Source organism: Rhizobium sp. YTU87027 (assembly GCF_050644135.1).
Lineage (GTDB): Bacteria > Pseudomonadota > Alphaproteobacteria > Rhizobiales > Rhizobiaceae > Rhizobium.
The window spans coordinates 279,888-393,352 of the sequence record NZ_CP098440.1; the positions used below are offsets into that span (position 1 = coordinate 279,888).

109 protein-coding genes, 2 tRNA genes and 1 pseudogene (2 of these 112 cut by a window edge) are annotated in these 113,465 nt (G+C 59.4%); 84 read left to right on the forward strand and 28 right to left on the reverse strand.

Translation table 11 applies throughout. From position 1 onward, the window contains the following. The 6 genes from NBG89_RS01400 to motA form a co-directional block, all read right to left on the reverse strand. Positions 1–163: the start of a hypothetical protein gene (locus tag NBG89_RS01400; RefSeq protein ID WP_088691366.1), read on the reverse strand. Its footprint begins 278 nt before the window's first position; the window shows 163 of its 441 coding nt (coding positions 1–163); it begins with the start codon at positions 161–163; its stop codon lies beyond the left edge, outside the window. 4 nt (positions 164–167) lie between these two features. Continuing rightward, positions 168–1,247 (reverse strand): flagellar biosynthesis protein FlhB, encoded by a 1,080-nt coding sequence (flhB, locus tag NBG89_RS01405; protein WP_431321397.1) that lies wholly within the window; start codon positions 1,245–1,247, stop codon positions 168–170. Positions 1,248–1,375: 128 nt separating this feature from the next. Beyond that, on the reverse strand, positions 1,376–2,416 hold the full coding sequence (gene fliG / locus NBG89_RS01410) for a flagellar motor switch protein FliG (RefSeq protein WP_088691368.1): 1,041 nt from the start codon (positions 2,414–2,416) through the stop codon (positions 1,376–1,378). 29 nt (positions 2,417–2,445) lie between these two features. Continuing rightward, a complete protein-coding gene (gene fliN, locus NBG89_RS01415; protein WP_431321398.1) occupies positions 2,446–3,030 on the reverse strand; it encodes a flagellar motor switch protein FliN in 585 nt (194 codons plus the stop codon). A gap of 65 nt (positions 3,031–3,095) precedes the next feature. Further along, positions 3,096–4,034, reverse strand: coding sequence for a FliM/FliN family flagellar motor switch protein (locus NBG89_RS01420; protein WP_431321399.1), 939 nt, complete (start codon positions 4,032–4,034; stop codon positions 3,096–3,098). A gap of 6 nt (positions 4,035–4,040) precedes the next feature. Then, positions 4,041–4,913, reverse strand: a complete 873-nt coding sequence (motA, locus tag NBG89_RS01425) for a flagellar motor stator protein MotA (RefSeq protein WP_088691371.1) — start codon at positions 4,911–4,913, stop codon at positions 4,041–4,043. 250 nt (positions 4,914–5,163) lie between these two features. On the opposite strand from motA, the gene flgF reads away from it, so the two are divergent. The 13 genes from flgF (at position 5,164) to fliP (ending at position 14,114) form a co-directional block, all read left to right on the forward strand. Beyond that, entirely contained in the window at positions 5,164–5,898 is a 735-nt protein-coding gene (gene flgF / locus NBG89_RS01430; RefSeq protein ID WP_431321400.1) for a flagellar basal-body rod protein FlgF, read from the forward strand. Positions 5,899–5,912: 14 nt separating this feature from the next. Continuing rightward, positions 5,913–7,304 carry a flagellar protein export ATPase FliI gene (fliI, locus tag NBG89_RS01435; protein ID WP_431321401.1) on the forward strand — a complete coding sequence of 464 codons (1,392 nt, stop codon included), beginning with the start codon at positions 5,913–5,915 and terminating at the stop codon, positions 7,302–7,304. A gap of 11 nt (positions 7,305–7,315) precedes the next feature. After that, positions 7,316–7,867 (forward strand): flagellar protein, encoded by a 552-nt coding sequence (locus tag NBG89_RS01440; RefSeq protein ID WP_431321402.1) that lies wholly within the window; start codon positions 7,316–7,318, stop codon positions 7,865–7,867. Between the two features lie 171 nt (positions 7,868–8,038). After that, positions 8,039–8,431, forward strand: coding sequence for a flagellar basal body rod protein FlgB (flgB, locus tag NBG89_RS01445; protein WP_088691375.1), 393 nt, complete (start codon positions 8,039–8,041; stop codon positions 8,429–8,431). A gap of 4 nt (positions 8,432–8,435) precedes the next feature. Then, positions 8,436–8,852, forward strand: a complete 417-nt coding sequence (flgC, locus tag NBG89_RS01450) for a flagellar basal body rod protein FlgC (RefSeq protein WP_088691376.1) — start codon at positions 8,436–8,438, stop codon at positions 8,850–8,852. Continuing rightward, positions 8,852–9,178: a flagellar hook-basal body complex protein FliE gene (locus NBG89_RS01455; RefSeq protein ID WP_088691377.1), complete on the forward strand. Its 327-nt coding sequence runs from the start codon at positions 8,852–8,854 to the stop codon at positions 9,176–9,178. Before flgC ends, NBG89_RS01455 begins: the two co-directional genes overlap by 1 nt. A gap of 19 nt (positions 9,179–9,197) precedes the next feature. Further along, on the forward strand, positions 9,198–9,986 hold the full coding sequence (gene flgG / locus NBG89_RS01460; RefSeq protein ID WP_431321403.1) for a flagellar basal-body rod protein FlgG: 789 nt from the start codon (positions 9,198–9,200) through the stop codon (positions 9,984–9,986). A 17-nt stretch (positions 9,987–10,003) separates the two neighbouring features. After that, positions 10,004–10,489 (forward strand): flagellar basal body P-ring formation chaperone FlgA, encoded by a 486-nt coding sequence (gene flgA / locus NBG89_RS01465; RefSeq protein WP_431321404.1) that lies wholly within the window; start codon positions 10,004–10,006, stop codon positions 10,487–10,489. Then, on the forward strand, positions 10,486–11,607 hold the full coding sequence (locus tag NBG89_RS01470) for a flagellar basal body P-ring protein FlgI (RefSeq protein ID WP_088691380.1): 1,122 nt from the start codon (positions 10,486–10,488) through the stop codon (positions 11,605–11,607). Before flgA ends, NBG89_RS01470 begins: the two co-directional genes overlap by 4 nt. After that, entirely contained in the window at positions 11,604–12,137 is a 534-nt protein-coding gene (locus tag NBG89_RS01475) for a MotE family protein (protein WP_431321405.1), read from the forward strand. The genes NBG89_RS01470 and NBG89_RS01475 overlap by 4 nt, the downstream gene beginning before the upstream one ends. Beyond that, positions 12,134–12,850 carry a flagellar basal body L-ring protein FlgH gene (flgH, locus tag NBG89_RS01480; RefSeq protein ID WP_431321406.1) on the forward strand — a complete coding sequence of 239 codons (717 nt, stop codon included), beginning with the start codon at positions 12,134–12,136 and terminating at the stop codon, positions 12,848–12,850. Before NBG89_RS01475 ends, flgH begins: the two co-directional genes overlap by 4 nt. Positions 12,851–12,861: 11 nt before the next feature. After that, entirely contained in the window at positions 12,862–13,380 is a 519-nt protein-coding gene (locus NBG89_RS01485; protein WP_431321407.1) for a flagellar basal body-associated FliL family protein, read from the forward strand. Further along, a complete protein-coding gene (fliP, locus tag NBG89_RS01490) occupies positions 13,377–14,114 on the forward strand; it encodes a flagellar type III secretion system pore protein FliP (RefSeq protein ID WP_088691384.1) in 738 nt (245 codons plus the stop codon). Before NBG89_RS01485 ends, fliP begins: the two co-directional genes overlap by 4 nt. A gap of 113 nt (positions 14,115–14,227) precedes the next feature. Here the strand turns inward: fliP and NBG89_RS01495 are convergent, their stop codons facing one another. Then, positions 14,228–16,153, reverse strand: coding sequence for a glycosyl transferase (locus tag NBG89_RS01495; protein ID WP_431321408.1), 1,926 nt, complete (start codon positions 16,151–16,153; stop codon positions 14,228–14,230). Positions 16,154–16,501: 348 nt separating this feature from the next. Here NBG89_RS01495 and NBG89_RS01500 point away from each other — a divergent pair, with 348 nt between their 5' ends. The 26 genes from NBG89_RS01500 to folD all read left to right on the forward strand — a co-directional run bounded on the left by NBG89_RS01500 (position 16,502) and on the right by folD (position 41,613). Then, positions 16,502–17,392, forward strand: a complete 891-nt coding sequence (locus NBG89_RS01500; protein WP_431321409.1) for a flagellin — start codon at positions 16,502–16,504, stop codon at positions 17,390–17,392. Positions 17,393–17,669: 277 nt separating this feature from the next. Further along, positions 17,670–18,560: a flagellin gene (locus tag NBG89_RS01505; protein WP_431321410.1), complete on the forward strand. Its 891-nt coding sequence runs from the start codon at positions 17,670–17,672 to the stop codon at positions 18,558–18,560. A 257-nt stretch (positions 18,561–18,817) separates the two neighbouring features. Further along, the gene (locus tag NBG89_RS01510) at positions 18,818–19,726 is read left to right on the forward strand and encodes a flagellin (RefSeq protein WP_431321411.1); all 909 of its coding nucleotides are present in this window, start codon (positions 18,818–18,820) and stop codon (positions 19,724–19,726) included. A gap of 267 nt (positions 19,727–19,993) precedes the next feature. After that, entirely contained in the window at positions 19,994–20,959 is a 966-nt protein-coding gene (locus tag NBG89_RS01515) for a flagellin (RefSeq protein ID WP_431321412.1), read from the forward strand. Between the two features lie 166 nt (positions 20,960–21,125). After that, positions 21,126–21,761 carry a hypothetical protein gene (locus NBG89_RS01520; RefSeq protein WP_431321413.1) on the forward strand — a complete coding sequence of 212 codons (636 nt, stop codon included), beginning with the start codon at positions 21,126–21,128 and terminating at the stop codon, positions 21,759–21,761. Continuing rightward, a complete protein-coding gene (locus tag NBG89_RS01525) occupies positions 21,758–23,056 on the forward strand; it encodes a MotB family protein (RefSeq protein WP_431321414.1) in 1,299 nt (432 codons plus the stop codon). Before NBG89_RS01520 ends, NBG89_RS01525 begins: the two co-directional genes overlap by 4 nt. Positions 23,057–23,059: 3 nt before the next feature. After that, positions 23,060–24,367 (forward strand): chemotaxis protein MotC, encoded by a 1,308-nt coding sequence (gene motC, locus NBG89_RS01530; protein WP_431321415.1) that lies wholly within the window; start codon positions 23,060–23,062, stop codon positions 24,365–24,367. A gap of 1 nt (position 24,368) precedes the next feature. Continuing rightward, entirely contained in the window at positions 24,369–25,778 is a 1,410-nt protein-coding gene (locus NBG89_RS01535; protein ID WP_431321416.1) for a flagellar hook-length control protein FliK, read from the forward strand. Then, complete coding sequence (locus NBG89_RS01540) at positions 25,720–26,283, forward strand: lytic transglycosylase domain-containing protein (RefSeq protein WP_431322753.1); 564 nt, start codon at positions 25,720–25,722, stop codon at positions 26,281–26,283. Before NBG89_RS01535 ends, NBG89_RS01540 begins: the two co-directional genes overlap by 59 nt. Before the next feature lie 283 nt (positions 26,284–26,566). Next, positions 26,567–27,238: a transcriptional activator Rem gene (gene rem, locus NBG89_RS01545; protein ID WP_088691394.1), complete on the forward strand. Its 672-nt coding sequence runs from the start codon at positions 26,567–26,569 to the stop codon at positions 27,236–27,238. 128 nt (positions 27,239–27,366) lie between these two features. Continuing rightward, positions 27,367–28,650 carry a flagellar hook protein FlgE gene (locus tag NBG89_RS01550; protein WP_431321417.1) on the forward strand — a complete coding sequence of 428 codons (1,284 nt, stop codon included), beginning with the start codon at positions 27,367–27,369 and terminating at the stop codon, positions 28,648–28,650. 18 nt (positions 28,651–28,668) lie between these two features. Then, positions 28,669–30,138 carry a flagellar hook-associated protein FlgK gene (gene flgK, locus NBG89_RS01555; RefSeq protein WP_431321418.1) on the forward strand — a complete coding sequence of 490 codons (1,470 nt, stop codon included), beginning with the start codon at positions 28,669–28,671 and terminating at the stop codon, positions 30,136–30,138. Between the two features lie 3 nt (positions 30,139–30,141). Continuing rightward, on the forward strand, positions 30,142–31,263 hold the full coding sequence (locus NBG89_RS01560; protein WP_431321419.1) for a flagellar hook-associated family protein: 1,122 nt from the start codon (positions 30,142–30,144) through the stop codon (positions 31,261–31,263). Between the two features lie 36 nt (positions 31,264–31,299). Beyond that, positions 31,300–31,647 carry a flagellar biosynthesis regulator FlaF gene (flaF, locus tag NBG89_RS01565; RefSeq protein ID WP_431321420.1) on the forward strand — a complete coding sequence of 116 codons (348 nt, stop codon included), beginning with the start codon at positions 31,300–31,302 and terminating at the stop codon, positions 31,645–31,647. Further along, complete coding sequence (gene flbT, locus NBG89_RS01570) at positions 31,644–32,093, forward strand: flagellar biosynthesis repressor FlbT (RefSeq protein ID WP_007796651.1); 450 nt, start codon at positions 31,644–31,646, stop codon at positions 32,091–32,093. The genes flaF and flbT overlap by 4 nt, the downstream gene beginning before the upstream one ends. Further along, the gene (gene flgD, locus NBG89_RS01575; protein ID WP_431321421.1) at positions 32,084–32,518 is read left to right on the forward strand and encodes a flagellar hook assembly protein FlgD; all 435 of its coding nucleotides are present in this window, start codon (positions 32,084–32,086) and stop codon (positions 32,516–32,518) included. Before flbT ends, flgD begins: the two co-directional genes overlap by 10 nt. Before the next feature lie 63 nt (positions 32,519–32,581). Continuing rightward, positions 32,582–32,848 carry a flagellar biosynthesis protein FliQ gene (fliQ, locus tag NBG89_RS01580; protein WP_431321422.1) on the forward strand — a complete coding sequence of 89 codons (267 nt, stop codon included), beginning with the start codon at positions 32,582–32,584 and terminating at the stop codon, positions 32,846–32,848. An 88-nt stretch (positions 32,849–32,936) separates the two neighbouring features. Beyond that, a complete protein-coding gene (gene flhA, locus NBG89_RS01585; protein ID WP_431321423.1) occupies positions 32,937–35,024 on the forward strand; it encodes a flagellar biosynthesis protein FlhA in 2,088 nt (695 codons plus the stop codon). Beyond that, the gene (gene fliR / locus NBG89_RS01590; protein WP_431321424.1) at positions 35,021–35,773 is read left to right on the forward strand and encodes a flagellar biosynthetic protein FliR; all 753 of its coding nucleotides are present in this window, start codon (positions 35,021–35,023) and stop codon (positions 35,771–35,773) included. The genes flhA and fliR overlap by 4 nt, the downstream gene beginning before the upstream one ends. Before the next feature lie 4 nt (positions 35,774–35,777). Next, a complete protein-coding gene (locus NBG89_RS01595; protein ID WP_431321425.1) occupies positions 35,778–36,191 on the forward strand; it encodes a hypothetical protein in 414 nt (137 codons plus the stop codon). Between the two features lie 31 nt (positions 36,192–36,222). Continuing rightward, positions 36,223–36,789: a rod-binding protein gene (locus NBG89_RS01600; protein WP_431321426.1), complete on the forward strand. Its 567-nt coding sequence runs from the start codon at positions 36,223–36,225 to the stop codon at positions 36,787–36,789. A 17-nt stretch (positions 36,790–36,806) separates the two neighbouring features. Continuing rightward, on the forward strand, positions 36,807–37,172 hold the full coding sequence (locus tag NBG89_RS01605) for a hypothetical protein (RefSeq protein ID WP_088691405.1): 366 nt from the start codon (positions 36,807–36,809) through the stop codon (positions 37,170–37,172). After that, a complete protein-coding gene (locus tag NBG89_RS01610) occupies positions 37,172–37,705 on the forward strand; it encodes a hypothetical protein (RefSeq protein WP_088691406.1) in 534 nt (177 codons plus the stop codon). The genes NBG89_RS01605 and NBG89_RS01610 overlap by 1 nt, the downstream gene beginning before the upstream one ends. A 289-nt stretch (positions 37,706–37,994) precedes the next feature. Then, positions 37,995–38,765, forward strand: a complete 771-nt coding sequence (locus NBG89_RS01615) for a WecB/TagA/CpsF family glycosyltransferase (protein WP_431322754.1) — start codon at positions 37,995–37,997, stop codon at positions 38,763–38,765. A gap of 99 nt (positions 38,766–38,864) precedes the next feature. Beyond that, complete coding sequence (locus NBG89_RS01620; RefSeq protein ID WP_431321427.1) at positions 38,865–40,595, forward strand: succinoglycan biosynthesis protein; 1,731 nt, start codon at positions 38,865–38,867, stop codon at positions 40,593–40,595. Positions 40,596–40,713: 118 nt separating this feature from the next. Further along, the gene (gene folD / locus NBG89_RS01625) at positions 40,714–41,613 is read left to right on the forward strand and encodes a bifunctional methylenetetrahydrofolate dehydrogenase/methenyltetrahydrofolate cyclohydrolase FolD (RefSeq protein WP_431321428.1); all 900 of its coding nucleotides are present in this window, start codon (positions 40,714–40,716) and stop codon (positions 41,611–41,613) included. On the opposite strand, the gene NBG89_RS01630 is transcribed toward folD, so the two are convergent. Further along, the gene (locus NBG89_RS01630; protein ID WP_431321429.1) at positions 41,592–42,635 is read right to left on the reverse strand and encodes a LacI family DNA-binding transcriptional regulator; all 1,044 of its coding nucleotides are present in this window, start codon (positions 42,633–42,635) and stop codon (positions 41,592–41,594) included. The two genes, folD and NBG89_RS01630, sit on opposite strands and share 22 nt — an antisense overlap. Positions 42,636–42,920: 285 nt before the next feature. On the opposite strand from NBG89_RS01630, the gene NBG89_RS01635 reads away from it, so the two are divergent. The 6 genes from NBG89_RS01635 to NBG89_RS01660 all read left to right on the forward strand — a co-directional run bounded on the left by NBG89_RS01635 (position 42,921) and on the right by NBG89_RS01660 (position 50,048). After that, positions 42,921–44,285 carry an ABC transporter substrate-binding protein gene (locus NBG89_RS01635; RefSeq protein WP_431321430.1) on the forward strand — a complete coding sequence of 455 codons (1,365 nt, stop codon included), beginning with the start codon at positions 42,921–42,923 and terminating at the stop codon, positions 44,283–44,285. A gap of 172 nt (positions 44,286–44,457) precedes the next feature. Further along, on the forward strand, positions 44,458–45,471 hold the full coding sequence (locus NBG89_RS01640; RefSeq protein ID WP_431321431.1) for a carbohydrate ABC transporter permease: 1,014 nt from the start codon (positions 44,458–44,460) through the stop codon (positions 45,469–45,471). A 1-nt stretch (position 45,472) separates the two neighbouring features. Continuing rightward, entirely contained in the window at positions 45,473–46,636 is a 1,164-nt protein-coding gene (locus NBG89_RS01645) for a carbohydrate ABC transporter permease (RefSeq protein ID WP_431321432.1), read from the forward strand. Positions 46,637–46,669: 33 nt separating this feature from the next. Then, entirely contained in the window at positions 46,670–48,316 is a 1,647-nt protein-coding gene (locus NBG89_RS01650; RefSeq protein WP_431321433.1) for an alpha-glucosidase family protein, read from the forward strand. Positions 48,317–48,337: 21 nt separating this feature from the next. Continuing rightward, the gene (locus NBG89_RS01655) at positions 48,338–49,429 is read left to right on the forward strand and encodes an ABC transporter ATP-binding protein (protein WP_088705006.1); all 1,092 of its coding nucleotides are present in this window, start codon (positions 48,338–48,340) and stop codon (positions 49,427–49,429) included. A gap of 265 nt (positions 49,430–49,694) precedes the next feature. Continuing rightward, on the forward strand, positions 49,695–50,048 hold the full coding sequence (locus tag NBG89_RS01660; RefSeq protein ID WP_037077031.1) for a hypothetical protein: 354 nt from the start codon (positions 49,695–49,697) through the stop codon (positions 50,046–50,048). Positions 50,049–50,120: 72 nt separating this feature from the next. Here NBG89_RS01660 and edd read toward each other — a convergent pair whose 3' ends face one another. The 5 genes from edd to NBG89_RS01685 form a co-directional block, all read right to left on the reverse strand. Next, positions 50,121–51,941 carry a phosphogluconate dehydratase gene (gene edd, locus NBG89_RS01665; protein WP_431321434.1) on the reverse strand — a complete coding sequence of 607 codons (1,821 nt, stop codon included), beginning with the start codon at positions 51,939–51,941 and terminating at the stop codon, positions 50,121–50,123. 60 nt (positions 51,942–52,001) lie between these two features. Then, entirely contained in the window at positions 52,002–52,700 is a 699-nt protein-coding gene (gene pgl / locus NBG89_RS01670) for a 6-phosphogluconolactonase (RefSeq protein ID WP_431321435.1), read from the reverse strand. 10 nt (positions 52,701–52,710) lie between these two features. Beyond that, positions 52,711–54,186, reverse strand: a complete 1,476-nt coding sequence (gene zwf / locus NBG89_RS01675) for a glucose-6-phosphate dehydrogenase (RefSeq protein ID WP_431321436.1) — start codon at positions 54,184–54,186, stop codon at positions 52,711–52,713. 134 nt (positions 54,187–54,320) lie between these two features. Continuing rightward, complete coding sequence (locus NBG89_RS01680; RefSeq protein ID WP_431321437.1) at positions 54,321–55,619, reverse strand: NAD(P)/FAD-dependent oxidoreductase; 1,299 nt, start codon at positions 55,617–55,619, stop codon at positions 54,321–54,323. A 13-nt stretch (positions 55,620–55,632) separates the two neighbouring features. Then, positions 55,633–57,069 carry a glutamine synthetase family protein gene (locus NBG89_RS01685; protein WP_088691420.1) on the reverse strand — a complete coding sequence of 479 codons (1,437 nt, stop codon included), beginning with the start codon at positions 57,067–57,069 and terminating at the stop codon, positions 55,633–55,635. 126 nt (positions 57,070–57,195) lie between these two features. On the opposite strand from NBG89_RS01685, the gene NBG89_RS01690 reads away from it, so the two are divergent. The 4 genes from NBG89_RS01690 (at position 57,196) to NBG89_RS01705 (ending at position 63,536) form a co-directional block, all read left to right on the forward strand. Next, complete coding sequence (locus tag NBG89_RS01690; RefSeq protein WP_431321438.1) at positions 57,196–58,377, forward strand: NAD(P)/FAD-dependent oxidoreductase; 1,182 nt, start codon at positions 57,196–57,198, stop codon at positions 58,375–58,377. Between the two features lie 148 nt (positions 58,378–58,525). Then, entirely contained in the window at positions 58,526–58,669 is a 144-nt protein-coding gene (locus NBG89_RS01695) for a hypothetical protein (protein WP_431321439.1), read from the forward strand. A gap of 303 nt (positions 58,670–58,972) precedes the next feature. Then, on the forward strand, positions 58,973–61,501 hold the full coding sequence (locus NBG89_RS01700) for a methyl-accepting chemotaxis protein (protein ID WP_431321440.1): 2,529 nt from the start codon (positions 58,973–58,975) through the stop codon (positions 61,499–61,501). Positions 61,502–61,694: 193 nt separating this feature from the next. Continuing rightward, positions 61,695–63,536, forward strand: a complete 1,842-nt coding sequence (locus NBG89_RS01705) for a methyl-accepting chemotaxis protein (RefSeq protein WP_431321441.1) — start codon at positions 61,695–61,697, stop codon at positions 63,534–63,536. On the opposite strand, the gene NBG89_RS01710 is transcribed toward NBG89_RS01705, so the two are convergent. Beyond that, entirely contained in the window at positions 63,509–63,766 is a 258-nt protein-coding gene (locus tag NBG89_RS01710) for a hypothetical protein (protein WP_431321442.1), read from the reverse strand. The two genes, NBG89_RS01705 and NBG89_RS01710, sit on opposite strands and share 28 nt — an antisense overlap. A 63-nt stretch (positions 63,767–63,829) precedes the next feature. Between NBG89_RS01710 and NBG89_RS01715 the strand changes: the two genes are divergently transcribed. After that, positions 63,830–64,699 carry a LysR family transcriptional regulator gene (locus NBG89_RS01715; RefSeq protein WP_431321443.1) on the forward strand — a complete coding sequence of 290 codons (870 nt, stop codon included), beginning with the start codon at positions 63,830–63,832 and terminating at the stop codon, positions 64,697–64,699. Between the two features lie 13 nt (positions 64,700–64,712). Here the strand turns inward: NBG89_RS01715 and NBG89_RS01720 are convergent, their stop codons facing one another. Together NBG89_RS01720 and aceA are read right to left on the reverse strand one after the other, a co-directional pair. After that, positions 64,713–64,949, reverse strand: a complete 237-nt coding sequence (locus tag NBG89_RS01720; protein WP_088694697.1) for an SMc00767 family acetate metabolism repressor — start codon at positions 64,947–64,949, stop codon at positions 64,713–64,715. Between the two features lie 22 nt (positions 64,950–64,971). Continuing rightward, the gene (gene aceA / locus NBG89_RS01725; protein WP_431321444.1) at positions 64,972–66,261 is read right to left on the reverse strand and encodes an isocitrate lyase; all 1,290 of its coding nucleotides are present in this window, start codon (positions 66,259–66,261) and stop codon (positions 64,972–64,974) included. Between the two features lie 193 nt (positions 66,262–66,454). Between aceA and NBG89_RS01730 the strand changes: the two genes are divergently transcribed. The 5 genes from NBG89_RS01730 to NBG89_RS01750 all read left to right on the forward strand — a co-directional run bounded on the left by NBG89_RS01730 (position 66,455) and on the right by NBG89_RS01750 (position 72,070). Then, on the forward strand, positions 66,455–67,867 hold the full coding sequence (locus NBG89_RS01730; RefSeq protein ID WP_431321445.1) for a helix-turn-helix domain-containing protein: 1,413 nt from the start codon (positions 66,455–66,457) through the stop codon (positions 67,865–67,867). Positions 67,868–67,997: 130 nt separating this feature from the next. Next, complete coding sequence (locus tag NBG89_RS01735) at positions 67,998–69,098, forward strand: polyamine ABC transporter substrate-binding protein (RefSeq protein WP_431321446.1); 1,101 nt, start codon at positions 67,998–68,000, stop codon at positions 69,096–69,098. 93 nt (positions 69,099–69,191) lie between these two features. After that, entirely contained in the window at positions 69,192–70,334 is a 1,143-nt protein-coding gene (locus NBG89_RS01740; RefSeq protein ID WP_431321447.1) for an ABC transporter ATP-binding protein, read from the forward strand. A 3-nt stretch (positions 70,335–70,337) separates the two neighbouring features. Beyond that, positions 70,338–71,249, forward strand: coding sequence for an ABC transporter permease subunit (locus tag NBG89_RS01745; protein WP_088694693.1), 912 nt, complete (start codon positions 70,338–70,340; stop codon positions 71,247–71,249). Between the two features lie 2 nt (positions 71,250–71,251). Further along, the gene (locus tag NBG89_RS01750) at positions 71,252–72,070 is read left to right on the forward strand and encodes an ABC transporter permease (protein WP_007530203.1); all 819 of its coding nucleotides are present in this window, start codon (positions 71,252–71,254) and stop codon (positions 72,068–72,070) included. Here NBG89_RS01750 and NBG89_RS01755 read toward each other — a convergent pair whose 3' ends face one another. Further along, the gene (locus tag NBG89_RS01755; RefSeq protein ID WP_431321448.1) at positions 72,071–73,951 is read right to left on the reverse strand and encodes an AsmA family protein; all 1,881 of its coding nucleotides are present in this window, start codon (positions 73,949–73,951) and stop codon (positions 72,071–72,073) included. It lies immediately after the preceding gene. A gap of 163 nt (positions 73,952–74,114) precedes the next feature. Between NBG89_RS01755 and NBG89_RS01760 the strand changes: the two genes are divergently transcribed. Continuing rightward, positions 74,115–76,067 (forward strand): acetoacetate--CoA ligase, encoded by a 1,953-nt coding sequence (locus NBG89_RS01760; protein WP_431321449.1) that lies wholly within the window; start codon positions 74,115–74,117, stop codon positions 76,065–76,067. A gap of 221 nt (positions 76,068–76,288) precedes the next feature. Here NBG89_RS01760 and NBG89_RS01765 read toward each other — a convergent pair whose 3' ends face one another. Continuing rightward, the gene (locus NBG89_RS01765) at positions 76,289–80,017 is read right to left on the reverse strand and encodes an ATP-binding protein (RefSeq protein ID WP_431321450.1); all 3,729 of its coding nucleotides are present in this window, start codon (positions 80,015–80,017) and stop codon (positions 76,289–76,291) included. A gap of 215 nt (positions 80,018–80,232) precedes the next feature. On the opposite strand from NBG89_RS01765, the gene NBG89_RS01770 reads away from it, so the two are divergent. Further along, positions 80,233–80,682 carry a phasin gene (locus NBG89_RS01770; RefSeq protein WP_431321451.1) on the forward strand — a complete coding sequence of 150 codons (450 nt, stop codon included), beginning with the start codon at positions 80,233–80,235 and terminating at the stop codon, positions 80,680–80,682. A 126-nt stretch (positions 80,683–80,808) separates the two neighbouring features. Further along, positions 80,809–80,885 (forward strand) — tRNA-His (locus NBG89_RS01775). 152 nt (positions 80,886–81,037) lie between these two features. On the opposite strand, the gene ppk2 is transcribed toward NBG89_RS01775, so the two are convergent. Continuing rightward, positions 81,038–81,955, reverse strand: a complete 918-nt coding sequence (gene ppk2 / locus NBG89_RS01780) for a polyphosphate kinase 2 (protein WP_431321452.1) — start codon at positions 81,953–81,955, stop codon at positions 81,038–81,040. Positions 81,956–82,765: 810 nt separating this feature from the next. Between ppk2 and NBG89_RS01785 the strand changes: the two genes are divergently transcribed. The 4 genes from NBG89_RS01785 (at position 82,766) to NBG89_RS01800 (ending at position 85,235) form a co-directional block, all read left to right on the forward strand. Then, on the forward strand, positions 82,766–83,251 hold the full coding sequence (locus NBG89_RS01785; protein WP_431321453.1) for a hypothetical protein: 486 nt from the start codon (positions 82,766–82,768) through the stop codon (positions 83,249–83,251). Between the two features lie 498 nt (positions 83,252–83,749). Next, complete coding sequence (locus tag NBG89_RS01790) at positions 83,750–83,995, forward strand: helix-turn-helix domain-containing protein (RefSeq protein ID WP_431321454.1); 246 nt, start codon at positions 83,750–83,752, stop codon at positions 83,993–83,995. Between the two features lie 240 nt (positions 83,996–84,235). Next, positions 84,236–84,700: a hypothetical protein gene (locus NBG89_RS01795; protein WP_431321455.1), complete on the forward strand. Its 465-nt coding sequence runs from the start codon at positions 84,236–84,238 to the stop codon at positions 84,698–84,700. A 64-nt stretch (positions 84,701–84,764) separates the two neighbouring features. Further along, a complete protein-coding gene (locus NBG89_RS01800) occupies positions 84,765–85,235 on the forward strand; it encodes a DUF4174 domain-containing protein (RefSeq protein WP_431321456.1) in 471 nt (156 codons plus the stop codon). 18 nt (positions 85,236–85,253) lie between these two features. Here NBG89_RS01800 and NBG89_RS01805 read toward each other — a convergent pair whose 3' ends face one another. Next, positions 85,254–86,135 (reverse strand): LysR family transcriptional regulator, encoded by an 882-nt coding sequence (locus NBG89_RS01805; RefSeq protein WP_431321457.1) that lies wholly within the window; start codon positions 86,133–86,135, stop codon positions 85,254–85,256. Beyond that, on the reverse strand, positions 86,132–86,446 hold the full coding sequence (locus tag NBG89_RS01810; protein WP_431321458.1) for a putative quinol monooxygenase: 315 nt from the start codon (positions 86,444–86,446) through the stop codon (positions 86,132–86,134). Before NBG89_RS01810 ends, NBG89_RS01805 begins: the two co-directional genes overlap by 4 nt. Positions 86,447–86,634: 188 nt before the next feature. On the opposite strand from NBG89_RS01810, the gene NBG89_RS01815 reads away from it, so the two are divergent. The 8 genes from NBG89_RS01815 to NBG89_RS01850 all read left to right on the forward strand — a co-directional run bounded on the left by NBG89_RS01815 (position 86,635) and on the right by NBG89_RS01850 (position 95,042). After that, positions 86,635–88,131: a CoA-acylating methylmalonate-semialdehyde dehydrogenase gene (locus NBG89_RS01815; protein WP_431321459.1), complete on the forward strand. Its 1,497-nt coding sequence runs from the start codon at positions 86,635–86,637 to the stop codon at positions 88,129–88,131. Between the two features lie 242 nt (positions 88,132–88,373). After that, positions 88,374–88,856: an iron-responsive transcriptional regulator RirA gene (rirA, locus tag NBG89_RS01820; RefSeq protein ID WP_431321460.1), complete on the forward strand. Its 483-nt coding sequence runs from the start codon at positions 88,374–88,376 to the stop codon at positions 88,854–88,856. Positions 88,857–89,191: 335 nt separating this feature from the next. Next, positions 89,192–90,787 carry an ABC transporter substrate-binding protein gene (locus NBG89_RS01825; protein WP_431321461.1) on the forward strand — a complete coding sequence of 532 codons (1,596 nt, stop codon included), beginning with the start codon at positions 89,192–89,194 and terminating at the stop codon, positions 90,785–90,787. 90 nt (positions 90,788–90,877) lie between these two features. Next, the gene (locus tag NBG89_RS01830) at positions 90,878–91,882 is read left to right on the forward strand and encodes an ABC transporter permease subunit (RefSeq protein WP_088705024.1); all 1,005 of its coding nucleotides are present in this window, start codon (positions 90,878–90,880) and stop codon (positions 91,880–91,882) included. Between the two features lie 9 nt (positions 91,883–91,891). Next, positions 91,892–92,782: an ABC transporter permease subunit gene (locus tag NBG89_RS01835; RefSeq protein WP_431321462.1), complete on the forward strand. Its 891-nt coding sequence runs from the start codon at positions 91,892–91,894 to the stop codon at positions 92,780–92,782. Position 92,783: 1 nt separating this feature from the next. Further along, positions 92,784–93,620, forward strand: coding sequence for an ABC transporter ATP-binding protein (locus NBG89_RS01840; protein WP_431321463.1), 837 nt, complete (start codon positions 92,784–92,786; stop codon positions 93,618–93,620). After that, positions 93,617–94,456 carry a dipeptide ABC transporter ATP-binding protein gene (locus NBG89_RS01845; RefSeq protein ID WP_431321464.1) on the forward strand — a complete coding sequence of 280 codons (840 nt, stop codon included), beginning with the start codon at positions 93,617–93,619 and terminating at the stop codon, positions 94,454–94,456. The genes NBG89_RS01840 and NBG89_RS01845 overlap by 4 nt, the downstream gene beginning before the upstream one ends. A 52-nt stretch (positions 94,457–94,508) precedes the next feature. Further along, a complete protein-coding gene (locus NBG89_RS01850) occupies positions 94,509–95,042 on the forward strand; it encodes a gluconokinase (RefSeq protein ID WP_431321465.1) in 534 nt (177 codons plus the stop codon). 1 nt (position 95,043) lies between these two features. On the opposite strand, the gene NBG89_RS01855 is transcribed toward NBG89_RS01850, so the two are convergent. The 3 genes from NBG89_RS01855 to NBG89_RS01865 all read right to left on the reverse strand — a co-directional run bounded on the left by NBG89_RS01855 (position 95,044) and on the right by NBG89_RS01865 (position 97,915). Further along, complete coding sequence (locus tag NBG89_RS01855; RefSeq protein WP_431321466.1) at positions 95,044–96,288, reverse strand: NAD(P)/FAD-dependent oxidoreductase; 1,245 nt, start codon at positions 96,286–96,288, stop codon at positions 95,044–95,046. Between the two features lie 74 nt (positions 96,289–96,362). Continuing rightward, the gene (locus NBG89_RS01860; RefSeq protein WP_431321467.1) at positions 96,363–96,866 is read right to left on the reverse strand and encodes an isoprenylcysteine carboxyl methyltransferase family protein; all 504 of its coding nucleotides are present in this window, start codon (positions 96,864–96,866) and stop codon (positions 96,363–96,365) included. Continuing rightward, positions 96,863–97,915 (reverse strand): type III polyketide synthase, encoded by a 1,053-nt coding sequence (locus tag NBG89_RS01865; RefSeq protein WP_431321468.1) that lies wholly within the window; start codon positions 97,913–97,915, stop codon positions 96,863–96,865. The genes NBG89_RS01860 and NBG89_RS01865 overlap by 4 nt, the downstream gene beginning before the upstream one ends. A gap of 165 nt (positions 97,916–98,080) precedes the next feature. Between NBG89_RS01865 and NBG89_RS01870 the strand changes: the two genes are divergently transcribed. The 5 genes from NBG89_RS01870 to NBG89_RS01890 all read left to right on the forward strand — a co-directional run bounded on the left by NBG89_RS01870 (position 98,081) and on the right by NBG89_RS01890 (position 102,387). Beyond that, the gene (locus NBG89_RS01870) at positions 98,081–98,653 is read left to right on the forward strand and encodes a tetratricopeptide repeat protein (RefSeq protein ID WP_431321469.1); all 573 of its coding nucleotides are present in this window, start codon (positions 98,081–98,083) and stop codon (positions 98,651–98,653) included. Between the two features lie 59 nt (positions 98,654–98,712). After that, a complete protein-coding gene (locus NBG89_RS01875; RefSeq protein WP_431321470.1) occupies positions 98,713–99,318 on the forward strand; it encodes an RNA polymerase sigma factor in 606 nt (201 codons plus the stop codon). Further along, entirely contained in the window at positions 99,315–100,106 is a 792-nt protein-coding gene (locus NBG89_RS01880) for an anti-sigma factor family protein (protein WP_431321471.1), read from the forward strand. Before NBG89_RS01875 ends, NBG89_RS01880 begins: the two co-directional genes overlap by 4 nt. A gap of 226 nt (positions 100,107–100,332) precedes the next feature. Continuing rightward, positions 100,333–101,727, forward strand: coding sequence for a selenium-binding family protein (locus NBG89_RS01885; RefSeq protein WP_431321472.1), 1,395 nt, complete (start codon positions 100,333–100,335; stop codon positions 101,725–101,727). A gap of 27 nt (positions 101,728–101,754) precedes the next feature. Beyond that, positions 101,755–102,387, forward strand: coding sequence for a hypothetical protein (locus NBG89_RS01890; protein WP_431321473.1), 633 nt, complete (start codon positions 101,755–101,757; stop codon positions 102,385–102,387). Positions 102,388–102,471: 84 nt separating this feature from the next. Here the strand turns inward: NBG89_RS01890 and NBG89_RS01895 are convergent. Next, a tRNA-Gln gene (locus NBG89_RS01895) sits at positions 102,472–102,545 on the reverse strand. Positions 102,546–102,798: 253 nt separating this feature from the next. Between NBG89_RS01895 and NBG89_RS01900 the strand changes: the two genes are divergently transcribed. From NBG89_RS01900 to NBG89_RS01910, 3 genes are read left to right on the forward strand one after another with little or no spacing between them, the layout of a single operon-like run. Beyond that, positions 102,799–104,334 carry a Ppx/GppA phosphatase family protein gene (locus NBG89_RS01900; protein ID WP_431321474.1) on the forward strand — a complete coding sequence of 512 codons (1,536 nt, stop codon included), beginning with the start codon at positions 102,799–102,801 and terminating at the stop codon, positions 104,332–104,334. 9 nt (positions 104,335–104,343) lie between these two features. Further along, positions 104,344–105,063: an RlmE family RNA methyltransferase gene (locus NBG89_RS01905; protein ID WP_431321475.1), complete on the forward strand. Its 720-nt coding sequence runs from the start codon at positions 104,344–104,346 to the stop codon at positions 105,061–105,063. Positions 105,064–105,120: 57 nt separating this feature from the next. After that, a complete protein-coding gene (locus tag NBG89_RS01910) occupies positions 105,121–105,504 on the forward strand; it encodes a VOC family protein (RefSeq protein WP_431322755.1) in 384 nt (127 codons plus the stop codon). Between the two features lie 3 nt (positions 105,505–105,507). On the opposite strand, the gene NBG89_RS01915 is transcribed toward NBG89_RS01910, so the two are convergent. Further along, positions 105,508–106,932, reverse strand: a complete 1,425-nt coding sequence (locus NBG89_RS01915) for an MFS transporter (RefSeq protein ID WP_431321476.1) — start codon at positions 106,930–106,932, stop codon at positions 105,508–105,510. A 271-nt stretch (positions 106,933–107,203) separates the two neighbouring features. On the opposite strand from NBG89_RS01915, the pseudogene NBG89_RS01920 reads away from it, so the two are divergent. The 5 genes and pseudogenes from NBG89_RS01920 to NBG89_RS01940 all read left to right on the forward strand — a co-directional run. Continuing rightward, positions 107,204–107,398 (forward strand): annotated as a pseudogene (locus tag NBG89_RS01920) (MBL fold metallo-hydrolase); the annotation flags it as partial. Positions 107,399–107,576: 178 nt separating this feature from the next. Beyond that, positions 107,577–109,061 carry an IMP dehydrogenase gene (guaB, locus tag NBG89_RS01925; protein WP_431321477.1) on the forward strand — a complete coding sequence of 495 codons (1,485 nt, stop codon included), beginning with the start codon at positions 107,577–107,579 and terminating at the stop codon, positions 109,059–109,061. 2 nt (positions 109,062–109,063) lie between these two features. Further along, a complete protein-coding gene (locus NBG89_RS01930; RefSeq protein WP_431321478.1) occupies positions 109,064–109,624 on the forward strand; it encodes a hypothetical protein in 561 nt (186 codons plus the stop codon). A 139-nt stretch (positions 109,625–109,763) separates the two neighbouring features. After that, entirely contained in the window at positions 109,764–110,186 is a 423-nt protein-coding gene (locus NBG89_RS01935; RefSeq protein WP_431321479.1) for an MAPEG family protein, read from the forward strand. A 106-nt stretch (positions 110,187–110,292) separates the two neighbouring features. After that, the gene (locus NBG89_RS01940) at positions 110,293–111,168 is read left to right on the forward strand and encodes a dienelactone hydrolase family protein (protein WP_431321480.1); all 876 of its coding nucleotides are present in this window, start codon (positions 110,293–110,295) and stop codon (positions 111,166–111,168) included. On the opposite strand, the gene NBG89_RS01945 is transcribed toward NBG89_RS01940, so the two are convergent. Further along, a complete protein-coding gene (locus NBG89_RS01945) occupies positions 111,169–112,074 on the reverse strand; it encodes a LysR substrate-binding domain-containing protein (RefSeq protein ID WP_431321481.1) in 906 nt (301 codons plus the stop codon). Positions 112,075–112,477: 403 nt separating this feature from the next. Here NBG89_RS01945 and NBG89_RS01950 point away from each other — a divergent pair, with 403 nt between their 5' ends. Next, positions 112,478–113,110, forward strand: coding sequence for a TetR family transcriptional regulator (locus tag NBG89_RS01950; protein WP_088694660.1), 633 nt, complete (start codon positions 112,478–112,480; stop codon positions 113,108–113,110). 3 nt (positions 113,111–113,113) lie between these two features. Here the strand turns inward: NBG89_RS01950 and NBG89_RS01955 are convergent, their stop codons facing one another. Further along, positions 113,114–113,465, reverse strand: partial view of a LysR substrate-binding domain-containing protein gene (locus tag NBG89_RS01955; RefSeq protein ID WP_431321482.1) — the end only. It continues 605 nt past the right edge of the window; only the last 352 of its 957 coding nucleotides appear in the window; the start codon falls outside the window, past its right edge; the stop codon is at positions 113,114–113,116.

Consider the following 113,465-nt stretch of genomic DNA (forward strand, 5'->3'; position numbering starts at 1 on the left):
GCTCGGCGGCCGACGATACCAGATCGGAAAGATTGCCGTAGTACTCGAAGCGCAGAAGAGAGATGAGATCCGAAGCGTCCAGAAGCCGCAATTCCGTGGCAACGGGGCTGATTGCTTCAGCAAGGATTTTTTCACGCTGGGCAGAGTAGGGGCATTTTTTCATTCGGCTATCTTACCCGTTTGTTCTTGGCTTGCGTCGCGTAAACCCGATGAATGAGTTCCGCGACTGCCTTGTAGAATACAGACGGTATGACACTATCGACCGAGACTTGCGCAAACATGGAGCGCGCAAGAGGCGGGTCTTCGAAAACGGGTATTCCGTTCTTTTCCGCGATCTCTCTGATTTTCAACGCAATTAGGTCCTGGCCCTTGGCGACGACGACAGGCGCGTCATTTTCCTCGCGTACATAGCGCAGCGCTACCGCAAAGTGCGTCGGGTTGGCGATAACGAGCGTCGCGCGATCGACGCTGGCAATCATGCGGCGGCGAGCGCGGTCGCGCATCAGCGAGCGCTGGCGGTTTTTAACGAAAGGGTCGCCCTGCGACTGCTTGTTTTCTTCCTTGATCTCGTGCCGCGTCATCTTCAGCTCGGTGAACCAGTGATAGCGCGTCCAGAAGAAGTCGGCGATCGCCACGACGGCGGTAGCGATCAGAACGACGATGGTGATCTTCTGCATCGACGTCATCATGCGCGCGAAGATCGTCTGCGGATCGGAGAACATCGCGTCGATCGCGTTGAAGTATTCGCTTTTCAGCACAAAGAACATGACGACGCCAACGATCACGATCTTCGTCAGCGATTTGCCGAACTCGACGAGCCCGGGCAGGCTGAACAGCCGCGACCATCCCTTGGCGATCGAGATGCGCGAAAACTGCGGCCGTATGCGCTCGAGTACCGGCGTTGGCAGGTTCTGCGAGATGGAGGCGGCGACCCCAAACACCATGAACAGGATGAAGGCCGGCGCGAGCAATGCCGCCGAAACCCAGCCCAGGTGAACAAACAGGGAGAGAACGTCCGGCCCCGTCTCAATCTTCCATTGGTCGGGCTGCTCGAAAATATCCTTCAGCGCCCCGCCGACCTTGCTGAGCCCGCTCGGCAGGAAGAAGATGATGTAGACGAAAGTGGCAAGAACAGTCGCAAATAGGGGCACTTCGCGCGAAAACGGCACGTTGCCTTTCTCGGCAGCGTCGCTTTTCTTTTTCGCTGTCGGGTCTTCTGTTTTGCTGTCCTTGTCGTCGTCGGCCAAGGCCGAGGCCCTCCATCAAAAGAAACGGCCGCGCCAGGGCGCGACCTTTCCTGAAGGGTATCTCGCTTTTACCGCCGCGATCAACCGGGGCAGCGGGGAGGGGACGCTTCGTGCACAACAACAGCGGCTTAAGCCGCTGCAGAGCCTTCGCCCTCGGTCTCCTTGAGCTGGATTTGCCCGGAGTTTGCCAGGCGAATCGCTTCCTGGGCGATGGCGCGGCGTGCGATAGCGATCTCGCGCGGATTGATGCCGACGGTTCCGCTCTGCAGATCCGATTCGATCATGCGGCGCTGGCGCGGGCTGATTGATGCCAGGACTGCCTCGCGCATGTCGGCAGACGACCCGCGCAATGCCATGGTCAGGATGTCGGCCGAGATGTCGTTCAACAGCATCACGCGGCTGCGCTGCGGCATGAGCATGAGGTCGTCGAAGAGGAAGATCTTCGGGCGGACCTTGTTGACGGATTCGCGGCTGATCGATTCGAGCGAGGTGAGCAGGGTATCGACCTGCGGCTTGTCCATCTCGTTCATCAGCTCGGCAACCTTCGTCGAGCCGATCGAATTCTTCTCGGCTTCGATCTCCGCCAACAGGCTCATCACCTGCTTCTCGATGATCTGTGCGGCCTTGGGGCTGACGGACTTGAGGTTGACAGTACGGTTCATGATGTCCGCGCGGCGGCCGTCGGGGATCTGCATCAAGACCTTGGCGCCGAACGAAGAGGGCATCATGGAAAGAATATAGGCAACTGTCTGCGGATGCTCGCGCAGGAGGAACTTGCCGATGAAGGCCGGGTCGCCCTCGCCGAGACGGTCCCAGATCGACGTCTCGTACGCCTGAAAGGTGGTGCGACGGCCAAGAAGGCTGTCGACTTCGTCCGGCGTCAGGCCTTCTTCCAGGATGCTCTCGATCGCCCTGGCATTGTCCATAAGACCGGCGCCTTCGGTGAACAGATCCTCGAATTCAGCGACAAGCCCGAGCAGCTCATCCGGCGGGATGGCGCGCAGCGTTTGCGCCGAGCCGATGATTGTCTGCAGCTCGGCCTGCGTGAAATACTTCAGCAGCCGGCCGGCGACCCCTTTCCCCATAGCGAGGAGAACGGCCGCCGCCTTTTCAGCCTGGGTCAACGGTTTCTCGGCTAGAGCGCCGCCGAAATCGTCAAAGTCCATCATGGTCTAACCTCTCCGTCCCTGCACCGGGATCAGGCTTTTTTCGTACTCAAAACTTCTATCAGTTTGACGCCGAAACGCGTGTCGTCGTTTTCCAGAACAGTGATCTCGCCGCGAGCGATCTTGCGGCCATTCACCATGATTTCGACCGGTTCACCGATCTTCTTGTCGAGCGCGATCGTTGCGCCTTCGTTCAGGTTCATCAGCCCGGCGACCTGCATGCGGCTGCTGCCGAGCATGATCTGAAGGTCGATCGGGATGTCCATGATCAGGTCGAGGTTCGACTGCATGGCGCTGCCAAGCGGCGCCGGTTCGGAAGCGACCGCACCAAAGGAGCCGTCGCCGAAATCGGCGGAGCCGCCAAAGTCGGATGTTGCGCCGAAATCGCTGCCACCGAACGCGGAACCGCCAGCGGTATCCTCGAAATCGCCGCCAAAGGTGGACAGATCGGAGCTGCCGCTGAAGGCGTCGCTCTCTGCGGCGAAATCGGGCAGGCCGCCTTCCGCGTCGGTTTTCAGGACGCCGCGCAGGTCATCGATGGCCTGATCAAGCTCGGCCTCGTTGCCCGGGAGCTCCAGTGAAAGGTCGCTGTTCTTGGGTGTCTTCTTCGTCGCCATGAAATCACTATTCCAGTTGAAACTTGCCTCAAGCTGCCGTGCGGCCAGCCCGGTTGGAAAATGGGCTAATTCATCAAGTGGCGGATGAGTTCGTCATCCGAGTTAATCGTATCCTTCACCCGGACGGTATAATTCTCGCCCGAACGTCCAAACTCGCAGACGTACAATTCCTTGCTGTTGGCGCTGACTTCGACGCGGACATCGCCGTGATCGTAGAAGGGAATGACATCGCCAGCTGCAAGCTTCGAAATGGTCCTGAGCGTCAGGTCCTGCAGACGGATCTTGGCGTTGAGCGTTACCTGCGAGCGGCGCACCTGCTCGCTGAGCTGATCCGTCCATTCGGACGATTTGGCCGACTGCCCCTTGGCCTTCGGAGCTGCCACCGTCGTCTTCAGCAGGGCAACCTGTGGAACGATCAGCGAGAAGTCCGAGGTAATGCCGGAAAGCGTGATCGACATGTTGATTGCGGCCGCAAACTCGTCAGGCTTGTCTTCGGCGAGCTTGGCGCGCGTTTCGAACGCATAGGGAAACTCCACGGTCGGCTCGAAGCCGCCAGGCGCGTCCACTGCGGAGCGAAGGACGTTGGCGATCTTCTCGAAGACCATGACCGCAAGCTCGAGCTCGATCACGGAGAGCAGGCGGTCCGCCGGCTGCTCGACCGTGTCGGCGGCTGCGCCCAGCAAATGCTCCATCAGCGTGATGATGAAGCTATTGCCGCAGGCCAGCGTAATGTTCTGCGACCAATTGCGGAGCGTCGCGTCGACAAGTGTCGTGTTGCCACCGAGATCGGCAACAAGGTCGTTCTTGTGCCCGCTGTCGCAACCGAGGTAGGCCACCTCGACGTCGAGGTTTGTCTCGCTCTTGATGATGTCGGGCAGGAAGACCGTATAGACATCGCCGAATGCGCCGCAGATCTTCTCAACAGTTGCCTTGTCGCCGAGCCTTCCGGTCAGCTTGGCCAGAAGTGCTTCGTCCATGAGGGGTTTCTTGAGGGTAGCGTTCATGACCGTTTACGCCGCCTTGCTCTCGCCGCCGGGGTTCATCATTTCCTGCTCGACGGCGTCGATCGAAGGACGTTCGTAGGCCGAGATCGTCTTGCGGCCGTATTCAAGCGCGACTTGCGGCACGGAGCCGTTCATGTAGGCAAGCAGCGTCTGTTTGACGATGACATACAGGCGATGCTGCTTGTTGCGGACGATCTTGATCTGGGAAACGATTGGCTGGCACACGCAGTAAGACAGGAGAATGCCGAGGAAGGTGCCAACGAGCGCCGACCCGATCAAGTGACCGAGCACTTCGGGCGAATCATTGATGTGTGCCATGGCCTTGATGACACCGAGAACGGCGGCGACGATACCGATCGCCGGGAAGGCGTCGCCCATAATCTGAATGGCGTAGTATGGCTTCATCTTGTCGTGAAGGATCGTGTTGATCTCCTCATCCATCAGCGCTTCGATTTCATGCGAACGGGCATTACCGATGATGATCAGACGGACGTAGTCGCAGATGAATGCCGTCAGTTCCTTGTTCTTGAGGATCGTCGGAGCGGACTGGAAGATCGAGGACTCGGCCGGATTGTCGATATGGGCCTCGATCTCGTTGCGTGACTTCGTACGCAGGTCGCGCATCAGGGAATAGAGGACGCCGAGCGTATCGAGGTAATTCCGTTCCTTCGGGACCGTGTGCTTGAACGCTTCACCGAGCGCCTTGCCGGAATCCTTTACGACCTTCATCGGGTTGCCCATCACGAAGCTACCCAGGCCGGCGCCGCCGATGATGACGAGTTCGAAAGGTTGCCAGAGGGCGTCGATATGGCCGCCCATCGCCATGAAACTGCCGATGATGCAGCCGACCGTAATCACAAATCCGATAATGATATTCATCGTCAGTCCAAACCTGATCGTTATTTTCAACAGAAGGGATAGGGCTGCTGGCTTGCGTGAGGCTGATGATTGCCCCTGCAAATCAAGCTTTTCCATGCCAGCTTCGCGCAAGCATTTGCTGTCAGCTTGTTGGTGACGAATGGGCATCCGTGCCCGTTTCTGAGATGCCGCCTCAGCGAAATCCGTGGTCGAACCGACTCAAACACCCTGGATTTCGTACCGTTCATCGCCAATGCAGGAGCCTATCGGGATGCAATCCGGTCTTTATGTTTCGTTGTCGTCGCAGATCGCACTCGAACGTCGCCTCACCACCATCGCCGATAACATGGCGAACGTGAACACGACCGGCTTCCGCGGGACGGAGGTGAAGTTCGACGAGATGCTCGGTGAGACCGGCAACAAGATCAAGGCCAAGATTGCCTATGTGTCACAGGGCAACGACTATTTGTCCGGCGACAGCGGCGAGCTCGAGCATACCGGAAACATGCTCGACTTCGCGATCAAGGGCGATGCCTGGTTCTCTTTGGACACACCGGCCGGCAAGGTTCTCACCAAGGATGGTCGCTTTACGATGAAGGGGAACGGCGAGCTCGTCTCCGTCCGCGGCTATTCGGTTCTCGACGCCGGTGGCTCGCCGATCACGCTTAACACGGCCGCTGGCGAACCTAAGGTCGGCGCCGATGGATTGATCTACCAGGACGGCAAGCAGGTCGGTTCGCTGGGTCTCTTCGAGGCCGATATCAGCAAGGGTTACCTGCGCTATGAGAACAGCGGCATCATGACGACCGAGCAGCCGCGTGCCGTCACCGACCGCTTCAATGTCGGCGTCCAGCAGGGTTATCTGGAAAACTCCAATGTCAACGCCATGCGCGAAATCACGCAGCTGATCGAAGTCAATCGCGCCTTCGAGAGCATGACATCGCTTTCGAAGGACAGCGAGGCTTCATTCAGCGAGGCGATCAAGACGCTCGGCGGCAGCCGCTAGCCGAGGTCTGATGCATGAGCCACACGCCGCTCACCGAAGCCGATCTCTCGCCGAAGCTCGCGCATCTTGCCGGGCTCGTATCGCGCTATTCAAACCCCGAGTTCCTGGTCGCTCCCGGCGGCCACGTCCAGACAATTGCGGCCGGCCATTACACCGTGACCGGCCTGTCTCGCCACGTGCGGCTCGGCGAATTCGTGGCGCACAAGTCGTCCACCGGCATCCATCTCGGTGAGGTCGTCCGCGTCGAGCCCGAACTGACCTATGTCTGCCCGATCGAGCCCGGCGAGCCGATCGGTATCCATGATACGGTCATCCGCAAGGGTGCCTTTCGCATTTCGCCGTCCGACAGCTGGTGCGGGCGTACGATCAACTCGCTGTGCGAGCCGATCGACGGCCTGGGTCCGATTGTCGAAGGGCTCGGCCGCCGCTCCATTTCGAACACCGCTCCGCCGTCCATGACGCGAAAGCGTGTCGAGAAGGGTTTCAAGACAGGCGTTCGCGCCATCGACATCTTCTCGCCGCTCTGCCTTGGACAGCGCCTCGGCATCTTCGCCGGTTCGGGTGTCGGTAAATCGACGCTGCTGTCCATGCTGGCGCGCGCTGATGCCTTCGACAAAGTCGTGATTGCGCTCGTTGGTGAACGTGGTCGCGAAGTGCGCGAGTTCATCGAGGATACGCTTGGCGCCAACATGAGGAAGGCGATCGCTGTCGTCGCGACGAGCGACGAGAGCCCGATGCTGCGCAAGATGGCGCCGCTGACCGCAGTTACCATCGCCGAGCATTTCCGCGATCAGGGCGACAATGTGCTCCTGATCGTCGATAGCGTCACCCGATTTGCCCACGCCATTCGCGAGGTCGCAACCGCGTCCGGCGAACCGCCGATCGCGCGCGGCTACCCCGCTTCCGTTTTTACCGAACTGCCACGTCTGCTGGAGCGTGCGGGCCCCGGCCCGGAAGGTACGGGAACGATCACCGCGATCATTTCGATCCTGGTCGATGGCGACAACCACAACGACCCGATCGCCGATTCGACGCGCGGCATTCTCGACGGCCACATCGTCCTGCAGCGCAGTCTGGCGGAGGAGGGGCGCTACCCACCGATCGATCCGCTTGCCTCGATCTCGCGCCTAGCGCGCAAGGCATGGACTCCAGATCAGGAAAAGCTCGTGTCGCGCCTGAAGACACTGATTCACCGTTTCGAGGAGACACGCGACCTCCGCCTGATTGGCGGTTACCGCCAGGGCGCTGACCCTGATCTCGATATGGCGGTCAAGCAGGTACCGATTATTTACGATGTTTTGAAACAGTCGCCGGGCGATGTCGATTCGCAGGATGCCTTTGCCGATCTGGCCGGGGCGCTGAAGGCGGCGGCCGGCATCGGTGGCCAGCCGAATATCCGCAGGTAGAGGGGCGCGACGTGAACGATTTCGATGACGATGAGAAGATCGCCCCGCTGAAGCCTCTGCGGCGCAAAACAGTCTTTCTCGACCGTGCCCTAACAATTGCCGGCCTCGCCCTGGCGGGAGCGTCGGCATTCTTCCCGTGGTACGTCTTCTTCAATGAAGACAAGTTCGGCATCAACGTCGCGCAGGGCGAGCGCATGCGCGATCTCCCGAACTGGCCGGCGCGAAACGTCTTCAGCGTCTCGCCGCTAGCGATGGCCAACAAGAACCAATACGAAAAGAAGCCTGAAATTCCGGTCGATCCGCTGACGACCGCGACCGTCTCCAACATCGGCAAGGAAGACGACAAAGGTCCGCCGGCCGAAGAACAGCCGTTTCCTGGAAAATCTGGTTTTCGCCTTCTCCACGTCGCAAACGGCCGCGCTCTGATAGCAGACGCCTCCGGCATGTACGTCGTGCGTGTAGGGTCCATTCTACCGGACGAAAGCCGGCTGGCGACACTGGAGGAACGCGATGGCAAATGGGTCATCATCACCTCCAAGGGCGATGTCTACCAGCACAATTGAGTGCATAACCAAGCAGCGAATCAACAGAAGGCTCCGCCGGAAAACGGTAGGAGCCTTCTTCGCATTCTGGAGCCACCGGCCAACAAGGTCCGGATTTCCGGACCTCATTCTCCGTAAGTCTGACGCAAGATTACCGCCGTAGGTTCGCCTCAGTAAAAACGGAGAGTTCCCATGCAACCGATTCAACTTTTCGACTTGGCCTCGCGGCAGGCCGAATGGCTGACGATCCGTCAGGAGGTTGTTGCCGGCAACATCGCGAATGCGAACACGCCGAAATATCACGCCAAGGACATCACGCCCTTCCAGGCCGTTCTCGACAAGTCGGACATCACGATGGCGCGCACGAATGCGGCGCATCTGAGCGGCAACGATCTCGGCACGAAGAGCGACATCGACGTCAAGGATGCGAGCCTCGATCAGGAAATCGGTGTTCAGGAATCCGGCAACACAGTCGGTCTTGCCGAGGAACTTTCCAAGTCTGGTGAAATCAAGCGTCAATACGAGTTGAACACGTCGCTGGTGAGCTCGTTCAACCGGATGATGCTGATGACGGTGAAGAGCTAAGATCATGGATCCTTTGTCAGCAGCACTCAAAATCGCTGGATCCGGGCTAGAGGCGCAATCGACGCGCCTGCGCATCGTGTCCGAAAACATTGCCAACGCCCGTTCGACCGGCGATACGCCAGGTGCCGATCCCTATCGCCGCAAGACGATTACCTTCGGGGAAGCCGTGGACCGCGCAAACGGCGTCACCACGGTCAATGTCAAGAAGCTCGGCGAAGATGAATCGAAGTTCACCACCGAATACGACCCCAGCAATCCGGCTGCGGATGAGAAGGGCGTCGTCAAGCTTCCGAACGTCAACATGCTGGTCGAGATGGCCGACATGCGGGAAGCAAACCGCTCCTACGACGCCAACCTGCAGACCATCAAACAATCCCGCGACCTGATCTCGGCAACGATCGATCTACTGAAGAGCCAATAATGATCAACAACGTCAATAGTGTCAGCTCCCTGTCGATGACCCGCGGCCTTGCCGCCATCGACCAGGACAATTCCACGGCCTCCTCCGCTGCAGAAAGCGCCGCAAACGACGGCGGCTTCGGCGCGGTTCTCAGCAACGTTGCGACAGGAGCGGTCAACACCCTGAAGAATGCGGAAAGCATGTCTTTTGCAGGCATCAAGGGCACCGCCACGACGCGTGAGGTCGTCGATGCCGTCATGCAGGCACAGCAGACCCTTCAGACCGCAATCGCCATTCGCGACAAGGTGGTGACAGCGTTTCTCGACGTAACCCGGATGCAGATGTAATTGATTTAAGGACAAAGCCATGAGAGCGCTTGCCATTGCTGCAACGGGTATGGATGCCCAGCAGACCAATCTTGAAGTCATTGCCAACAACATCGCGAACATCAACACGACCGGCTTCAAGCGCGCTCGCGCTGAATTCACGGACTTGCTGTATCAGACAGAGCGGGCGAAGGGCGTTTCCAACCGCGCCAATCAAGCCACCGTTCCGGAAGGTGCAAACATCGGTCTCGGCGTTCAGACGTCTGCTGTCCGCAATCTGCATATCCAGGGCGAACTCGCACAGACTGGCAACGATCTCGATGTGGCCCTGGTCGGCCGCGGCTTCTTCCAGATCGAGGCACCGGACGGCACGACGCTCTATACGCGCGCCGGCGCATTCAACAAGAACGAGACTGGCCAGATCGTGACGGTCGACGGCTACACTGTCGCACCGAACATCACGATTCCGACTGGCTCGACCGAATTGACGATCAGCCGCTCCGGCCAGGTGACCGCGAAGCTCCCGGGCGCGACGACGGTCACGACGCTTGGTCAATTGCAGATCGCCGACTTCGTCAACGAAGCCGGTCTTCAGCCCCTCGGCGACAACCTCTTTGCGCAAACACCTGCTTCCGGTGATCCCGTTGTGGGCACGCCCGATGAAGAGGGCTTCGGCTACATGAAGCAGAGCTACCTGGAATCGTCGAACGTCGATCCGGTGAAGGAAATTACCGAGCTGATATCGGCGCAGCGTGCGTATGAAATGAACTCCAAGGTCATCACCACCGCCGACGAAATGGCCTCCATCGTCAGCAAGAACCTGAAGTAATCGGGAAGGGCCGAAACATGATGTTTTGCCGGGTCAAAGGTATTCTCGGATGGGCGGCAGCTGCCGCGATCGCGATCAGCGCACTTGCCGCGCCGCAAGCCGCCGCCGCTGCCGGCATGGGCTATGCGGTCGTTCCGACAACGACCATTTACCCCGGCGAAACGGTTTCTGGTGCCCAGCTTCAGGAAGTGGAAGTGACCAACCCGAACCTCACGGGAGACTACGCAAAGTCGATCCGCCAGGTGGAGGGGATGATCTCAAAGCGCACGCTCCTGCCGGGACGCACGATCTCCGTCTCGGCCCTGCGGGAGCCCTATACCGTGACCCGCGGCTCCTCAATCCGGCTGATCTTCACGCTCGGTGCGATGACGATCTCGGCAGCCGGGTCGCCGCTTGAAGACGGCATGACGGGTCAGCTCATCCGCGTTCGCAACATGGATTCCGGCGTGATTGTCAGCGGCACAGTGCTCGCCGACGGCACCATACACGTGGCCGCAAAATGAAGATGTTTTTCCGCCTTTTCGTAGCCCTCGCGTTTCTGTCTCCGAACGTCGCCGCCGTGACGCCGGCGGCTGCCATGACATCACGCATCAAGGACATCGCGTCCCTGCAGGCAGGACGCGACAACCAGCTGATCGGCTATGGCTTGATTGTGGGTCTCCAAGGCACCGGCGATGGCTTCCGTGCCTCGCCGTTCACGGAACAGTCGATGCGCGCGATGCTGCAGAATCTTGGCATTTCCACGCAGGGCAGTCAGTCCAATCCGAAGAATACGGCGGCGGTGATGGTTACGGCCAACCTGCCGCCCTTTGCCAGCCCGGGCAGCCGCATCGACGTGGACGTCAGTTCGCTGGGCGACGCCACCTCGTTGCGCGGCGGTACACTGATCATGACGTCGTTGTCGGGCGCTGACGGCCAGATCTACGCCGTCGCGCAAGGCTCAGTGGTCGTCTCGGGCTTTACCGCCCAAGGTCAAGCTTCGACTGTCACCGAGGGTGTGACGACCGCCGGACGGGTGCCGAACGGTGCGATCATCGAACGGGAACTGCCGTCGCGCTTCAAGGACTCGGTCAATCTCGTCCTGCAGCTACGAAACCCGGATTTCTCCACGGCCATCCGCATCGCCGATGTTGTCAACGGTTATGCTTCGGCTCGCTTCGGTGGCCCGGTCGCAGAAGCCAAGGATGCGCAGGAAGTCATCGTCCAGAAGCCGAGGACCGCGGATCTCACGCGCTTGATGGCTGATCTGGAAAATCTCGTCGTCGAGACGGACACCCCGGCGAAGGTTGTGGTGAACGAGCGCACCGGAACGATCGTCATTGGCGCCGACGTGCGCGTGTCGCCGGTCGCCGTCAGCTATGGTACTCTGACTGTCCAGGTGACCGAGACGCCGCAGATCATTCAGCCTGAGCCGTTCTCGCGTGGCGTAACGGCCGTACAGCCGCAGACGGACATCGCTGCCCAGAAGACAGGCGGCAAGGTGGCCCTGCTCGAGGGACCTGATCTCAAGACGCTCGTTTCGGGTCTCAACAATATCGGCGTGAAGCCGGACGGCATTATCGCCATCCTTCAGGGCATCAAGTCAGCCGGTGCGCTGCAAGCGGAGCTCGTCCTGCAATGATAGAGAAGTTGACTGTATCCGACCTGGTTCGACGGCTTGCTTTGCCGGCGATAGCCGTCGTTGCTCTGTCCATTCCCGGCGCCTTTGCACAGGAGCAGCCGACGCTAAAGGGTGAAATGACCTCGCAGGAGGAGATTAAGCAGTTCTGCACGAACATTGCCGATCCCGCTCGCGATCAGCGCTATCTGCTACAGAGGCAGGAGCTTGAGAAGCTTCGCGCCGACGTCGATTCCCGCATCGCCGAGATGAACAAGCGCAAAGAGGAATATCAGGACTGGCTGAAGCGCCGCGACGATTTTCTCAAGCAGGCCGAGGCGGGCCTGACCGATATCTATAAGAAAATGAAGCCGGACGCGGCTGCATCGCAACTGGAGCAAATGAGGATAGAAGTAGCGGCGGCCGTCATCATGCGGCTGAACCCCTCGCAGTCGAGCCTTATCCTCAACGAGATGGATCCGAAGAAGGCCGGCAACATTGCCAGCATCATCGCCAGCGCGTCCGATCCAAATACGTCAAAGGACCCCTCATGAACAAGCGTTTCCCCGCCGCGATCGTCGCCGTCGCCCTCCTTGCAGGCTGCGCATCGCCGCAGGCCGTCAACGAGATCGGCCGCGCCCCGGCCATGAGCCCGATCGGCAGCGGTCTCGCGTACGGCCAGACGCCGCAGATGGCGCTTTATCCGAAGCAGCCGCGCCAGGTTGCGCAGGGCTACTCCCTGTGGAGCGACTCGCAGGCCACCCTCTTCAAGGATGCCCGCGCTCTCAACGTCGGCGATATCCTGACTGTCAATATCCAGATCAACGATAAGGCCAAGTTCGAGAACGACACCAGCCGGAGCCGGACCAACTCGAGTGGCTTGAACTGGGATGTCAACGCCAACGTCATGGGCTGGAATCCCCAGTCGAAGACCGATGTGACCTACGGTTCCGACACCAGTACCGACGGCAAGGGCAAGATCGACCGGTCCGAAACGCTGAAGCTCATGGTCGCCGCAGTCGTCACGGGTATCCTCGAGAACGGCAACCTCGTGATCAGCGGCTCGCAGGAGGTCCGCGTCAATCAGGAGATCCGTATTCTCAACGTTGCCGGTATCGTCCGCCCGCAGGACGTCAACGCCGACAACCAGATTTCCTACGAGAAGATTGCTGAGGCGCGCATCTCCTACGGCGGTCGTGGCCGCCTGATGGAAGTGCAGCAGCCGCCGCGCGGTCAGCAAGCCGTCGATCTCTTCTCGCCGCTCTGAGGCTGAATACCATGGCAGAGACAGAAGACGCCGAAGGCCAGCCGAAGAGGAAATCGGCCGCTGTGATGACCATCGCCGGGCTCGCGATCCTGACGCTACTCGGCGCCGGCGGCGGCTGGGTGGTCGGCGGCATGGTTGCGCCGAACATCAAGGGCGCCGAACAGGCCGAGCAGGCCAAAGCGGCTAAGGACGAGGCCGCACAGAAGAAGGAAGGTGAGGCCGGCCTGCCTCACATTTCGACCGAAGCCAACAATGTCGTGCAGCTCGAGCCAATCACCTCAAACCTTGCCTATCCATCCGAAAATTGGGTTCGCCTAGAAGTGGCCCTGCTGTTCAATGGTCCGCCTGACGTAAAAATCGCGGAGGATATCCACCAGGATATTCTCTCCTATGTTCGCACCGTTTCTCTGCAGCAGATCGAGGGGCCACGCGGCTTCGAATATCTTAAGGATGACATCCAGGAGCGTGTTGACCTTCGCGCGCAAGGACGCGTATCGAAGGTCATGTTCAGGACCTTCGTCGTCGAATGATTCGATTCCTATTGCTGTTCGCTGCCATGATGGCGGCACCGGAGCTGGCGCATGCGCAGCAGCTCCCGACAAATTTGTTGAACTTGCCGGTCGACGGTTCGGTCGCGGCATGGATCATCAGAACCTTCGGCCTGTTGACCGTTCTTTCGGTCGCGCCTGGCATCCTGATCATGGTGACGAGCTTCCCGCGTTTCATCATCGCCTTCTCGATCCTTCGGTCGGGAATGGGCCTGTCGTCCACACCCTCGAATATGATCTTGTTGTCGCTCGCGCTGTTCATGACCTTCTACGTCATGCAGCCGACGTTCGATCAGGCATGGCAGACCGGTGTTCAGCCGCTTCTGTCAAATCAGATCGACGAACAGCAGGCGGTCACACGCATCGCCGAGCCCTTCCGGACGTTCATGGCGGCCAATACGCGTGACAAGGACCTGGCACTTTTCGTGGACTTGGCGCGGGAGCGCGGCCAGAGCGTCCAGACTGAAGAAAAGATCGATTACCGTGTCCTGATTCCCGCTTTCATGATCTCAGAGATCCGGCGCGGTTTCGAGATCGGGTTCCTGATCGTTCTCCCCTTCCTCGTTATCGATCTGATCGTTGCCACGATTACCATGGCGATGGGCATGATGATGCTGCCGCCGACATCGATTTCCTTGCCGTTCAAGATCCTCTTCTTCGTGCTGATCGACGGCTGGAACCTGTTGGTCGGAAGCCTCGTCCGCTCGTTCCACTGAGCCGTACCGCTGCTAAACGCAGCATGATATAAGAAACCCCCGAAGGTTTTTGTCCAACTTTCGGGGGGCAATTCACTTTCGGGGGTCAGTTCAGGGCCGGCGGGCCCCGCTCCCTAGCCAAAGCTGAAGAATGGTTCCGTACGGGGTGGCAGCGCCGGGACGTCGATATGGTCGGGTTCGTGCCCGAGTTTCGCGCGCTCTACCATCATTTCGTAAGCCCTTTCGAGATGCAGGGTGAAACGCTCAGCGTCGAACAATGGCATGATGACAGCATTGTCCCGGATGCGGCGCTTGTATTCAGCGATGCGGACGGGGGCGTTCGCAAGCTCGACGGCCATGTCTTCATAGGCCTTGATGTCGCTGGCTACCAGTTCCGGCAGACCTATCGCGTTGAGCAAGCTTTCACTGACGCGAGAGGCAAAATTTGTACCCTTGACAGTCAAAACCGGCAAGCCACCCCAGAGTTGCTCGGAGGTTGTCGTGTGGCCGTTGACCGGGAAGGTATCGACGCCAAGATCGGCCACTTGTTGGCGATCGATGTGCTCTTCGTAGGACACGCGCGGGCTGAAGATCACTCGATCTGATTCCAGCCCTTTTTTGTTCATGTAATTGAGCAGGTTCTTCTCGGTGCGTGGCGAGGAAAGCATCAGCCAAAGCACGCTGTTTGGCACGCGTTTCAGGATGTTGCACCAGACGTCGAGTATCGCCGTGTTGATCTTGCGGTTTGCGTTGAACGAGGCAAAGACAAATGCTCCCTCCGGCAACCCCACTTGGGCACGTGTCGTTGGCCTTGGCTTCGGACGATTGGCGGGGTCGTTGGGCTGATAGCAATCTGGCATGCGCACCAGCTTCTCGTAATAGTTCGCTTCGCTGCTCGCGGGCAGCACGAACCGGTCGCCGATGGAATAATCAAGGTCGACGTCGGTGACGCTGCCTGGGAAACCAAGCCATGTTGCCTGCAGCGGAGCACAACCATAGTTCAGGATTCTGGATCGGCCGCCAAATGTGTGTCCCTTGAGATCGACCAGAATGTCGATCTGCCGCTCCCGGATGGCCTTTGCGGCTTCCTCGTCTGTCATGTCACGCACGATGCACACATCACCCCAAAGTGAGCGATCGACAGTGCCGGCCTCATGTTCCAGGTATTTTTCTTCGGTATGGCAGAAGAGCGTTACTTCAAATTTGTCCCGGTCGTGCAGCTCCAGAACACGGCGCAGCAGCTTCATGGTTGCATGTCCGGCCCAGAAGTCGGACGAAAGATATCCGATACGGATCTTCTTGCTCCAGCTGTGGGGGACGGCTTTTCGTCGCGCTGCCGCTTCTTTCAACAGAAGAGATGGATTGTGAGAAGCAAGGGCATTGAGCGCTTCGTCACCGCACCAGTGGAGATTATAGAAGGGATTGTCGCGTTCCAGGACGCTGAGGTCGCCGTTATCAAGCATTTTCTGCACCGGCTGGAATTCCTTGGCGACGAGCTCGAAGTCGCACACCTCGCGAGCGAAGACGAGCTTGAGCAGCCGGAGCGGCATGATCTCGGGAAACTTCTTGAACAGATTATAGACGAGCGTCGCGTTCGTTGCGTCCAGAACGTCGTCGCTGAGGAGCCGCACTGCAAGGCGGGCGTGGTCGGGATTGCTGCTCTCGGAGATCACCTTGCGGTAGGGGCTGATGAGATCCTTTCGGCCTTGCTTGAGATGGATAGAGGCAAGAACGAAAGCTAACTCGGCGTCCGAGCGAGCAAGGGTCATGACGCGCAGTGCCTGCAGCAAGGCCTGCTGTTCGTCGCCGCAGGCAAAATACAGGAGGGCAGCTTCACGCGTGTAGGGCGACTCCTTGTCGCTGTCGAGTTCGCCGGCAAGCGCATAGGCGCTTGCCGCTTCCGATTTGAAGCCCAACTTGAGAAGGTTCTTGGCCAGGAGAACGTAGGTCTTGACGTCCTGCTGGGTGTTGATGAGCTTGTTTAGCACTTCCAAGGATTTCAGATATTGGCCCTTCTGGTAGTCCTTCGATGCTGCCGCAAACGATATATTCGTATTCAAGAACTCACTCCATCAGGAACGTCGTCAATGAGCGCAGCTGCCAGTCTCTCGGCCCGATGCGCACTCGGTTTAAAACACCTAGACACATTAAGCTTGCTTGAAGCAGGTGTCCGCTACCGAGCCGGGATTCGCTGAGCGTTCGCAGACTGTTAACCACCCGGCGGAGCCGACGCCGTTTCGTCAGCCGGTTTAATGAGTTGGCAATGAATGACTGCGAGATTGCCCCTCGACATGACGGGTTTGGTTGCTCAAACGAAACGGCACCGAGTGGCATGAAGCTGGTCCGTCATCGCCGGTATTGAAGTCCGGTATGTCCTCCTTTTGTATTTTGTTTTTGGGGACAGACTTATGACAAGCATTAACACCAACACTTCCGCAATGGCAGCTCTCCAGACGCTGCGTAACGTCAACAGCAATCTGTCGGACACGCAGAGCGCCGTTTCGTCTGGTCTGCGCGTCGGCAAGGCTTCCGACAACGCTGCCTACTGGTCGATCGCCACGACGATGAAGTCGGACAACAAGGCTCTCTCGGCTGTTTCCGACGCCCTCGGCATGGGTGCCGCCAAGCTCGACACCGCTTACACTGCCGTCGATAGCGCCATCGACGTCGTCGGCGAAATCAAGGCGAAGCTGGTTGCCGCCAGCGAAGCCGGCGTCGACAAGTCGAAGCTGCAGGACGAAATCACGCAGCTGCAGGCACAGCTCTACAGCGTTGCTCAGTCCGCGTCGTTCAACGGCGAAAACTGGGTCAACAACGCCGGCGGCACCGTCAGCGTCGTATCGTCCTTCGTTCGCGGCACCGGCGGCTCGGTCTCCATCAAGACCACCGATTATACGCTCGGCGCTACCAACACCCTGTTCGACGGCACGACGACGGGCGGTATCCTCGGCGCCACCGGTGCAAGCTCGGGTAGTTCGATCTACGGCTTCACGATCGGCTCCAGCACGACCCAGGGCGCCATTGATAACTTGCTGACGGACGTCGAATCCGCTCTGACGAGCATGACGACACTCGGCTCGCAGCTCGGCTCGATTCAAACCCGCGTCGATATGCAGACCGACTTCGTTTCCTCGCTCAGCGACTCGATCGACTCCGGTATTGGCCGCCTGGTTGACGCCGACATGGAAGAAGAGTCCTCCAAGCTCAGCGCCCTGCAGACCCAGCAGCAGCTGGCCATCCAGTCGCTGTCGATCGCGAACTCCTCTTCGCAGAACATCCTCTCGCTGTTCCGCGGCTGATAGCCGTCACCAGCCATCTGAGAAGCGATTTACGGCCGGGTTCTCCCGGCCGTAAATGTTTTAATCGTAAGTTAATAAGTCGAGCTAATATAAGGATATTTTTAACTATTTTTCTTTTTTGAGTTCAGGGTTTCTTAACCATGCTGCTGTCTTATGTGCCTATCGAAACGGCGAGTTGACTGAGCACAGTAAAGCGGTCAACAGGCATGACGCTGACCGCCGTTCCCGGTAGTCCGGAATGTCCCTTCTTACACATTCTGCCAAAGGGGCAATTAAAATGACCAGCATTCTGACCAACAACTCCGCAATGGCAGCTCTCCAGACGCTGCGTAACGTCAACAGCAATCTGTCGGACACGCAGAATGCCGTTTCGTCTGGTCTGCGCGTCGGCAAGGCTTCCGACAACGCTGCCTACTGGTCGATCGCCACGACGATGAAGTCGGACAACAAGGCTCTCTCGGCTGTTTCCGACGCCCTCGGCATGGGTGCCGCCAAGCTCGACACCGCTTACACGGCCGTCGATAGCGCCATCGACATCGTCGGCGAAATCAAGGCGAAGCTGGTTGCCGCCAGCGAAGCCGGCGTCGACAAGTCGAAGCTGCAGGACGAAATCACGCAGCTGCAGGCACAGCTCTACAGCGTTGCTCAGTCCGCGTCGTTCAACGGCGAAAACTGGGTCAACAACGCCGGCGGCACCGTCAGCGTCGTATCGTCCTTCGTTCGCGGCACCGGCGGCGCAGTCGCCATCAAGACCACCGATTATACGCTCGGCGCTACCAACACCCTGTTCGACGGCACGACGACGGGCGGCATCCTCGGCGCCACCGGTGCAAGCTCGGGTAGTTCGATCTACGGCTTCACGATCGGCTCCAGCACGACCCAGGGCGACGTCGACAACCTGCTGACGGACGTCGAATCCGCTCTGACGAGCATGACGACACTCGGCTCGCAGCTCGGCTCGCTTCAGCAGCGTGTCGATATCCAGACCGACTTCGTTTCCTCGCTCAGCGACTCGATCGACTCCGGTATTGGCCGCCTGGTTGACGCCGACATGGAAGAAGAGTCCTCCAAGCTCAGCGCCCTGCAGACCCAGCAGCAGCTGGCCATCCAGTCGCTGTCGATCGCGAACTCCTCTTCGCAGAACATCCTCTCGCTGTTCCGCAGCTAATATTAGGGCGCCTTCGGGCGCTTCAAAGAAGAGCCGCTGGTGCTTCCGGCGGATATCGTGGAAAGCCGCGCTCCCAGGGCGCGGCTTTTTTAATGCCTATTAACTAACCGTTAACCAAACTCGTGTTTTCTGCCATCAACAAAACGGTATGTTAACCAAGCTTAAGAAGCGGTTAGCTGGCATGACGCTGATTGCCGTTGCCGGTGGCGGACCGGAATGTCCCTTTTCAATATTTGCCAGCAAGGGGCGATAATTTCATGACCAGCATTTTGACCAACGTAGCGGCAATGTCCGCTCTCCAGACACTGCGGAGCATCAACGGCAACCTGGAGGACACGCAGAACCGTGTTTCGTCTGGTTACCGTGTCGCAGAAGCCAAGGACAACGCCGCCTACTGGTCAATTGCAACGACCATGCGTTCGGACAACAAGGCTCTCTCCGCTGTGTCCGATGCGCTCGGACTCGGCGCCGCGAAGGTCGACACCGCCTACTCGGCCATGGACAGCGCTATTGATATCGTAAGCGAGATCAAGGCCAAGATCGTCGCGGCGACGGAAAAGGGCGTCGACAAGACCAAGATCCAAGACGAGATCGGACAACTTCAGCAGCAATTGCTGAGTGTCGCGCAATCAGCCTCGTTTTCCGGTGAAAACTGGGTGGCCGGGAATACGACGAAGAGCGTCGTCTCCTCGTTCGTCCGCGATGCCAATGGTCAGGTTTCCGTGCAGACGACCCAATACGTTCTCGACGACACCTCCGCCGGCAACGTGCTTTTCGGCATGACGACGTCAGGATCGATCGACACGACGACTGGCATTATCGGTACGTCCTCAGGCAGCGTTGGCTCAATCTACGCGATGGATATCACGAGCTTTAGTTCTACCGATATCGATCTCGCCCTGACGACCGTAGAGTCCGGCCTCAGTGCGCTCACCAAGGCGGGGTCGCAGCTTGGCTCGATCTCCACGCGCATCGACCTGCAGGAAAGCTTCGTTTCCAATCTCAGTGACTCGATCGACTCGGGCGTCGGACGCCTTGTCGACGCCGATATGGAAGAGGAATCGAGTAAGCTGACCGCCCTGCAGACCCAGCAACAGTTGGCGATCCAGTCACTGTCGATCGCAAACTCCAGCGCGCAGAACGTTCTCACGCTGTTCAAGGGCTAAGAGTGCCGCAACTCATATGGACGAGATCGAAAGCCGCATCGTCGATGCGGCTTTCTCTTTGTTTTTGAAACGATAATCAAGATTGCGCGAGGCTTGCGGCGCCGATCTTGCTGCTCTTGCGCCAGCTCCGGGCCTTGGTTAACTTCGCTTAACAGTTGATTTGCTTTTTAGCGACAAGCCGGCCTGGGAGACCAGCCGGGGGCATGACGCCAGGTCAGTCGCTGCCGGTCGCCGGCCTGTCCCGTTTCCCTACTCAGAGCAGAAAAAATGACCTACAAAATTACCAGCTCGGCCCAGGTAAACGCCCTCGCGGCGCTGCGCATCATCAACAAGGACGTCGCGACGGTTCAGCAGCAGGTTTCGTCAGGCTACCGCGTCGAAACAGCGGCGGATGACGCGACTTATTGGTCGTTTGCGAGCGTCATGCGCTCGGACAGCAGCTCTCTGCAGAACGTTCACGACGCGCTCGGCGTCAGTGCATCGAAGGTAGACACCGCCTACACCTCGATGGAAAGCCTGATTGACCAGCTGGGCGAGATCCGCAAAACCCTGGTGACGGCTCAAGAGGCGGGTGTCGACAAGACGAAGCTCAATACAACCCTGACAGAACTGAAGGGTCAATTGCAGACGACGGTCCAGACGACGAGCTTTGCAGGTGAGAACTGGCTCCTCAATCGCGATACCGCGCTTCCGACGTCGCGTTCGGTGATCGGCGGTTTCGTGCGCGGCACGAACGGCGAGTACCAGGCGCAAACGATCAGTTACCCGGCCGACCAGACAGTCATGATTGACACGACGGATGCCAACCGCGGCCTTCTCACGAAGACCATTGACGCAAATACGCTCAATTCCGACGGCACCTCGACGGCGCGAAACTACTATCTGCTGGACGCCGGTTCGACGAGTCCTGCAAGCGGAACGGAGATAGCACTTGACGAGAATACCACCAGCGAGCAGGTGACGGACATGCTGGACGTGGTCGACTCTATCCTGTCACAGTTGACCACGACGGCTGCCGGTCTTGGCACTATGAGCGCACGCATCAGCGACCGCATTTCCTACACCGCGGATATGTCCGATGTCATCGACAAGGGTGTCGGTGCGCTCGTTGACACCGACATGGACGAAGCATCGACCCGCCAGACGGCGTTGTTGACGCAACAGAAGATGGGCGTTCAGGCGATTTCTATCCTGAACACCGCCGCCAGCAAAGTGCTGATCCTGCTGCAATAGTGGCCGGGGCGCCGTCGGGCCCGCTTGGCTTCGCCCTTCATCCTCGCGCAAGTTTGACACCCTAGTTTCGGTACAAAGGCGCAGTGCGGAAACCGTGCCTGATCAGTTGTCAGTTCATGATGGGGCGCGGCATGTCGCAGTCTTTAGCAGCCAGAGGGTGGTTTCGGTGAGTGCGCTGCTTTCTCGGTACCTCAAGGATTTTGGTGAGCCCGTCGTCATCGCTCCCGTCGCGGAAGCCGACGATCTCGCGAACGATTTCGGCGGCTTTGCAGAGATCGCAACCGAGCCGGTCGTGGATGTCGAAGCCGAGCGCCGCGGTGCTCATGCCGAGGGCTATGCCGAGGCGACCGCAGTGCTGACGGAAAAGTATCAACTAGAGGCGCAAACGGTCGCGCTCGTTCATCAACGCGAAGTCGAAGAGCTCCGTGATCGGTACGAGGTTGAGGCTGCGGAACTGATCGCCTCCCGGTTGGATGCCATGGCGCATGAGATTGCAGCGCTTGTCAGCGCGACGGTCGCGAAGGCGCTGGCGCCCGTGATGACCGATGCCCTGTCACAGAGGGCTGCCGTCGATCTTGCCGGCATACTTCGCGAGGCGGTGCTGGAAGGGGACGTCGGCAGTGTGACCGTCAAGGGCCCGGCCCGGCTGTTCGATGTGCTGAAGAACACACTCGGGGAAAAGGCCGGCCTTCTGCGCCATCATGAAACCGGCGATGTCGACCTGACCGTTGAATTTGGCGACGCCGTCCTTGTCACGCGCATGTCCGCTTGGGCGACGAGCTTGAAGAAAGTTCTGGAATGAGTGATAGCGAAAACCACCACCACGGCAAGAACGAGATCATCATCGTCAAGCGGCATGGCGGCGGTGATCACGACGGTGCTCACGGTGGCGCCTGGAAAATCGCTTATGCCGACTTCATGACGGCCATGATGGCGTTCTTTCTCGTCATGTGGCTGGTCAACGCCGCAAACGAGGAAACCAAGGCCTCGGTTGCGACTTATTTCAATCCGATCAAGCTCGCCGACGAAAAGCCGACGGAAAAAGGCTTGAAGAAGCCTGTCGACCAGGCGGACGGCGACCAGAAGCAGGACAAGTCGAAGGAAAAAGAGGACGAGCCGACCAAGGGGGCCTCGGCCGCAAACGGCGACGATCAGACCTCGACGTCCGGCGACCAGACCAACTACTCGGAAGCCGATTTCTTCGAGAATCCTTATTCGGTTCTGGCGGAGATCGCGCAGGAAGTCGGCCAGCAGGCAAACGTCAGCGCCAAGGGGGAGGGCGGCGCCAGCGACTCCGGCCCGGCAACCGGGGCCGACGGCGGTCAGGCCTATCGTGATCCGTTCGATCCGGACTTCTGGACCAAGCAGGTCGAAGTGACGCACGCCGACAAGAAGCAGCCGGCTTCGAGCGACGCTCCCGCCAATGGCGTGGCAGATGCCACCGAAGTTGCCAAGGCCGAAACCGAGACGTCGGCGGATCTGACGAAGGCTGCCGACGCCGGCCATGCTCCGGACGACCAAGCCAAGGAAGCCGCAAAGAGCAAGTCGCAACACGCTGCGTCATCGGTGGAAACGGTTTCTGAAAATGCGGAGGGCAAGGAAAAGCCGCAGACCCAGGCGCAAAGGGCCGTCGAACAGAAGCAGGCCGAGGATCTGCAAAAGGAAATCGCCCAGCAAATCAGCGGCATTGCCGGCAAGCTTGCCGAAGGTCTAACGGTAACACCGTCGGAGGGTGGCCTCTTGGTCAGTATTTCCGATCAGAGCGACGATTCCATGTTCAACATTGGCTCAGCCGTTCCGCGCAAGGAGATGGTCCTTGCGATGGAAAAGATCGGTGAGATCTTGAAGAGCAAGCCGGGCGCGGTCGTCATCCGCGGCCACACGGACGGCCGCCAGTATAAGGGCGAGAACGAGAACTGGCGCTTGTCCATGGATCGTGCCCAGGCTGCCTACTATATGATCGTTCGCGGTGGTCTCGACGAGAAGCGGATATCGCAGGTCTCTGGCTTTGCTGATCGCAAGTTGAAAGATCAGGCGGACCCGTTCAACGCGACCAACAGGCGTATCGAAATATTGCTGCAGGCGGATCAGGGATAATCCATGGTCCGTCACCGTCGTCATCTTCTGCTTCTGATTCTCAGCCTCTCGGTAAGCTCTGCTGCCGTCGCACAGGCGGAAGGTCAGGAGGACATTGCGCCTTACAAGATGCTGCGGTCACTGCAGTTCGTGCAGGATTCCGTCGTGCTTGGCGATCACTCCGCCGCCGAGATGCAGCGCTTTATGCTCGGTACGATCGATCAGCGTCTGCGTACCATCGATCCGGCGGTTTTTGACGACGCCAGAAACGTCGACGCGGCGCTGATCTATGCGATGAGTGGCGGCAATCCTGAGACGCTCGAATATCTTGTTGCCCGCGATGTGAACGGTCACTTCGACAATCGCGTCAGTGATGTGTTGCGCAAGTATCTGAGCGGCAAGGGCTTGCTTGTCGCCAAGAGCCTTGTCGAGACCGCAAACGAGTACAAGGATAAGAAAATCGGTCCCTATCTTGCGCTGGTCGGCGGCAATGTCACCATCGCCAAGAGCCCGATGGAAGCGTTGAAGCTGTATGACCAGGCGCGCCTCAATGCGCCGGGCACGATCGTCGAGGAGGCGGCGTTACGCCGCTCCGTATCGATCTGCGTCGAAGCCGGGATGGTGGATAAGGGGCTTGCTTATTCGCAGCGTTATGTGCGTCGCTTCCTGCATTCGCCTTATGCAAGCCAGTTCGCGGATCTTTTCGTCAAGCTGCTGGTCAATCATGATCATGAGGTAAAGCCTGACGACGTTGTTGATATCCTCTCCTTCATGGACGAGGCCAGGCAGCGCGAGGTCTATCTGCGCATCGCCCGTGCGGCGGCGATCGCCGGCAAGGGTGATCTCGCGCGGATGGCCGCGGCACGCGCGCAGACGCTTGCGGGTGACTCCGACAACGCCCTTGGAGCGCTTGCGGATTTCTACGGCGGAATGGCGGCGATCTCGACGGACAAGATTGATACGGCCGCGAAGAACATCACATCCATTCCCGATCAGGAACTGTCGCCACGCGATCAGGCTCTCAGAGTGGCAGCAAAAGCCATTGCAGAACAAGTGCTTCGTCCGCCGGACCCGGCAAGCTTGACGCAAGCGACGACCCCTAAATCTTATAATCAAGAAATTACTTCTGAACAGGCAGCGGCCTCACCGGAGGCGGAGCAGGGAGAGATACCAAATCCCGCTCCAGGTCCTGTTGTCGGAGACGCGGCTGCAGCGCCGCCATCCAATGTTGGGGGACAGCAGGACGCCGACCCGTCATTCAGCGCATTCGTGACATCAAGCCGATCGCAGCTTGATGAGATCGACGGCCTCTTGAACAAAGAAAGCAATTGAGATGATGGACATCAGCGTTTCGGGGGGAGCGTCTGGAGCAGGGGCTGCCTCCACGGTTGGCACTGGCCGTCAGACGGGCAACGTCGGCGATGCGGATGCAGGCGGGTTCTTCGATGTGCTGAACAAGGCCAGCGGCAATTCGGCCGAGCAGCCCACTGCCGGCCAACATGCTGGTGACGGCAGCGCTTCGGCTACGTCGCCTCACGCGCGTACGAAGGCATTGATCGATCTCGGCAGCACCTCCGTGGCCGCGCAGACGGAGACGAAAGAAAAGACGACTGGGTCGGCCGACAAGGAGACCAAAAAGGCGGAGCGCGACCCGAAGGCCAATGGCAGGCAGGCCGAGGAAGCCGGCTCGCAGGATCTTGCCGATAAGCTGGACGATGAAACGACGGCACATTCGGCCAAGGTCACCAGGCCGGCTAAGCGTGACGGCGCCGAGGTCACCGAGGTCAAGAAGGGCGCGGAAGGCGATGACACCCTCTCAGACGTGCTGAGCTTGTTGAAACAAGCTCCGACTGACGGATCTGCGGCGGCAGCGTTCGCCGCAATGGCCGCGACCAGCCAACAGACTGATGGCAAGGTATCGACCGATCCGAAAGAAAAGTCCGTTGCGAGTACCAAACCCAAGGCCGAAACGTCTGTTGACGCGACTCTCGCCGGCATCGATACGACTGTCGACGCCCAGGTGCCCGGCACAGTGGTCGCCGGCGATATTGATCCGACGACATTCCGGCTGAGCCGCGCCGACGGCAGCGGTCAATCCATGGACATGCACCTTGGCATCGACAAGGATGCCGCCGAGCCCGGCAAGGTCAACATCGAAAGCGTCTCGGTTATGGATTCGCGCCGCTACATCGGCCTTGCACAGAACACCAATTCTGCCGCGGTGACGGCCACGATTTCAGGTGATCCGGAGTGGGCCCACGCCATGCAGCCTGCATCTGCCTTGTCGAACGCTGCAGAGTGGACCAGCACCGGCAAGGTGGTGAATACGCTCAAGATCCAGATGAACCCGATCGACCTTGGCCTGGTCACCGCCACAATGCGACTGCAGGGCGACGCATTGAACGTCGACCTCAAGGTCGAGACAGGAGCGGCCTATCGCCAGCTCAAGGAAGATCACGGCAAGATCATCGAGGCGTTGCGCAGCCAGGGCTACGCGATCGACAACGTGACGATCAGCATGGCGCCCGTGGACCGTTCGGACGCCGGCAATCAAACGGGTGCGCAGGGCCAGCAGCAAGGCCAGGCCTTTGCTCAGCAGGGTCAAGGCGGCGAGGCGCGAGAACGCCAAAATCAATCAGGACAGCGAACTGGCGGAGGCTTCAATGGCTCGGGCGAAGGCGGTGTTGAAAGCGCTTCTTCTAGCGCCGCTGGCAGCGGTCGCACTGGCGACGTCTACCTCTAGCGCGCAGGCCTCCAACAGTGCCTGTGAACAGGAGATCCAGGCGGCGGCACTGAAGTACGGTATCCCCGAGGGCATTCTCTATTCGGTTGGCCTGACTGAAACCGGACGCAAGGGATCGCTCTATCCTTACGCGCTGAACATCGAAGGAAAGGCCTTCTTTCCACCCTCCGAGCAGGACGCTCTGAGGCAGATCGATGCTGCGCGCAGATCAGGCGCGAAGCTCATCGACATCGGATGCATGCAGATCAACCAGTACTACCATGGTGAGAATTTCCGGTCGGCAGAGGAGATGTTCGACCCCCGCCGCAATGTGGAATACGCGGCGCGGTTCCTGCGCAATCTCCATGACCGTCACGAAACATGGACGATGGCGGTCGCCCGTTATCACGCCGGGCCCAACAACGACCCTGCTCAGAAGCAGTATGTCTGCCGGGTCATCGCCAATCTGGTCGCCACCGGCTACGGTAAATGGACTCCCAATGCGAGCAACTTCTGCCTGAATTGATTCAATCAAAACTGGTAGAAAATAGAACAAAACAGAAATGTGTCATATTGTGGCGAGAATCTGTCTCAATGTGGCAAGACAAGTCACATTTTAGCCGCCGTTAACTTTTCCACGAAATATTTGTGTGCATAATTGAGAGGAGCTACTACATCTAGATCAAATCGCGCCTCAATTCTTAATCAACTATTAATTTCTGCCAGTTAGTTCCTACAGCTTGTCCCAGAATCGCGCGATTCGTACCCATAGAGCATCGAGGTACCACAAGTGATTCGGAGGCGGACGAATGATCGTAGTGGTTGATGAGCGTGAGCTCGTGAAAGATGGTTACACTTCACTTTTCGGGCGGGAAGGCATACCTTCCACGGGGTTCGATCCAAATGAATTCGGTGAATGGGTTCAGACGGCGGCCGATTCCGATATCGCGGCTGTCGAGGCATTTCTGATCGGGCAGGGGCAGCAGAATTTCGAGCTGCCCCGCGCGATTCGCGACCGGACCATGGCGCCGGTTATCGCGGTCAGTGACCAGCCGTCGCTCGAAAACACCCTTGCACTTTTTGATTGTGGCGTCGACGACGTCGTACGCAAGCCGGTCCATCCGCGCGAGATCCTGGCACGAGCCGCCGCCATCCGGCGTCGACTTAAAGCGATTTCCAGCCACACCGACATTGGCGCGATCCGCGTGTTCTCTGATGGTCGTGATCCGGAAATTCACGGCGAAGTCTTCGCGCTTCCCCGTCGCGAGCGCCGTATCCTCGAGTATTTGATCGCAAACCGCGGACGCCGTGTCACGAAAACGCAGATCTTCAACGCGATCTACGGGATCTTCGACGAGGAAGTCGAAGAAAACGTCGTTGAGAGCCACATTTCCAAGCTGCGCAAGAAGCTCCGGAAGAAGCTCGGTTTCGATCCGGTCGATTCGAAGCGCTTCCTTGGCTACTGCATTGATTGGAACTGATTTTTTCAGACCGGGCCGCGTTGCCTGGATCTAGTCGATCATTCTCTCGACGATGGTTCGGCCCCAGACAGCTTCACGCAAGGCCCGCCAAATACTCTCAAGCCTAATAAGGGAATCGAGGTTTTCAGATGAGCATTTTTGGCAGCATGAAGACGGCCGTGTCCGGCATGAACGCCCAGGCAAACCGCCTCAGTACCGTCGCCGACAACATCGCGAACGCAAACACGACGGGCTACAAGGCTGTTTCGACCGCCTTCTCGTCGTTGGTGCTGCCGTCGACCTCGGGCAACTACAATTCGGGCGGCGTCCAGACGTCCGTTCGTCAGTCCGTTTCCGAGCAGGGCGATATCTCCTACACCACGTCCAGCTACGATCTGGCGATCTCGGGCGACGGCTTCTTCATCGTTCAGAGCCCGGATGGCACTCCGGTCCTGACCCGCGCAGGCGACTTCACCAAGGATGACGAGGGCAATCTGGTCAATTCCGCCGGCTACACGCTGATGGGCTATTCCTATGACGCCGGCGCCCCGGCCGTGGTTGTCAACGGCTTCTCCGGCCTGGTTCCGATCAACGTCAACCAGTCCGGTCTGACGGCGATTGCCTCGACCACCGGTACGTTCTCAGGCAACCTGAACTCAAACGCGAATGTCGCGACAACCGGCCTGCCGAGTTCCAACCCGACGACGGTCACCAGCGATACCAAGCAGATGTCGATGGTCGGCTACGACAAGCTCGGCAACACCGTTCAGTACGACTTCTACTTCACCAAGACTGCAGCAGCGACGGCGACGACCTCTGGAAGCTGGGAGGTCGCTGTCTTCAGACATGCCGATGCGGCCACAGGTGGCACGTCATCTTTCCCCTACTCGTCTGCTGCTGTCGGATCGACAACGCTGACCTACGACCTAGACGGCAAGCTAGATACGACGACAACGTCCGGCGCAATGACGATCACTGATCCGGTAACGGGTGGATCGATCGCGATGGACCTTAGCGGCTTCACGCAGCTGGCTTCCGACTTCTCCGGCACAGGTACCCCGAACGGGCAGGCAGCCAGCCCGGTCAAGAGTGTTACGATCGACAAGGACGGCACGGTCTACGCAAAGTATTCCGATGGCACTTCCAAGCCGGTCTATCGCGTTCCCCTGGCAACCGTTGCCAGCCCCGACAACATGACTTTGATGAGCGGCAACGTCTACAGTGCCAACGGGCAGTCCGGTGTTACGGTCACGGGCTTTCCGCAGACCAATGGCTTCGGCTCGATCCAGTCGGGCGCATTGGAAAGTTCGAACGTCGACCTCGCCGGCGAACTGACCGAGATGATCGAGTCGCAGCGCAGCTACACCGCCAATTCCAAGGTCTTCCAGACGGGGTCCGACATCATGGACGTCCTCGTCAACCTCAAGAGATAAATAGGGTTCGGATAAGCCATGTCGCTCACTTCCGCACTGAATACTGCACAGAGCATATTCAACACTACCGGCACTCAAAGCAGTGTGGTGTCGAACAATATCTCGAACTCCAGCAACAGCGACTACGTGCGCCGGCAGGCGATGGTTACCACCTCGCTGAATGGAGCGCAGGTCGTGAAAATCAGCCGCGCTCAGGAAGACGCGCTGCTGCGGCAATGGCTGAAGGCCAGCGCACAGGACAGCGGACAGCAGACTCTGCTGTCCGGGCTGACCGACCTGAAGTCGATCATGGGTGGTAACGACTACGAGACCTCGCCCGCGACCTATCTGTCCACCTTCCAGGAAAAGCTCCAGGCATTTCGAACATCGCCGAGCAGCACGATCGCAGCTCAAAGCGCGATCACCGCAGCGCAGGACGTTGCGAATTCGCTGAACAGCGCATCGAAATCCGTTCAGGCAGTTCGGCAGAGCGCCGACAAGGACATTGCCACGCAGGTTTCAACGCTCAATACGCTCCTCGCCCAGTTCAAGACCGCGAACGACGCGGTCAAGAGCGCGACCGCGACCGGCGGCAATTCGGCCGATGCGCTGGATGAGCGCGAGAAACTGCTGAAGCAGATTTCCTCGATCGTCGGAGTCAACGCAGTTGACCGTGATAACGGCGACATGGCGCTTTACACGACCGACGGAACTGTTGTTTTCGACACTGTACCGCGCACCGTTACCTTCGTTGCGCAGGACACCTACACCGCGCAGACCAAGGGCAACGGCGTCTACATAGACGGCGTCCAGCTTGCGAGCGGCACCGGGTCGACGACATCGGCCCAGGGAAGCCTTCAGGCGCTTCTTCAGGTCCGCGACGACATCGCGCCGACGTTCCAGTCTCAGCTGGATGAAATCGCAAAGTCGCTTGTGTCCATGTTCTCTGAAAGCGACGGGGGTACGCCTGCGACGACGGCGCCCGGTCTGTTCGTCTGGAAGACCTCGACCGGCGCCGCTGGGGGTGTGCCGACGACGACTGGCGTAATCGACGGGATCTCCGCAACGATTTCGGTTAACACAGCCGTCATCACCAGCCAGGGCGGCGACCCGATGAAGCTGCGTGACGGGTCGATCAGCGGACTGACGAACCTCAACACGACGAACAGCAGTGGCTTCTCCGACAATCTCGACGCGCTCTACACGGCGATGGGCACGGCACAGACCTTCTCGTCGGATGCAGGCCTTTCGTCCAACGTCAGCATCATGGATTACGCCTCGAATTCGGTTGGATGGCTTGAGCAGTATCGAAGTGACGCGACCACCGCGTCCGAAAATACTTCGGCGGCGCTCTCGCGTTCGACGGAAGCCTATTCGAACGAGACCGGCGTCAATCTCGATGAGGAACTGACGCTGCTGCTCGACATCGAGCAGTCCTACAAGGCGGGCACAAAGATCCTGAATGCCGTCGACGAAATGCTGAAGTCATTGCTGGACATAGCGAGTTAAGCCATGAAAAGTTCATTTATTTCTAGCTCTGCCATTCAGAATGCAATGCGATTGACGATCCGCCAGTCGCAGAAGCAATTGGTCAGCTCGTCTCTCGAAGCAACGACCGGCGTCTACGCCGATATCGGCGCCTCCCTGGGTTCGGGCGCGGCCAAGAGCGTGAATTTCACGTCTGAAATCAGCCGGATCACGGCCTTGAAGGGCAGTAATTCCGTCGTTTCGGCACGCATGGAGGCTTCGCAGCTCGGCCTCGACAGCATGAAGACGGCGGGCGACTCACTCGTATCCAAGCTGACCGCGCTTCAGGGTAGCCAGGATCAGACCAGTATTACGGTCGCGACGCAGTCGGCGACTGATGCGCTGTCACAGCTGATGGATACGGGCAACTCGATGCTCAACGGCGAGTACCTGTTCTCCGGTATCAACACCGACGTTCAGCCGATGACCGACCAGTCGACTGCTGCGACGACGGCAATCCAGACGAATCTCGAAGCCTACGCGAGCGGTTTGGGCAAAAACGTGTCGGATTTGACCGGCACGGAGATGGACACGTTCATCACGGACTTCGTGCAGCCGATGTTCTCTCAGGACACGTTCGACGCGACCTCCAGTCCGGCCTCCTTCCCCCCGTCTGGCGCGCCCACTCCGGTGGCGCCTGCCGCATATGTGACGCCGCCAGCCTGGGGCGATTGGTCTAGCGCCTCTAGCCAGAATATGACGAGCCGCATCAGCAACTCGGAAGTCGTCACGTCCTCTACCAATTCCAATTCGGACGGCATGCGCTACTTCGCTCTGGCGTCGATCACCGTGTCGGCGCTGGCAGGCCAGGGCCTCAGTGCGGACGCACTGGGTACGGTCACGTCGAAGGCGATCGGCTACGCCGCCCAGGCAACGACCGGCATCGTGACTCAGGCGAGCCAGCTCGGCCTTTCGCAGGAACGTGTCGAGAAAGCCAATGACGCGCTCGATGCCCAGTCGAGCATCCTTCAGAACAAGCTCGTTGATCTCCAGGGCGTCGATACTTCGGAAGCATCGACACTCGTCAACACTCTCCAGACGCAGCTGGAGACCGCTTACACGATCGTATCGAAAATCCAGCAGTTGAGTCTCGTGAACTACCTTTGATGATCAAGGGTACGAAAGACAAAGAAGGATGCATGAATGTATCAGTTCTCTTACTCCGAGATCATGGAGGACTCGGTGGCCGATGCGAAGGAGCGGGAGCGCCAGGTTCTCGACCGATCCATCGCGCTGCTGTCGATTGCGCGGGACAAAGAGAAATACAGCCGGGAAGCCATTGATGCATTGTTCTACACCCGGCGTGTTTGGGTGAGTTTCATCGAGGATCTCAAGCATCCGGACAACCAGCTTGAAATCCAGTTGCGGGCTAACCTCATCTCGATCGCTATCTGGATCTTGAAGGAGTGCGATCGGATCAGGCGCCGGCAATCGACGAACTACCAAGGCATTATCGACGTTACCACCATCATCAGGGATGGACTAAAATGAAAAGCACACTTCGTATCTCGCTTAAAGCCGGGGAAAAGATCTTCATTAACGGTGCGGTTTTGCGCGTCGATCGCAAGGTCGCGCTGGAATTCCTGAATGATGTAACATTCCTTCTCGAAAACCACGTCCTCCAGCCGGAAGACGCGACGACGCCTCTGCGCCAGCTCTACTTCATCGCGCAGATGATTCTGATCAATCCCGAGGGCAAAGAACAATCGACGGCGATGTTCCGCAAGTCGATCACGATGTTGCTCACCTGCTTCAAGAACGAGGAAGTTCTCGCGGAGCTGAAGCGCATTGATGGCCTCGTCTCGACCGGACGCGCATTCGACGCGCTGAAGGCGATCCGCGGTCTCTACCCGATCGAAGACAGCATTCTCAACAACCACGAAATGCCGCCTACGATGGTCGAGCAGATTCGCAAGGAGATCGCACCATGGCGGTAAGTGGCGTTTCAAGCACGTCGAGCACCTCGTCGTCGTCCAGCACATCAAGCGCGCAGCAGTCGGCGACGCTCAACTACGACAACTTCCTGCAGCTGCTCATCGCGCAGATGAAGAATCAGGATCCGACGGATCCGGTCGATGCCAGCGAGCAGATGTCTCAGCTTGCAAGCTTCTCGCAAGTCGAGCAGACAATCCAGACGAACACCAAGCTGGACAGCCTGCTGGCAAGCTCGAGCCTCACGCAGGGCAGCAGCTACATCGGAAAATACATGACCAGCGCCGACGGTACCGTCAAAGGCACGGTTGCTTCGGTCAAGGTCTATTCCGACGGCATCATTGCGACAACGACGGATGGCGGTAATATCCTCGTGCAGGCGGGAATCACCCTGTCTGACACGGCCCCGACGACGTCGTCGTCGAGCTAAGTGCAATTGTGAGGCGGTTCGGCCACGTCGGACGGACCGCAAGGCGATATGAGGTTGCCTGAGATGAATGAAGCTGATGCACTTGACCTCTTCCAGGCAGCGATCTGGACCGTTCTTGTTTCCGCCGGCCCGGCGGTCGCGGCGGCCATGATCGTCGGTCTGATCATCGCGTTGTTCCAGGCGCTGACGCAGGTTCAGGAAGCAACGCTCACCTTCGTTCCGAAGATCGTGGCCGTCCTCGTCACCATCGGGATCTCGGCGCCGTTTGTGGGGTCGCAGATTTCGATTTTCACCAATATGGTGTTTTCGCGCATTCAGTCGGGCTTCTGAGCCACCTTCGCGCAAGCTTCGCCATTTAGTTCTCGTTCCGAATTGGTGGGCATCATGCCCGCACCTCTCATGAAGAGACGGAATCGAAATGGCGCAACCTCCCGCACTCCCCCTCCCGAAAGCCGGACTTAGCGTACGTGATATCGGTTTTGCCATGGGCATCATCGTTATTATCTGCGTGCTTTTCCTGCCGATCCCGCCGTTCCTGATCGATATGGGACTGGCCTTCTCGATCGCCTTCTCGGTGCTGATCCTGATGGTGGCGCTCTGGATCCAGAAGCCGCTCGATTTCTCGTCCTTTCCGACCATTCTTCTGATCGCGACGATGACGCGCTTGGCGCTGAACATTGCGACGACGCGCGTCATTCTCTCGCACGGCAACGAGGGTCATGATGCCGCCGGCGGCGTCATCGCCGGCTTTGCAAGCCTCGTCATGTCAGGCGACTTCGTGATCGGTCTGATCGTCTTTTTGATCTTGATCACCATCAACTTCATCGTCATCACCAAGGGCGCGACGCGTATCGCGGAGGTCGGCGCGCGCTTCACCCTCGATGCGATTCCCGGCAAGCAGATGTCGATCGATGCCGACCTCTCGGCCGGCATCATCGATGAGAAGGAGGCCCAGCGCCGCCGCAAGGAGCTGGAGGAGGAAAGCTCCTTCTTCGGTGCCATGGACGGTGCGTCGAAATTCGTTCGCGGCGACGCGATTGCCGGTTTGCTGATCACTTGCATCAATGTTTTCGGCGGCATCATCATCGGCTATTTCCGGCACGGTATGCCGATCGGCGAGGCAGCCGATGTCTTCGTCAAGCTCTCGGTCGGTGACGGCCTCGTCTCGCAGATGCCGGCGCTTATCGTTTCGCTCGCCGCCGGCCTTCTCGTCTCGCGCGGCGGCACTGTCGGTTCCACCGAACAGGCGGTCGTCAACCAGCTGAGCGGCTATCCGCGTGCGCTTTCCGTGTCCGCTGTTCTGATGGCGATCCTCGGCCTCATGCCGGGTCTACCGTTTGTCCCCTTCATGTTCCTTTCCGGTCTTCTGGCCTTCGGTGCCTGGTTCATTCCTCGTCAGGTCGAGGCCGAGAATAAGGCCCGGCGCGAGCAGGAAGAGAAGAAGGTCGTCCAGAGCAAGGAACTTGAAAAGGACTCCGTCAAGTCGGTGCTGCGCACATCGGAAATCGAACTCGCGCTTGGTAAGATGGTATCGACGCGTCTGCTTGGTGCCCACCAGGAGCTCGCCTTCCGCGTCGGCAAGATGCGCAAGAAGTTCGCGACGCAGTACGGTTTCGTTGTTCCGGAAATCAAGGTCACCGACGACATCGGTATTGCCGAGAAATCCTATCAGATCCGAATCCATGGCACGACGGTGGCTTCCAACATGCTGCGCGTCGGTGAAGTTCTTGTTGTCACCGGCTCCGGCCGAAAGCCGAGCATTCCGGGCGACGAGATTCGCGAACCAGCCTTCGGTATGCCGGCGGTTTCCATTCTTGAAGCCTTCACCGAGGACCTGAAGCGCGAGGGTTTCCAGCCGATCGACAACGTTTCTGTCGTGCTGACGCATATGAGCGAAGTGATCCGCAACAATCTGCCGGCGCTCCTGTCCTACAAGGACGTGAAGATCCTGATCGACAGGCTCGATCCGGAATACAAGAAGCTGGCCGACGAGATCTGCTCGTCGCATATGTCCTATTCCGGCTTGCAGGCGGTGCTGAAACTGCTCCTTGCCGAGCGCGTGTCCATCCGCAACCTGCATCTCATCCTGGAAGCCGTCGCCGAACTCGCGCCGCATGTCCGCAAGACCGAGCAGATTGTCGAGCACGTCCGCGTTCGTATGGCGCAGCAGCTATGCGGCGACCTTGCCGACAACGGCGTGCTTCGCGTGCTGCGACTCGGCAGCAAGTGGGACCTCGCTTTCCATCAGGCGCTGAAGCGTGACAACAAGGGCGAGATCATCGAATTCGATATCGACCCGCGCATGCTGGAGGAGTTCAGCGAGCAGGCGACGAAAGTTATCCGTGAATTCATGGATCGCGGCCTGCCGTTCGCCCTTGTCACCTCGCCGGAAACACGATCCTATGTGCGCATGATCATCGAACGATTGTTCGCAACGCTCCCGGTTCTGTCGCATGTCGAGCTGGCCAAGGGCATCGAGATAAAGATTCTGGGCTCGATTTCATGATAACTGACCCGCAAGGGACCGTTCTGGCGCTGTTCCTGATCTTTTGCAGGATCGGCGGCTGCGTCCTGGCGATGCCCGGCTTTTCGTCTGCCAGGGTACCGGCGCAATTGCGGATTTTTATTGCTGCTGCCCTGTCGCTGGCGATCCTGCCTGTGCTTTGGGACACTGTCTATCCGATCGTCCACACATCGAATGCCACCTACATCGGTTACATCTTCAGCGAATCGCTGATTGGCGTCATGTATGGCATGCTTGCCCGCGTCTACACGCTCGGCCTGCAGTTCGCGGCCAGCGTGATTGCGATGATGGTCGGATACACCCAGCCGGCTGCGGCGGATGTCTTCGAGGACTCGCCGGAAAGCAGCCTTTCAGGTTTCATCACCTTTGCCGGGATGATGATCCTGTTCATGATGGACTTTCATCACATCGTATTCAGGGCGCTGGTCGATTCCTACACGTCGATGCCCTTCGGCGGTATCATGCAGATGCGCAGTACACTCATTTCGTTTACTGACACGCTGTCATCGACATTCATGATCATGCTGCGGCTCTCGAGCCCGTTTCTGATCTACGGTCTGATGTTCAACATCGCCATCGGCTTCATCAACAAGCTCGCGCCGCAGATTCCGGTCTACTTCATATCGACGCCTTATCTTCTTCTCGGCGGGCTTTTCCTTTTCTATTTCTCCGTGGCGGCGCTGGTCAGCCAGTTCGGCCAATCCTTCGCCAGCGTCTTCATCGGCAGGTAGCGACATGGCGGACAAGACGCGCTCCCAGAAATTGAAGCGCCTCGTGGCGGTTCAACGCCATCTGGAGCAGATGGCCGAATTCGACCTTGCCGAAACGAGCCGCCAGCGCGCGGAGGTCAACGAACAGATGGACAGCGTCATTCTGGCGCTTGGCTCGATGGACCCGGTCCATCATGCCTTTTCGCAGGGCTATGCGGATCGCTTCAACCGGCTCGGCATCAAGGACAAGCAACTGACCGGCATGCAGGAGATCCACGAAATGCGCGTCATGCAGGAGCGCGCGAAGGGCGATCGGCTGGAGGACGGCATGCGCGAGGCGCTGGAGTCCGAACGCCGTGAAGCCGACGACAACGCAGTCTATGATCTCATCGATCAAAAGTTCGGTACGCCAGCCTCCAGCAAGCTTCAAAAATCATAATCGTCGCAATCTTAAGCAAGAGGATTGTGACTTGGCTATTTCACCTCCGAGTGATCTGGTCCTGGATGTTGTCAAAGCTGCCGACCCTCTCGAGGTTCAGGCAGCCCAGGAAAAATTGAAAGCAAACCAGGCGGCGTTTGCGGCAAACAGTCTTGCCGAAGCCGGCAAGGGCTTCACGTCGGCCGTCGATATTCTCGATCGTGCCGTCGGCAAGACCGGTTTGAGCGACAGCAAGAATCGCAGCAGCAAGACGGAGGAGGTGCCCGAAACCTACCGTAAGTTCGAGGCGATGGTTCTTCAGAACTTCATCAAGAACATGCTGCCGAGTGATAGCGAGGAAGTGTACGGCAAGGGTGCCACCGGTGACATCTGGAAAGGCATGATGGCCGAACAGCTCGGCAACGAGATTTCGAAGGGCAACGGCATCGGCATTGCCAAGCAGCTCTATCAGGATGCGCTGAAGAAGCAGGAAGGCAAGGTCGCCAACGCTTCCACCGATCAGGATGATCGCAACATGGCGATGAGCATGATCGACGAATTCCAGCGCAAGACCTTCGGTACAACAACTGCGGACAACAAGTCCGCCAATGACGCCTGAGAGAATCGAGGACAAAAATGGAAATAATCTCGAACGACTACCGTATCAAATCGGTTCTTGGACGCCTTGAAATGATCATCGACAACGAAAACACGCGTATCGGCAACGATCCGCAGTTCGATCTCAAGGTGTCGAACACGCACAAGAGCCGTTGCCTCTATGAGCTTTCGATGCTCTTCCGCGATACCGATCCGAAGGAACTGGCCGCCGCTCACCTCGAGCAGTTGCATGGGCTAAAGAAGAAGCTCGTTCTGAATGCACGGCGCGTCGAAGCACATCTGGAAGCAGTCCGCACAGTTGCTGACCTCCTGAAGAATGCGGTCCAGGATGCGGATGCTGACGGCACCTATTCCCAAGAGCAATTCGTAGCACGTGACGCTTGATGATTAAGCTCGTTCTGACAGGCGTCTGGGTTTGCGCGATCACGCTGGCATCGGTCTATTTCTCGGTGCACATGGCCACGGCGCCTGCGCCGGCTCCCGATGATTCCAAGCAAAGCCAGCTCGAGCTTGTAAAGGGCGAGACGATCACCGTGCCGATCATTGCCGACGGCGTCGTCACCGGCTACTTCCTCGGCAAGGTGTCCTTCATGATGAACAAGGACGCGGTGAAGAACGTGTCCTTGCCTCTCACGGAAATGACGACCGACGAGCTCTTTACGCTGCTCGTCGGCAACAAGATGATCGACATCTCCAACATGAAAGCCTTCGATCCGAATGCGTTCCGGGAGATGATCAAGAAAGACATCAACCAGCATCTTGGCGGAGACTATATAGACCAGGTCATGCTGGAGCAGCTCGACTATCTGTCCAAGGAAGAGGTGAAGGCGAACGCCTCGGGGCAGCAGAAGAAGACCGCCAAGCCCGTCAACGTCGTGGCTCCGGCGCCGGTAACGGACAAGGCTGCAACGGAATAGGTCCAGTCATTGCCCGAAGCGGCGCCATCGGCGCCGTTTTTTGCGGCCGCAGATGGTTAATGATTCCTTCGGTTTCGGCGAGGAATTCAAGCAGTTTTTCTAACGGATAGTTGAAATCGCGCTGCTATAAGTCCCCGCGATGGGCTGACTGTGCACCGCTTTCCGATTCTCGGAATTCTCTCATGCGTTCCCAGGCAAACGTTATCGGCCGGTGCTGAATCGTCCGGTGCGGCGATCTGATCTGGTCCGGGATGCATGCAGCATGAAACACTATCGTCAGGAAGCCGGCATGAACCTGATCGCGAATTTCGCGGTCCTGTCGTCGCGCCGCGCGATTTTCGACCTACCGGTTTGCGATCTTGGCTGGGATGACGCGCTGGTTTTCATCAATGAACTCCTGTCGATACCGGTCGGGCAGACGTCCGTCTCGTTCGTCACCGCGCGCAATATGTTGATGTCGCTGCGCGACGCCGAGTACCGTGGCATTCTCACGCAGAATCTGTTGCTCCCTGATGGCCCGGGCCTCGATATCGCGTCGAAAGTAGCGCACGGATCGCCGTTCCCCGCCCGTTTGAAGGCCGCCGATTTTCTACCGGCGCTGTTGACATACATGGAGATGCCGCGGCGCATCGGCCTGATCGGCAACACGCCCGAGGCGGTCATGACGACAGCCGCGACGTTCCGGCGGCATGCTCCATGGCATGAATTCATCATCATTTCCGACAGCTTTTCCGAGGCGGCAGACAAATCGGCGATCATCAAAGACATCGATCAGCAAGCGTTCGATTTGTTGATTGTCGGAACGAGCACCGCATCCGAGGAGAAATGGGTCCATCAGAACATCCGGGCGGATCATGCTCGGCTGGTACTTGCTGTTGGCGACCTGTTCGAAGTCGTGACAGATACGATCCGCCACACGCCGAAGCTTCTGCGGATGATCGGGCTCGACCGCGGCTACCACGGGATGCTGCAGTACGCCCTCGGCTCCGCTGCCTTCCTGTATCAGGTGCTCCAATACGGCATAACGCGCCGCAAGCGGCTGCTGAGTCGATCAGCATAGTTACGTCAGTTAACCATTTCTTTGCTATGAACATTTAGGGTTGCTTAACCATCCGCAAGTCGCGGGCGGCTCGACCGTTCATACGCATGAGATGTGGCGATGTACGACAGCAATCCGAGAAGCCAGGCCATTCCCCGGTCCCCGACAACACGGCGCGACCGTATCGCGATACCATCCGAAGCCGCCGTGATGCCGGCGGCAGAAGCCAAGCTGCTCGGCGTGATCGAGCGCGCGCTTGAGCAACAGCGTGCCAGCCGCGCCACTGGACCTGAAGTGCCAGCGCTCGTCAGTCGCATCGGAACAATCCTGGGCAAGAGGCTTGAGGCTGCAAACGATATCGAGGCCGCCGTTGTCGAGACGCTCCCGGTTGCGCAGGTCCCCGCTGCGCGGTCCACGGACGCAGCCGCAAATCTGAATGAGGCGCCATCCGCTATCTCCGAAAGAGCGCCGAAAATAGGGCGTTTGAAACCTCTCGCTACGATTGGTCTCATCTGCGCGCTGGGCGCAGCGACCGGTTGCCTGATCCCCACCGAGCCGGCGCGATATAGCGCGGAAGGGATGCTCACCGTCCAAGGCGCCGGTCAAGTCCGCGCCATGGCCACAAAAGCGGCCGAAAAGACGCTTTCGGCGTCTCACACGATCGCTGCGACCGTTGCGGCGTTGAAACTGGATCGAGATCCGGAGTTTTCCGGCGTCTCCTCCGACGCATTCTCGGTGGCCGTCGACCTGCTATCGACCGATGGCGCAGCGGTCGACCCTGTCTCGCGTGCCGAAGCATCGCTCATCTCCAAGATCCATACCATGACCGATTCTCAAGCAGGCACGATCGATTTCAAGGTCACCACCGGCAGCGCGGAGAAATCCGCACGCATCGCGGGTTACCTCGCATCGGTCGTAACGGGTCCGGGAGCCGCAACCGGGGCCACCGAAGACGTGTCACTGAAAAAGGCGGACGATGCGGCCCAGCTCGAGCTCGCCTCCTTCACGCAGAAGAGCGGTGAAGGCAACGTCAAAGTCGCAACTGAGCTGCAACAACAGATTGGCAGCATTGACGCAGAGCTGAAGGCGGCCGAGCAGCACATCATTACCGCGCGAGAGAAGGCGAGCAGGCTGAAGGTGGCCAAGGTCGCGGATGTTCTTGCCGGCACGCTTGATGCTGACCTCATGTCGCCGACACTCGTCGACCGCCGTAACAGGTATGTCGCTGCACACCTGTCTCTGTCGCAGCTGTCTGCCAATCTCGGCCCTCGCCATCCGCGGCTGCAGGCGCAGCAGGCTGAGGTTGACGGCTTGAGTGATGTGATTGGCGAGGAGCTCGGTCGGATGCTGCGCGAAGCGAATGACGAGACGAAGTCAGCTACTTCAGACAAACGGCAGCTGAGTGATCGCCGCAATGCGCTTATTGCCCAAAGCAAGGATACGGGCGTTGATCTGGCGAAGCTTACCGAGCTGCGCGACAAGGCAAGCGCGACGCGCTCGCGCCTGGAAGATGCGATCACCACAGGAGCCGTCGCGCCGGGTGCTGGCAGTGTGCAACTGCAAAAGCCAGTTCAGACAATCGCCATGCCGACTGATCCGCGCTGGCTATCGCCACTGCTTGGCGTGCTTGCTGGCCTGGCATTTGGCTTGGCGGCCATCTCCTTCAAGGTGCGCTCCGCGCTTGCGGTGCCTGTAAAGAAGGAGCCGTCGCTGCGCACTCCCGCTCCGGCGCTGGCGGTAGCCACGCCATCAGCGGCGGCGGCAGTCGAGGTGCCACAGGAAGTGGATATCATCCGTGCCGAGCTCGCCGCCATGCGCGACAGGTTGCGCACCCGGTCGGCAGCCTCCTGACTTTGCTGCGACACGATTGTTCTTGCATTTGCCATTTTAGGCAGGATAGGGCGTGGACAGGCAAATCGTGCTGGGTGCCACCGGCTACAATGGGCTAAAGCAAGGGCAGGAGACAGTCTTGACGACAGTGATTGATGGCAAACAGGTTGCAGCTTCCGTAATCGAAACCGTGAAAGCCGCGACATCCGCGCTGGATAAGCAGAGCGGCGTCAAGACCGGCCTTGCGGTCGTGATCGTCGGCGACGATCCGGCCAGCCATGCCTACGTCAATTCCAAAAGCAAGATGGCGAAGGAATGCGGGTTCAAATCCGTCCAGCACACCTTGCCGGTCGAGACGACGCAGGAGGAGTTGGCAGCGCTCGTCACTTCCTTGAACCACGACGCCTCGATCCACGGCATCCTCGTGCAACTGCCGTTGCCCAAGCATCTGAAATCCGAACCGATCATTCAATCGATCCTGCCGGAGAAGGATGTCGACGGTCTCAACGTCGTCAATGCCGGCAAGCTTGCGACCGGCGATCTCGAAACCGGCCTCGTGTCCTGCACTCCGGCTGGCGCGATGGTCTTCGTGCGCCGCACGCATGGCGAAGATCTCTCCGGCCTGAATGCTGTGGTGATCGGCCGCTCGAACCTGTTCGGGAAGCCGATGGCGCAGTTGCTGCTCAATGCGAATGCGACGGTGACCATCGCTCACTCGCGCACCAAGGATCTGCCGGCTGTCTGCCGCAATGCGGATATTCTGGTTGCTGCCGTCGGGCGCCCGGAGATGGTCAAGAGCGATTGGGTGAGGCCCGGCGCCACTGTCATCGATGTCGGCATCAACCGCGTTCCGGCTCCCGAAAAGGGTGAAGGCAAGACGCGCCTCGTCGGCGACGTTGCCTTCGATGAGGCTGCGAAGGTCGCTGGCGTCATTACGCCGGTTCCCGGTGGGGTCGGGCCGATGACAATCGCGATGCTGATGGCCAATACCGTCATCGCGGCCCATCGAGTGGCCGGTCAGACGCCACCCAAATTCTGATCCCGCGGCGCCGACCCTGTCGAGGCTCTGACGATCAGTTCCGTTTTCCAGAGTTCCTGCTCCGGAAAGGGCCCCTCCTGCTTGACCGTCCCGATAAGCCGTTGGGCGATACGCACGCCCGCGGCCCGCAGCGAGGATCGCGTCGTCGTCAGCGGCACCGAAAAGTTTTCGGGCTTCAGATGAGGCAGGACGTCGTCATGCGCGATCAGTGAAATGTCCTCGCCGAGCTTCAGCCCGGCTTGATTGACGGCACGGATGGCCCCGAGCGCCAGCACCGTACTGGAGCAGAGGATCGCCGTCGGGCGCTCCGGCATCTGCAGAAAGCGTTCCATGGCAGTCTGACCAAGTTCGTCCGTCATCGACGTATGGCTCATGCAGTCTTCCGGAAGCGACAGCCCTCGCTCGGAGAGCGCGGCGACAAGTCCGTTCTTGCGGCGGATTGCAAAGTCGAGATGCCCCGGCCCGTTGAGCAGGGCAAAGCGCGTATGGCCGAGCTGAAGCAGCAACCTCGCGGCATCATAGAAAGCGGCTTCGTTGTCGATATCGAGGTAGGGATAGTCGGGCTCGGAACCGATGGAGCGACCGTGCACGAGGAATGGCATGGAGAGTGACTTCAGCATCGGCAGCCGCGGATCGTGACCGCGCATATAGGCCACGAACAGCGCATCGACATTGCCGCTGATCGCAAGCCGGCGCAGTGCCCCGACCTCGTCGTTCGGATCGGCAGGCATGATTACGAAATGAAAATCGTGGCGCACGGCTTCCTCGCCGAGCCCCGTCAGGAACTCGCCGAAATGCACGTCGGAATAATGATCGGGAGCCGTCGGCATAACGAGGCCAATCGAGCCGGCCTTGCCGGTCGCAAGCCGCTGTGCCGCCTTGTTGGGGCGATAACCGGTCTCCTTCACGGCTTGGAGCACGCGCTCGCGTGTCGCCTCATTGACTTCGGGATAGCCGTTCAATGCGCGGCTTACCGTTGTCTGCGACAGACCAAGCAATTCCGATAGCTGTTTCAAATTCACGTGTTATGCTTCCTCCGCTTGCCTTGGTCGCCAGCTCCCAATGGCATCCAAAGCGCTTTCAATTATGTAACAGTTGTTCGGCTTGACTCAAGAAAAATCGCTCCATATTCCCAAGGTATCGTGGGGGATGCTCCCGCGGATAAGGGGCACATTTGGTGCACTTTTTGCAAAATTGCTTGACTCTTTTCTGCCGAAAGTGAAATGAGTGCATTTGTCAAAGCGCTTTGGAACGACATCTAAACGGTTTCAAAAGTGCGGTTGGGATTGTGATGGGAGGTTGATCACATGAGAAAGACGTTTTTGATGGGCGTTGCTGCGGCGGCGCTTCTTGCTGCCGGTGCCGTGTCGGCTGCCGATCTGAAGTTTGCCCCAGGGCAGGATTCGAAATTCAACTGGAAGAGCTACGACGATTTCAAGGCTGCTCACGCCGATCTGAAGGGCGAGCAGATGACCATCTTCGGACCGTGGCGCGGCGAAGATGAAGCCTTCTTCCGCAGCATTTTGGCCTATTTCACCGAAGCGACCGGCGTAGACGCCAAGTATTCCTCCTCGGAAAACTATGAACAGCAGATCGTTATCGACACGCAGGCCGGTTCTCCGCCGAACATTGCTATTCTGCCGCAGCCGGGTCTTCTGGCCGATCTCGCCAGCAAGGGCTTCCTGACGCCGCTTGGAGAGGAGAACTCCAAATGGGTCAAGGATAACTACGGCGCTGGCGACAGCTGGGTCGGCTATGGCACCTACAAGGGCAAGGACGGCAAGGAAGCCTTCTATGCCTTCCCATACAAGGCTGACGTGAAATCGCTTGTTTGGTATGTGCCTGAGAATTTCAAGGAAGCAGGCTACAAGGTCCCGACGACCATGGAAGAACTGCACGCCCTGACGGACCAGATCGTCAAGGACGGCGGCGTGCCGTGGTGCATCGGCCTCGGCTCCGGTGGTGCAACCGGCTGGCCGGCAACGGACTGGATCGAAGACATCATGCTGCGCCAGCAGAAGCCTGATGTTTACGACAAGTGGACCACCAATGAAGTCAAGTTCACGGATCCGGCCGTCGTCGCCGCGATCGACGAATTCGGTTCGTTTGCCAAGAACGAGAAGTATGTAAGCGGTGGCGTTGCAGCAGTTGCTGCGACCGACTTCCGCGACAGCCCGAAGGGTCTCTTCGGCGTGCCCCCGAAGTGCTACCTGCACCATCAGGCTTCGTTCATTCCGTCCTTCTTCCCTGAAGGTACGAAGCTCGGTCAGGATGCCGACTTCTTCTACATGCCGACCTACGCCGCGCATGCAGACCTCGGCAAGCCGGTTCTCGGTGCGGGCACGCTCGTGACCGTCACCAAGGACTCCAAGGCAGCTCGTGCCTTCGTCGAGTTCCTGAAGACCCCGATCGCCCACGAAGTCTGGATGGCACAGTCGAGCTTCCTGACGCCGTACAAGGGCGTCAACACGGCGGCCTATGCCAATGACCAGATGAAGAGGGAAGGCGAGATCCTGACGACCGCGACCACTTTCCGCTTCGACGGTTCCGACCTGATGCCGGGCAAGATCGGCGCGGGTGCATTCTGGACAGGCATGGTCGATTTCGTTGGTGGTAAGTCTGCAGAGGAGACCGCCAAGGAAATCCAGGGCGCCTGGGATGCCATCAAGTAACATCGCCTGACATGCATGCCGTCGGCAACGACGGCATGGTTCAAGTGTATGGCCGGATACCGGGAGTGTCCGGCCACTGTTGCCTGTCGCGTCAATAGCGATGGGCGAAGTGACGATGATCAGTGCGCGCGAACCCGTCGGGATAGACCGGGTAGCAGGGGAGGAGGGACGAATGCTGTCGCAGATAGTTTCCGCTTTGGGGGTCGTGGTCGTGGCGGTTTTCGCCTGCTCGGCCTACTTCTATTTTTCGAACAAGATCCTCGATTGGTCGCTTCCGGTGAAGGATGGCGATATCCATTCCGCAGCGCGCAACCTGAATCGCCGGGCGATGATCCGGCCGTGGCTGTTCATCGGGCCAGCCCTTTTCCTTCTTGTCGTCTACCTCGTTTATCCCGTAGTCGCGACGCTGATCCTTTCGTTCTACGATCGTTCCGGCGAAAAATTCGTAGGCTTTGCGAACTATCAGTGGGCCCTCACCGATCGCGAATTCCGTCAGTCGATCTTCAACAACATCCTGTGGCTCGCCGTCGTGCCTGCGGCCTGCACCTTCTTCGGTCTCGTCATCGCTGTCATGACCGACCGCATCTGGTGGGGCAATATCGCGAAAAGCATCGTCTTCATGCCGATGGCGATTTCCTTCGTCGGCGCATCCGTCATCTGGAAGTTCATTTACGAATACCGTGGTGGCAACGATGTTCAGATCGGTCTGCTGAATTCGATTGTTCAGTTGTTCGGCGGTACGCCGCAGGTGTGGATTTCAGTGCCCTTCTGGAACAACTTTTTCCTGATGATCATCCTGATCTGGATCCAGACTGGCTTCGCCATGGTGATCCTGTCTGCCGCACTGCGCGGCATCCCCGAGGAAACCATCGAGGCTGCCGTCATCGATGGCGCGAATGGCTGGCAGATCTTCTGGCGCATCATGGTGCCGCAGGTCTGGGGCACGATCGCCGTCGTCTGGACGACGATCACCATTCTCGTTCTCAAGGTCTTCGACATCGTGTTGACCATGACCAATGGTCAATGGAATACGATGGTGCTTGCCAATCTCATGTTCAACTGGCTCTTCCGGGGTGGTGGCGATTCCGGCCGAAGTGCTGTTATCGCGCTGATTATCATGTTGGCCGTGACGCCGATCATGGTTTGGAACGTTCGCCGCGCCAATCGCGAGCTGGGAGGCCACTGAGATGACACTCACCAGAGATTTCTTCAAGATCGGCCCCGCCCGCCTCTTTGTTCACTTCGTAGTCCTTGTGATCGTCATCGTCTGGCTAATCCCGACGCTCGGCATCTTCATCAGCGCCCTGCGAGACAAGGATCAGCTCGTCGTTTCCGGTTGGTGGACGGCCTTTGCGGGCTCGTCGCGAACCGTTGCCGTGCGCCTTGGGCAGCCTGACCAGCAAAAGCAGGAAGGCGCCGTCTACGTCATCTCAGGCAATGTGCTGGAGGGTCAGCAGGGCCGCTCCGTCCGCGCCTTTGGAACGCGTGTCCAGCAGCCGTCCGCGTACAAGGCTGGCGAGACGGCCGACCTTGGCGATGGCGTGTCGCTGACCATCAGCGACGACGGTAGCTACCGCTACATGAAGAACGTCGCCTTCGGGCCTGACGATGGCGGTCGACGTGTCTATATTTCGGTTGCCACGCCGCCTGAATTCACGCTGCAGAACTACAAGACGGTTCTGACAGGCGAGGGAATCGGCCAGTCCTTCATCAATTCGCTGACCGTCACCATCCCCGCGACGATCATCCCGATCCTCATTGCGGCTTTTGCAGCCTATGCGCTGAGCTGGATGGAATTCCCTGGGCGGGCGTTGCTCATCGCACTCGTCGTCGGGCTCATCGTCGTGCCGCTGCAGATGTCGCTGATCCCGCTTCTGAGGCTATATAACGGCATTGGCTCACTGCTCGACGCTCCGTCGAAGACTTATCCCGGTATCTGGTTTGCGCACACAGCCTTCGGCATGCCGCTGGCCATCTATCTGCTGCGCGCCTACATTGCCGGTCTCCCGAAGGAGATCATCGAATCCGCCCGCGTCGATGGCGCCAGTGATTTCGAGATCTTTACCCGTATCGTACTGCCCTTGTCCTTCCCTGCGCTCGCGTCCTTCGCGATCTTCCAGTTCCTGTGGGTGTGGAACGACCTGCTTGTCGCCATGGTCTTCCTCGGTACCGACAGGGATCATCTCGTGTTGACCGGCGCCCTGAACGCACTGCTCGGGTCGCGCGGTGGCAACTGGGAAATCCTGACGGCCTCGGCCTTCGTCACCATTGTCGTACCGCTGCTCGTGTTCTTCGGCTTGCAGCGCTATCTGGTGCGTGGTCTGCTCGCGGGCTCGGTCAAGGGCGGTTAGCAACCCCAAGAGCATCCAACAGGAAACACGAGCATGGCATCCCAATCCATTTTGACGGCCGACAAGGACTGGTGGCGCGGCGCGGTGATCTATCAGATCTACCCGCGCTCCTTCCAGGATTCGAACGGCGACGGCATCGGCGACTTGAAGGGCATCACCGCCCGCCTGCCGCATGTGGCATCGCTTGGCGCGGACGCGATCTGGATCTCGCCCTTCTTCACGTCGCCGATGCGCGATTTCGGCTACGATGTTTCCGACTACGAAAACGTCGATGCCATTTTCGGCACGCTGGTGGACTTCGACACGATGATATCCGAGGCGCATCGCCTCGGCATCCGCGTGATGATCGATCTCGTCATCTCGCATAGCTCCGACCAGCATCCCTGGTTCGTGGAGAGTCGCTCCAGCAAAACCAACGCCAAGGCGAACTGGTATGTCTGGGCCGATTCCAAGCCCGACGGCACGCCGCCGAACAACTGGCTGTCGATCTTCGGTGGTTCCGCATGGGCGTGGGATCCGACGCGCATGCAGTACTACATGCATAACTTCCTGACCTCGCAGCCGGACATGAACCTGCACAATCCCGAGGTTCAGGACCGGCTGCTGGATGTCGTGCGCTTCTGGCTGAAGCGCGGCGTCGATGGCTTCCGTCTCGATACGATCAATTTCTACTTCCACGACAAGGAGCTGCGCGACAATCCGGCGCTTGCCCCGGAGCGCCGCAACGCCTCGACGGCTCCGGCGGTCAATCCCTATAACTTCCAGGAGCATGTCTACGACAAGAACCGGCCGGAGAACCTGGAGTTCCTGAAGCGGTTCCGTGCCGTGCTCGAGGAGTTTCCGGCAATCGCCGCCGTCGGCGAAGTCGGCGACAGCCAACGCGGTCTTGAGATCGTCGGGGAATACACCTCCGGCAACGACAAGATGCACATGTGCTATGCCTTCGAGTTTCTGGCACCTGATCCGCTTTCTCCCGAGCGTGTCGAGGAGGTGATGGAAGACTTTGCGGCGGCTGCGCCGGATGGCTGGGCCTGCTGGGCATTCTCCAACCACGACGTCATGCGCCATGTCAGCCGCTGGGGCTCGCTGGTTGCCGATCACGACGCCTTTGCCAAGCAATATGCCTCGCTCCTGATGACGCTGCGCGGTTCCGTTTGCCTGTACCAGGGCGAGGAACTGGGCCTGACCGAAGCCGATCTTGCCTATCAGGACCTGCAGGATCCCTACGGCATTCAGTTCTGGCCGGAATTCAAGGGCCGAGACGGCTGCCGTACGCCGATGGTCTGGGACAGCCAGGTCGCCCAGGGCGGTTTCTCGACCGTCAAGCCGTGGCTGCCGGTTCCAGTCGAACACATTCTGCGCGCCGTTAGCGTCCAGCAGGGCGACGAGAACTCAGTTCTTGAGCACTATCGTCGCTTCCTTGCCTTCCGCAAACTGCACCCGGCCTTCGCCAAGGGCGAGATCGAGTTCATGGAACCGCAGGAGGACGTGCTGATCTTCGTGCGCGAATACGGCGACGAAAAGCTGCTCTGCGTCTTCAACATGAGCGCGACCGAAAGTGCCGTCGTTTTGCCTGCAGGTGACTGGCAGGCGTTGACGGGCCACGGTTTCGTCAGCAATAACTATGGTGAGAAGATCGATATTCCGGCGTGGGGAGCGTACTTCGCTCGTCTCGCCTGACGATGTGAGGAGGAGGAATTAATGACAGGACTGTCGCTTAAGGATATTCGCAAATCCTACGGCTCCGTGGACGTTCTCCACGGGATCGATCTGGAGATCAAGGAGGGCGAGTTCGTTGTGTTCGTCGGTCCTTCGGGCTGCGGAAAGTCCACCCTGCTGCGCATGATTGCCGGCCTGGAGAACATCACCGGTGGCGACATGTATATCGATGGCCAGCTGGTCAACGATGTGCCGCCGTCGAAGCGCGGCATCGCGATGGTGTTCCAGTCCTACGCGCTCTATCCGCACATGACTGTCTACGACAACATGGCGTTCGGCATGAAGATCGCCGGCGAAAGCAAGCAGGAGATCGACCGCCGTGTTCGCGCCGCCGCCGAGAGCCTGCAGCTCACGCGATATCTCGATCGCCTGCCGAAGGCGCTCTCCGGTGGCCAGCGTCAGCGCGTCGCGATCGGCCGCGCCATCTGCCGCAATCCGAAGGTCTTTCTCTTCGACGAGCCGCTGTCGAACCTCGACGCAGCGCTTCGTGTTGCAACCCGCATCGAGATCGCCCGCCTGAGCGAGCAGATGGCGGGCACGACGATGATCTACGTCACCCACGATCAGGTGGAAGCGATGACGCTTGCTGACCGCATCGTCGTCCTCTCCGCCGGCAACATCGAGCAGGTGGGCGCACCGCTGGAACTCTACGAGCGTCCGGCAAATCTCTTCGTCGCCAAGTTCATCGGCTCTCCGGCCATGAATGTCATTCCGTCAACCATTACAGAGGCTGGCAACACGACGACGGTGACGTTGACCGGCGGCAAGTCCGTGACGCTCGACATTCCCACGGCCGCTGCCGAAAAGGGCAAGACCGCAAGCTTCGGCGTTCGTCCCGAAGATCTGCGCGTGGCTGGCGCCGGCGACGACTACCTCTTCGAGGGTGAAGTCTCGATCGTCGAGGCGCTTGGCGAAGTGACACTTCTCTATATCGAGGGTCTCGTTCAGGGCGAACCGATCATCGTCAAGCTGCCCGGCATTTACGATATCAAGAAGGGCCAGAAGATGCACTTCTCGGCCGACCGCTCAAAGCTGCATCTCTTTGACGCGGATGGCCGCACCTATCGCAAATAAAATCGCTTCGTTGCGACGACAAAAATCAAGCCCGGGGAACGCTACGTGTTGCCCGGGCTTTGTTATGTATCTGATCGAAAACAGAATTATCCCCGAAGATTCGCCGACTTGTTCAGTGGATATAGTGCTCCGGATCGAAACTATTCTCACGGTCTGTTAAGCATCGCCCGGTAGTATTTCCTCATTGAATATCGAAGGGAATACGGCGGTGGCAGCATCCAATCAAATGCCTTCCGGGCACTTTCTGAACAAAGAAGAATCCTTCATGTACGACCGTGAAGTGCGGTTCAAGATGGAGGATACGATGAACGCCGCACGTATCGAATACACTGAGAAAGGCGTCATGCATATGGCGTCACGGCGATGCGACATCATCCGCATTTCCAAGAGCAGCGCAGTTCTTGCGCTTCTTACGCAATACGCCCTTCCGAAGCAGTTCTACCTTGATATCCCGGATGCACGTATCACCAAGGTTGGCTGCATGCTGACGCGAGTGAATGCCAACAACACGATCGAAGTCCGCTTTCTGCGCATGCTGAATGACAAGGAATTGAACAAGATCTTTGTCTACAGCACGCACCCCGCACATCGCGATCGTGTGCTCGACATCCGCGCCTGATTTCCTGACGTAACACAAGACAAAGCCCGCGTCCTCGCGGGCTTTGTCGTTTTCGGTTTAGCTGGTTGCGGCTTAGTGGAACAGTACGCTTGCACCGCGATCCGAAGGGCCAACGGCGCGGCGGAACGGCGCAAACAGATCGCGGCCCAGGCCAAACTCGTTCTCGGAGAGGTCGACGACAACGGACTCTCGTTCGGCCAGGTCCGCAGCATCGACCAGAACCTCCAGCGTGCCGGCGATAGCATCGAGGCGGATGATGTCCCCGTCCTTGATCCGCGCGATCGGACCGCCGTCGACAGCCTCAGGCGTGACGTGGATTGCTGCCGGCACCTTGCCCGAGGCGCCCGACATGCGGCCATCGGTCAGTAGCGCAACGCGGAAGCCGCGATCCTGCAGCACGCCGAGAGGTGGCGTCAGCTTATGCAATTCCGGCATGCCGTTCGCCTTCGGTCCCTGGAAACGAACGACGGCGACGAAATCCTTGTTGAGCTTGCCTTCCTTGAAGGCGTCCTGCAGCTCCTGCTGGCTGTGGAAGACGACGGCCGGCGCTTCGATGACATGCCGGTCCTGTTTGACCGCCGAGATCTTGATGACGGCCTTGCCGAGATTACCGCGCAGCATCTTCAAGCCGCCATTCGCCTGGAAGGGCGTCTCGATATTGGCAAGCACCTTCGGATCGACGCTCTTCTCGGGTGCGGGCTCCCGAATGATCGTTCCGTCTTCACCAAGGCGAGGATCGATGGTGTACGCCTGCAGGCCATGGCCGAAGACGGTGCGGACGTCGTCATGCAGCATGCCGTGCTTCAGTAGTTCTTTGATGAGGAAGCCCATGCCGCCGGCGGCATGGAAGTGGTTCACATCGGCAAGCCCGTTCGGATAGACGCGCGCCAGCAGCGGCACGATCTCGGAAAGCTCGGCAATATCCTGCCAGGTCAGCTGGATACCGGCAGCCCGCGCCATGGCGACGAGGTGCAGCGTGTGGTTCGTTGAGCCACCTGTGGCGTGCAGGCCGACGACGCCATTTACCACGGAGCGTTCATCGATCATCTCGCCGGCCGGCGTGAATTCATTACCCTGCGCGGTGATCGCAAGCGCACGCTTGGCAGCCTCACGTGTGAAGGCTTCGCGCAATGGCGTGCCGGGATTGACGAAGGAGGAACCGGGCATGTGGAAGCCCATGATCTCCATCAGCATCTGGTTTGAATTCGCCGTGCCGTAGAAGGTGCAGGTGCCCGGACCGTGATAGGACTTCGATTCCGCTTCCAGCAGTTCGGCGCGCCCGACCTTGCCTTCGGCATAGAGCTGGCGCACACGTGACTTTTCGTCGTTCGGCAGCCCCGAGGTCATCGGACCGGCCGGAACGAAGATCGCCGGCAAATGTCCGAAGGAGAGAGCGGCGATGACGAGGCCGGGCACGATCTTGTCACAGACGCCGAGGAAGAGCGCGGCATCGAACATGTTGTGCGAGAGCCCCACGCCGGCAGCCATCGCGATCAGGTCGCGCGAGAACAGCGAAAGCTCCATGCCGGGCTGGCCCTGCGTGACACCGTCGCACATGGCAGGAACAGCGCCCGCGACCTGCGCGATGCCGCCGGCTTCGGCGGCCGCCTCGCGAATGATCGCCGGATAGTTCTCGAACGGCTGATGCGCGGAGAGCATGTCATTGTAGGAAGTGATGATGCCAAGATTGGGCACGCGGTCGCCCGCAAGTGCCTCTTTCTCGGCGGGGGAACAGACCGCGAAGCCATGCGCGAGGTTGGCGCAACCGAGAACTGAGCGACTTACACCCTTGGATGCCGCGTTGCGCAGGCGCTCCAGATAAAGTCCGCGCGTCGGCTTCGATCGTTCGACGATGCGGGTGGTGATCGCAGAAATGCGTGCATTAGCGGACATGGGAGGTATCCTGCCTTGGTTGCTCTTCAGTTTTTCGTTCGCGACTATCTGCCCGAAGGCCTATGGAGCCCAGTAGATTTCGACGGGGCTCGCGGCCCGCCGCAGAATGGCGCGGATCGGCATCTCTGCCTCGTCACCGGCGCTCTCGGCCTTCGTCAGGACGTCCTTTTTGCTCTCGCCTTCGATGTGAAGCACGAGCAGCTTTGCATCCTGGAGGCTGGAGAAGGTGAAGGTGAGCCGCGGCTCGCCCGCGCCGTCTGCCTCCATTGTAATAATACCACGCGGCGTCATGGGGTCGAGCGCCAGCTTCAGGTTGCTGCCGCCCGGGAAGAATGAGGCGGTATGGCCGTCGCCGCCCATTCCGAGGATTGCCACATCGAAGGGATTGCCGATCGAGGCAGTCTCCCTCGTTGCAAGCTTCGCCGCGTCCTCGACTGAACCTGCCGCCTGGTAGAGCGGCAGGAAGCTTGCGGCCTTCGCCTTGTTCTGCAGGAGGTTATCGGCCACCAGCAGATGGTTCGAGCGCGGATTGTCCGCCGGCACGAAGCGTTCGTCGACGAGGGTGACGGTCACCTTGGACCAGTCGAGATCACGAGCCGAAAGCTCCTGGAAAAACAGCTTCGGCGTCGAACCGCCGGAAACGGCGAGCGTTGCCGCTCCCCGCGTGTCGATTGCGGCGGAAAGCGACGCAGCGACTTTGTCCGCTAGGTTGCGAGCCAGTTCCTCGCCATTGGCAAAAGCATGCATCGTCGCTGCCATCGTCTTGATCCTACAGGTTGTCGTGCCAGGTGCGGCCATCACGCTCGATGAGCGCAATCGACTGGCTGGGCCCCCAGGTGCCGGCGGTGTATCCCTGAACCTTCTGGCCGGTGGATTCCCAACCCTTCAGGATCGGGTCGACCCACTGCCATGCAGCCTCGACCTCGTCGCGGCGCATGAACAGCGTCTGGTTGGAACGGATGACATCCATCAGCAGGCGCTCATAGGCGTCCGGATTGCGGACCTGGAAGGCGTCGGCGAAGCTCATGTCGAGCGAGACGTTGCGCAGGCGCATGCCGCCCGGGCCTGGGTCCTTGATCATCAGCGACTGCTTGACGCCTTCATCAGGCTGCAGACGAATGATGAGCTGGTTCTGGTTGATGCGGCCGGCCGACTGGTCGAAGACCGAGTGCGGGATCGGCTTGAAGGTAATGACGATCTCCGACATACGGCCGGCAAGGCGCTTGCCGGTGCGGATGTAGAAGGGAACGCCTGCCCAGCGCCAGTTGCCGATCTCGGCCTTGATCGCCACGAAGGTTTCGGTGTTCGAAACCCCGCCCTCGAGCTCTTCCAGGTAGCCCTTGACGGGGCCGCTGCCGGACGCGCCTGCGCGATACTGACCGCGAACGGTGTTGGTTTCGACGTTCGATGCATTGATCGGCTTCAGTGCGCGCAGCACCTTCAGCTTCTCGTCGCGAACGGCTTCGGAGTCCATGGAGGACGGAACTTCCATGGCGACCAGGCAGACGAGCTGCAGGATGTGGTTCTGCACCATGTCGCGCAGCGCGCCAGCGGTGTCATAGTATCCGGCGCGGCCTTCGAGGCCGACCGACTCGGCAACGGTGATCTGCACATGGTCGATATGGTTGGCGTTCCAAAGCGGCTCATAGAGCGCGTTGGCAAAGCGCAGCGCCATCAGGTTCTGCACTGTTTCCTTGCCGAGATAGTGGTCGATGCGGAAGATCTGCTCTTCCTTGAACACCTTGCCGATCGTGTCGTTCAGCTGCAGCGCGGAGGCGAGATCGCGGCCGATCGGCTTCTCGACAACAATGCGCGTCGACTTGGTGATTAGCTTGTGGTCATGAATCTTCTGCGAGATGTCGCCGAAAATACCAGGCGCGACGGCGAGGTAGAAAGCGCGAACGCGATCCTTGCCTTCATCGAGAAGCTTCTTCAGCTGGTCCCAGCCGGCATCGGAGCGCGCATCGACCGGCACGTAGAAGAGGCGCTGCAGGAATTTCGCGACTTCGGCCTCGTCGTATTCGCCCTTCTTCAGGTGCTCCCTGAGGGCGTCCTGCGCGAACTTGCGATATTCCTCGTTCGTCAGCGCACTGCGCGAGGCACCGATGATACGGGTCGGCTCGGAGAATTGCCCCTCGATCTGCCGATGGTAAAGGGCCGGCAGCAACTTGCGCTCAGCAAGGTCGCCGCTGCCGCCGAAAACGACATAATCAAAAGGTTCAACGGGGATGATTTGGCTGCTCATGAGGATGTCTCTCAATCAGACGGGTTGTTGGCCTCTTTAATCTAATCGATTTAAAAAAGCCAGTGTGCGATGCAATGAATCTCTCGGAAAGAGGTTTTAGTTCGAATTGCCGCGCGATGAAATCCGCAATCTGACTAAAACTTGTCGCGCAGAGCAAACCAGGAGAGCGCCAGGAAAAGCAGCGGCGCGCGCATGGCCGCACCTCCCGGAAAGGCCGGAATGTCGAGCGACTTGAAAAGATCGAGGTCCGCCGATCTTCCAAGAACCGTTTCCGCGTAGAGCCTTCCGCAATAGTTGGACAGCATCACGCCATGGCCGGAATAGCCGCCGATCGATGTCACACCAGGCATGACCTCGCGCACGAAGGGCTGCCGCGGCATGGTGATGCCGACCGAACCACCCCAGGCATGGGTGATCTCGATATCCCGAAGTGCGGGGTAGATCTCCGCGATCTGCCGGCGGATGTGCTGCGTAATGTCGCGCGGATTGTCGGCCGTATAGGCTTCGCGCCCGCCGAAGAGCAGTCGCCCGTCCTTGGACTTGCGGAAGTAGCGCACGACGAAGCGCGAGTCGGCCACGGCTTCACTTCCCGGCAGCACCTGCGGATGCCCATCGAGCGGCACGGTGGCGCCAATGAAGGAGCGAATCGGCATCACGTGGCTCGCTGTCACCGGCTCGAGATTGCCGATATAGCCGTTGCAGGCGATCAGTGCCTGATTGGCGGTGATCGTTCCGTTCGACGTCTCGATTGTTACCTTGCCGCCGCCTTGACGTATCGCCGTCGCCTTCGTCATCTCGAAGATCTGCGCGCCGGCATTGGCCGCAACGCGGGCAAGGCCGATGAGCAGCTTCAGCGGATGGACGTGGCCGGTACCGGTGTCGCGGACGCCGCAGTAGTAACGCGTCGAGCCGAGTCGTTCCTGGGTTTCGGCTTTGTCCATGAAGCGCACATGCGGATAGTTGTAGCGCATCGCCGCGATCTCGGCGTTTTCGTAGTAATCCGGCTTGTAGCTCTCCTTGTGGGCCACATTCATCTGCCCCGGCATGTAGTCCATGTCGATCTGATGATCGGTGGCGAAATCGAGGAGATGCTGCTTGGCGGCCTCGGCGAGATCGAAGAGGGCGCGGGACCGCTCATAGCCGATCTTTTCCTCAAGCTCTTCCGGCCACGAGCGCTGGCCAGTGCCGAGCTGCCCGCCATTGCGCCCGGAGGCGCCGTCGCCAAACCGGCACGCCTCGATGAGAACCACCGAGACGCCTGATTTGGCGAGGTTGTAGGCGGCCTGAAGCCCTGTATAGCCTCCACCGACGATCGCGACGTCACACGTCTTCGAGCCATCCATGCCAGGATAGGTCGGGCGCTCGCCTGATGTTGCCTGATACCAGGAAATGCCGGGCGCAATGGGGCTCTGCCATCTCTCCTGCGATGTCATGACGGAGCCCTCCCTAAACGTTCAGCAGAAGAAATTCGCGTTCCCAGGGGCTAATGACCTGCATGAAGGTTTCGAATTCTCCGCGCTTCACGCCGGCGTAGATGCCAAGGAACTCCTTGCCGAACACTTCCTCGAAGGCTTCCTCGTCTTCCATCAGTGCGACGGCTTCCAGAAGACCGCGCGGCAGATCGATCGAGCCTTCGTTTGCCGTGTCCTCGGTCGGCGCTGTCGGCTCGATGCCCTTCATGATGCCGAGCAGACCGGACGCGAGCGAGGCGGCGAGCGCGAGATAGGGGTTTGCATCCGAACTCGGTAGGCGGTTTTCGACGCGCCTTGCCTGCGGGTCGGATACCGGCACACGGAACGCCGTCGTGCGGTTGTCGTAGCCCCAGGCATTGTTGACGGGAGCCGACATATCAGGCGTCAGCCGCCGGTAGGAATTCACATAGGGCGCCAGCATCACCATCGAGCTCGGCACATATTTCTGCAGGCCGCCGATGAAATGGAAGAATTCGCGAGAGGCGGAACCATCCGGATTCGAGAAGATATTCTTGCCGGTCTGCTCGTTGACCACGGACTGGTGGATGTGCATCGCCGAACCTGGCTGCCCCTGCATCGGCTTGGCCATGAAGGTCGCGTAGATGCCGTGCTTCATCGCGGCTTCGCGGATCGTGCGCTTGAACAGGAACACCTGGTCGGCAAGCTCGATCGGATTACCGTGACGAAGGTTGATTTCCAGCTGCGCCGGCCCTTCCTCGTGGATCAGCGTATCGATCTCGAGGCCCTGCTTTTCAGAGAAGTGATAGATGTCGTCGATCAGTTCGTCGAACTCGTTGATACCGGCGATCGAATAGCCCTGACCACCGAGGATCGAGCGGCCCGAGCGGCCTTTCGGTGGATGCAGCGGGTAGTCCGGGTCGTCGTTCTTGGCAACGAGATAGAACTCGATCTCTGGCGCGACGATCGGCTTCCAGCCGCGGTCGCTGTAGAGCTTCAGCACGCGCTTGAGAACGTTGCGCGGCGTATAAGGGACTTCTTCGCCGTCCGAATTGACGATGTCGCAGATCACCTGCGCCGTCGGATCGGTTTCCCAAGGGACAACCGAAAGCGTCGAGAGATCTGGAACCAGCTTCAGGTCGCTGTCGCGCGGCTCATAGCGGAAGCTTTCCGTCTCATCCGGATATTCGCCAGAGATGGTGTGACGGTAGATCGCCGACGGCAGGGCTAGAGAGGTGTTCGACGTGAATTTGGAGCTCGGCATCATCTTGCCGCGCGGCACGCCGGCAAGGTCAGGCGTGATGCATTCGATGTCTTCTATGCCACGCGCCCGCAAGAACTGCGCTGCTTCCTTCCAGTTTTCCACGCCGCGCTGATGTCCGGGGTCCGGGGGTGTTTTCTTTGAGGCAGGTACGTTTCTGGCAGGCTTCAGCGTCGTCTTTTTTGGGGACATGACACACCGGTTTGCGTTGATCGTGACGGCATCATAGCTGGAGTTTGGCAATTGGCGAGGGGGAGGGCACGTTGACTTTCGCCTCCTGATGGAAAAAGAAGACGCCTTTCGGCGAGGGAAGTGGTTTTGCAGCGAAACAGCGATGTGATCGTCATCGGCGCAGGCGCCGCCGGCATGATGTGCGCCATTCGCGCCGCCCAGCGCGGCCGCTCCGTCATCGTTCTTGACCATGCAAAATCGCCGGGCGAAAAGATCCGCATCTCTGGCGGCGGTCGTTGCAACTTCACTAACATCAACGCCAGCCCGAAAAGCTTCCTCTCCGCCAATCCGCATTTCTGCAAATCGGCACTCGCGCGCTTCACGCCTTCGGATTTCATCGCCATGGTCGATCGCCATCGGATCGGCTGGCACGAGAAGACGCTTGGGCAGTTGTTTTGCGACGACAGCGCCAAGGACATCATTCGCATGCTGCTCGACGAGATGCAGACCGCCGGCGCGGCCTTGCATCTGCGTACCGAGATCGCGGATGTCGAAAAGAGCGGCGACGGCTTCCGCATTTCGACGTTGGAGGGCGCATATGTATGCAGTTCGCTGGTCATAGCGACCGGTGGCAAGTCGATTCCGAAGATGGGTGCAACCGGTTTTGCCTATCGCATCGCCGAGCAGTTCGGCCTCTCGATGGTGGAGACGCGCCCGGGCCTCGTACCGCTGACCCTCGATCCGGCGACGCTCGAAAGCCTTTCGGAATTGTCGGGCATATCGGCCGCTGCCGAGATTCGTCATGGCAAGACGGCGTTCCGCGAAGCCCTGCTTTTCACCCATCGCGGTCTCAGCGGCCCAGCGATCCTGCAGATCTCCTCCTATTGGCGCGAGGGCGATGACATCACCGTTGACATCGAACCTGATGTCGATCTCCTCCATCATCTGAAGGCGGCAAGGAAGGTCAATGGCCGGCAGTCCGCGCAGACGGCGCTGGCGGACATTCTGCCAAAGCGACTGGCGCAATACCTGACGGAACGCGAAGGCATCGCCGGCCACATGGCCGATCTTTCGGATAAGATCCTGGTGCGCCTTGTCGAGGCGGTGCAGAGCTGGAAAATCAGACCCTCGGGTTCCGAAGGATACAGAACCGCCGAAGTGACGCTCGGTGGCATCGATACGGCAGCACTCGATTCCCGCACCATGGCAGCGAAGCAGGTTCCAGGGCTCTATTTCATCGGAGAATGTGTCGACGTGACCGGCTGGCTCGGCGGCTATAACTTCCAGTGGGCATGGGCTTCAGGCTTCGTTGCCGGTGAATCTTTGTAGGCGCTAAACAATCTGCTCGATTCAAGAGTTCTTAAGGAGGGTGCGCCATCCTGCCTCAATGACGGATGGAAAAGCACTTACTAAATAGAGCTTTACCAACAAGTCGTTTTGTTGGATTGTATGCCAGAGATGAAGTGAGGTTCTGCAAATGAACAGGAACACACGACGCGCCCGCGCCATTGCAATCGCTCAAGCCAAGCCCGACAACAAGCTCGTTGTCGTCCGCTACTTCGTCCTTTCCGCCAGTGCATTGGCTGCCGTAGCCTCTCTCCTTCTCGCACGCTGGTTCTAATACCCGCGATCTTGCATGGGCTCGTGGCAGGAGCGCCGTTGCCTTGTCAGCTATCCTTCGGATAAATCGATTTGTGCGCGGCTATCGGTAGCTTTCGCTTATCCGAAAATTAAGACATCCTCTGCAAAACTGGCTCGATATTTCTTGGGCGCTTCCGTTCTGCGTGAAGCGAGCTGGCAATGATTGCCGCCTGGGCCTGCGCCTGGGACTCCCACTTGTTCCAATAAAGCAGCTCGATGCACTCGGTCGGCGCTCCGTCAGGCGACCGGCGGGAGGAGTGGTGTATGGAAGGCCGGAACCGCCATGTTGATTGATAAGATTCTTTCCCGTTTCAGGATCAAGACCAAGGTCCTGATCTTTGTATTGCCGTTCGTTGTAAGCATTTCAGCCGTCGGCCTGACCGGCCTCTATGCCTCTGGTCTTCTGCAGGGGCGTATGGAAATCTCCAACAGCGTTCTGCAGTCGTTAAGCGGGTTCAAGGATCTCTATGGCTCCATGGACGACTTCCTGCAGATCACCAGCCAGGAAGCACGCGACAAGCTCTATGGGGACATCAAAACGCAGCAAGGCACGCTGAACGCAACGCTCAAGCAAATTGGCGACAATGGCGGTCGCGAAAACCTGCGGGCTGCAACGGACGGCACCTCGGGGATCGCCGACACCGTGGGCAAGCTCTGGACCCTGCATGAACAGGAACTCGCTCTCCGCAAGTCCATCGACGACGCGCAGAAGGTGATGATCACGAGCCGCTTCAACGTCAACTACGATGCGCAGCAGCTTGAGGAAAACATCCGCAAGGACGAAGGCAACGCCACCGCAACGCTGCGCGCTGCCGATCGCCTGCTGAAGGGTGGGGATACCCTTGCCTCCGTCATGGGTGACTTCAACAAAGCCCAATTGCCAGCCGACAAGCTGAAAGTCGTTACCGACGCCATTCCCGCCATCGCCAAGGCGCAGCGCCTGATCGAGATTTCGGTACCCGCGAACCAGAAGAGCATGACACAATCGCTGTCGCAGACGATCAGCGACGTCAAGACACAGGCAACTGCCGCCGACGCCGGCACCGATGAGGCGATCGCCAACCTCGGACGGCTCGTCTCCCGTTTCCGCCAGATGTCCACCTACACGCAGTTGACGGCAACGCAGATGATGCGTGAGGCGACGACCACGTTCGTCGAGCTCGACAGCCGCATCGCTCAGACGAACTCTGTTCTCGAGGACACGCGTCGTCTGGAGAGCGCAATCTATTCGCTGCAGCTCGTCTTGGGTGAATTTGCTGCCAAGCCGGGCAAGGAAAATCGCGTCCGTCTGCATCAGGAGATCGCGACACTCGGCACCAATCTCAACACGCTGCTCGCCAGCGCGAAGGGTATGAATTTCGCGGAAGACATCGTCGCGGCGATGTCCCCGGCTCTCGCCTCGATGGACAAGGACGCCCAGAGTCTGGTCGACACGATCAACCAGCGCGTTACCGATTACGCCTCCGCCCGCCAGCAGCTTGATGCCGTCTGGGGTCAGTTGACCACCTTCGCCGAGTTGCAGAAGCAGAGCGCCGGTGCCGAGCGCACCCAGGCGAATGGCATCTCGGTGCTGACCACCGGCCTTGGCATTCTCGTCTCGATCATCGGCGGCATCGCGCTTGTTCTGACGCTGCAGCGTCCGATCGGTCAGATCACCGCTGCAATGCGTCGCATTGCCGACGGTGTGCTCGATACCAACATCTCAGGCGATCAGCGGCATGACGAAATCGGCGACATGGCTCGCGCACTCGGCATCTTCAAGGAAAATGCGATCTCCAAGATCCGCATTGAGGAACAGAGCGAAGAGGAGCGCGTCGCGGCCGACCATGAGCGCCAGCGAAACGATGCCGAGAAGCGCGAGATGGATCGCCAGATCGAGTTTGCGGTCAATGCGCTTGCATCCGGTCTCGAGCGCATGTCGCAGGGCGACATTTCGACCACGATCGATACGCCGTTCATCGGACGTCTCGAACAGCTCCGCCAGGACTTCAACGGTTCGATGATGCGCCTGCAGGCCACGATGAGCCAGATCCGCGATAACGTCGAGATGATCCAGGGCAACGGCAATCAGATGGCTCAGTCCGCCGAGGATCTCTCCAAGCGCACCGAGCAACAGGCAGCTTCGCTTGAAGAGACAGCCGCTGCGGTTGAACAGATCACTGTGACGGTTCGCTCCTCCGCGGAGCGCGCCAAGGACGCGGATCAAATCGTACGCCAGGCCAAGCGCAGCGCCGACGACTCTGCCGTCGTTGTCAGCAACGCCATCGACGCGATGGGCCGCATCGAAGATGCATCCCGCCAGATCGAGCAGATCATCGGCGTCATCGATGAGATTGCGTTCCAGACCAACCTGCTGGCACTGAACGCCGGCATTGAGGCAGCACGCGCCGGCGAGGCCGGCAAGGGCTTCGCGGTCGTTGCGATGGAAGTGCGTGAGTTGGCGCAGCGTTCCGCCGCTGCGGCGCAGGAAATCAAGGGTCTGATCAACAAGTCGACGACAGAAGTCAGCTCTGGTTCGCAGTTCGTGCAGGAGACTGGAACGGTGCTCGCAAAGATCAGTGCACAGATCGTCACGATCAGCCAGCACGTCGAGACGATCGCTCGTGCGAGCCACGACCAGTCCAGTGCGCTGCAGGAAGTCAATGCGACGGTGAACCAGATGGATCAGATGACGCAGCAGAACGCGGCAATGGTGGAAGAGACCAGTGCAGCAAGTCGCGAGCTTGCGGTCGAGGCGGATTCACTGCTTCGCCTTATCCAGCAGTTCAAGATCGATGGCGACATGCAGGCGACGGTTTATCGCGCCGCATAAGACGACCGCCGACGCAAGGCATTGGAAGGCCCCGGTAGTCCCGGGGCTTTTCGTTTTCGACCTATCGCGCCTGCGCGGAAGCCCCTAATTTGGGGGCGAGGTAATTTCAAATTTTTGACGATTGCCAATTTTTTGAAGATTTTCTTTAAATTTTTCGAATTAACCTGCGAGGCTCATGTCTCAGGGGATATCCATGCTGCGCTTGTTCTCGGCTTCCATCGTACGTCAGATTGTTGCCATCACGCTCGTACTACTCGTCTGCAGCACCGCGGCGATCGTCTGTGTCACCTATTACAAGCTGAGCGCCTACGTGATGACGAGCGCCGTCTCCGACGCAAAGGACGCAAGCCGGACCATGGCGGTCCTCTACGGCGCAAGCGACGCCACCGTGAAGATTGACGTCAGCAACAACCAGCTTGCCGGGGTGACTGAAGATAAACTTCCCTCGCTCAACGATCATGTTCTGGTCGATCGCACCGCGCAGTCGATTGCAGGTGTTGCCACGGTCTTTGAACACCAGGGCAGCGACTACGTCCGCGTCTCTACGAACGTGAAAAAGGAAAACGGCGACCGCGCCGTCGGCACGAAGCTCGCCGCGGATCATCCTGCGCAGGCAGCATTGGCCAAGGGCCAAGCCTATTACGGCCCCGCAGAGCTGTTCGGTCGGAAGTTCATGACGGGCTATTTCCCGATCAAAAACGCTACCGGTTCAAACGTCGGCATTCTTTTCATCGGCATCCCGATGGAAGTCTATTACAACAGCCTGCAGCAATTGTTGATGCTGGTGGCAGGCGCTGGCGTAGCGGTGTTGCTGCTGGTCGGCGTGGTCGCCTACTTCGCCATCCGCGCGTCCGTCAGGCCGCTGGAGGCATTGACCGCGACCATCCACACGATCTCTGCAGGAAATCTCGACGGACCAGTTCCCTGTGTGGAGAAACAGAACGAGTTCGGTGCGATTGGACGCGCCCTGGCGCTCTTCCGCGACAACGCCCGTGCCCGCCAGACATTGGAAATGCAGGCCGCCGAACAGCGGCAGCTCAGCGATGACGAGCGCGCCCGCAACGATGCCGAGAAGCGTGCGCTCGATGGGCAGATCGACTTCGCCGTCAATCAACTCGCGGCCGGCTTGGGGCGCCTGGCGCAGGGCGATGTCTCTCAAACGATCCAGACCCCGTTCGTCGGTCGCCTGGAGCAGCTTCGCGTCGATTTCAATGCGTCGCTTGTTCGCTTGCAGGAAACGCTGGCGCGCATTCGTGACAACACCGCTTCGATCCAGACCAATTCAGGAGCCATGCTGGCTTCCGCCGACGAGCTTTCGAAGCGCACGGAAGCGCAGGCCGCCAATCTCGAAGAAACCGCAGCTGCCGTTGAGGAAATCACCGCAACAGTCAAATCCTCCGCAGTGCGGGCGCGCGAGGCGAACGACGCCGTATCCGTGACGAAGAAGAACGCCGATAGCTCAGGTGCCGTGGTCAGTGATGCAGTCGCGGCGATGGATCGCATCGAGGAGGCCTCGAAACAGATCGAGCAGATCATCGAAGTCATCGACGACATCGCGTTCCAGACGAATCTTCTGGCGTTGAACGCTGGCATCGAGGCGGCACGCGCCGGTGAGGCCGGCAAGGGCTTCGCGGTCGTTGCACAGGAAGTGCGTGAGCTTGCGCAGCGTTCCGCAGACGCAGCGTGCGAAATCAAGGGTCTGATTGAGAAGTCGACGCGGGAAGTCATGACCGGGTCTGGCCTCGTGCAGAAGACCGGCTCGGTGCTCGCCGCGATCAGTCATGAGATCATTGCGATCAGCGGTCACGTTGAAACAATCGCGACGGCAAGCCAGGACCAATCGGCTGCTCTGCAGGAAGTCAACGGTGCCGTTAATGCGATGGACCTGATGACGCAGCAGAACGCCGCAATGGTCGAGGAAACGACCGAGGCAAGCCGCCAGCTTGCCAATGAGGCGGATGCGCTGATGGCGTTGGTTCAGCAGTTCCGCTTCGAAGCCACTTCCGATTACGGCCGCGCAAGGCAGGCGGCCTGATCTTCCCGTTCAAACGGACAACGACAGGGTGCCCTGGCGAGAAGTGTTTTGATCGAGATTCCGAAGGATGTGACGAAGGCCGTGACCCGGACCATGCGGGAGCTGCCAAAGCTTTCATAGAATTCGTTTTCGACTCGTGGCGAATACTTGTCACGGCTGTCGTTGAGCATGTCTGCAATTTCAGCAATGGCGATTGGGGTAATCATGACGATGTCCTTTCGTGTAGGCATCGCCTTAACTATCCATCAAAATATGCTTTATAAACGCGAATTATCTCACTATGTTTTTCGTCAATGAAAAACACGCAGTGGGACTCCTTCCAGCTTTTTCTTCAGGTTGCCCGGTTTGGTGGGCTGACCGGCGCCAGTGCATCGAGCGGCCTTAGCCCCGCGACGATCGGCCGTCGCATGCTCGATCTGGAGCATGAGATCGGCAAGGCTCTCTTTGTCCGCAGTCAGACGGGCTACAGCCTCACCATGGACGGCCAAGTACTGCTGGATCATCTACAGGACATGGAGGCGGCAGCGCGCAAGGTCGACGCCTGGCGGCAGGCGGGCAGCGTCGGCGCAACGGTCAGGATCGCGGCCGGCACTTGGATCGCGTGGCTTCTGACCGAGAATTTTGCTGCGGTCCGCAAGCCTGGCGATGCCTTCGCAGTCTCGCTGACCATTGGCGAAGCGCGCGCTAACCTCAACTACAGGGAAAGCGACATCGGTATCCGCGCCTTCGAACCGGACGAAAGCAACCTTGCCGCCCGCCTGCTCGGCGAGGTTGCCTATGCTGTTTATACGAGACGCAATGCCGAAGGCACCGATGAGCGATGGGTCGCCGTCGCCGAAGAGGATGCGATCTCGAATTATCTGCGTTGGCCGCATCGCAACGCTGCCGGCTCGATCGTTGCGACCGTCAACCGGCCGCGCTCGCTTCTGGAATTGCTGAGAGCAGGGACGGGCAAGGCGGTTCTGCCGTGCTTCGTCGGCGATCTCGATCCCGAACTGCAGCGTCTTGGTGGCGAGCTGCCGGAACTGCGCCACCGGCAATGGATCGTCATGAACAACGAGGATCGGCACCGGCCGGAAATCCGGACCGTTGCCGATCGCATGACGAAATTGCTGAAGAGCTACGTCGATCTCTTTGCGGGTAAGCGCCCCAGCCGAAGCTAGGGCGCCCGTGGTCTCAGTTGCGGCCCGCGACGATGACGGGGATCAAGAGGTCTCCCCAGTTCCCGTCGCCGCCATGATGCCTTGCCGAGCGAACCAACTCGACGGAAACCCCGGCATCGACAGCCTTCATGACCGACTGGTTCAATCGGTGCAGGTCGTTGGCCAGCATGCGGATCATCGTCTGCTGGTCCGGGGTCATGCAGGTGGATTGTTCTTCAGCGCGTTCCTTGACGCGTGCAAGCGTAGGCATGGCATTGTCCTCCTTGGTGCGATCATTCTGCTGCTGGTTTGAACTGTGCGTGTTCGGTGGATTCCTTCATCGCCGTGGTCGACGAACGTCCGCCGGTGATGGCCATCGAAACGGCATCGAAGTAACCGGTGCCGACTTCGCGCTGATGCTTGGTCGCGGTGTAGCCGTTGACCTCGGCCGCGAACTCCGCCTGCTGCAGTTCGGAATAGGCAGCCATCTGCCGGTCCTTGTAGCCTCGAGCGAGCTCGTACATGCCGAAGTTCAGCTGATGGAAGCCGGCCAGCGTGATGAACTGGAACTTGTAGCCCATCGCACCGAGGTCGCGCTGGAACTTGGCAATCGTCGCGTCATCGAGGTTTTTCTTCCAGTTGAACGACGGCGAGCAGTTGTAGGCGAGCAGCTTGCCGGGATGCACCTTGTGGACGCCTTCGGCAAAGCGGCGGGCCTGCTCCAGATCCGGCTTCGAGGTTTCGCACCAGATGAGATCGCAGTGCGGCGCGTAGGCGACGGCGCGGGCGATGCACGGCTCGAGCCCGTTGCGAACCTGATAGAAGCCTTCGACCGTGCGACCCGCATCATAATCGACAAAGGGCCGGTCGCGCTCGTCGATATCGGATGTGAGCAGCTTGGCGGCTTCCGCATCCGTGCGGGCGATGACGAGCGTCGGAACGCCCATGACATCGGCGGCGAGGCGAGCCGCATCGAGGTTGCGGATATGCGCTGCGGTCGGGATCAGGACCTTGCCGCCCAGATGGCCACACTTCTTCTCCGACGCCAGCTGGTCCTCGAAGTGGACACCGGCCGCACCTGCCTCGATATAGGCCTTCATGATCTCGAAGGCATTCAACGGGCCTCCGAAGCCTGCCTCTGCGTCAGCGACGATAGGCGCAAACCAGGTCTCGACGGAGAGGCCGTTCTGCTCTGATGTTTCGATCTGGTCGGCGCGCTGCAGGGTCCGGTTGATCCGCTTGGCAAGCTCTGGCCCGGCGTTTGCCGGATAAAGCGACTGGTCCGGATACATGGCCGAAGCGGTATTGCTGTCTGCAGCGACCTGCCAGCCGGAGAGGTAGATTGCCTTCAAACCGGCCCGGACCATCTGCATCGCCTGATTGCCCGAAAGCGCGCCGAGCGCATTGACGAAATCATCCTGATGCAGAAGCTGCCATAGTCGCTTGGCGCCCATTTCCGCGAGTGTATAGCCCAGTTCCACGGAGCCGCGCAGACGCTTGACGTCATCGATCGAGTAGGGACGCTCGACCCCGTTGAAGCGTCCTGCCGGAAGGTCCCGGTGCAGCTTGTCAAATTCTGTCATCTCATGCTCCTTGCAGATTATGTGGTCGGTTTGGATGATTAACAGAATTTACAAATTTCCGAGAAAAGCCAGAGATATCTATGGAATAGCCATCAGAAACGAGTTAGGATGCAAAGCCTTTGACATGGGCGCTCTGTAAATTTGTAAAGTATTGTAAATTCCGGTTGGTCGGTGTCTTGTAAAGGATTGTCACATGGCGGAGCGCAAGATTTTTGCGGGACCGAAGGTTCGGCGCATTCGCAACGGCCTCGGCTTGACGCAGTCCGCGATGGCTGAGGAGCTTGGCATCTCTCCGTCCTATCTCAACCTCATCGAGCGCAACCAGCGGCCTCTCACCGTGCAATTGCTGCTGAAGCTGTCGTCGGTCTATAAGGTTGATTTGGAGGAACTGAGGGATGAGAGCGGCGGCAGCCTCAACCAACTGCGCGAGATTTTTGCGGATCCGCTGCTGGCCGGCGAACTTCCCGGCGATCAGGAGCTCGTGGAGGTCGCGGAAGCTGCGCCCAATGCGGCAAGTGGCATAATCAAACTCTACCGCGCCTATAGTGAGCAGGCCAGCCGCCTCTCTGACCTGACGTCGCTGACGGCAGGTGCGGGGCAGATGCCGCTTGCCGGTGCGCGACTTCCGGCCGACGAGGTCCGCGATGTTCTGGAGCGGCGCTCGGCATATTTCCCCGAACTCGAAGAGGCCGCCGAGACGTTCTCGGCGCGTTTTTCGGAAACCCGCGATCTCCCGGTCGCGTTCAGGGAGTGGCTGCGGGCGGAGCGCGGCATCAGCGTCCGTGTCCTTCCGGTTCACGTCATGCCGGATCTTCGGCGTCGCTTCGATCGGCACTCGATGCGGCTCTTCGTTTCCGAACGCCTGTCGCCGGCCGATCAGGCGCATGAGATCGCGATTGAGGTCACGACGCTGGCATTGCGCGATGCGATCCTTGCGGAACTCGATGGCCTGGCATTGTCGACGCCAGAGGCGAAGCGGATAGCGCGCTTCGAACTCTGTCGTTACGGCGCATTGGCGCTCGCGATGCCCTATGCACCCTTTCTTGCTGCGACCCAGGGCAGCCGGTATGACGTGGATATCCTTCGTTCCCGCTTCGGCGTTTCCTATGCGCAGGCGGCAGCCCGGTTGGTCATGCTGCAGCGGCCGGGTGCCTCCGGCATTCCCTTTTTCATGATCGAGATCGATGCGGCTGGTCACCGGCTGCGGCGGGCTGGAGCGCACGGCTTCCCGCATTCGCGTTTCGGCGGCGGCTGTCCCAAGCTGAACATCCATGCCGCCTTCCTGCAGCCGGCCCAGATTCTTGCCGAAACGGTTGAAATGCCGGATGGCGGCAGTTACCTTACGGTCTCTCGGACACTTGAGGGGCCAAACACCGCGTTCGGAGAGCGCATCAGGCGCACCGCCTTGCTGATCGGCTGCGAAACTGCTGCCGGCGAAGCGTCGGTCTACGGCCAGGTTGCAACGACGCAGCAGCCGGTTGCGATCGGACCGGCTTGCCGCCTTTGCGAACGGCGCGGATGCCTTGCGCGCGCCGAGCCGCCTGTCACACGGCCGCTGGGCCTCGATGAGATGGTTGCAGGCCTCAGCAGCTTCGATTTCCAATGACTGTGAAATGATTGAGACTGCAGGTTTTTGCGCTTGTCGGCTTCTGAAAAGCTTTCTAGTCTGGTTGCAAAACCAGAGGGTGGGCGTCCGTGAAACGGCGCCGCAAAGCAAGAAGAAGACAGGAGATATCATGAGGTCAACAATCGCAAGACTTGCAGCGAGCGCCGTTGTGCTCGCGTTTGCCGCTGCGCCGTCCTTTGCGCAGGAGCGGGTGGTCAACGTCTACAACTGGTCGGATTATATCGACAGCTCCATCCTCGAAGACTTCACCAGGGAAACCGGCATCAAGGTCGTCTACGACACCTTCGATTCCAATGAGACGGTTGAAACCAAGCTGCTGGCCGGCGGCACGGGCTACGACGTGGTCGTGCCGAGCGGCGACTTCCTGCAGCGCCAGATTCAGGCCGGTGTCTTCCAGAAGCTCGACAAATCCAAGCTGCCGAACCTCTCCAACATGTGGGATATGATCCAGCAGCGCACCGCGATGTATGACCCCGGTAACGAATACGCGGTTGACTACATGTGGGGCACCAACGGGATAGGATACAACAAGAAGAAGCTTGCTGAAGTCCTCGGACCGGACGCAAAGGCACCGGGCCTTGAAGCAATCTTCGATCCGAAGGTTGCTGAAAAGTTCAAGGATTGCGGCATCTATGTCCTCGATGCACCGAAGGACGTCATGCCGTCGGCCTTGACCTATCTCGGACTTGAACCCAATTCGAGCAAGCCGGCCGATCTGCAGAAGGCCGGCGAACTGCTGGAAAAGGTACGGCCCTTCGTTCGCAAGTTCCATTCCTCGGAATATATCAACGCCTTGGCTAACGGCGACATCTGCATCGCGTTCGGTTACTCCGGCGACATCTTCCAGGCTGCCAATCGCGCGACCGAAGCCAAGAACGGCGTGGAGATCGGTTACTCCATTCCGTCACAGGGTGCGCAGATGTGGTTCGACATGATGGCGATCCCGGCGGATGCCAAGCATGTTGCTGAGGCGCACGAATTCCTCAACTACATGATGAAGCCCGAAGTCATCGCCAAGGCCAGCAACTACGTGTTTTATGCCAACGGCAACAAGGCGTCGCAGCAATTCATCGACAAGGCAGTCCTCGAAGACCCGTCGGTCTATCCGAGCGAGGACGTGATGAAGAAGCTCTATAGCGTCACCCCATGGGATCCGAAAACGCAACGCACAGCGACCCGGATCTGGACGAAAGTCGTCACCGGCCAGTAATTTAAATCAGGCCCGGTCGGCAACGCCCGGGCCTTTTCTTTCTATGCCGGTCTCGGGGAAGCCGGCTTTCAAAATGACTTTTCGGGGCACAATATGAAGTCACTTGGCAATATCCGCCGTTCCTTTGCGCCGTGGGCAGACCCTGCATCGAAGCCGTTCATATCGTTCAACAATGTCACGAAGCGGTTTGGCGACTTCACAGCCGTTGATGACCTGTCGCTGAACATCTATCACCGCGAGTTCTTTGCCCTGCTGGGGGCTTCCGGCTGCGGAAAATCCACGCTGCTGCGCATGCTTGCGGGCTTCGAACAGCCGAGTTCGGGCGAAATCGTCCTCGACGGCACCGACCTCGCCGGAACGCCGCCGTACAAGCGACCCGTCAACATGATGTTCCAGTCCTATGCGCTCTTTCCGCATATGACAGTGGAAAAGAATATCGCCTTCGGTCTGCGTCAGGATGGCATGCCGAAGGAGGAGATCGCCGAGCGCGTTCTGCAGATGCTGAAGATGGTGAAGCTCGAGAAGTTCGCCACGCGAAAGCCGAACCAGCTGTCAGGCGGCCAGCGTCAGCGTGTGGCTCTGGCGCGTTCCCTTGCCAAGCGGCCGAAGGTGCTGCTGCTCGATGAGCCGCTCGGCGCGCTGGACAAGAAGCTGCGCGAGGAAACGCAGTTCGAGCTCATGGACCTGCAGCAGAACCTCGGTCTGACCTTCGTCGTCGTTACCCACGACCAGGAGGAGGCGATGACCATGGCCGATCGCATTGCGGTCATGAGCCATGGAAAGGTTATCCAGGTCGCGACGCCGGCCGAGATCTACGAAGCGCCGAATTCCCGCTTCGTCGCTGATTTCATCGGCGACGTGAACATCTTCGACGGCAAGGTCACGAGCGCCAACGACAGCACCGTCGAGATCGCCGTCGACGAGCATTTCTCGATCAGTGTCATCACCCCTGAAAAGCCGGCCATGGGGTCTTCGGTCGGTTTTGCGATCCGTCCGGAAAAGCTGAAGGTCTCACGCAAGCCGCCAGCCAATCCAAAGGTGAACGCAGCCTCCGGGGAGCTGTGGGATATCGGCTATCTCGGGGATATGACGGTCTTCCACGTGAAGCTCAAGAACGGCAAGGTGGTCAAGGCCTCGCTCCTGAATGCCCAGCGCGCGGTTGACGATCCTTTCACCTATGACCAGGAAGTCTGGATCACCTTCGCCGAGGATGCCGGCGTCCTCCTCAAGGATTGAACCATGGGCAAGCTCGGTTCCGCCGTCTACAATCGCCTGGTTATCATCGTCCCCTATGTCTGGTTGCTGCTGTTCTTCCTGGCGCCGTTTTTCATCGTCTTCCGCATATCGCTGTCGACGACGGCGATCGCCATGCCTCCCTACGAGCCGGTCTTTTCCCTTGGTGACGGCTGGGCAGGGTTCTGGGAGAAGGTCGGCACCTTCTCCTTCGACAACTACAGCTATCTCATCGATGACCCGCTCTATGTGAACGCCTACATATCGAGCCTCGTGATTGCCGGAGTATCGACGTTCCTGACGCTGCTGATCGCCTACCCGATCGCTTACGGCATGGCCCAGGCGCCACGCAGCATCCGTCCGACGCTGCTGATGCTCGTCATCCTGCCGTTCTGGACGAGCTTCCTGATCCGTGTCTACGCCTGGATCGCGATCTTGAAGCCGGAGGGGTTGTTCAATCAGCTGCTGTTATCGCTGCACGTCATCGACACGCCGTTGATCATCCTTAACACGAATGTCGCGGTCTATATCGGCATCGTCTATTCCTATCTGCCGTTCATGGTCCTGCCGCTCTATTCCTCGCTGGAAAAGATGGATGGCACCTTGATCGAGGCTGCGCAGGATCTTGGCTGCACGCCGATCAGCGCATTCTGGCGGGTGACTTTCCCGCTGTCACTGCCGGGCGTCGTCGCCGGCTGCATGCTGGTGTTCATCCCCGCGGTCGGCGAGTTCGTTATCCCCGATCTGCTCGGCGGATCGCAGACCCTGATGATCGGCAAAACGTTGTGGAACGAGTTCAACGCCAATCGCGATTGGCCGGTGTCCTCGGCCGTGGCGACGATCCTGCTGCTGATTCTGGTGATCCCGATCGTGTTCTTCCAGAACGCGCAGGCCAAGGCCGACGAGCAGGGGAGATAGACATGCTGAGATGGACCCGTTTCAACGTCGCCTCCGTCGCGCTCGGCTTTGCATTTCTCTACCTGCCGATCGTTCTTCTGGTGGTGTTTTCCTTCAACGAGTCGAAGCTCGTGACCGTCTGGGGCGGCTTCTCGACCAAATGGTACGTCTCCCTCCTGCACAATCAGGCTTTGCTCGATGCCGCCTGGGTGACGATCCGCGTCGGTATCCTCTCAGCCACCGCGGCAACGATCCTCGGAACGCTCGCGGCGATCGCCTTGGTGCGGTACACCCGCTTTCGCGGGCGCATGCTGTTTTCCGGCATGGTGTATGCGCCGCTTGTCATGCCTGAGGTGATCACGGGCCTGTCGCTTCTGCTGCTCTTCGTGGCAATCGGCCTTGATCGCGGCTTCTGGACGATCACGCTGGCGCACACGACGCTGACCATGTGTTTCGTTGCCGTCGTCGTGCAGTCGCGACTGTTGAGCTTCGACCGGTCGATCGAGGAAGCGGCACAGGATCTCGGCGCGCCGCCGGTTAGGACCTTCTTCGAAGTCACGCTGCCGATCATTGCGCCTGCGGTGCTCTCCGGCTGGATTCTCGCTTTTACATTGTCGCTCGATGACCTCGTCATCGCGAGCTTCACGTCGGGTCCCGGGGCGACGACGCTGCCGATGAAAATCTATAGCCAGGTCCGTCTCGGGGTGACGCCCGAAATCAACGCGGTCTGCACCATTCTGATCGGCATCGTGGCGATTGGTGTGATCTGCGCCTCCACCATCACGAAGCGCCGCGAATTGCAGCGTGAGCGCGACGAGCGGGCGGCGGCAAACGCGCCGTGATTACTTGGTCGATCCCTGCTGTGTGACGGGCGCAGGCGAGATCACAGGCTCCGGCCAGGCGCCGCCAACGAAGAACGGCAGCGGTGGGAGGCTCGTCGACGCAGTCGGATCTGTCGCTTCGATCGTGCCCGACAACGCCAATCCATTCGATCGGTATGGGATGACACCGGAAAGGATGATCGTCTGCTGCGGTCCCTCGATCCGTCCACCATGGATCGTCGCCGCGCCATCTGCGAGATCGGCGGCGATGTCGAAACTGTCGAAGGCGAAGGCTCGGTGCGATACCGCGTTCAAGGGGAAGAAGTCGGCCCGTGTGGCCTCTTCGCGTACTGCTTCAGCATCGAAGCCCGGAAGCGAGCCCGAGCGCGCGTGGAAAGCGATCCTGCCTGTGACGTCGCCAGCGCCGACCTTCCAGAGCGGTACGGATGTCTTGAGCGACATGTCGAGGGAGCCGGTCGTAAGGGGAAGCGGTCCCTCGAGCTGAAGCCGCTCGATCAGGCCGGCGAAGTCGGCTCCCCGGATCGACAGCTGCAGCTTGCCGCCGCCGTCAAAGTCACCGCGCATCGCCTCTAGATGAGCGGATAGCGCCCCGCCTTCGAACTGACCGTCGCCGATGTCGAACTTTGCCTCGTTGCTCGAAACGATAATGCTGGCCCCGACATCCGACAGCATGAAAGGTTCGATCAGCGCTTGTTTCGCGGAAAGCCGGAGGTCGAGATCCAGCTTCTGCAAGGCGCCGCCATCTGGCGGTCCGTTGGCTTCACCGGCGGCTAGGCGAAGGATGAACGCGTCGAAGAGCGACCGGAAATTCATCTGGTCGAAAGCCAGCGTGCCGCCAAGCTTGGCGCGTCTGCCTGGCGGAAAGGCAACGTCCATTACGCCCTTCGCATTCGATCCATTCATGCTCATGCTGACATTGTCGAAGCGAAACCCGTTCGAAACCGAAGCGACATCGGTCTCGATCGAAAAGCTTTTCAGGGTCGCGAGAACAGGCAATGAACGATCAGCCCAGGTCAAAAGTGCCGGCAGATCGCCGATGCTGAGGGACATGTTGCCGGAAAGATCGAAGAAGTGCGAAATGTTCGCCAAACCCTGGAACCGTGCCGTGAGCAGGCTCGAGGTGAGCGATCCGCTCATTTCGGCCTTGTTGCCACCGAAGATAAGCAGCGGGCTGGGGGATGAGAAATCAAGCTTGAGGTCCTGTCCGCTCGTCCGCGCGATCAGCACGGCGGTAATCGGACTCGATAGCTTGCGCCAGCTGACATCGGCGGTCACACCGTCGAAGCGAAAAGTCCTTCCGCTTGCGACATCGGCAACATTGACCGTCCCATCCTCAACGGTGATGGCACCGACAGCGGCATCCAGTTTCTTGTCGAGAACTTCTCGTCCGCCCTCCTCGCGTGCACCAGCAATCGCCCTTGCCAGAAGTCCCTCATTGGTCCAGTCGATCACGCCGTTGCTTTCACGGGTGAGTTGCAAAGTGGGGCGGAGAAGATGGAACTCGTGGAAGCTTGCGCGCCCCCTGATCGCATCGATCAGGCTGAACTCGGCGGAAAGGCTTTCGATGGTTCCCAAAAGCCTGTTCCCATCGCCCTGCTGGTGAACCGAGATCTTGTTGAGGGTGATGCGAGGCGTCGGCCAGAATTCGATCACCGGCTTGCCGGCAATCTCTGCGCGATAGCCGGCCCAATTGGAGAGTGCATCCTCGATGCCGGAGCGCACGAGGCCGGTGGAAATCAGATAGGGGCCGGCGACGCGAAGCGCGACGAAGATCGACAGGAAAACGAGCAGGATAATCGTGGCAAGCCGCGCGAAGCCCGGCAGCCAGCGCGACACGGGCCTGATTTTCCTCTGCCATCGCGGTCGTCTTGACGTACCCATGAATTCCGCCAGTATTTCGGCCGTCGCCGGCCCTTAATGCTCTGAAATGCCGGATATATCAAATGCCGGCTGCTTGCAAACGCGAGCTGCCGGCGCGGTTCGTTAGTACCTTTATAAGCTGATATTGCATGGTATACAGGCAAGCAAATAGGAGAAGTGTCGAATGCGCGACGATAAGCCACTCTGGGTGCCTTCGCGAGCATCGGTTGAAGCGAGCCCGATGTACGCCTTCATGCAGCAGTGCAATCGCGACTTCGATCTGTCCCTTGCAAGCTACCAAGATTTGCACGCTTTTTCGGTCGCCGAGAGGGAGCGGTTCTGGACGTCGGTCTGGGAATTCTGTGGCGTCAAAGGCGAGCGCGGAACTCGCGCGCTGCTCAATGGCGACATCATGCTCGATGCGCGCTTCTTCCCCGATGCGACCCTGAATTTTGCCGAGAACCTGCTTTCCGCGGAAGGCGCGGGTGACGCACTGATCTTTCGGGGGGAAGACAAAGCTGCCTATCGCTGGAGCTGGGACCGGTTGCGTGGCCTCGTTTCCAGGCTGCAACAGGCATTCAAGGCAATGGGTATAGGATCCGGAGATCGGATTGCCGCGATGATGCCGAACATGCCGGAGACGGTGGCATGCATGCTGGCGGCCGCGTCGATCGGTGCGATCTGGTCGTCATGTTCGCCTGACTTTGGGGAGCAGGGCGTCCTTGATCGTTTTGGTCAGATCGGACCGAAGCTTTTCATCGCCTGCGACGCCTATTGGTATGGCGGCAAGCTGCAGGACGTGAAGGCCAAGGTGGCGACCGTAACAAAGCAGCTAGGCACACCATGCCTCGTCATCCACTATGCTGGCGATGCCGCTGCGGTCGTCAACGACACACCTGCCGCCGAGACGCTGGAAGACTTCATCGCGCCGTTCGAAGCGCGTGCTGTCGAGTTCACCCGCCTGCCATTCTCGCACCCCCTTTATATCCTTTTCTCGTCGGGAACGACCGGCGTTCCGAAGTGCATCGTGCATTCCGCTGGCGGCACATTGTTGCAGCATCTCAAGGAGCACCGACTGCATTGCGGAGTTCAGCCAGGGGAGAAGCTTTTCTATTTCACCACATGCGGCTGGATGATGTGGAACTGGCTGGTGAGCGGCCTGGCGGCCGGCGCCACGCTTTGCCTTTTCGACGGCTCGCCATTCGCGCCCGACGGCAACGTCCTTTTTGATTTTGCGGCTGCCGAGAAGTTTGTCGTCTTCGGCACGTCGGCGAAATATATCGACGCTGTGCGCAAGAGCGGGCTGACCCCGCGCACGAGCCACGACCTCTCCAGTCTTCGGCTGATGACATCGACCGGGTCGCCGCTGTCGCCCGAAGGCTTCACCTTTGTCTATGAGGGGATCAAGGAAGACGTGCAACTCGCATCCATTTCCGGTGGCACGGACATTGTCTCCTGCTTCGTCCTCGGCAATCCGTTGCAGCCCGTCTGGCGTGGTGAAATCCAGGGGCCGGGCCTCGGCCTTGCCATGGATGTGTGGGATGACGAGGGCCAGCCGGTTCGCCAAGAAAAGGGTGAGCTCGTGTGCACGAAGGCCTTTCCGTCGATGCCTGTGATGTTCTGGAACGATCCGGATGGCGCCAAATACAGGGCAGCCTACTTCGAACGTTTCGACAATGTGTGGTGCCACGGCGACTTCGCAGAATGGACCGAGCACGAGGGCATCATCATTCATGGGCGGTCTGACGCCACGCTCAATCCCGGCGGCGTCCGCATCGGCACGGCTGAGATCTACAACCAGGTCGAACAGATGGACGAAGTTGCGGAGGCGCTCTGCATCGGCCAGGAATGGGATGACGATGTCCGCGTGGTTCTTTTTGTGCGCCTGGCGCCCGGTGTCGGTCTCACCGACGACTTGGCGAAGGCGATCAAGAACCGCATTCGCTCAGGCGCTTCACCACGCCACGTGCCCGCAAAGATCATCGCCGTCAGCGATATTCCCCGCACCAAGTCCGGGAAAATTGTCGAGCTGGCGGTTCGCGAGGTCGTTCACGGTCGGGCGGTAAAGAACAAGGAGGCGCTCGCCAATCCGGAGGCGCTCGATCTCTTCGCGGGGCTTGCGGAGCTGCGCGTCTGACCGACGGATGGCACCATTGATTACAAGCTTTCACCTTTGAGAGATTGAGGGACGCGGCAACCTTTCATTAAGAAACGTTGGTCAAAAGTAAATCCAACTTGGGGCTGCATATGAACGAGGCAGCCGGAGCCCTCGGCTCCCAAAACATGATGTTAGCTTGACTAAGCCCTTTTTGAACAGCACCCGAACTCTCAGGCAGCCTCTCGGCTGCCTTTTTTCGTTCAGCCTGCCAGGACGCGCTGCGACGGGAAGGCGATCTCGACCAGCGTGCCTTCATTGGGCGCGGAGCTGATCGCGAAAATTGCCCGGTTCGCATCGACCATAGCCTTCGTCAGCGGCAGGCCGAGCCCCGTGCCGTCGCCCCGATGGCGCGACTGTGCGGACACCTGCCGGAACGGTTTCATGGCCTGATCCAGCTCGCTCCGGGTCATGCCGACGCCGGTGTCGCGCACCCGCAAGACGACGCTGCCGTTTGCCTCGTAGGAGGTGGAAACGACAATTTGTCCGCCTGCCGGCGTAAACCGTATCGAGTTGGAGAGGATGTTGAGCGCAATCTGCTTTATCGAACGAAGGTCGGCGACAACGTCAGGCACGGCTTGAGAGAGAGCGGTGCGAATGATCACGCGCTGGCTGTTGGCCTGGGGCTGGAGGAGTGCAACTGCCTCAGAAACCGCCTCGTTCAAATCGATCGCGCCGAAATCCAGGTCCATTTCGCCGGCCTCGATCTTCGAGATATCCAGCAGATCGTTGACGATATCGAGGACATGGCGTCCGGACCGGCCGATGTCGTTGGCATACTCGACATAGCGGGGGTGTCCGATCGGCCCGAAGCGCTCGGTCGCCATCATATCGGAGAAGCCGATGATCGCGTTGAGCGGCGTGCGGATCTCGTGGCTGACACGTGCCAGGAAGTCTGTCTTATGGTCGCTGGCGGTCTCCGCTGCGCTCTTGGCGCTACGCAGCTCGTCCTCAGTGCGCTTCCACTGGGTGATGTCACGGATCACCGCGCAATAGCCGCTGGAGGAGGTGAGCCGTCCCATTGTCATGAAGAGCGGCACGAAACCGCCGGCGGCTTCACGGCCAATGACCTCCCGCCCATCGTTGAGCACGCTTGCGACCCCATGACCCGACAGACCGCCGAGGTAATCGAGCACGGCCTTTTGGCTCTCATGCGCAAAGAGCATGACGAAGGGCTTTCCGCGGGTCTCGTCTTCGTCGTAGTTGAACAGTGCGCTTGCCGAACGGTTCATCGAGCGGATGTCGCCCTCGGCGCCGATCACTACGACACCGTCCGTTGCTGTCTCCAGGATCGAACGCAGTTCCTCGACTTCCACCTGCAGCTTGGCGACCTTCTCCAGCATCCTTTCGAATGAACGAGGTTCCGCCGGAGCAACGGGGCGCGCAGGAACTGCGGCGTCACTCGCTGCGGGCATCAGTGCGAGCATCAACGCGCTGCTTTCTTCCCAGCGAATGGATTGCAGCCGCGCCGTGACCGGAACAAGACTATCATCGACCGTTACCAGCATCATCGTGCCGGAGCGGCCGTTGCTCCCTTCCAGCTCGGAACGCTGCAGCAGCGCATCAATGCCGCCGACCTCGCTCAGCGCTTCCAGTGTCTGGTAGCCGGTTAGTCGCATGAATTCCGGATTAGCGTGGATCAACTGGTCGCCCGCATGCACGAGGACGGCGACAGGCAACTGGTCGATGGTGGTGGCGGATAGCCCCGCGCCCATTTTTGCGCGCGGCGGAATGAAGCTCGCCAGCATGTCCATTTGGCTGACGGTTTCCTCCAGCCCTTCGGTCACGTCGTCGGTCGCGTCTGCCGTCTCGGTTCCGTCGGCTGCAGCCCGTGCCCCCTCAGCGTCTTCACTTTCCAGCGGCACACCGACCGCATCAGCCCCGAAAGCGACTGTCTCATCGGCGTGCGTGCCGAGCGTCGGAGCTTCCGCCGTCACGATGTCGCGTTCCTCGGTTTCGTTCGCCGCAGGCTCATCGTCGCGCGGCTCCGGCTCGCGGACGCCGAAGGCTTCGAGACGCTTGGCGATCTCGCGGAAATTTGCCTGTTCGGCGGAGGTCAGCTGCGGGCCGACGCCATGCAATTGCACGATCTTATCAGTTAGCCGGCGGCTCGGATTTTCGACGATCCGCAAGGCCGGCGGCTCGGTAGCTGGCCGCGGCTCTGTCGGTTCGGACGTCGTCTGAATGTCTGCTTGTGTGGGCGCAGCCTCGTCAGCAGTCGGCTCGGAAGCCGGGGCGACCGTTTCTGCCACCGTCGGTTCGCCGGTCGCCACGTCATCGGCGAGCGCCGACAACACCGTGTCTTCGAAGGCTTCGGCCGGCTGATCGAGTGCGGCCACGTCATTGATGATGCCGTTCGGGCCAAGCGTAAGGCCGAGCGCTAAAGGATCTTCGGCGGCATCGGACAGGCGCACGACCCCGAAGCCGCGAAAACCGTCGAATTCCCGGCTTCGGGTATAAGTGGGCAGGGCCGCGAGATCGACCGGCACAGCCAGGCTTGTTCCCTCGATCGGCCAGTTGATCGTCTTGCCGGACCAGGTGTCACGCCGCGCCAGGGCTTCGCTGATCTTGCCGTCCGGATCGAGGTTGAACAGCGCGGAAATATCGCTGAACGGCGTGCCGATGATATCAGCGGCATGCGGCCCGACGGCTTCGGCAAATTCGTTCGACACTTCGCTGAACCGTCCCGCTGCGTCGATCTTCCAGACAAAACGCGTGGCACGACTGTTCGGATTGAAAACGAAGGCGCCTTTCCTGGGGGCCATCTCCGGCTCTGGCTCCGACTGCTCCGTTTCGTTGACGACGTCGGCATCATGATCGTCGGCATCGACGGTTTCGGGCGCTGGCGCTTTCGCAAGGCCATCTTCGACCGCGGCGGATGCTGCTTCCTCGTCCGGAGCAGCCACAGCCGGTTCGTCCGCCAGGCTTTCCGACGCTGTCTCCATCGCGGTTGGCGCTTCGACGAGCGAGGGCTGTCCGGCCTCTTCCGCTGCGGCGAGTAGCGGTTGGTCTTCGCGGTTGATCTCTTCAGGGGTTGGCTCGGCGTCCAACGTCTCTTCGGCGACTGCTGCGGCTTCGGCGGTCACCGCTTCTGCCGTATCGCGCTCAAGCGTTTCCTCTTCAGGAGGCTCTTCCATGTCTTCAATGCCGGCAATGGCATCGATCGCATCGACGAAGTTCGCGGCCTGCGGAGGCGCAATATGGTTAACGGCGGCTGTGGATAAGTCTTCTTCGGGCGCCGGCGGGTCGATCGGATCGAGGTGACCGATGACGGTCTCGACGGCGAAAAGGAGATGGAGCGCCGGCTCGTCGCTGAGTCGCCCGACGGCTGCCGGAAGGTAGCCTTTGCCGGTCGCAACGGGGCGCTTCGCCAAGCGGTCGGCATGATTGCCTGCAAGCGCGGTCATTGTCTTGGCGGTTTGCTGCGTGACACCCAGCGAGGCAAAGCCGGGCGAGGCGGCGATGATTTCCCCATCGGCGCCGATAACTGCCATATGCGTATCGGGATCGTCGAGGCCCCGGAGCATCTGTTCGGCGGATGCCTTTATCGACAGAGCGTTGGTCGCAACTGGCAGCGACAGAAGAACGGCGCGCTCCCCGGATGCGAGGCGGATCAGTTCCACCGTTGCCTGAACCGGAACGCGCTGGAAGCCTCGAGCAATGCGGATCATGAAGTTGCGGCTGTCGCCGACATTCACGAGCTGCCGCGCTGTTACCTCCAACTGGCGGAAGGTGATGTCGGCTCGGTCTATCCCCTGGTCCAGCAGGTCGTAGACGGCCGATTGCCCGAAGAGTTCGGCGCCGGCACCGTTTGCCCAGAGCGCGCGGCCGAGATCCGCCGACAACAGAACCATCGCTTCACCACGCGAAAAGCGTTCCCGCACCCGGGGATGCACGGCGATGTCGATGAACGGATACTGCACTGCGGGCATGATCGAACCTTCGGCTTCGGTCATCGTGAAAATTAATAGTCTATTAATAACGATAGCCCGGAACGGGGTCCAGAACAGAGCCCGGCTTTCGGCTGGAAAGGTTAACGCGTTGTGCGTCGCACAAACATATTGCAATGCACAAAAATCTGCGCTATATGATGGACATCTAACCTACGAGGCCATCACGCATGCCGAGGCAAAAGGAGCGCAAACCAATGGCTAACATAAAGATGGACGACGTTTTTTCAATGTCGTCATTTGATCCTTCCAAGTTCACCGAATCCTTCCGCGACTTCGCGGAAAAGGGCGCACAGCAGTCGCGTGAAGCCTACGCGAAGATGAAGACCGCCGGCGAAGAAGCAAGCAAGACGCTCGAGGCAACGGTTCAGACCGCCCAGGCCGGCGCTGTCGAAATCGGCCATAAGGCGATCGACGCTCTGCGCACGAACGCTGAAAACTCGCTGACCCACATGGAAGCGCTGCTTGCAGTCAAGTCGGTCGCCGAACTCGTCGAGCTCCAGACGACCTTCCTGCGCAAGCAGGTCGAGTTGACGATCGAGCAGGCCAAGACCATGCAGGAAACCTCCAAGCAGGTTGCCGAAAAGCTTGCCAAGCCTTCCAAGGAAGCAGCCGAAAAGGTCATGGCCTCCTTCAAGGCGGCCTGATTTTCGACAGGACACACGAAGAGGCTGGACCATTTGTCCGGCCTTTTTGTATATTGGGGAGAGATAGGGCTTGAATTAATTTTCAAGTCCTCGTATGTGACCCCCGTCGCGTCAGACGCGATTTGTGCGGTTGTAGCTCAGTTGGTTAGAGCGCAGGTTTGTGGCACCTGAGGTCGGTGGTTCAACTCCACCCAACCGTACCATTTTCCTTCAGCAGATGTCGTTTCACCGTGGTGGCCAGATCGCGCGAAAACGGTCGTGCTCTCACCTTACCCAAGCAATGCTCCTTCGGAACAATGCGGGTCGATGAAGCGAGCACGGCGGCCTGCACCATGCCCGCGGACCGGTTTCCCAATCAATACTTCGACGGCACGTAAAGCTCCGGCGGCAGCACCTTGCGCTCATAATCCGGATTGAAGACACGGTTCGGCAGCGTGATCTCCTCGTGCGGGACGTCCGTGTAAGGAATTTGATGCAGCAGGTGATCGATGCAGTTCAGCCGTGCCCGCTTCTTGTCGTTGCCTTCGACGATATGCCATGGAGCTTCCGGAATGTTGGTGCGCGCGAAGGTCTCTTCCTTCGCCTTTGTGTAGCCTTCCCAGCGGACGCGCGATTGCAGGTCCATCGGTGAGAGCTTCCACTGCTTCAAGGGATCGTGGATGCGCACGAGGAAGCGCATCTGCTGCTCTTCGTCCGTGATCGAGAACCAGTATTTGACGAGCCGGATGCCCGAGCGAACGAGCATGCGCTCAAATTCCGGCACGTCGTTGAAGAACTGCTCGACCTGGTCCTCAGTCGCAAATCCCATGACCCGCTCAACACCCGAGCGATTATACCAGGAGCGGTCGAAAAGCACGATTTCGCCGCCGGCAGGCAGGTGCGGCACGTAGCGCTGGAAGTACCATTGCGACTTCTCGCGGTCTGATGGTGCGGGCAAGGCGACGGTGCGGACAACGCGCGGATTGAGGCGCTGCGTGATGCGTTTGATCACGCCGCCCTTTCCAGCGGAATCGCGGCCCTCGAAGATCACGACAACCTTCTCTTTGTTGTAAACCACCCAATCCTGCAGCTTGATCAGCTCCGCCTGCAGCGAAAGTAGCGCGCGAAAATAGTCGAGCCGGGGAACCGACGCCGGATGGGCGTTGCGGTAGATATTGCGGATCGCGTCGGAAAGGGCCGGCTCGGAAAGCTCCAGCTCGTAGTCCTCGTCAATGGTGTCGGCCAGTTCGGCTTCGAGCCAGTCGGAATAGTTGTTGTCGGATGCATTATTCATGGACGTTCACCCTCGATATGTTCGTGGCACGGTTGGAAATGCGGGTCTCGGTCGGCCTCAAGCCGTAGATGCAAAACAGCGACTGCACTCTTCAAGTCCCGCCTGAGCGCAAGGACGCTGCAGCAGAGGCGAGCAGTGGATCAAGAATACAGGCAGGAACCACTGTCCTGATCTTGTTCCCTCAAGTGGAGAGCCGGGGCAATCATGATGATGTTCTTTAAGATGACATATTGTCATCTCGGGCTCCTCTTGGGGCGAATCCTTGGTCGGGTCTATTCCCTTAGAATGAACCTCCTGTGACATTGGACGCGCGGCTTGTGCATTGAGGTTTGAAGAATTGCTCCCTTTATACGTGCGCCATCAAAGAATAAGACATAGATAAAATACAATATGTAGATATAGACGCGGTTTGGCGACGTTCTTGCCGCCCTTTGTTCATTCTTTACTAATAAATCGATCCGCGGGGAACGGGGCACCAAAAAGGGATCACAGACTGTCGGAACGTTGAATTCGCTCACTTGTCGAGGCCAATTGAGTTCGGCGCTTGGTGCGATTTCCCGTATCCTGACACTCAGACCTACATGCGTTCCAACGCTGTGATCCAATGAAATGAAAGGTGCATAAGTATGGGATTTACTCTCCTTATTCCTTATTCCTTATTCAGACTCTCAGCCAGGATCCGGCAGTGTCAATCAAGTCGGCCTTGAGAATAGTGCATTTCATTGATTTGGCACTTGGCCTAGGTGCCGCAACCGCGCTTGATCTTCTTGTGTTGCGGTTTTTGATCAGAGGTAAGATTACGCAAGATCATTGGAAGATCTTCAAGTTCGGCACGAAAGTCGTCAACTGGGGCCTGATCCTGCTCTGGGCACAGGGCTTGGTTTTCTCACCTATTACGGCGTCTTCGATCCGGCGAAGCTCGGCAATGAGAAGATCTGGGCCAAGATGATCATCGTGCTCATCTTGACCGTCAACGGCGGCTTCATCCACTCCATCATCCTTCCGCGGGTGAAGAAGCAGATCGGTCGCTCGATCATGGAAGGCTTGCCTTCGTCGCATCGCAGTGTGTTCATCGTTTCTGGTGCGATTTCGGCCGTCTCCTGGTACGTGCCTATGATGCTCGGCGCCCTGCCGCAGCTGAACTTCGCAGTACCGATGGGTACCATCCTGCTCGCCTATGCCACCCTGCTGAGCTTAGCGATCCTGGCTGCCCACGCGTTGCTGTTCGTCATGCCGACCGAGCACATAGGGGAAGCGTCCGAAGAGGACGTCGCTCTGTCCGCCGAGTTTGCATGATACCGACTTTCGATCTGCGCCCGTCGGGCCTGTCGAACGATCCTCTGACCTAGCGGTGTCGTTGGATCCTGCCTACATCCGCTACAGACTGGACTTGCTTCGGAATGCGCGCCCCTTTCGAAGCAAGTCCGACCAAACTCTTCAGCCCCGCTGAAACGTGGTCTTACCCAAGGCCTGCGTTGTTCGCATGGCGGTTTCATTCGCCCGATTTAGGTCACGATGATTCGTCTCGAAACCGGTGCGAATGCCGGAAAATAGGTGACAAATCGCAGCGTGCGAGACGTTTTTTTGGTGTGTGGACGCCTCTATCGGCGCCATCGGGTGGGCCGGCAAAACTGCTTTGCTTACAAAGGGCAATCAGATTTTGCCAACTTGTTCGAACTCCCGTCGTTGGGCTCTCGTCGATCACGGATTAACCATACTGCATTGCAAATCGTGATCGAGAGTGCCATTTTCTCGCCGGGGGCTAATTCAGAGTGATTTCAGAAGGAGACGTAAATGTCCATTTCGCTCAGCAATCTGGATGCATCCAAGGCTACCGCCGTTTCGGCCATGAATGTAGCCGCTGCTGTACGTGCCGCTCGAGAGGCCGTCGGCTATAGCGTCGATGACCTCGCAGTAACCTGCGGTCTGGTTGTCAATGAGATTGAGGAAATCGAGAGCGGTGAGGATGCGGATCCCGCCAAGCTTAAGCGGATCGCCTCTGCATTGCAGGTGCCGGTCTCATTATTTGTTCCGATGTGAAGATAATCTCAGGGCCGGGCAGGCAACTGCCCGCCTGGCCTTGCCCCCGTCAAACCGCCTGAAACGACCTTCCTTCATTTCTTTTTAACTTTCCTCTCCGACCCGGCTGAACGCTTTTACCCGCAAAGGGTAGTTTTACCGTCGCTGGTTGTGCGGTGCGTTAGCAACTTCATAGCAAATGTCCTCGAATGAGCCGAGCGCCTGCGCGCTGCGGCGGCTTGCTGTATCGGGGAGAGGGGAATGAGCAGGGTTCGTCGCATTGGCGCCACGCGACTTGATTTGAACGAAATTATGAAGCGCGGCGGCCTTGCAGTCCTTTCCGTTCTCGCAGTCCTGCTGCCGATCCTGAAGATCAGCTTCACGAGCGAGACAGACGACGTCGTTCTGGGGGATTTCCAGCTGCTGGGTGGGGCCGCCTATCTTCTGCCTGCTGCATTCCTATGCGGTCTTGCGACCGTCGTCTTCGATGGCATGCGCGTCCACGCCCGCTTCGTCGACATCGCCGGATTGATCATCGTTTTCGCGGCGGTCTCGCGTGCCGCTTATAGTCTCGGCTCAAGCCTTAGACAGGACGCTGCGGCGGTTGATGCACCTGCACAGAGCCTGGATCAATTGGCACAGGTTTCCTTGTCCTACGGCAGCATCCCGCTGTTGCTCGTCCTCTTTGGTGCCTTGTGGCAGTTGCGGAAATCATGGCGCAGCTGAGCGATGCGTTGGCGCATGGAACCGTCATGTCTCCTTGGACGTTCGGTCTACAGGAGAAATGTGCATGTCGAAAACGCTTCTTTACGGTGCAACCAAAGTGGACGAAGGCAACGAGGCTTATTCCGCGCTTGCGAGCCTTGAGCAGTTCCAGTGGCGCAACCGCGTCCTAGTCATCTTTGGCGACTGGACAAACGCGCGGGCTGCTCGCCAGGAAAACCAATTGCTTGCCGACCGCGATGCCTTGCAGAACCGCGATATGGTCATTCTCAAGATTGCCGGCGGCAGTGTCAGGGTGCTGTTTGGGGCTGGTGAAAGTCTGGATGCTACAGCGATCGCGAGCGAGTTGGGGGATCCAGCGGCCGGAGAGTTTGCGGCCTTTCTCGTCGGCAAGGACGGGACGGTTAAGCTGAAAGTCAGCGAGCCGATCTCGAGGGGTGAACTGCTTGCCATTGTCGACAGCATGCCTGTGCGCGCGGCCGAGATTGCCTCGGACAAGCAGCAGACAAGCGACGAGTCCGAGAAGCGCGACGACTGACCTGATGTTGAACCGCTGTCATAGAAATATGTGGCGCTCGGCGCCGACGAGTTCCTGAAGGAAATCGGAAACCGTGCGTACCCGCACGAGTTCGCGCGCGCTCTCGTGAAACGTCGTCCAATAGGCTCGCCGGATCGAAATATCCGGCAGAATGCGCACCAATTCGGGATGCTGCCGGGCAATATAGTCATGCAGGATGCCGATCCCTGCACCCGAAAGTACGGCTTCTGTTTGGCCAGTCGCCGAAGAAATCTCGAAGGCGGCGTTCCAGTTGCGCATCACCTCGCCGGTGAAGTTCAGCGACTGGGAGAAGATCAGATCCTCGACATAGCCTATCCGTCGGTGCTGCTTCAGGCCCTCTGCATCGGAAGGCAGGCCGTTGAGGTCGGCATAGCTTCGAGAGGCGTAGAGACCGAGCGTGTAGTCGGTGAGCTTGGCTGAGACGAGGCGACCCTGTTCAGGCCGTTCCAGAGTGATCGCAATATCAGCCTCACGCTGCGAGAGCGAGAACGAGCGTGGTACGGGTACAAGCTGGATCTTCAGTTCTGGATGGCGCTCGATAAGGCGCCCCATCCTTGGCGCGAGAAAGGAAACGCCGAAACCGTCAGGTGCCCCTACACGCACAGTCCCCGCGATCGCCGTATCGGTGCGACCGAGATTGGCCTGCACGGAGAGCATCTCGGTTTCCATCCGCTCCGCCGAGGCAAGGAAAACTTCGCCTTCTGCCGTCAGTTCGCAGCCGTTTGTGCGGCGAACGAAAAGGCGGCTCTGCAGCGCCTCTTCCAGCGAGGTAAGCCGCCGCGAGAGCGTGGCGTGGTTGAGACCCAGTCGCTTAGACGCGGCAAGGATTTGACCGGTACGGGCGACAGCCAGAAAGATGCGGACGTCGTCCCAGTTCATAATTTGCCACGCATTGTGATGGGGTCGACGTCGATAAGCGTCAGGGACGTCACCATCCCGGCGGTTGCGTTCTTGTATTTGAGGAAATGCGGTGTCTGCAGATGCGCTTCGTAGGCCGTCTGGTTTGCGTACACCTCCAGGATACGGATCTTATGGGGACTGCCCTCGATGGAGACCGCGCTTAGCGACAGAACGCCGGGCTCGAGTGCGACGGCGGCCTCGATCGCCTCAGTCAATAGGAGGCGATAGGTTTCAAGCTGGTCGGGCTCGATCTCGAGCTCCGCAATTCTGACAATCAGTTTCCCGCCCATTGAAGCACTATCTCCTCTTCAGTTTGGGTCGACCGTGGTAGTCTAACCAAGTCCTGCGTAGACGATCAGGAAGCGTCAGCCTGACCTAGCTAGCTTCAATTTATGCACAACGGTTGCTTATATCAGATCATTGATTTGTGCAAATTGTAGTGCGATTGTTCGCCATCCAAAAAACAGGAGGAGCACTCATGCGTGAGATTGGTCATTTCATCGGCGGTAAGCACGTCGCCGGCACCAGCGGCCGCACCAGCAACGTCTATAATCCGGCAACCGGTGAAGTTCAGGCAACGGTAGCGCTCGCAAGCGTCGAGGACATGCGCGCCGCTGTCGAGAACGCCAAGGCCGCTCAGCCGAGGTGGGCAGCAACGAACCCGCAGCGCCGCGCCCGCGTCTTCTTCAAGTTCGTCGAACTGCTGAACAAGCACATGGATGAACTCGCCACCCTGCTGTCGAGCGAGCACGGCAAGACAGTCGAAGATTCCAAGGGCGACATCGTTCGTGGTCTGGAAGTCTGCGAATTCGTCTGCGGTATTCCGCATCTGCAGAAGGGCGAGTTTACGGAAGGCGCCGGCCCGGCAATCGACATGTACTCGATGCGCCAGGCGGTCGGCATCGGTGCGGGCATCACCCCATTCAACTTCCCCGCCATGATCCCGATGTGGATGTTTGCTCCGGCAATTGCCTGCGGCAACGCTTTCATCCTGAAGCCGTCCGAGCGCGATCCATCCGTTCCGATCCGTCTGGCAGAGCTCATGATTGAAGCCGGCCTCCCGGCAGGCATCCTCAATGTCGTCAACGGCGACAAGGCTGCGGTCGACGCCATCCTGACCGATCCTGATATCGGCGCGGTGTCCTTTGTCGGTTCCACGCCAATTGCCCGCTACGTCTATGGAACGGCTGCCATGAACGGCAAGCGTGCACAGTGCTTCGGCGGTGCGAAGAACCATATGATCATCATGCCTGACGCCGACATGGACCAGGCCGTCAACGCCCTTATGGGCGCTGGTTACGGCTCCGCCGGCGAGCGCTGCATGGCGATCTCCGTGGCCGTCCCGGTCGGTGAGGAAACCGCCAATCGCCTCGTCGAGAAGCTCACCCCGAAGATCGAGTCGCTCCGTATCGGTCCATACACGGACGAGAAGGCTGATATGGGCCCGCTGGTTACCAAGGAAGCCTATACCCGCGTCAGCGGCCTGATCGATCGCGGCGTCGAGGAAGGTGCCAAGCTCGTCGTCGACGGCCGCGGCTTCAAGCTGCAGGGTTATGAAAACGGCTACTTCGTCGGCGGCACGCTCTTCGACCATGTCACGCCCGACATGGACATCTACAAGACCGAGATCTTCGGGCCGGTTCTTTCCGTAGTTCGCGCCAAGAACTACGAGGAAGCCCTCGACCTGCCGATGAAGCACGAATACGGCAATGGCGTCGCGATCTATACCCGCGACGGCGATGCCGCCCGTGACTTTGCCTCGCGCATCAACATCGGCATGATCGGCATCAATGTCCCGATCCCGGTTCCTCTCGCCTACCATTCCTTTGGCGGCTGGAAGGCATCGAGCTTCGGTGACCTCAACCAGCACGGTTCGGACTCGATCAAGTTCTGGACCAAGACCAAGACGATCACCGCTCGCTGGCCTTCGGGCATCAAGGACGGCGCCGAATTCGTCATGCCGACGATGAAGTAAGGCGAAGGAACGATGAGGTTATCGAATTGGGGGCCGCGGCCCCCAATTTGCGTTGAGGAGGTCGAAGGGCATGCTTCGGGTGCTTTCTCGGTAATTGCCGACTCCGAACGGACGACCGCTTGAAAAATTGTCGCGGCAATCCGTCTCACATAAGCTGAATATGAATTTCATATTTTGGAATTGTTCAAAACTACCAAAGCCACTATATAGACTGCTTGTAGACGACGATTCTGGAGATCGGCATGCGTTTGACCAAGCAGACCAACTATGCGGTTCGCATGTTGATGTATTGTGCCGCCAATGATGGGCAGTTGAGCCGGATTCCGGAGATTGCCAAGGCATACGGCGTTTCTGAACTCTTTCTGTTCAAGATCCTGCAGCCGCTCAACAAGGCCGGCCTTGTAGAGACGGTTCGCGGTCGCAACGGCGGCGTGCGGCTTGGCAAGCCGGCGAAGGACATCAGCCTCTTCGACGTGGTTCGCGTGACGGAAGACAGCTTTGCGATGGCAGAGTGCTTCGAGGATGACGGTATGGTCGAATGCCCGCTGGTCGACAGCTGCGGCTTGAACTCCGCCTTGCGCAAGGCGCTCAACGCCTTCTTCGACGTGCTGGCGCAGTATTCGATCGATGATCTCGTCAAGGCGCGGCCGCAGATCAACTTCCTGCTGGGCCTGACGGGCGAACAGCCGCACCGCAAGCCGACGGTTGCCGCTCCGGCAGCCTGAACTGCGATGACAAGATTTTGATACGGCCGTGGCAACGTTTTGTGTGCCGCGGCCGCTCTGCTTTAGGCGAGTTTGAAGCGAAAAATTCGCGCGCGACGTGCGCAATAATGCTGTCCCCGACGCGAAATTATACCAAATGCGACAGGAATCGTGTTTATCCAATCCGTTTATTTCTAAATGCGGCTCATTTTTGGCGGAAAATTACTAAAGTTGTCCATCTGGAAAAATTTTCCACTTCGGTCGTTGATTTCAGCAAATAAATGTCGTTCCATCTGCCGTCATTCCGGAGGGTTTCCGGGATCTCAAAGAAAAGAACAAACCTGGGAAACGATATCATGAAAAAGATGTCTGTCTTGTTGGCCGCGACGGTCCTGGCTTCGGCCATGGCATCCGCAGCCTGGTCCAAAACTCTCGTTTACTGCTCCGAGGGCTCGCCGGAAGGCTTCGATCCCGGCATTTACACTGCAGGCACCACCTTCGACGCTTCCTCTCGTACGGTCTACAGCCGCCTTGTCGAGTTCAAGCATGGCAAGACCGAAGTCGAGCCCGGCCTGGCTGAAAGCTGGACGGTCTCCGACGACGGCATGGTCTACACCTTCAAGCTGCGTCCGGGCGTCAAGTTCCAGACCACCGAGTTTTTCACGCCGAGCCGCGATCTGAACGCTGACGACGTCGTCTTCTCGTTCGAGCGCCAGCTGAAGGCTGACAGCCCGTGGGCCAAGTATGTTGCCGGCGTTTCCTACGAATACGCTGCCGGTATGGGTTTCCCTGAACTGATCAAGTCCGTCGAGAAGGTCGACGACCTGACCGTCAAGTTCACGCTCAACCATCCGGAAGCCCCCTTCGTTGCCGACCTGGCAATGGACTTCGCGTCCGTGCTGTCGAAGGAATATGCCGACAAGCTGCAGGCTGACGGCAAGATGGAACAGATGAACCAGATGCCGCTCGGCACCGGTCCGTACACCTTCGTTGCCTACCAGCCGGATGCCGTCATCCGCTACAAGGCCAACGAAACCTACTTCAAGGGCAAGGAAAAGATCGACGATCTCGTGTTCGCGATCACCCCGGACGCTTCCGTCCGCGCTCAGAAGCTGAAGGCCGGCGAGTGCCACATCATGCCGTATCCGAACGCGGCTGACATCAAGGACCTGCAGACGGACTCGAACCTGAAGGTTCTGGAACAGCCGGGCCTGAACGTTTCCTATCTCGCCTACAACACGCTCCAGGCTCCGTTCGACAAGGCCGAAGTGCGTAAGGCGCTGAACATGGCGATCAACAAGCAGGCGATCGTGCAGGCCGTCTTCCAGGGTGCTGGCCAGGTTGCCAAGAACCCGATCCCGCCGACAATGTGGTCGTATAATGACTCCATCCAGGACGACGCATACAACCCGGACGAAGCCAAGAAAATGCTCGAAAAGGCTGGCGTCAAGGATCTCAGCATGAAGATCTGGGCAATGCCGGTTTCGCGTCCGTACATGCTGAACGCACGTCGCGCCGCTGAACTGATGCAGGCTGACCTTGCCAAGGTCGGCGTCAAGGTCGACATCGTCACCCACGAATGGGCTGAATACCTGAAGCTCTCCAAGGACAAGGCCCGCGACGGTGCTGCGATCCTCGGCTGGACCGGCGACAACGGCGACCCGGACAACTTCCTTGACACTCTGCTCGGCTGCGAAGCCGTCGGCGGCAACAATCGCGCGCAGTGGTGCAACAAGGAATTCGACGATCTCGTGAAGAAGGCCAAGAAGACCGCTGACGTCGCAGAGCGCACCAAGCTCTACGAACAGGCGCAGGTCGTCTTCAAGAAGGAAGCTCCGTGGGCGACGATCGATCACTCCACGGAATTCGTGCCGATGAGCGCCAAGGTTTCCGGCTTCGTGCAGGACCCGGTCGGCGTTCACCGTTTCGACGGCGTTGATATCGCCGAGTAATCAAAATTATGCAAAGATGCCCGGCAACCCCGGGCTTGGCCGGCGGTCAGGTTTGATACCTGACCGCCGGAACACTATGGACACTTGCCAATGTTGCGATTTCTCATCGGACGCCTCGCGATCCTGATCCCAACCTTCATCGGCGTTTCACTCATCGCCTTCTCGTTCATCCGCCTGCTGCCCGGTGACCCGGTCATGCTGATGTCGGGCGAGCGTGTAATGGCGCCGGAACGCCATGCCCAGGTCATGCATGATCTTGGCCTCGACAGACCGGTCTACGTTCAGTACCTGGATTACCTCGGCAACGTGGTGCAGGGCGACCTGGGTTCGTCGATCGTTACCAAGCGCCCGGTTCTGCAGGAGTTCGGCTCGCTCTTTCCGGCGACGCTTGAGCTTTCGCTTTGTGCGATCATTTTTGCCATTGTGCTTGGCATTCCCGCCGGCGTCTTTGCCGCGGTCAAGCGAGGAACCTGGTTCGACCAGAGTGTGATGGGCGTTGCCCTCGTCGGCTATTCGATGCCGATCTTCTGGTGGGGCCTGCTGCTCATCGTTCTCTTCTCGAATACGCTGCATTGGACACCTGTGTCCGGCCGCATTTCGCTGATGTATTTCTTCAAGCCGGTCACCGGCTTCATGCTGATCGACAGTCTGCTGTCCGGTCAGGCCGGTGCGTTCAAGTCGGCGTTCGTCTCGTTGATCCTGCCGACCATCGTTCTTGGTACGATTCCGCTTGCGGTCATCGCGCGTCAGACGCGCTCGGCAATGCTTGAAGTGCTGGGCGAAGACTATGTTCGGACCGCGCGCTCGAAGGGCCTTGCCCCCATCCGCGTCGTTGGCCTGCACGCGCTGCGCAACGCGATGATCCCGGTCGTGACCTCAATCGGTCTGCAGGTAGGCGTGCTGCTCGGCGGCGCAATTCTGACGGAAACGATCTTCTCCTGGCCGGGTATCGGCAAATGGATGGTCGATGCCGTCTTCAAGCGCGACTACACCGTCGTTCAGGGCGGCCTGCTGATGATCGCCGGTATCATCATGATCGTCAATCTGATCGTCGACCTCATGTACGGTCTCATCAATCCACGTATTCGTCACTAGGAGCGGCTTATGAGTGTGATAACCACCAAGTCGACCCAGCCGTCAGGGCTCTCTGAGTTCTGGTACTACTTCTCACGCAACAAGGGCGCGGTCATCGGCTTCGGCATCTTCCTGCTGGTCCTTTTGATGGCGATCTTTGCGCCGTTGATTGCGCCGCATGATCCAAACGTTCCTTTCGACGGTATGCAACGCGTGCCCCCGGTCTGGGCGGAAAAGGGCAATCCAATGTTCCTGCTTGGAACGGATGCCGTTGGTCGCGATATGCTCTCGCGTCTGATCTATGGCACGCGCTTTTCACTGTTCATCGGTCTCGTCGTCGCGTCGCTCTCTGCTATCGCCGGCGTCTTGCTCGGCCTGGTGGCAGGCTATTTCCGCGGTCGCGTGGACACCTTCATCATGCGCGTCATGGATATCATCCTGGCTTTCCCGTCGCTGCTGCTCGCTCTGGTGCTGGTTGCTGTTCTCGGTCCGGGCCTGCTAAACGCCATGATCGCCATTTCGATCGTGAACCAGCCGCACTTCGTCCGCCTGACACGCGCCGCCGTGATCAGTGAGCGCGAAAAGGAATATGTTGTCGCCTCCCGCGTGGCGGGTGCCGGTACGTTCCGTCTCATGTTCAAGACGATTCTTCCGAATTGCCTGGCGCCGCTGATCGTCCAGGCGACGCTCGCATTCTCCGCCGCGATCCTCGATGCCGCGGCTCTCGGCTTCCTTGGCATGGGCGCCCAGCCTCCGACATCCGAGTGGGGCACGATGCTCGCTGATGCACGCGAATTCTTCCAGAGCTCCCCGTGGCTCGTCACTTTCCCGGGTCTTTGCATCCTGATCACCGTTCTCGCCATCAACCTGATGGGCGACGGTCTGCGTGATGCTCTCGATCCCAAACTGAAGAGGTCCTGAGATGGCACTTCTTGAAATTGAAAATCTCGCCGTCGAATTCCAGACGTCGACGGGTCCGTTTCGTGCCGTCGATGGCGTGTCGCTCAAGGTAGATGCGGGTGAAGTTCTGGCAATCGTCGGAGAGTCGGGGTCCGGCAAGTCGGTGTCCATGCTCGCGGCGATGGGGCTTCTGCCGTGGACGGCAAAGGTGACGGCCGACAAGATGGTCTTTGACGGCCGCAATCTGCTCGGCATGTCGGCAAGCGAACGACGCAAGATCATCGGCAAGGATATGTCGATGATCTTCCAGGAGCCGATCGCCAGCCTCAATCCGTGCTTCACGGTCGGCTTTCAGATCGAAGAGGTTCTGCGGATCCATTTCGGGCTGGACAAGGCTGCGCGGCGCAAGCGCGCTATCGAGCTGTTCGAGGCCGTTGGCATTCCCAACCCTGCCGAGCGCCTTGGCCATTTCCCACACCAGATGTCGGGTGGCCAGTGCCAGCGCGTCATGATCGCCATGGCAATTGCCTGCAATCCGAAGCTGCTGATCGCCGATGAACCGACGACTGCACTCGACGTCACCATTCAGAAGCAGATCCTCGACCTCCTGATGCGGCTGCAGACAGAGCATCGCATGGGTCTCATCATGATTACGCATAACATGGGCGTTGTCGCCGAGACGGCCGATCGCGTGATCGTGCAGTACAAGGGACGCAAGATGGAAGAGGCCGACGTCCTGTCGCTCTTCGAGTCCCCGAAGAGCGATTACACCCGCGCGCTGCTTGCCGCCTTGCCGGAGAATGCCACGGGCGACCGACTGCCGACCATCGGCGAGATTTTCAAGGGAGCGGCCCAATGACGCCAGTCCTCGAAGCAAAGAACATTGTACGCAACTATTATCTGCCGGGCGGCCTCTTCAAGAAGGAGAGGACCGTACATGCCGTCAAGGGTGTGAGCTTCAAGGTGGAGCAGGGTAAGACGCTGGCCATCGTTGGCGAAAGCGGTTGTGGCAAGTCGACTCTCGCCCGCATCGTCACGATGATCGATCCGGCAAGCGGCGGCGACCTGTTTATCGATGGCAAGAAGGTCGATATCGCTGCAGGCGATTTGACACCGGAAATTCGCCGCAAGGTACAGATCGTCTTCCAGAACCCCTACGGTTCGCTGAACCCGCGCAAGAAGATCGGCGACATCCTGATGGAGCCTCTGATCATCAACACCGATACGCCCGCCGCCGAGCGACGCGAATTGGCGATGGCGATGTTGAAGAAGGTCGGCCTGCAGGAGATCCATTTCAACCGCTATCCGCATATGTTCTCTGGTGGCCAGCGTCAGCGCATCGCGATTGCTCGTGCTCTGATGTTGAAGCCGAGGCTCCTGGTTCTCGACGAGCCGGTGTCGGCGCTCGATCTTTCGGTCCAGGCCCAGGTGCTGAATCTGCTCGCCGATCTGCAGGACGAACTGAATCTCACCTATGTCTTCATCAGCCACGACCTGTCGGTCGTCCGCTACATGGCCGACGATGTCATGGTGATGTATTTCGGAGAGGCTGTTGAGTACGGCACGCGGGATCAGGTTTTCAATGATCCGCAGCACAGCTATACGAAGACCTTGTTCGCTGCCACGCCGCGCGCCGATGTCGACACCATCAAGGCTCGCCTTGCGCGCAAGAGCACGGCGCTCGCTGCGTCTTAGGGTCGAGGTTCTCCTGTCTCCGGGAGTCCCGGAACGATGGGAGTGATAAGCAATGCCAGAGACCAACGAAACCCCTTACGCCATCATCGTCATGGGGGTCAGTGGCTGCGGTAAATCCTCGATCGGCCTGAAGATTTCGGACACCCTCGGCATAAAATTCGTCGAGGGCGACCAGCTGCATCCGGCATCGAATGTCGAGAAGATGTCGAAGGGCATCCCGCTGACGGACGACGACCGTATGCCTTGGCTCGATCTCATCGGTCAAACGATGAAAGCATCGCTTGATCGCGGGCAGGGTGTCACCGTTTCCTGCTCGGCGCTGAAGCGCACCTATCGCGAGCGGTTACGCAACGCCGTAAATGGTAATCTGTTCTTCGTCTACCTGTCAGGCTCGAAGGAGCTGCTGACGAAGCGCATGGGTGAGCGCAAGGGTCATTTCATGCCCCCATCATTGCTGGAAAGCCAACTCGCGACACTCGAAGTGCCGACCGATGAGCCGGGCGTCGTGACGGTCGATATCGACGATACGGTCGAAGGAATCGCGGCAACGGCGCTCCGTGATCTCAAGTCCTTGGGCGTCGCTTAGCTCAGATGAAACGCTGCGGCGAATAGGCGGAAATATCGATGAACGGCGTCTCGCCGGTGATTGCCTCCGCCAAAGCGCGGCCGGTGACCGGTCCCAGCGTCAATCCGTGATGAGCGTGGCCGAATGCGAACCATAGCCCGTCGTGTCGAGGCGCCTTTCCAATAATGGGCATCATATCAGGCGTGCACGGGCGGGCGCCCATCCATGGCTCCGGATCAAGCCTCTCGCCGAGCGGAAAGACCGCGCGCGCCACCTTCTCGGCTCGATCGAGCTGCACGGGTGTCTTTGGCGCATCCAGCGCGGCGAATTCAGCACCCGTCGTCAGCCGGATGCCGCGGCTCATCGGTGCAAGCAAGTAACCGCGCTCAGCGTCCAGCGTCCAGTTGTGGAGGGTAGCGTTGTTTGCCGCGGCATAGTGCATGTGATAGCCGCGCTTGACGCCGAGCGGAAAAGCATAACCGAGCCGACGTGTCGCCACTGCGGCCCAGGGGCCGAGCGCCAGGACCGCGTGCTCCGCATCCAATGAGCCTTCGCTGGTCACCACCCTCCAACTCGCGCCGGAACGACCGAGGGAGTTGGCGTCACCGGCGACGTACTTTCCACCCAAGCTCTCGAAATAGGTGCGATAGGCCATCGTCAGGCCATGCGGGTCGAGCACTGACCACGGATCACGCCACCGCAGACCGCCGACGAAATCGCCCTTGATGTGGGGTTCGAGCCGCGCTACGGCAGCGGCATCCAACTGCTCGTGCATGACGCCGAACTCGGCGCGTAGCCGCTCGGCCTCGGCGAATTCGGCATTGCGCCGGGCGGCCGTGCGAAAGATCTCCATCCAACCATTCTTCCGGATCAGATGCTGCGCATTCGACGCTTCGATCAGATCATTGTGCTCCGAAATCGAGTGCGCGATCAGCGGTGCATAAGCGCGGGAAATCATCTCGTGACGTTTGGCGTTGGAATTCCACCAGTAGCGGCCAAGGAACGCCAGCTGTCCGGGCAGCGCCCGGAGGTGATAGTGGGCATCGATCCGGTTGTTGAAGGCGTAGCGGATCAGAACGCCGATCTGCTGCGGAAAGCCGTATGGCACGACGCCTTCGCGCTGAATGAGACCGGCGTTGCCGAACGAGGTTTCAGTGCCTGGCGGCTTGCGGTCGATCAACGTCACCTGCAGGCCTCGGCGCTGCAGGTGAATGGCCGTCGATACGCCGACGATACCGGCGCCGAGTACGATTGCGTTCTTTGTCATTGCCATGCATTCCACCTATTGCAAGTAATGAAAATGCCGCTCCGCCAAGCGGCAGGCAAACGAAAAATTTCGTTTCATTTCAAAAACATTGTCGTTTTCAATGCCTTGTTTTCGGCTTTGATGCGGACGTACAGCACTGCGGCGTTGAGCACCGAGAATACCGCTGCGTAGACGGGCATGCCGAAAGCCAGAGGAAGGACGGCGATCTCGCCTACCACGACGACATAGTTCGGATGCGCGAAGAACCGGTAGGGTCCACTGCTGACGAGCGGAGCTCCTGGCAGCACGATGATGCGTGTCGTCCATCGTCCCTTGAGCGTGCCGATGACCCAGAGCCGGCCCGCCTGTAGAGCCATGAAAACGGCAAACCATAGCGGTTCGATCGGACGGCCGATCGCCAGCAGCCACAATCCGGCGATCCAGCAGCTATGCAGGGCCACCATGTAAGGGTAGTGCTGCGGCGCGGCCTCCTTCGCACCGCTGCTCAAAAGTACCTGCGTATTGTGGCGCGCAAGAGCAAGTTCCGCGAGGCGCTGCGCCGTCACGAAGGCGAGGAGTGCAACCGAGGGCCACATCATGCAACCCTCTTTAAAGTCACGCAGCTTGCCGTAAAGCCCGGTCCCATGGCGACCATGGCACTGCGCTTCGGTAGCCCCGTCCGCAAGGCACGCTCAAGCACGAAAAGGATCGTAGGCGAGGACATATTGCCATATTCGGCAAGCACCGCGCGCTCATGGTCTAGCGTTCCCGATTCAAGCGACAAGGCACTTTCCAAGGCAGTCAGCACCCTTGTGCCGCCGGGATGGCAGATGAATCGATCGATGTCGGCCCGGGAGAGACCGTTGCGGCTCAGTATCCCGTCAACCGCCGGACCGAGCTCGGTCTCGGCAAAGGGCGGCAGCGATTGAGCGAGAACCACACCGAAGCCGGTGTCGTCAATCTTCCACCCCATGATGCCGAGCGTATCGGGGAAAAGATGCTCACCGGTCGACTCGACCTCCACCTTTCCCTCCGACCCTGCACGGAGAACGCAGGCCGCTGCACCGTCGCCGAAAAGCGCCGTGGCGATGATGTTCGCGCGCGTCAGCTCATCCAGCCGGAAGGCCAGCGTGCAAAGTTCGATTGCGACGAAAAGCACCGTTGCGCCTGGGCGATCCCTGGCAAACCGCGAGGCGATGGCGAAGCCGGAGACACCGGCCGCGCAACCGAGCCCGAAAACCGGAACGCGTTCGATATCCGAGCGAAAACCCATTTTCTGTGCGAGCTGCGCATCAAGGCTCGGCGTCGCAATGCCGGTGGACGAGATGGTGACGATGCAGTCGACGTCGCTTCCTCGCAGGCCCGCCTTCTTCAGCGCATTGGTGGCCGTCTCGAAAAACAGGCTGCGCGCCACTTCGCCATAGGCTTCCATCCGGTCCTGCCAGCCATGCGGCTCGATGAACCATTCCAGTGGACGAGCGGCATAGCGCTTGCGGATGCCGGCATTGTCAAAGACGCCGGCGAGGTGGGAGAAGTCCTTGAAGCGTGATGAAAACAGACGGGCGGAAGTCGCCGCCGCCTCCTTCTGTGTGATGACATGTTCCGGCGTTGCTACGGCAAGGCTCAGTAATTTTACGGTATCACTCACGGAATGCTCCTTGTGGCCGGCGCGTGAGCGGCTAACACCTCAGCCCTGCATTTATTCGGCGGCGTCGGGATTGCGACACCTGAAAAAAGAAGAACACGCAATCGAATAAAGTGCCAGCCAGCAGTGTTCACTCGCCGCCAACGTCATTTCCCTAGGAGATATCCCATGACGATCGCGACTGTTCGTATTGCTTCCATCCTGATCGGCGGCTGCATTGCCGCTTTCGCGCTTTCCGCCCCTGCCTTCGCGATGGGTGGCGGTGGCAGCGGCAGCGGTGGCGGTAGCAGCGGCTCTGGAGGCAGCAGCGAAAGCACCATGCCGACCTGCAAGAAGGGCCAGATGTATGACAAGAAAACGAAGCGGTGCGTCAAGCAGAGTAGCGCCAACGTGACGGAAGAAAACCGCACGGACTACGCCTATTCGCTGGCAAAGGCCGGCCGTTACGACGAAGCGCTTGCCATGCTCGACACGCTGAAGAACCCGAATACCGCTGAAGCCCTGAACTATCGGGGCTACGCCACCCGGAAACTTGGGCGTACGGATGAAGGAATTTCTTACTATCTGAAGTCCGTCGAGCTTGATCCCGAGTATGCGCAGGTTCGCGAATATCTCGGCGAAGCCTACGTCATCAAGGGGCGCCTCGATCTCGCCAAGGAGCAGCTCGAAACGATCAAGACGATCTGCGGCACCGAATGCGAGGCGTATCGCGATCTCAACGAAGCGATCCTCAAGCCGTAGGAACTATGACACTGACGAAAAGCGGGAATGCGCAATTTCGGTTGAACTGGAACTACCAAATGCCGGTCGCGTACACCACATTTCCTGCCTATAGTCGCGCGAAACCAAAGCCGTCGGCGAAACCGGCGGCTTTGGAAGAAAAACCCGTGGCGGAGGCTCTCATTATAAGCGAAGCCGACATTAGGAGCGGCCTGGCGGATAATCTTGTGCGGTTGTGGCGCTATGGCCTCGTGCTCTCGCATCGCCGCGATATTGCCGACGATCTCGTGCAACAGACCTGCCTGCGCGCCCTCGAGCGCGTCGAGCAGTTCGAGGCCGGAACGCGGCTGGACCGTTGGTTGTTCTCCATTCTGCATTCCATCTGGTTGAATGAAATCCGGTCGCGGCGGGTGCGCCTCGGTCAGGGCTTTGTCGATGCCGACGAGGCCTTGGTCATCGATGGCGCCCATGCCACGGAAACGCATGTCATGGCGAACCAGGTTCTACGACTGGTCAATGCGCTGCCGGATGCGCAGCGGGCCGCGGTCTTCCTCGCCTATGTGGAAGGCCTTTCCTACAAGGAGGTAGCAAGAGTATTGGATATCCCGATCGGAACCGTGATGAGCCGCCTTGCCGCCGCGCGCGCCAAGATCGCAGCCAATGTCTCGGGCGAGGGGGCGACATGAACGACAAGCACCTGATTCTTTCCGATGAAGAGTTGACGGCCTATATCGACGGCGAACTGTCGGATGCTGAAGTATCGCGCATCGAGGCAATTCTCCACTCGAACGAGCGTGTGGCGGCAAGGCTGGAGTTCTTGTCGCGTAGCGGCCTTCCGTTCAGGCAAGCCTTCGAGCCGCTGCTTGCCGCAGCACCGAAGACCGAACTTGATGCCATGCTCGGCGTTGCGCCGCACGACGCAAAGCCGGCTGCCGCGCGCTCTGGTCGCCGAGGCTTCCTTGGTGCGATTGCTGCCTGCCTCGTTGCGGGTGTTGTCGCCGACCGGGCCTTCATCAGCATTCGCAATCGCATGCGTGCACCTGATGAAAGCAGTGAATGGCGCACCGTCGTTGCCGAATATATTGCCCTCTATACAGTGGATACTCTGGCTGGCCCATCGCCGTCCGATGACGCGCGGGCCGCCCAATTGGCCCGCCTCGACGATAGGCTTGGCCTTTCCCTGTCACCCCAGGCGGTGTCGCTGCCGGGTATCGAGTTCAAGCGTGCCCAGCTGTTGCAGTATGACGACAAGCCACTGGCGCAGATCGCCTATCTGGACCCCGAGACGGGGCCGCTGGCGTTGTGCATTGTCCGCTCGGATGTCGGCACGAAGGAACCTGACGTCGAAGGCCGGCACGGCATGAACGTTGTCTATTGGTCAAACCCCACGCACGCCTTCATGCTGATCGGCCGTATTCCGATCGACCGCATGCAGGAGCTGGCGGAGGATGTCAGGAAAAGGACTTCGGCGTGAAGTGGAAGCGGCGGTGAGAGCCACTGCGAAAAAGGACTGCCCAACTTCGTCATTTTTTGAGACAATTGGATGGGGAGGATTGCCCCTGCGGCTCGCGTAGCCGGTTTCGAACCTATCCCATCGAAACATTCTTGGATCCTGCCCCGTCCGCAGCGTGAGTCGGCTGTCGGCAAGCATCTAGCGAACATTTCCATTGTTCAGCACACGCTAGCCAGGAGCACTTGACATGGTAACGTGGAAACCTGATCCAAGCTTTTATCCGTCACCGCGCATGGCCATGAAGGCAGCGCCGGAGGCAATTGCCTACGTCGTCGCCTTCGATCCAACGCGAACGGTTCCCGACGAGTTGGCGGTCATCGATGTCGACCCGGCATCGGCCACTTACGGGCAGATCGTAAATGCGCTTGCGATGCCCAACGTCGGCGATGAATTGCATCATTTCGGCTGGAACGCATGCTCGTCCTGCCTCTGTCCGAACGCACCGCACCCGCACGCTGAACGCCGCTATCTGGTGGTACCGGGACTGAAATCCTCCCGCATCCATATCATCGACACCAAGCCGGATGAGCGGAGTCCATCGATTGTCAAGGTGATCGAGCCCGGTGAAGTGGCCGAACGGGCCGGCTATTCCCGGCCGCACACAATCCACTGCGGCCCTGAGGGCATCTATGTAGCCGCACTCGGCAATGCCGAAGGCAAGGCACCAGGCGGCATTTTCCTGATGGATCACGAGAGCTTCGACGTCCGCGGTCAGTGGGAGATGGATCGGGGGCCGCAACAGCTGTCCTATGACGTCTGGTGGCACCTTGGCCACGATACGCTCGTTACCAGCGAGTGGGGCACGCCGGATACGTTCGAAAACGGCCTCATCCCGGACATCCTGCTCGGCGCGAAATACGGACGCCGTCTGCATTTCTGGGATCTGCACAAGCGCAAGCACCTGCAGACGATCGATTTCGGTGACAAGTATCAACTCGTATTCGAGCTTAGGCCCGCCCACGATCCGACTAAAGCCTATGGCTTTGTCAACTGCGTGCTCGGCCTCGAGGACCTCTCCTCGTCAATCTGGGTCTGGCATCGTGATGGCGAAAAATGGGGGGTAACAAAGGTAATCGACATTCCGGCCGAGCCTGCCAATGCCGACCAATTGCCGCCGATGCTCAAGGGCTTCAACGCCGTGCCGCCGCTCGTCACCGACATTGACCTCTCAATGGATGACAGATTTCTCTACGTGTCCTGCTGGGGAACCGGCGATCTGCTTCAGTACGATGTCTCCGATCCCTTGAAACCGAAGCTGACAGGCAAGGTCCGCATTGGCGGCATCGTTTCGCGTGCGTCACACCCGGGCGCGAAGAATGGCGCGCTCAACGGGGGCCCGCAGATGGTCGAGATCAGCCGCGACGGTCGCCGTATCTACTTCACCAACTCGCTCTATGGCGCGATCGACGAGCAGTTCTATCCCGACGGCATCTCGGGCTGGATGGTGAAGCTTGACGCGCAGCCGGACGGCGGCATTGCCTTCGACGAGAAATTCTTTGTGGAATGGCCGAAGTCGCATCGTCCGCATCAGGTCCGTCTGCAAGGTGGAGATTGCTCGTCGGATTCCTATTGTTATCCCTAGGAAACGACGTCTGGCAGTGAGGCGCCGATGAACGAGTTCTGGCCATGGATGCTGCTGGCGGGACTAGGTGCCTTTCACGGTCTCAACCCGGCCATGGGATGGCTGTTCGCAGTCGCGCTTGGCATTCATCGGCAGAGTTTTATCGCGGTGGTTCAAGCAGTGCCCGCCATCGCCCTCGGACATGCTCTCTCCATCGCGCTGGTGGCGGGAGCCGTGGTCGCCGCCGGCCTTTTCGTGAACCAGGATGTTGTGCGCACGGCCACCGGCGGAGCGCTTGTTGCATGGGCAATCTGGCATCATATCTTTGGGCACAGTCGCCGTGTTCGCATCGGCTTGCGCACAGGGCTCGCCGGCCTTGCGTTATGGTCGTTCCTGATGGCGACGGCTCATGGTGCGGGGCTCATGATCCTGCCTGCCTTGATACCTCTCTGTCTCGCCCAGCCGCCATTGCCCGAAATCGGCGGCATTGGGTCGGCGGCGATGACGATCGCAGCGGTCGGCGTCCACACGCTTGCGATGTTGGCGGTTACAAGCCTCGTTGCCCTGACAGTGTATCACTGGGTCGGGCTCGAGATATTGCGCAGCGCTTGGATCAACGTGGATCTGCTGTGGACCTTGGTCTTGCTTGCCACCGGTGTCGGGCTGCTGATCGTCGCGTGAGGGCGACACTGCTCGCTGCTGTCGATACCTAAAAAGGATCTGTCTCGTTGGAGAGAGCACGCATCTTGGGAAATTAGAGAAATTTGGCTGGGGAACCTGGATTCGAACCAAGATCGACGGAGTCAGAGTCCGCTGTTCTACCATTGAACTATTCCCCAGCAGGTGCGGCGCGCGAAGCGGCTCCGCTGGTGTGCGGCGCTTATAAACAAAAGCTGGCGGATTGCAAATACCTGTTTCGAAAAAAATCATGTGGCTTTGAGAAGGTCTTTGATGCCTCCGAAAAGGCCGGTTTCTCTAGCGCCAAAAAGAATTTGGCGTTTTCGCCATGCGCTGGTATCTTCGCGGCAACGCAAAATCGAATGAGCGCCTGCTGCATACCTTTGGACTTGCGCGGCGCGATGGAAAAAGAACGTGGAAGACCCCGAAGGCGGCCAGAGGTCGCAAGGTAACGGGGCGTTGGCGGCAGGGCGCAAGGACGGCAAGAAGTCCAGGCGCCGCAAGGGCAAGCGTGGCGGGCAATCCCGCAATGCGAACCAGTCCGCTCAGCATGTCCTCTCCGGCGATACCGGAGAGGCGGCACGCCCAATTGAAGCCGGCAGCGCGGCGCGCAAGCGAAAGCGTCGTCGTCGTGGCGCCGGGGCCTCTGATGAGGCCGGGCAACCGCATCGGACAAGCAACGAAATCTCCGCAGTTGCAGGGCAGGGCGTTCGCAGCGACAGCGAATCGGTGCCGAGCCGTCGCAATCGCCGCAAGCATCGTGGCAAGCGCGGCTTGCAGGGGCGTCCGCTGGTGCACGAAAAGCCGGTAGGCCATCCCGCCCAGCCGCAGCCAGCGCCCGCCGGACGGAACGGGGCTGCCGAATCGCGACCCGGCCACAACGACAATCGTGCAGCACGCCAGTCCGACGGCGGGCAGCGGAGCCATAATGAGCATCCGTGGCCGGATGAGCTTTATGCCGCTCTCGATCTCGGCACCAACAATTGCCGTCTGCTGATTGCGCAGCCGACGCGACCGGGTCAGTTTCGTGTCGTCGATGCCTTCTCGCGGATCGTGCGGCTTGGCGAGGGGCTTGCGGCGAGCGGCCGCCTCTCCGACGACGCCATGGACCGTGCCGTCGATGCACTGCGCGTCTGCGCCTCCAAACTAAAGAACCGCGAGATTCGCCGCATGCGGCTGATCGCGACCGAGGCCTGCCGACAGGCGAGCAACGGGGCGCAGTTCCTCGAGCGCGTTGTTGTCGAGACAGGCCTCGAGCTCGAGATCATCGATCGGGAAACCGAAGCGCGGCTTGCTGTTTCCGGCTGCTCGTCCCTTGTCGGGCGGGAGACGCGCTCCGTCGTCCTCTTCGATATCGGTGGCGGCTCTTCTGAAATCGCGGTCATCCGCATCGGCGACAACCGCTTCAATCGCCTCGCCAATCACATCACCCACTGGACCTCGCTTCCCGTTGGCGTCGTTACGTTGTCGGAGCGCCACGGCGGACGCGATGTTACCCCGGATGTCTTCGAAGGCATGGTGATCGAAGTGCAAGGCATGCTTGCCGCCTTCGATTGCCCCGCGATCGATATCGGTCATGCGGGTGACTTCCATCTCATCGGCACCTCGGGAACAGTGACGACGCTCGCCGGCGTCCATCTCGATCTGCCGCGCTACGACCGACGCAAAGTCGACGGCATCTGGCTTTCGGACGACGAGGTTTCGGCGATGCAGGCGAAGCTGCTGTCGTGGGATTTCGCAAGCCGCGCCGCCAATCCCTGCATTGGGCCGGATCGCGCCGATCTGGTGCTCGCCGGTTGCGCGATTCTTGAAGCGATCCGCCGCCGCTGGCCGAGTCCGCGCATGCGCGTTGCCGATCGCGGCTTGAGGGAAGGCCTGCTGACAGACATGATGGCGGGCGATGGTGTCTGGCGGCGCCACCGCCACCGCCGCGGCCAGCGCGGCAAATAGGGGACAAGCATGGCGAAGCCAACGATTGCGGGTAACCGCACCGGCCGCAAACTCGGCCAGCGCGTCAAGAACAAGAAGATGAAGGCGTCGTCGCGGCAATGGCTGCAGCGCCACATCAACGATCCCTACGTGCAGCGCGCCCAGCTCGAGGGCTATCGCGCGCGCGCCGCCTTCAAGCTGCTGGAGATCGACGAGAAGCATAACATCCTGAAGGGCGCTCGCCGCATCATCGATCTTGGCGCTGCACCGGGAAGCTGGTCGCAGATCGCTGCCAAGGTCACCGGCTCCACCGATGAGGATATCCGCGTCGCGGCGATCGACTTTCTGGAGATGGATCAGCTGCCGGGCGTGAAGATCCTGCAGCTGGACTTCCTCGATCCTTCAGCACCGGCGCAGCTGATCGAAGCGGTCGGCGGTACACCGGATCTGGTGATCTCGGATATGGCTGCCCCCACCACCGGCCACCACCGCACCGACCATTTGCGCACCATGCACCTTTGTGAGGTGGCTGCCCACTTTGCTGTTGAAGTGCTGGGCGAAGGCGGACACTTTCTGGCAAAAACCTTCCAGGGTGGCACCGAGCGTGATCTTCTCAACATGCTGAAGCGACACTTCAAGCAGGTCGTCCATGTCAAGCCGGCATCCTCGCGCGCCGAATCCGTGGAGATGTTCCTGTTGGCGAAAGGCTTCAAGGGGCGCCAAGCGGAACCCGACGCCACGGAAGCTTGATCTTTGGGCTGGTCTTGGGTGATGATCGATCTCCCAAGACTTGGAATGCCCGGCGCCATGCTCCTATACGTCACCCTCGGAACCAACGACATCGACCAGGCCAGGCGGTTTTACGATATCGTCCTGCCGCTCCTCGGCTACCGGCGCCAGCGCCATTCAGAGGAGGAAATCGGTTACTCCGCCGACGGGGATACCCGCTGCCGGCTCTGGATCGTCACCCCATTCAATCGCAGGCGCGCGTCCAACGGAAATGGTTCGATGGTCGCGCTTCATGCCGAACGTCGTGCTGATGTGGATGCATTCCATGCCGCCGCAGTTGCGGCAGGCGGCATTGATGAAGGCGCGCCGGGATTGCGGCCGTTTCATGCCAATTTCTACGCAGCTTACGTGCGGGATCCGGACGGCAACAAGCTCAGCGCCGTCTGCGAGAACCCGGAATAAGCCTTACTTCACTGCGTGCTGTTCTACCTCGATCGTCGCCGGCGCGATGCGTTTTGCCCGGTGGCCGGAGACGAGCGCGCCGGCGCTCTTGTCCATCCGGATGATGGGGATGGTCGCCACAACCGTCAGGATCGCGATCACGTAGAAGGCGATGTGGAAGTCGGCCACCTGCAGCGGCTCGCCGCGGAAATAGATCGACGTCTCCAGGATCGCGGCGGCAACGGCAACACCGAGAGCCAGGCTGATCTGCTGCATCACCGAACTCATCGACGTTGCCTGGCTCGCCTGCGCGTCGTCAATATCGGCAAACGCCAAGGCATTGACCCCGGTGAAGAAGAACGAGCGGGAAAAGCCACCGATCAGCAGGACAGCGATAATGACGAGGTGCGATGTCTGTGGCGTGAAGAAGCCGGTCGTGACCGTTACCAAGGTCGTGACGCCCGCTGCCGAAAGCAAGGTCGTTCGGAAGCCGGCCGCGGCGAACACGCGACGGGCCATGAACTTGGTGGTGATGGCGCCGATTGCGCCGGCAAAGGTGATAAGGCCGGATTGGAAAGGAGTCAGACCGAAGCCGAGCTGCAGCATCAGCGGCGTCAGGAAGGGCATGGCGCCGATGCAGATGCGGAACAGCGTGCCGCCGGTCGTCGATGCGCGGAAGGTCGGGTTTCGGAAGAGGTTCAGGCCGAGGATCGGTGCCGGATGCCGTTTTGCATGGCGTACGTAGAGAAAGCCGCAGACGAGGCCGATTGCTGTCGCCGTGATGCCGATAATGGGCGGAAGCGCCGGTAGGCTGACGACGGAGAGGCCGAAGACTACCCCAGCTGCAGCAAACGACGTGAGCAGAAAGCCGATGACATCCAGCCTCGGCGGCGCGGTCGCCTCCACCTCAGGCAGGAAGATCGTTGCGAGCCAGACACCAATGATGCCGACCGGCACATTGATCAGGAAGATCCAGTGCCAGGTGAAATAGGTCGTGATGAAGCCACCGAGCGGCGGTCCGGCAAGTGGTCCGACGAGTGCCGGAATGGTCAACAGCGCCATGGCCGAGACAAGCTCGCTTCGCTTCGTCGTTCTCAGAAGCACAAGACGACCCACCGGAGTCATCATCGCGCCGCCCATGCCCTGCAGGAAGCGGGCGAAAACGAATTCGATCAGGCCCGAGGAGATCGCGCAGAAGATCGAGCCGACGACAAAGACGCAGATGGCAAGGCGGAAAATGCGCTTGGCGCCGAACCGGTCCGCCATCCATCCGCTGATCGGGATGAAGACCGCGAGCGACACCATATAGGAGGTCAGCGCCAGCTTCAGCGTGATTGGCCCGACATGGAGATCGTTGGCGATGGCGGGCAGGGCGGTCGATATGACGGTGGAGTCCATCTGCTCCATGAAAAGAGCGACGGCGAGGATCAACGGAACGATGCGATTCATACACGAATGCCTTGAAGGTCTTGCGAAGGCGGCTCGGGAAAGCCAGTGCTCTGTAGTCCTCGCGAAAGGCTCTGCCAACCCTTCGTTCAGCTTCTGAGGCACGTTTGCATCACGTCTGCGTGAGACCGCTTGCTCAGTAATTTCAATGGTCAAGATTGGCATATGTTTGCTTCGCCGGGCGCAAGAAAGGCAGCGGCCGGCTCGTCATTTGGGGGTGTGCTGCAAGGAAATCGCACGTTATTGGAAGAATTGGATATGGCGGTACCGTCGGAAGCCCGACTGGGAGGTTCGGTTTGACATGGACAAGGCGCAGGCGGCGGCAACGCGCCGCAAGGTGTTCGGCATGATCGCGGCCGACAAGATTGCCTTCCTCGGTTACCACATGCCGTTCGCGGCCGTCGGCTTTGTCGAGACATATGAGGACGGCTATCGCTTCGTTCCGAAGACCTATCAGTTCGACCTGTGAGGTCGCTGCATGGCAGCCATACCAAGCCCGGCGGACATGTCGGGCTTTTTGCTATTCCCTTCCTGTCATAGACGTGTTACCAGCCCTCGCCAACTTCCAAAGCAACCCTTGCACACCGCCGGTGCGGACGATTCGTTCCGGGAGGCGTTGCATTTTTCTTAATTGAAGGAAATTGGCCATGGCTCGCATCATAGAAACGCCAACCGGTTTGGACGCACTCACCTTTGATGACGTGCTTTTGCAGCCCGGTCATTCCGAGGTTCTGCCCGGTCAGACGAGCGTTGCAACACGCATCGCCACTGATTTCGAGTTGAACATCCCGATCATCTCTTCGGCCATGGACACCGTCACGGAAAGCCGCCTAGCTATCGCCATGGCGCAGGCCGGCGGGCTTGGCGTCATCCACAAGAACCTGACGCCGGCCGAGCAGGCTGAGCAAGTCCGCCAGGTCAAGAAGTTTGAAAGCGGCATGGTCGTCAATCCCGTGACGATCGGCCCCGACGCGACGCTCGCCGATGCGCTCGGTCTCATGAAGACCTACAGCATCTCGGGTATTCCTGTTGTCGAAAAATCCGGTCGTCTCGTTGGTATCCTGACCAACCGCGACGTCCGTTTCGCGTCGGATCCGAAGCAGAAGATCTATGAGCTGATGACGCGTGAAAACCTCGTCACCGTCAAGGAAAACGTCGACCAGCAGGAAGCCAAGCGCCTGCTTCATGCGCACCGCATCGAGAAGCTGCTCGTAATCGACGGTGAAGGCCGTTGCGTCGGTCTCATCACCGTCAAGGATATTGAAAAGTCGCAGCTGAACCCGAATGCCTCCAAGGATGCGCAGGGTCGCCTGCGCGCCGCTGCCGCCGTCGGCGTCGGCGACGATGGTTTCGAGCGCGCCGAACGCCTGATCGAAGCTGGTGTCGATCTTCTCGTCGTCGATACTGCGCACGGCCATTCGCAAGGTGTTCTGAATGCCGTGGCACGCGTGAAGAAGCTCTCCAACTCGGTGCGCGTCATGGCCGGCAACGTTGCGACGTCGGAAGGCACGAGGGCGTTGATCGATGCTGGCGCTGACGCCGTCAAGGTCGGTATCGGTCCCGGCTCAATCTGCACGACGCGTATCGTCGCCGGTGTTGGTGTTCCTCAGTTGGCGGCCATCATGTCGGCCGTCGAGGCTGCGCAAGCGCGGGATATCCCCGTCATCGCGGACGGCGGCATCAAGTTCTCGGGTGACGTGGCCAAGGCGATCGCCTCGGGTGCCTCCGCTGTCATGATCGGTTCGCTGCTCGCCGGCACCGATGAAAGCCCGGGCGAAGTCTATCTCTATCAGGGCCGCTCCTTCAAAGCCTATCGCGGCATGGGTTCCGTCGGCGCCATGGCGCGCGGCTCGGCAGACCGCTACTTCCAGGCGGAAGTGCGCGACACGCTGAAGCTCGTGCCTGAGGGTATCGAAGGCCAGGTTCCCTACAAAGGCCCGGTCTCTGGCGTCCTCCACCAGCTTGCCGGTGGTCTCAAGGCGGCCATGGGTTATGTCGGCGGCAAGGATATCAAGGAGTTCCAGGAGCGCGCGACCTTCGTCCGCATCTCTGGCGCTGGCCTTCGCGAAAGCCATCCGCACGATGTGACGATCACCCGCGAGAGCCCCAACTATCCGAGCGCCGGCGGCTGAAAATGAAAGCGGGCAGCCGTATTCCACTCTGGATTATCGCGCTGCTCGCGGCCATCTGCCTTGGCGTGCTCGCGTGGACGACATTCGGCTTTGTCGTCCCCTTCAAGCATGAGACTGGGCAGGCGGTTCTCGATGTCTATTTCGCCGGTTACGACCAATTGACCGTCGGCCGGATGGAGCAACTCCTCGGCCAGAACGAGATCGCCAACAATTTGCTGCGGGCCATGTACGTTGGTCCCGAGCTGATTTTTCCTGCACTCCTGACGGCGCTCTTGCTGCTGGTATTGATGAGGTTGCGGCCAGGGGGATCCTATTTCGCGCGTCCGATCAGTCCCGTTCTCGTCAAGCTCGTCTATGTGCTTCCCTTCATTTATGGCCTTGCCGACTACGGCGAGAATGTCGCCAGCCTGATTGCCTTCGGAGATAGCGCCTGGACGGATCCGGCCGCTCAACTATTGCCGTGGATGACACGGCTGAAGTTCGCGAGTCTGGCCATTTGTGTGATCGTCATTACCCGTTTCGCCCTTGTGCGTGTGATGCATCGCGACGACAGCGAACAGTGATATCACCACGGCCGAGGGCATCATTACCCAAGTTCTGAGAAAGCCGTGCCCATCTCCGAGCCGCGCGGGGCATTTGCGGCGCTGATGCTTTTCCTCTACAGCACGGAAATCAAACGGAAGGCAGCAAGGAAGAGACAGAATGACCGGCTACGAAATGTTCTGGCCCGTAATCGCCCACGTAGCCCTGATCTATAGTCTCTACATGCTTCTCGGTTACCGCCGCCGACAGCTGGTTCAGGCCGGAAAGGTCCAGCGCTCGAACTACAGGGAAAATCGCGATGAGCCGCCGGAGGGCCTGGTGGTCAAGCATTGCCTGGCCAATCAGTTTGAGCTTCCCGTGCTTTTCTACGCCTGCTGCGTCCTTCTTTACATCACGGAAGCAGACAACCTCGTGGCTGTCGTTCTTGCGTGGATCTTCGTCGCACTGCGCTACCTGCATGCCTTCATCCATGTCACCAGCAACAACCTCCGATATCGAAGCCCGCTTTTTGCTGCTGGTTACGTGGTGCTCGGTGGCATGTGGCTGTGGCTCGCCGTCTGGATGATTTTTCCCAACGGCTGATCGGCCTATCAGTCTGAAGTAACGCAGTTTTGTTCCCGCGTTACTGGCCGCTGACCTATCTTCCCTGGCAGGCGAAAGCCGACAGGTAGGGAACAGGAGGCCTCAAATGGACAAGCCGGAAATCACGCAGGCGATGATCAACGCCTACGACGAATACACGCATCTGACACTCGACCGCCGCAGCTTCATGGACAAGCTGACGAAACTGGCCGGTTCCGGCGGTGCAGCAGCAGTTATTGCGCCGATGCTCGCCGCCAACAAGGCGAGCGCGGAAATGATCGCCGCCGATGACAAACGGCTGGTCGCAAAGGACGTGACCTATCCCGGCGGAGCCGGTGAGATGAAGGGTTATCTGGTAGAGCCGAAGGACGCTTCGGGAAAACTCGGCGCCGTGATTGTCATTCACGAGAACCGCGGTCTCAACCCGCACATCCGGGATGTCGCGCGCCGCATTGCGCTTGAAGGGTTCATCGCGCAGGCGCCTGATTTCCTTTCGCCGAAGGGCGGCACGCCGGAGAATGAAGACAAGGCCCGTGATATGTTCAGCACGCTGGACCGCCCCGCCACGGTAGCGAACGCCGAGGCAACGCTCACCTACCTGACCAAGCTCGACAACTCCAATGGCAAGGTCGGTGTGATCGGATTTTGCTGGGGCGGTGGGCTGGTGAACGACTTCGCGACCAAGTCGCCGGAGCTAAAGGCCGGCGTCGCCTATTACGGCGCCCAGCCACAGGCCGCCGATGTGCCGAATATCAAGGCGGCCCTGATGCTGCACTATGCGGGTCTCGACGATCGCATCAATGCCGGCATCGACGCCTACAAAAAGGCGCTGCAGGAGAACGGAAAGGACTTCCAGATCTTCGTCTATGACGGCGTCAATCACGCCTTCAACAACGATACGTCGTCGGCTCGCTACGATAAGAAGGCCGCTGATCTTGCTTGGAGCAGGACCATTGAATTCCTGAAGAAGAACCTCTCCTGATCAGGCTGCCAGTTCACGCGGGGCAGGGGCGACAGCTATGATCGCCTCTGCCAGCGCCTCCATCTCCTTGCCGCGATGATTGCTACGCCGCCAGGCGAGACCGATCTCGCGCGACGGCTGTGGATCGGCAAACGGGAGTATGCGGATCGAGTTGCGGCTGGTCTCGGTCGGAATGGCGATCTCGGGAATGAGTGTCATCCCCATATCGTGCGACACCATCTGCAGCAGGGTTGCCATCGACGTCGCACCGAAGTTGACGAGGCTGCGCTTGCCGGCGCTGCAGACGGCGAGCGCCTGATCGCGGAGACAATGTCCCTCCTCGAGCAGCAGGAGCCGATCGACATTCACTTCATGCTCGGTCAGCGGCGATGTCAGTACGGCTTCTCCATTGTCTGCCACCGCCATGAAGAAGCGGTCGGTGAAGAGCGGCCGCGTCTGGATACCTTCGATGTCCAGCGGCAACGCCGCGATCACGGCATCGAGTTTCCCTGTCAAAAGATCCGCCATCAATCGATCGGTCACGGCCTCCCGCAACTCCACCTCAACACTAGGGTAGGTTTTGCGCAGATGCGGAACGAACTGCGGAACGAGGTAGGGGGCAACCGTGGGAATAATTCCGATGCGGATCAGACCCTCGAGCGTGCCGCCGCCCTTTCGGGCTGTCTGCTCGAGCAGGTCGACCTGATGCAGGATGGCACGGACGTAGTGCAGCACCTCCTCGCCTTTCGGCGTCAGAAAGGTGTTCTGCCGTGTGCGCTCGACCAGCTTGGCGCCGAGATACTCTTCCATCTCTATGATCTGGGTCGACAGTGCCGGCTGGCTGATATGGACCATTTCGGCGGCTCTGCCAAAATGGCGCGTCGTCGCCAGCGCATCGAAATAGCGCATCTGTCGTAGTGTCAGCATGATAACTTCTTTCAATCGAATTCCTCAACAAATACGGCTTGAGGTTATTGAAGGTCAATAGTTACAAGGGGACTGCCGCTTTCCAGCGCTTGCAGCGAGAACGAGATGCAAGCTTATTGGGCGCCGGCAGGCACAAGCGCGGTTGAAAAGGCCACGAATCACAGCTCCGTGCAGGGCGATTGAAAGGGATATGAAATGAGTAGTCAGTTGGACCAAGTCGAATAAGTTCCCGGTCGAAAGCCAACCAAATCCGGGTGTATCACCCCGATTTTGCTGTGCTTTTCGGGATCCGTACAATCCAATCTATCTCGTTTACGAGTCGTGAAGACCTGCATGTCATATCGGCAAAAAGGCGCCGGCATGAACCTCCTCCGTCGCTCCACATAGAACAAATGGGAACGACATGAAGGTCGGAAGTTTGGATCGTATTGGCCTCCGCCGGAAGCCAAAGCAGGAACGCAGTATTCAAAGGCTCGACATCATCTTGTCGGCCGCCGCAGCAATCATTGCAGAAAAGGGCGTAAGCGCCATGCGGATGACGGAATTGGCCGTTGCCGCCAAGGTTCCGATTGGCTCTGTTTATCAGTATTTTCCCGAGAAGGCCGCGATCGTCAAGGCGCTTTTCGACCGTCATGCTTCGGCAATTCAGGCGCGCATTGCCGAAGCCTTTGCCTCCGTGCACTCGGTCGATCATGCACTTGACGTGCTCGCCGCGACCATCGACTGGCACTACGACGACTACCGCAGCGATGCTGCCTATCTCGGCATCTGGATGGGCACTGAAACCGACCACGATCTGCTGCGGCTCAACATCGAGCACAGCAAGCGGATTGCCGATATCTTTCAAGATGCCATCCGTCGCGTTGCACCCGAACTGTCCGCGGCCGACATGCAGGCCAGAACCTACCTGTTCAGTCACCTGCTAGGGGCTTCCATCCGCCTTGCGGTCGTCAGCGAGGACTCGCTCGCCAGACGCATTCTCGACGAGTGGAAGCGCGTGATCCGCACGGCCTTCCTCTCGTCGGCTGCTGCGTGACGCCTACCAGCTCGGCAGGACGTTGGCGGTCTTGAGGCGGGGTTGGACCCGCCCGTAAGCGTTCTTCACGTCAGGCTCCAGATTGTCGTCGACGACGGCGGGTGTGATGTTGTCGAGGCAGGCGGTGATGTGTGCGGTGATCGCGTTCATCAGCGAAATCGACACGCCAGGCCGCTTCATGATGCCGATCTGGACCGGGGGCAGAGCAGGGAAACCGTCCGCCTGGCTCAGCACCTTCATTCCTGTGCGCAGTGCCGATTCCGGCATGACGGACACGGCCATACCGGCAAGAACAGCGGCCGCGACGACCGTGCATGACCAGCTGGTGAAGAGGATCTGGTGTTCGCGGCCGACC

Excerpts from the sequence above, each read along its gene's own strand:
- flgF (WP_431321400.1), top strand. The coding sequence starts at position 5,164 with ATGCAATCCGGTCTTTATGTTTCGTTGTCGTCGCAGATCGCACTCGAA.
- NBG89_RS01700 (WP_431321440.1), top strand. The coding sequence starts at position 58,973 with ATGTTGATTGATAAGATTCTTTCCCGTTTCAGGATCAAGACCAAGGTC.
- flgD (WP_431321421.1), top strand. The coding sequence starts at position 32,084 with ATGGCGGTAAGTGGCGTTTCAAGCACGTCGAGCACCTCGTCGTCGTCC.
- NBG89_RS01880 (WP_431321471.1), top strand. The coding sequence starts at position 99,315 with ATGAACGACAAGCACCTGATTCTTTCCGATGAAGAGTTGACGGCCTAT.
- flgG (WP_431321403.1), top strand. The coding sequence starts at position 9,198 with ATGAGAGCGCTTGCCATTGCTGCAACGGGTATGGATGCCCAGCAGACC.
- NBG89_RS01720 (WP_088694697.1), bottom strand. The coding sequence starts at position 64,949 with ATGCCTACGCTTGCACGCGTCAAGGAACGCGCTGAAGAACAATCCACC.
- NBG89_RS01745 (WP_088694693.1), top strand. The coding sequence starts at position 70,338 with ATGGGCAAGCTCGGTTCCGCCGTCTACAATCGCCTGGTTATCATCGTC.
- flaF (WP_431321420.1), top strand. The coding sequence starts at position 31,300 with ATGTATCAGTTCTCTTACTCCGAGATCATGGAGGACTCGGTGGCCGAT.
- NBG89_RS01850 (WP_431321465.1), top strand. The coding sequence starts at position 94,509 with ATGCCAGAGACCAACGAAACCCCTTACGCCATCATCGTCATGGGGGTC.
- NBG89_RS01420 (WP_431321399.1), bottom strand. The coding sequence starts at position 4,034 with ATGAACGCTACCCTCAAGAAACCCCTCATGGACGAAGCACTTCTGGCC.
- NBG89_RS01830 (WP_088705024.1), top strand. The coding sequence starts at position 90,878 with ATGTTGCGATTTCTCATCGGACGCCTCGCGATCCTGATCCCAACCTTC.
- NBG89_RS01525 (WP_431321414.1), top strand. The coding sequence starts at position 21,758 with ATGAGTGATAGCGAAAACCACCACCACGGCAAGAACGAGATCATCATC.
- NBG89_RS01800 (WP_431321456.1), top strand. The coding sequence starts at position 84,765 with ATGTCGAAAACGCTTCTTTACGGTGCAACCAAAGTGGACGAAGGCAAC.
- ppk2 (WP_431321452.1), bottom strand. The coding sequence starts at position 81,955 with ATGAATAATGCATCCGACAACAACTATTCCGACTGGCTCGAAGCCGAA.
- NBG89_RS01815 (WP_431321459.1), top strand. The coding sequence starts at position 86,635 with ATGCGTGAGATTGGTCATTTCATCGGCGGTAAGCACGTCGCCGGCACC.
- NBG89_RS01950 (WP_088694660.1), top strand. The coding sequence starts at position 112,478 with ATGAAGGTCGGAAGTTTGGATCGTATTGGCCTCCGCCGGAAGCCAAAG.
- NBG89_RS01515 (WP_431321412.1), top strand. The coding sequence starts at position 19,994 with ATGACCTACAAAATTACCAGCTCGGCCCAGGTAAACGCCCTCGCGGCG.
- NBG89_RS01635 (WP_431321430.1), top strand. The coding sequence starts at position 42,921 with ATGAGAAAGACGTTTTTGATGGGCGTTGCTGCGGCGGCGCTTCTTGCT.
- NBG89_RS01810 (WP_431321458.1), bottom strand. The coding sequence starts at position 86,446 with ATGGGCGGGAAACTGATTGTCAGAATTGCGGAGCTCGAGATCGAGCCC.
- NBG89_RS01860 (WP_431321467.1), bottom strand. The coding sequence starts at position 96,866 with ATGATGTGGCCCTCGGTTGCACTCCTCGCCTTCGTGACGGCGCAGCGC.
- NBG89_RS01510 (WP_431321411.1), top strand. The coding sequence starts at position 18,818 with ATGACCAGCATTTTGACCAACGTAGCGGCAATGTCCGCTCTCCAGACA.
- NBG89_RS01645 (WP_431321432.1), top strand. The coding sequence starts at position 45,473 with ATGACACTCACCAGAGATTTCTTCAAGATCGGCCCCGCCCGCCTCTTT.
- NBG89_RS01500 (WP_431321409.1), top strand. The coding sequence starts at position 16,502 with ATGACAAGCATTAACACCAACACTTCCGCAATGGCAGCTCTCCAGACG.
- NBG89_RS01770 (WP_431321451.1), top strand. The coding sequence starts at position 80,233 with ATGGCTAACATAAAGATGGACGACGTTTTTTCAATGTCGTCATTTGAT.
- flgB (WP_088691375.1), top strand. The coding sequence starts at position 8,039 with ATGCAACCGATTCAACTTTTCGACTTGGCCTCGCGGCAGGCCGAATGG.
- NBG89_RS01750 (WP_007530203.1), top strand. The coding sequence starts at position 71,252 with ATGCTGAGATGGACCCGTTTCAACGTCGCCTCCGTCGCGCTCGGCTTT.
- NBG89_RS01710 (WP_431321442.1), bottom strand. The coding sequence starts at position 63,766 with ATGCCTACACGAAAGGACATCGTCATGATTACCCCAATCGCCATTGCT.
- fliN (WP_431321398.1), bottom strand. The coding sequence starts at position 3,030 with ATGGCGACGAAGAAGACACCCAAGAACAGCGACCTTTCACTGGAGCTC.
- NBG89_RS01940 (WP_431321480.1), top strand. The coding sequence starts at position 110,293 with ATGGACAAGCCGGAAATCACGCAGGCGATGATCAACGCCTACGACGAA.
- motC (WP_431321415.1), top strand. The coding sequence starts at position 23,060 with ATGGTCCGTCACCGTCGTCATCTTCTGCTTCTGATTCTCAGCCTCTCG.
- fliI (WP_431321401.1), top strand. The coding sequence starts at position 5,913 with ATGAGCCACACGCCGCTCACCGAAGCCGATCTCTCGCCGAAGCTCGCG.
- NBG89_RS01790 (WP_431321454.1), top strand. The coding sequence starts at position 83,750 with ATGTCCATTTCGCTCAGCAATCTGGATGCATCCAAGGCTACCGCCGTT.
- NBG89_RS01825 (WP_431321461.1), top strand. The coding sequence starts at position 89,192 with ATGAAAAAGATGTCTGTCTTGTTGGCCGCGACGGTCCTGGCTTCGGCC.
- NBG89_RS01795 (WP_431321455.1), top strand. The coding sequence starts at position 84,236 with ATGAGCAGGGTTCGTCGCATTGGCGCCACGCGACTTGATTTGAACGAA.
- fliG (WP_088691368.1), bottom strand. The coding sequence starts at position 2,416 with ATGATGGACTTTGACGATTTCGGCGGCGCTCTAGCCGAGAAACCGTTG.
- NBG89_RS01905 (WP_431321475.1), top strand. The coding sequence starts at position 104,344 with ATGGCGAAGCCAACGATTGCGGGTAACCGCACCGGCCGCAAACTCGGC.
- NBG89_RS01935 (WP_431321479.1), top strand. The coding sequence starts at position 109,764 with ATGACCGGCTACGAAATGTTCTGGCCCGTAATCGCCCACGTAGCCCTG.
- NBG89_RS01705 (WP_431321441.1), top strand. The coding sequence starts at position 61,695 with ATGCTGCGCTTGTTCTCGGCTTCCATCGTACGTCAGATTGTTGCCATC.
- rirA (WP_431321460.1), top strand. The coding sequence starts at position 88,374 with ATGCGTTTGACCAAGCAGACCAACTATGCGGTTCGCATGTTGATGTAT.
- NBG89_RS01680 (WP_431321437.1), bottom strand. The coding sequence starts at position 55,619 with ATGACATCGCAGGAGAGATGGCAGAGCCCCATTGCGCCCGGCATTTCC.
- NBG89_RS01735 (WP_431321446.1), top strand. The coding sequence starts at position 67,998 with ATGAGGTCAACAATCGCAAGACTTGCAGCGAGCGCCGTTGTGCTCGCG.
- NBG89_RS01760 (WP_431321449.1), top strand. The coding sequence starts at position 74,115 with ATGCGCGACGATAAGCCACTCTGGGTGCCTTCGCGAGCATCGGTTGAA.
- NBG89_RS01945 (WP_431321481.1), bottom strand. The coding sequence starts at position 112,074 with ATGCTGACACTACGACAGATGCGCTATTTCGATGCGCTGGCGACGACG.
- NBG89_RS01845 (WP_431321464.1), top strand. The coding sequence starts at position 93,617 with ATGACGCCAGTCCTCGAAGCAAAGAACATTGTACGCAACTATTATCTG.
- flgA (WP_431321404.1), top strand. The coding sequence starts at position 10,004 with ATGATGTTTTGCCGGGTCAAAGGTATTCTCGGATGGGCGGCAGCTGCC.
- NBG89_RS01620 (WP_431321427.1), top strand. The coding sequence starts at position 38,865 with ATGTACGACAGCAATCCGAGAAGCCAGGCCATTCCCCGGTCCCCGACA.
- NBG89_RS01485 (WP_431321407.1), top strand. The coding sequence starts at position 12,862 with ATGGCAGAGACAGAAGACGCCGAAGGCCAGCCGAAGAGGAAATCGGCC.
- NBG89_RS01660 (WP_037077031.1), top strand. The coding sequence starts at position 49,695 with ATGTACGACCGTGAAGTGCGGTTCAAGATGGAGGATACGATGAACGCC.
- NBG89_RS01455 (WP_088691377.1), top strand. The coding sequence starts at position 8,852 with ATGATCAACAACGTCAATAGTGTCAGCTCCCTGTCGATGACCCGCGGC.
- NBG89_RS01740 (WP_431321447.1), top strand. The coding sequence starts at position 69,192 with ATGAAGTCACTTGGCAATATCCGCCGTTCCTTTGCGCCGTGGGCAGAC.
- zwf (WP_431321436.1), bottom strand. The coding sequence starts at position 54,186 with ATGAGCAGCCAAATCATCCCCGTTGAACCTTTTGATTATGTCGTTTTC.
- NBG89_RS01875 (WP_431321470.1), top strand. The coding sequence starts at position 98,713 with ATGCCGGTCGCGTACACCACATTTCCTGCCTATAGTCGCGCGAAACCA.
- fliP (WP_088691384.1), top strand. The coding sequence starts at position 13,377 with ATGATTCGATTCCTATTGCTGTTCGCTGCCATGATGGCGGCACCGGAG.
- NBG89_RS01615 (WP_431322754.1), top strand. The coding sequence starts at position 37,995 with ATGAACCTGATCGCGAATTTCGCGGTCCTGTCGTCGCGCCGCGCGATT.
- pgl (WP_431321435.1), bottom strand. The coding sequence starts at position 52,700 with ATGGCAGCGACGATGCATGCTTTTGCCAATGGCGAGGAACTGGCTCGC.
- NBG89_RS01890 (WP_431321473.1), top strand. The coding sequence starts at position 101,755 with ATGAACGAGTTCTGGCCATGGATGCTGCTGGCGGGACTAGGTGCCTTT.
- NBG89_RS01715 (WP_431321443.1), top strand. The coding sequence starts at position 63,830 with ATGAAAAACACGCAGTGGGACTCCTTCCAGCTTTTTCTTCAGGTTGCC.
- NBG89_RS01695 (WP_431321439.1), top strand. The coding sequence starts at position 58,526 with ATGAACAGGAACACACGACGCGCCCGCGCCATTGCAATCGCTCAAGCC.
- flbT (WP_007796651.1), top strand. The coding sequence starts at position 31,644 with ATGAAAAGCACACTTCGTATCTCGCTTAAAGCCGGGGAAAAGATCTTC.
- guaB (WP_431321477.1), top strand. The coding sequence starts at position 107,577 with ATGGCTCGCATCATAGAAACGCCAACCGGTTTGGACGCACTCACCTTT.
- NBG89_RS01910 (WP_431322755.1), top strand. The coding sequence starts at position 105,121 with ATGCTCCTATACGTCACCCTCGGAACCAACGACATCGACCAGGCCAGG.
- NBG89_RS01655 (WP_088705006.1), top strand. The coding sequence starts at position 48,338 with ATGACAGGACTGTCGCTTAAGGATATTCGCAAATCCTACGGCTCCGTG.
- NBG89_RS01685 (WP_088691420.1), bottom strand. The coding sequence starts at position 57,069 with ATGTCCCCAAAAAAGACGACGCTGAAGCCTGCCAGAAACGTACCTGCC.
- motA (WP_088691371.1), bottom strand. The coding sequence starts at position 4,913 with ATGAATATCATTATCGGATTTGTGATTACGGTCGGCTGCATCATCGGC.
- flgK (WP_431321418.1), top strand. The coding sequence starts at position 28,669 with ATGTCGCTCACTTCCGCACTGAATACTGCACAGAGCATATTCAACACT.
- fliQ (WP_431321422.1), top strand. The coding sequence starts at position 32,582 with ATGAATGAAGCTGATGCACTTGACCTCTTCCAGGCAGCGATCTGGACC.
- flgH (WP_431321406.1), top strand. The coding sequence starts at position 12,134 with ATGAACAAGCGTTTCCCCGCCGCGATCGTCGCCGTCGCCCTCCTTGCA.
- NBG89_RS01855 (WP_431321466.1), bottom strand. The coding sequence starts at position 96,288 with ATGACAAAGAACGCAATCGTACTCGGCGCCGGTATCGTCGGCGTATCG.
- NBG89_RS01840 (WP_431321463.1), top strand. The coding sequence starts at position 92,784 with ATGGCACTTCTTGAAATTGAAAATCTCGCCGTCGAATTCCAGACGTCG.
- flgC (WP_088691376.1), top strand. The coding sequence starts at position 8,436 with ATGGATCCTTTGTCAGCAGCACTCAAAATCGCTGGATCCGGGCTAGAG.
- NBG89_RS01475 (WP_431321405.1), top strand. The coding sequence starts at position 11,604 with ATGATAGAGAAGTTGACTGTATCCGACCTGGTTCGACGGCTTGCTTTG.
- NBG89_RS01730 (WP_431321445.1), top strand. The coding sequence starts at position 66,455 with ATGGCGGAGCGCAAGATTTTTGCGGGACCGAAGGTTCGGCGCATTCGC.
- NBG89_RS01470 (WP_088691380.1), top strand. The coding sequence starts at position 10,486 with ATGAAGATGTTTTTCCGCCTTTTCGTAGCCCTCGCGTTTCTGTCTCCG.
- NBG89_RS01535 (WP_431321416.1), top strand. The coding sequence starts at position 24,369 with ATGATGGACATCAGCGTTTCGGGGGGAGCGTCTGGAGCAGGGGCTGCC.
- NBG89_RS01915 (WP_431321476.1), bottom strand. The coding sequence starts at position 106,932 with ATGAATCGCATCGTTCCGTTGATCCTCGCCGTCGCTCTTTTCATGGAG.
- NBG89_RS01650 (WP_431321433.1), top strand. The coding sequence starts at position 46,670 with ATGGCATCCCAATCCATTTTGACGGCCGACAAGGACTGGTGGCGCGGC.
- NBG89_RS01550 (WP_431321417.1), top strand. The coding sequence starts at position 27,367 with ATGAGCATTTTTGGCAGCATGAAGACGGCCGTGTCCGGCATGAACGCC.
- NBG89_RS01755 (WP_431321448.1), bottom strand. The coding sequence starts at position 73,951 with ATGGGTACGTCAAGACGACCGCGATGGCAGAGGAAAATCAGGCCCGTG.
- NBG89_RS01560 (WP_431321419.1), top strand. The coding sequence starts at position 30,142 with ATGAAAAGTTCATTTATTTCTAGCTCTGCCATTCAGAATGCAATGCGA.
- NBG89_RS01610 (WP_088691406.1), top strand. The coding sequence starts at position 37,172 with ATGATTAAGCTCGTTCTGACAGGCGTCTGGGTTTGCGCGATCACGCTG.
- NBG89_RS01835 (WP_431321462.1), top strand. The coding sequence starts at position 91,892 with ATGAGTGTGATAACCACCAAGTCGACCCAGCCGTCAGGGCTCTCTGAG.
- NBG89_RS01885 (WP_431321472.1), top strand. The coding sequence starts at position 100,333 with ATGGTAACGTGGAAACCTGATCCAAGCTTTTATCCGTCACCGCGCATG.
- NBG89_RS01765 (WP_431321450.1), bottom strand. The coding sequence starts at position 80,017 with ATGCCCGCAGTGCAGTATCCGTTCATCGACATCGCCGTGCATCCCCGG.
- edd (WP_431321434.1), bottom strand. The coding sequence starts at position 51,941 with ATGTCCGCTAATGCACGCATTTCTGCGATCACCACCCGCATCGTCGAA.
- NBG89_RS01605 (WP_088691405.1), top strand. The coding sequence starts at position 36,807 with ATGGAAATAATCTCGAACGACTACCGTATCAAATCGGTTCTTGGACGC.
- rem (WP_088691394.1), top strand. The coding sequence starts at position 26,567 with ATGATCGTAGTGGTTGATGAGCGTGAGCTCGTGAAAGATGGTTACACT.
- fliR (WP_431321424.1), top strand. The coding sequence starts at position 35,021 with ATGATAACTGACCCGCAAGGGACCGTTCTGGCGCTGTTCCTGATCTTT.
- NBG89_RS01870 (WP_431321469.1), top strand. The coding sequence starts at position 98,081 with ATGACGATCGCGACTGTTCGTATTGCTTCCATCCTGATCGGCGGCTGC.
- aceA (WP_431321444.1), bottom strand. The coding sequence starts at position 66,261 with ATGACAGAATTTGACAAGCTGCACCGGGACCTTCCGGCAGGACGCTTC.
- NBG89_RS01505 (WP_431321410.1), top strand. The coding sequence starts at position 17,670 with ATGACCAGCATTCTGACCAACAACTCCGCAATGGCAGCTCTCCAGACG.
- NBG89_RS01805 (WP_431321457.1), bottom strand. The coding sequence starts at position 86,135 with ATGAACTGGGACGACGTCCGCATCTTTCTGGCTGTCGCCCGTACCGGT.
- NBG89_RS01640 (WP_431321431.1), top strand. The coding sequence starts at position 44,458 with ATGCTGTCGCAGATAGTTTCCGCTTTGGGGGTCGTGGTCGTGGCGGTT.
- NBG89_RS01595 (WP_431321425.1), top strand. The coding sequence starts at position 35,778 with ATGGCGGACAAGACGCGCTCCCAGAAATTGAAGCGCCTCGTGGCGGTT.
- NBG89_RS01930 (WP_431321478.1), top strand. The coding sequence starts at position 109,064 with ATGAAAGCGGGCAGCCGTATTCCACTCTGGATTATCGCGCTGCTCGCG.
- flhA (WP_431321423.1), top strand. The coding sequence starts at position 32,937 with ATGGCGCAACCTCCCGCACTCCCCCTCCCGAAAGCCGGACTTAGCGTA.